Consider the following 110,573-nt stretch of genomic DNA (forward strand, 5'->3'; position numbering starts at 1 on the left):
CGCCGTTGGTCGCCTTCACTTCGAACACGCCGTCGCCGATCTCGAGGATCGAGATGTCGAAGGTTCCGCCGCCGAGGTCATAGACCGCGATCGTCTTGTTGGTGTCCTTGTCGAGACCGTAAGCGAGCGCTGCCGCCGTCGGCTCGTTGATGATACGGAGCACTTCGAGACCGGCGATCTGCCCGGCGTCCTTGGTCGCCTGGCGCTGCGCGTCGTTGAAGTACGCGGGCACCGTGATGACCGCCTGCGTGACCGTCTCGCCGAGATAGGCTTCCGCGGTTTCCTTCATCTTCTGGAGCGTGAAGGCCGAAATCTGCGAGGGGCTATATTCCTTGCCGCCCGCGCCGACCCATGCGTCGCCATTGTTACCACGCACGATGTGGTACGGGACCAGCTCGGTGTCCTTCTTGGTGATCGGGTCGTCGAAACGACGGCCGATCAGGCGCTTCACCGCGAAGATCGTGTTCTCCGGGTTGGTCACGGCCTGGCGCTTGGCCGGCTGGCCGACCAGTCGCTCGCCATCCTTGGCGAAGGCGACGATCGACGGCGTGGTACGTGCGCCTTCTGCGTTTTCGATGACCTTCGGCTTGCCGCCTTCCATGACGGATACGCAGCTGTTGGTCGTGCCGAGATCGATTCCGATTACTTTTGCCATTGGTCCTCTGGGGCCCCCGTCAGTCAAAAAATGGACGTTCAGCCGTGCCCTCGAACTGAGCGGCACGACCCGTTACTCCAGCGATATAGGGGGGCTTTTGCTTGTCGCAAGATTTTCGCACGCCTAGAGACGCCTTTGGGTTCCCAATGCGGGAGATAAGATTTGAACGTGCGGTTTTTTGCGGTTTTGGCCGGGCTGTCGGTTGCGGGCTGCCAGTCGCCGCCCGAACTCAAGGTCGATCACGGCTATGTCCGGCTGGGAACGATGCCGAGCCGCCCGTCGGCGGGCTATTTCACGATCCACGGCGGGACGGCGGCAACCACGCTGATCGCGGTTAACAGCCCGGTCGCGGTCAGGAGCGAGCTGCATGAATCGATGACCGCCGGGGGCATGGCGACGATGAAGCCGCTCGGCGACCTGCCGATCCCGGCCAAGTCGACGACCGCGTTCAAACCGGGCGGCAAGCATCTGATGCTGTTCGACATGAACCCCGGGATCAAGCCGGGCCGACCGATCACGCTGACCTTCACCTTCTCGGATGGTCGGCGGATCGATGCGCTCGTCCCGACGATCGCACCCGGCGCGCCTGCGCCGACCGTCCAGGACTGAGCGCGGCGCGTGGCACGTGGCGAGAAAAGGACGCTGACCGAGGGCGAGATCACGCTCGCGAAAGGCGTGTTCGGCGATGCGATCGATTATGCCAAGGTCCGCCTCGCACAGCGCAAATGGGCGTTCTTCCAGCCGCGCGAGACCGTGATGGCACCCACCGGATGCATCTGTTTCCATCCCAAGGGATCGCTGTACCGCGACGATTTCGCATGCGAAAATCTCGATGCGCAGGGGCTGCTGATCCACGAGATGACGCATATCTGGCAGACCCAGCGGGGGGTGTTCCTCCCCCTCGTGCGGCACCCGTTCTGCCGGTACGATTACGCGATCCGGCCCGGCCTGCCACTCAAGCGCTACGGGATCGAGCAGCAGGCGGAGATCGTGCGGCATACCTTCGTGCTGCGGCGCGGCGGGTTCATTCGCGGCGCGCTGCCGCTTGCGACTTACGAGAGTATCCTGCCATTCCGTCCGGAATGAGCGTTGACCGCTAGGTCGCGAGATGCAGGGTCAGCGTCGCGACCGCCCCCTGCTCGGGGCCGGCGCTGTCGAGCCGCAATTGTCCCTGCATCGCCAGCATCGCATTGGCGCACCAGTGCAACCCAAGGCCACCGACCTTGTGACGCCGGGTCGAAAAGCCGCGCTGGAACAGGCTTGGGGCCGCGCCGACGACGAACCCCTCGCCGTCGTCCCGGATCGCGATCCGCGCCATGTCGCCGGCGCGCTCGATCGTGACGATGATACTGCCGCTGCCTGTCCCGTGCGCCGCAATCGCGTCCGCCGCATTGGCGAAGAGGTTGCCGATCACCTGGCTCAGAATGACCCGGTTCGCGAGCACCAGGCACGGCTGTGCCGGGAAACTGACCGCGATCGATACGCTGCCGGCGTACCGCGCGATCGTGGCGTTGCGCGCCAGGATCTCGGTCACGTCGCACGCTTCCACCTCGGGCCGCTCGTGCACGGCGCGCTGCTGCTGACCGATGATCTCCAGCACATGCGCCATTGCATCCCGCGCGACCTGCAGCTCGCGCTGGCGCTCGCTCCGGTCCGCCGTCTCCGCGGCGACCGCTGCGGCAACGAAGGCGCTCAACTTGGACCGGCGATCCGGCGCGATGTCGGCAGTCGCGAGCTCGGCAACCGCGCGCTCAACCAGCGTCTGGTCCACTGGCGCCGTCAGAACGATGGCGCGGCTGAGGATGGTGCTGACGGGCGTCAGCGCGTTGCGGACGTTGTGGAGCATGGCGATGGCGCTTTCGCTCTTGCCCAGCGCGAAGTTCTGGATTTCCAACTGCTGCCGCAAATCGTGCTGCTGTCGCAGCATACCGTTGAAGCTCGCGACGAGCGATCCGATCTCGTCGTCACGCGGCGTATCGGACAGCAGGTCGAGCGCCCCCGAGCTCTGTACGGCCTGCATGTGGCGCTCGACCCGCGCGAGCGGGCGCAGCACCAGCGTGGTGATCATCCGCCGTAGCGCCAGCAAGACGAGCAGCAGCAGAATGATCGATCCCGCCACCGCCAGCAGCAGGACGCGCTGCCCCAACACGGCGAAATCGCGGCGCACGTTGATCACGGCGCTGGCGACCGGACGCCCGTCGATCCCGCGGATCGGCACCGCGATCCGCAGCGTGGTGCGCGTGCTATCCATGCGGACACGGCCGGACGTCCCTGCAGGATCCAACCTTACCGGCAGATGCGATGCCTCCGACACCATCGGGCCTGACAGACGACTGGCGAGCGCGAAAAAGCGCGGCGGATCGTCCTCCCGCATACCCGCGACCCGCACGACGCCTACGGCCGCCAGGACGTCACCCATCTTCACATAGAAATGCGCCGACCGAGCCGAGCCGATTGCCCGGTCGATCGCCGCGCGGGGCAGCGCCTTGGCAAACGCCTGCTCCAGGGCTTTGCCATCAGCGGCGCGCCAATGGACGGTGTCGCGATCGGCCTGACCGTCGATCCACGATACGCCATCGACCTGGCGCTCGCCGAGCAACCGTTGCGTATGGGCCGGGGTCGGCCTGCGGGCCGTATCCTCCGCATAATCGCGGGCCTTCAGCTCGACTTGGCGCGCGATCGTCTCCAGCGCAGACCGGGTCCGCTCCACCTCGACCTGGGTCGAGCGCGCTTCGAGATCGTTGAAGCTCGGCACGATCACGCTGGCGAGCACCGCGATCAGCGCCACGGCGCCGACCAAACCCACGCCGGTCAGGATCACGACGAGCTTGGCGGCGAGCGCACGGGACCGGAGCGCGTGACCGATGCGGTGCCGCACCCGTCGGACCGCGCGTCGTCTCATGCGGGATCGGCGCTGCCGACCTGGATCGGAATGCCCGAATATTCCGGCAGCATGGGTTGGCCATCATCGGCATCGACCATGAATCGCGTTACCGCAATCTGCCGTGCGAACGCCTTGGTCACCGGGCGCGAGAACAGGAACCCCTGCATATGCGAGCATCCCGCCACGCGGAGCGACTGCAGCTGCGCCTCGCTTTCCACGCCCTCCGCGATCACGCCGAGGCCCAGGGCGCGGCCGAGGTGGATGATCGACTGGACGATCGCGGCACTCTCGCGCTCGCGGCCCATGCCTTCGATGAAGCTGCGATCGATCTTGAGGCAATCGAGCGCGAATTTGCGGATATTGTACAGGCTCGAATAGCCCGTTCCGAAATCGTCGAGCGCAATGCGGAAGCCCATCTGGCGCAATTTATACAGCGTGTCGGCGGCGCGATCCGCATCGTCGAAGATTGCCGTCTCGGTGATCTCGATCTGCACGCGGGTCGGATCCACCCCGGCGCGCTGCACGTCTTCGACCAGACGCGCGACGAAATTGTGGCGTCGGAATTGTCGCGGGGAGAAATTGACCGAGACATATTGGGTCGGCCATTCGGCGAGGACCTTCAGCGATTCCCGAAGCACCCAGTCGCCGATCTCGTGGATCAGGTTCGATTCCTCGGCGATCGGGATGAAGACGTCGGGGCTGATCGGGCCGTGCGCGTCGGTGTTCCAGCGCAACAGCGCCTCGAAGCCGACGATCTCGAGCCGCTCGCGCCCGACAATCGGTTGATAGGCAAGGCTCAGTTCGTTGCGCGCGATCGCACCCGAAAGCCCGGTCTCGATCGCGCGCCGCATCCGGATCGTTTCGTCCATGCCGTCGTCGAACACGCGAACGATCCCACGCCCGTCGCGCTTGGCATCGTTGAGCGCAAGGTCGGCCCGGCGCATCAAGTCGACCGGATCGCGCGTTTCACCCGGTTCGGTCGCGATCAACCCGATCGAGGCGCCACCCTGGACCGAATGGCCGAGCACCTTGAAGGTCGATGCACAGGCCTTGGCGATCCGCGCGCAATCGGCCTCGGCGGCTTCGCTGCCGGGTGTGTCGAACAGCAGGCCGAATTCGTCCCCGCCCAGTCGGGCGACCATGCCGCCCGGCGGGACGGACCGCTGGAGTACGCCGCACATTGCGCGGATCAGTTCGTCCCCCGCCAGATGGCCGAGCGTATCGTTGACCAGCTTGAACCGATCGAGATCGACCATCGCTACCGCAAATTGCGCGCCCGACTTGGCGCGTTCGCTCAGCGCCCGGCGAAAGGCGAGGCGGTTGGGCGCTTCCGTGAGGGAATCGTGATTGGCCAGATGCATCGCGCGGCTTTCGTTCGCGGCGAGTTCGTGCCCCTGTTCCTGCAGCTGGACGACCTGCTCGGCCAGGGTGCGGCGCGCGGCGGTCAATTCGCGATCGCCTTCCCAGCGATGCACCAGCGCGGTCGCCATCTGCTGGACCTCGGCGACTTCGAACGGCTTCGCGATGTAGAAGATCTTGTCCGCAGGTCCGGCGACCCGCGCGATCTCGATCGGCGCGAAGTCGGAATAGCCGGTCACGATGACGATATGGATCGCGGGGTCGAGCGCACGGATCCGCGCCGCGGTTTCGCGGCCGTCGATCCCGGGGGGCATGCGCACGTCGATGAAGGCGACCGCGAACGGTGCGTCATCCCGCAACGCATTGGCCACTGCGGCCACCCCGTCCAGCCCCTGCAGTCGATGCGTCAGGTCGAAGATGCGCTGCGGTTCTGCTGACGGTACGGGAAATTCGGTCCCGAACAGCTCGGCGGCCATCGCGCCCAACGCCGACCCCACGGCATCGCCCACCGGCGCAAAACTGCGTCGGTAGCTGTCGTGCATGGCCGGTTCGTCGTCGACGATCAGAATTCGCATTTGGCACCACCGTTATGGGCACAGGGCGCGATGCGCCCTTTCCACAAGGTATGCAAACTAGGTTAACAACATCTAAAGGATGAGCCTTTGCTCAGCGCGCGCACGCCAAGTTCGATCGCGCCGAGCGGTCCCGCCATCCCGCCGAGTTCGGCCGGGACGACGAATGCCTCGATCGGCAGCAGGCCGCGCGCGCTGACATAGCCCGCCAGACTCTCGACCAATCGCTCGCGGATCATCCCGAACAGGTGCGGCACCCCGACCATCACCCCGCCCCCCATCACGATCCGGCGGGGGATCCCGGTCAGCACGAGCATGTGGCAGAGTTGCGCCAGGGCATGGGCGACGCCCTCCCAAGCCGGGTCACCGATAGCAAGGTCGGAAGCCGGTCGCCCGGTCCGCGCACGGATCGCGGTACCCGACGCCAGGCCCTCGAGGCAGTCGCCGTGGAACGGACAGGATCCCGCCCAGGAATCCCCCGCCAGCCGTACCGGCCGGATGTGACCCAGCTCGGAATGGGTCAGACCGGTCACCGGAGTTCCGCCAAGCACCAGCCCAACCCCAAGTCCGGTACCGACGGTGACATAGGCGTGGTCGGCAACGGTCCGCGACGCACCCCAGCGTCCCTCCCCGAGCGCGGCGCCAGCAACGTCGCTGTCAAACCCTGTCGGAACGCCGGTCGCGCGCGCCAGCCGCGCGCCGACATCGGTGTGCGACCAGCCCGGCTTTGGCGTCGCGGTGATGAAACCATGGGTCGGGTCCGCTGGATCGAGCGAAACCGGCCCGAAGCTCGCGATGCCGAGCGCTTCGTAACCCGACCAGCCTGCCAGGACCGCTTCCACCGCGCGCAGCGTTTCCTCGGGCGTGGTGGTCGGGATCGTCACCGTGTCGCGCACGTCGTCGGGCCCGCTGGCGAGCACGCAAATGACCTTCGTCCCGCCCAGCTCGACCCCTGCGATCAACGGCGTGCTCATTCCACCGTCACCGACTTGGCAAGGTTGCGCGGCTGGTCGACATCGGTGCCCTTGATCACCGCGACATGGTACGCGAGCAACTGCACCGGCACCGCATAGACCAGCGGCGCGATCAGCGGGTGGACCTTTGGCATGGTGATCGTCGCGAGACAGCCGTCGCCAGCCGCCTGGATCCCGTCGTAATCCGAGATCAGCACCACCTTGCCGCCGCGCGCCTGGACTTCCTGCATGTTGCTCACGGTCTTGTCGAACAGCGGCCCCGACGGCGCGATGACGATCACGGGCACGTTTTCGTCGATCAGCGCGATCGGCCCGTGCTTCATCTCGCCCGCGGCATACCCTTCCGCGTGGATGTAGCTGATTTCCTTGAGTTTCAGCGCGCCTTCGAGAGCGAGCGGATAGTCGGTGCCGCGCCCCAGATAGAGCACGTCGCGTGCGACCGCGACATGATGCGCCATCGCCTCGATCGCCTCGTCATAGGCGAGCGCGCCGTTGAGCGCGGCGGGGGCTTCGGCGAGATGCTTGACGATCATCTTCTCCTCCGCCGGGCTGAGCTTGCCCTTCGCCCGCGCGAGGTTGGCGGCAAGTGCGGCGAGTACCGCGAGTTGGCAGGTGAACGCCTTGGTCGAGGCCACGCCGATCTCGGGGCCTGCGTGGGTCGGGAGCAGGATGTCCGCCTCGCGCGCCATCGAGCTGGTCGGCACGTTGACGACGACCGCGATCGTCTGGCCCTCGGCCTTGGCGTGGCGCAGCGCCGCGAGCGTGTCGGCGGTCTCGCCCGACTGGCTGATGAAGAGCGCGAGACCGCCCTCCTCCATCACCGGCGCGCGGTAGCGGAATTCGGACGCGACATCGAGGTCGACCGGCACGCGCGCGAACTGCTCGAACCAGTATTTGGCGACCATGCCCGCGTAGAAGCTGGTGCCGCACGCGACGATCGTCACGCGCTTGATCGTCGACAGGTCGAACTCTGGGATCGGCAGCGTGACGCGCTCCTCCATCCGCTGGAGATACGAGCGCAGCGTCTGTGCAACGACGATCGGCTGCTCGTAAATCTCCTTGAGCATGTAATGCTTGTGGTTGCCTTTGGAGACGAGATCGCCGGTCACGCCCGAGATCGTGATCGCGCGGTCTACGGGCGTGTTGTCGCGGTCATAGACCTGCGCGCCGTCGCGCGTCAGCACGACCCAGTCGCCCTCGTCGAGATAGGCGATCCGCTGCGTCAGCGGCGCGAGCGCGAGCGCGTCCGATCCGAGGTACATCTCGCCCTCGCCATGCCCGACAACGAGCGGCGAGCCGAGCCGCGCGCCGATCAGCAGATCGGGATGCTGGCGGAACAGGATCGCGAGCGCGAATGCGCCGTGGAGCCGCGGGAGGATTTCGCGCACCGCCTCGATCGGGCCGAGCCCGGCCTCGACCTTCTCGCTGATCAGATGCGCGACGACTTCGGTGTCGGTCTCGCTGGTAAAGGTGCGCCCGCGCGCGATCAGTTCGTCGCGGAGCGGCTTGAAGTTCTCGATGATTCCGTTGTGGACGACCGCGACTTCGCCGGTCGCATGCGGATGCGCGTTGTTGGTGGTCGGCCCGCCATGCGTTGCCCAGCGGGTGTGCGCGATCCCGGTCTTGCCAGGCAGCGGATGCGCGGCGAGTTCGTTCGCGAGATTGATCAGCTTGCCCGAAGCGCGCCGCCGCTCGATCGCGCCGTCGAAGTCGGTCGCGATGCCGGCGGAATCATACCCGCGATATTCGAGCCGCTTGAGCCCGTCGAGCAGACGATCCGCGACGTCTTCGGTGCTCAGGATGCCAACGATGCCACACATGTGATTGTCTCGACCTTAGAGGATGTAGGGAACGCGGATCCCCGGCATGTCAGCTGGGAAGTCCTTGGTATTGCGGGTCACTAAGATGCGTCCGTGAACCTGCGCTGACGCGAGGATGACCGAGTCGGCAAGCTTCAGCCGACGCTCGTTGCGCAGTTCCGCCGCGCGTGTCGCAATCGGAATATCGAGCTCATCGATCAGGAACCCCTCCAGCAGCGATTTCGTCCGCGGCATCGTGATCGGGTCAACGCGGGACATGACCTCGATCCACGTCAGCCGACTGATCCACCGATCGTCGACCGATTCGAGCTCGCGCTGCGCGGACCCGTTGCCGTTGAGGGCATCGATCAGGATATTGCTGTCGAACGACATGGCGCTCACGATTTTGGCGACGGCTGCACGCCCCGAAGCTGATCGCGATAGATCGCGCGCTGACGATCATCTTCCGCGTCGAAGAGATCGGGAAACTCGGCTTTGACGCCTTCGTAATCGTCGTCCCACGGACGGGTCCAGCTCGCGCGTTCGCGCCGCTGCCATTCAACGGCGTCACCAATGTCGGTGCGATCCTTCCAGGCCCCGAAGCCGGCGCGCAACGCCGTCCGTCGGCGTTGCCGATCCCCCTCTTCCGCGTCGCTCGCGATCAGCCGATCGACCGCGTCACGGATCACCGCCGCGCGCGACCGACCGAGCTCTGCCGCGATTTGATCGAGCCGCGCAATGCGATCGTCGCCGAGCGAAACCAGGGTCCTGCTAGCCATCATCGATAGATATCATCGCGTGATATCACTTGCCAGCTTTCTTCGCCGTCATCACGTCGCGAAAGCGCTTGGCCCATCCGGATTTGGAGACTTGCTGCGGCCGCACCAGTGCGAGCGAATCCGCCTCGACATCGGCGGTAATGACCGATCCCGCGCCAACGGTCGCGCCCGCGCCGATCGTCACCGGGGCGACCAGCGCCGAATTCGACCCGATGAACGCGCCTGCGCCGATCACCGTCTTGTACTTGAAGAAGCCGTCGTAATTGCAGGTGATCGTGCCCGCGCCGATGTTCGCGCCTTCGCCGACCTCGGCATCGCCGAGATAGGTCAGATGGCTCGCCTTCGCGCCCGCGCCGAGCACAGCCTTTTTCATTTCGACGAAATTGCCGATCTTGGACTTCTCCCCCATCACCGCGCCGGGGCGAAGCCTGGCGAACGGACCAACCTCGGCTTTCGCGCCGATCGTCGCGCCCTCGATGTGGCTGAAGGCATGGATCATGACCCCGTCCGCCACCGTCACGCCCGGGCCGAACACCACGTTGGGCTCGATCACGACGTCACGACCGATCCGCGTATCGTGCGCGAACCAGACGGTTTCGGGCGCGATCAGCGTTGCGCCGTCCGCCATCGCGCGGAGGCGACGCTGCCTCTGCCAATCCGCCTCGACGGCGGCGAGTTCGGCGCGGCTGTTGACGCCCGCCACTTCACCCGCGCTGGTCTCGATCACCGCGGAGGCGCGGCCATCGGCCGCGGCCAGCATGACGATATCGGGCAAGTAATATTCCCCCGCCGCATTGTCGTTCCCGACGCGCGCGAGCAACGCGAACAGGTCGGCGCTGCGCACAGCCATCAATCCCGAGTTGCACAGGTCGACCGCGCGCTCCGCCGCGGTTGCGTCCTTATACTCGACCATCTTCTCGATCACGCCGTCGTGCGCGATGATCCGGCCATAGGCACCGGCATCGGCCGGCCGGAAACCCAGCACGACCGTCGCGGGTGCGTCCGCGGCGTTGAGCCGATCGAGCATCGCGCGCATCGTCGCGGTCGAAACCAGCGGCACGTCGCCATACAGGATCAGCACATCGCCCTCGAACCCGGCCAGCGCCGCCTCGGCCTGCGCCACCGCATGGCCGGTACCGAGCTGCTCGGCCTGCAAAGCGGTCGCGATTCCCAGCGGTGTGACCGCCGACTCGACCTGTTCGCGGCCCGCACCCGTGACGACGACGGTCCTGGCGGGATCGAGTGCCGCGATACTGTCGACGAGATGGAGCAGCATCGACCGCCCGGCGATCGGGTGGAGGACCTTGTGCAGGTCGCTTTTCATGCGGGTGCCCTTGCCGGCGGCAAGGACGATTGCGGCTACGGGACGGTTCATGCCGCGTGCCCTGCCACGAGACTCTTGCCATTTCCAGAACAACCCTGTCAGTCACACCGACATGAGCAAGAATTCATTCGATATCGTGGGTTTCGACCTTGATGGAACGCTGGTCGACAGCAGCGGCGACCTGACCGCCGCGGTCAACGACACGCTCGCCTCGGTCGGTCGCGCGCCCCTCAGCGTGGCGCAAGTCAAGACGATGGTCGGCGGCGGCGCCAAGCACATGCTGACGCAGGGGCTGGAAGCCACCGGTGGCATCGAGGCCGAGGCGTTCCGCCCACTCTACAAGCGGATGCTCGATTACTATGGCGAGCATCTGTCGGTCCATACGCGGCCCTTTCCGGGGGCAGTCGAGGCGCTGGACGCCTTGGCGGCGCGCGGGATCACGGTCGCGGTTTGCACCAACAAGTTCGAATCCTTCGCCACGCGGCTGCTGACCGACCTGGGCCTGATCGATCGCTTCGCCTGCATCATCGGCGGCGATACGCTGGGCCCCGGTCTCTCCAAGCCCAACCGCGCGCCGATCGACGCGATGATCGTGCGTTCCGGAGGGGGACGCGCGGCGTTCGTCGGCGATTCGATCTACGACATCATGGCCGCGCAAAATGCCGAAATTCCGGGTATCGCCGTCAGCTTCGGCTTTCTGCTGGAACCGGTCGAGCAAATGGGCGCCGACGCGGTAATCGACTCCTTCGATCAATTGATCCCGACGCTGGAGCAGCTCTCAGCCTGACCCCGGCCCGGTGCCGCCCTTGCGCCATTTAGTCCACAGATGGCGCGCGAGCAGGCCGGGCGGCATCCGCAGCCAGTGCGACCGGACATAGAACGCCATGCGGGTCACCGGACGGCCGGGGCGGCCCCAACCGTCCCGCGCGGTGATGCGGAACAAATACAGCCGGTCGATCAGGGTCACCCGCTTGGCATCGCCATACAAGGCTTCGGCCAATCGTAACGCCCGCGCGACTTCGCGGCTAAGCCCATGATGGGACGCTCTGGCCGCCAACCCATGTGTGCCGAACTGGCCCACCAGGCACTGCACGTCCCAGAGATTGCGCATCCCACCCGCCAAATCCCCATCGGCAAACAGATGCGCCGCCGCATGGACGAGCATGTCGTTGGGACACAAACCAGAGATGCCCGGAGCTAGCTCGACCGCATCCGCAAGCAATGCCGCCGGATCCGGTTTGATCCGTGCCGTCGTAGGGAGGATCGTGTGGTGCACGTCGATCATTCGATCGCGCTCGCGGTGGATCAGGGGCGGCAACTCGTGCATCCACTGCCGATAATAGGCATGGTCATAGGGGTCCGGCTTGACCCATTCCCATCCGGCCGCGAGCAAGGCCGCCTCGACCACGGCGATGCGGTCGCGCGGCACCAATATGTCCAGATCGCCAATCGACCGTCCGATCCCGGCGCGCATCCCGGCGGCCGCGAAGGCCGTACCCTTGAGCAGCACCAGCCGCTCCCCGACCAGCGCCAACACCCGCCGTGCCGCTTCGGCTTCCCACAGGGCGACGATCTGCCCCTGGACGGCGGACGTCCGCGCATCGTCGAGGATTCGCGCGACCTGGGCCGGAACGGCGACCCCTTCCAATCGAAACGACAGCGTACCGATCATCTGTTCGGCGCGCGCGATCGCGATTACCGCGTTCCAGTCCTCTGCGTCGAAGCACGCAACACAGTCGGGGTCCCGCAGGACGCGCGCGAGCAGCCAGCCGTTCATAGCGCGGCCCACGCCGCCTCCACCTGTTCGACGGCGCACTCGGTGTGGGGGTAATCGATGGCACGCGCGGGCAACGCCTTGACCAGCGCCGTAAGGGCATCGAACCCGCGCTCTCCCAGCGCGACATAGTTGGTCGAGGCCTGGGTCAATCGGACGAACACTTCGCTTGGCGCCACGTCCCGCTCCGCGCGTGAAAAGCCGAAGCTCGGGAAGAAGATGGCGACCGGGCGCGCGGGTCGGTCCATCGCGGCGATGGTCGCCGCGTCAGCAACCAGATGGCGGATCGAGCCCTTCGGCGTATTGGTCAGCAACGGCCCGAGCCGCCGCGCCGGAACTTCAGCGGAAAGCGCGGCGATCCCGGCGTTCTTCAGGCTGATCGGCCGGGGAAACGCATGGACCATCCCGGTCGCGGGATCGATCAGCGCAAACTCGTCCGCCATCAGTCGCCACCCTCGCAGCGACAGCAGCGCCGCAAGCGTCGACTTTCCAGATCCCGAAACCCCCGTCAGCAGGATCGCGCGCCCCTCGCGCTCGACGACCGCGGCATGCAGCAGCAGATACCGCCGTTGCCCGAGCGCCATCTGGAGGTTCATCCCCATCTCCGCCGCCAGCAGGCCTTGCGCCAAGGGCAGCGGCGCTGCTTCCGGCAGGACGTAGTCCCCGCCGATCATCACGGCCGGGCGCAGGAAACGCCGCCACGGCCGGGCCGCGAACAGCCGAACCGAAAAGTCGACCACGCCGCCGTGCGGGGCGGGATAGCCGGCATAGATATGCTCGAGCTGAGCGATCGGCGCACGCCAGTCGGACCCGATGCGAAACCCGACGGGCCCGACGCGGACGGAAAGGACGTGGCGCATGCTCAGCGCGTCGGTTCGCAGGCGACCAGCCCGCAGGCGACCAGTTCGGCGAGCCGCGCCGCTAGCGCGTCCGCATCCGCCTGCGCCAGCGCATATTGCCCCTGCAGCTTGGCATGCAATCCGGACACGGTAAGCCCGGCCTCGCCCAGCGCGGCGAGGAGTTCGGGCGCGGGTGAGGTAAGCAGGTGCGTGATGCCCGACGTACGGTGATAGACCGCAGCAAAACTATCCAGCTGGACGATGCGAAGCGCCTCGGGCCGCGCCATACGATACAGGAGATGCTCGGCCGGTTCCTTCACGCGGCTCAGCCGCGCGGCATCTGCAACGACGCAAAGCAGGTAAAGCCGCTCGTCCCCGATTGCAGACGCCGGATATAGTTGGTGTAGGCGCGACTCTGGCTGGAATTGGTGCCTGGCAACTGCCCCCCGGCAAGCGCCGTACGAACGTCCTCACCCTTGAACGGGCGGCCCGGTGGCGCGAATGCCCCCTGTGTTCCGGCCGGTACGGTACTGCCGTCGGCCGCGATATAGCTTCCAGCCCGCCCGGCGTCCGGCACCGGAATCTCGCAGGTCGAGATCGACGCCACCGTTGCGGCGAGCGCGGGGCGGATCGAAACCACTGCCGCCGCTGACACCGCACCAAGCATCAGCGCGCGCCGCCGCGTGGCCGCCGGGACATCGGGGGTATCGTCGTTCATGATCATCGCCCTTTCACATTCGCGATTCACTGGCAAGCGCGGGGGCTGCATCAAGCGGCATTGGCGTCTCGTCCCGGCACAGTGTCGGCTTCCGCGCGTCGCGAACACCGGCTAAGGCGGCGACCATGTTGCAAGGGTTCGGATCTCGCACGGTCATCGCCATCGGGCTCGTCGTCATCGCGGCGATCGCGGTCTTCTTGCTCGAATGGAACCTCCAGGCCGCGATCATCGCGCTGGTCGGGGGGGTCGCGGCCGCGCTCACCGCAACCGGGACCGGCGATCAGCCGATCGAGACGCCGCGCCCGGTCGAAGTGGCTGCCCCTGCCCCCGAACCAAATCTGCAGGAAGTGATCGAAGCCATCGTCGGTCCCGTGCTGATCGTCTCTGAAGGCCGCGTGGCCCATGCCAATACGGCGGCGCTCGGCCTGCTCGGCAAGCATATCGTCGGAGAAGACGTGCGGATCGCGATCCGACATCCCGGCGCCGCCGAACGCCTCGCCAGTCCGATCGCGGGCATGCCGCAAGGCCCGACAAACCTGGTCGGGCTCGGGGCACTGGATCAGCATTGGGAAATGCATGTCGGCAGTACGGCGAGCGGCCAACGCGTCGTTCACCTGATCGACCGCACCGGCAATCATGCGGCCGAGCGGATGCGGGTCGACTTCGTCGCCAACGCCAGCCACGAATTGCGTACCCCGCTTGCGTCGATCCTCGGCTATATCGAGACGCTCGGCGACGACAAGGCGGGCGAAGATGCCCAGGTCCGCGGCCGTTTTCTGAAAATCATGTTCGACGAGGCGCGGCGGATGCAACGGCTGGTCGAGGACCTGATTTCGCTCAGCCGGATCGAAGCGGAAAAGTATCGCCTTCCCGACCGGGCGGTCGATCTCAGCGAACTGGTTGGCGAGGTGCGCTCGGAATTGCTGGACGCCCAGAACGTCCGCAGCAACGATATCGTCACCGATCTCGACCTCGGCGTTCCTACGGTCGCGGGGGATCGCGCCCAGCTCAGCCAGGTGCTGCACAACCTCATCGGCAATGCGATGAAATATGGCCGGGTCGGCACGCCGGTGACGGTCAAGCTCTGGCGCGATCGCGTGGGTATGGTACGGATCAGCGTGGCCGACGAGGGCGAGGGTATCGCCCCCGAGCATATCCCCCGCCTGACCGAGCGCTTCTACCGCGTAGACCCGGGCCGCAGCCGCGCGGCAGGCGGAACCGGCCTCGGCCTGGCGATCGTCAAACACATCGTCGAACGCCATCGTGGCCGCTTCGACGTTGCCAGTACGGTGGGCAAGGGTACCACCGTCACGCTGATGCTGCCGCCGCACGACAAGGCCACCCCGCCCTTGTCCTGACGCGCGATTTCCCCGGACAGTGTCATCAAACGGTAACGACAACGTCACAGAGGCACGTGGGTGAGGATGGTAAGCGACTCCGGGGGCCACAGCTTTGACATCCGAGTCCACGGCCCAAGGGGAGATTCCATGAACCGGAAAAACGCGAAAGTCGTCAAGGCCTTGGGCACGCTGGTTGCCGCATCTGCGGCCGTGACATTGGCGGCATGCCAGGATCAGGCCAACGGCGGTGGCGCCGGGTCGCGCGACCATATCACCGTGGTTGGCTCCTCTACCGTATTTCCCTTTACCACGATGGTGGCCGAGCAGCTCGTCAACAGCACGCCGGGCACCAAGGCTCCGGCGATCGAATCGACCGGCACCGGCGGCGGGATGAAGCTGTTCTGCGCTGGCATCGGCGCCGCGCATCCCGACATCGAGGACGCCTCGCGCCGGATCAAGGCGAGCGAGTACAAGACGTGCGTCGACAACGGCGTATCCCGGATCATCGAGGTCCAGATCGGTCTCGATGGCATTGCCTTCGCCGAATCCAAGAGCGGCCCTAAACTCCAGCTGACCGCGGTCGACCTGTACCGCGCGCTCGCCGCGACGCCGAATGGCCAGCCCAACACCGCCAAGACATGGAAGGACGTCAATCCGGCGCTGCCGGCGGTGCCGATCCAGGTCTATGGCCCGCCGTCGACCAGCGGCACCCGTGATGCACTGGCCGAGCTGATCCTCGCGCGCGGTTGCGATGCGATCAACCCCAAGATGGCCGACATCAAGGACAAGGATCACGCCGCCTACGCCAAGGGCTGCACCGCGATCCGCGAGGACGGCGCTTATGTCGATGCGGGCGAGAACGACAATCTGATCGTCCAGAAGCTCCAGTCCAACCCGAATGCGGTCGGCATCTTTGGCTATTCCTATCTCGAGCAGAACAAGGACAAGCTGAACGGCGTGCCGATCAACGGCGTCGAGCCGACCTATGAGACGATCGCGCGCGGGGCCTATCCGGGATCGCGGCCGCTGTTCCTTTACGTGAAGGCTGCGCACCTGACCGCGATCAAGGGCCTGCGCGAATTCCTCGCGCTCTACGTCAAGTCGTGGGATCCGAACGGCCCGCTCGTCGCCAAGGGGCTGATCGCAGCACCGGAGGACGTGCGCAAGCGGAGCGCGGAGATCGTCAAGAACGAGACGCTGCTCAATCCGTCGAAGCTGCTCTGACCCGTTCCTCCTGCCTTAAAACGAGCCTGACCTAGTGTCCTTCTTTGCGCTTTTCCTGGTGATTGCCGGGCTTGGGCTGATCGGCTGGCTGACGGCGCGGATGCGCGCCGTCGCCTTCCGGCGTGGCAGCACCGCGCGGTTCAGTTCCCTGCCCTCGCACTTCGGCGGTTATGTCGCGCTGTGCACGATCGTGCCCGCGGCATTGTTTCTGGCTGTGTGGGCGGCAACCTCGCCCGCGCTCGTCACCAACAGCGTGCTCCACGACCCTGCCGCGGCGCGATTGCCGGCGCCCGGGTTCGACCGGGCAGCGATCCTGTCGGAGGCGCGCAGCCTTGCCGCGGGCCGCAGTTTCGGCGCGTTCAACCCATTGTCGCAGAAGCTCGCGCCTGCCTATGCGACCGCGCAGACGCGGATCGACTGGATCGGCACCGCGGTCGCCCTGTTGCTCGCCTTTGCCACCGGTGGCTTCGCCTTCACCCGCGTCCGCCCCGATTTTCGGGCGCGGACCAAGATCGAGTTCGTCGTGATGGGCGCGCTGTTATGCGCATCGCTCATCGCGATCCTGACGACCATGGGGATCGTCGCGTCCCTGCTGTTCGAATCGTGGCGCTTCTTCGAAGTCGTGCCGATCACCGATTTCCTGTTCGGCACGCATTGGAGCCCGCAGGTAATCGACCCGGCCGACCCGGGCGCGACGCTCGGCGCGGTCCCGCTGTTCTGGGGGACGTTCCTGATCGGCGCGGTCATCGCGATGGTCGTGGCGATCCCGTTCGGCCTGATGAGCGCGGTCTATCTCACGCAATATGCGTCTGCCTCGGCGCGTCGCTGGATGAAACCGATCCTCGAGGTGCTCGCCGGCGTGCCGACCGTCGTCTACGGGTATTTCGCCGCGCTCACGGTGGCGCCGGCGGTCCGCGACTTCGCAGTGTCGATCGGGATTACCTGGGCGAGTTCCGAAAGCGCGCTCGCTGCGGGACTGGTGATGGGGGTGATGATCATCCCGTTCGTCTCGTCGATGGCAGACGATTCGCTCGCCGCGGTCCCGGGAGCGATGCGCGACGGCAGCCTTGCAATGGGCGCGACATCCTCCGAGACGATCCGCCGCGTGTTGCTGCCCGCAGCCCTTCCGGGCGTCGTCGGCGGCGTGCTGCTCGCAGTGTCGCGCGCGATCGGCGAGACGATGATCGTGGTCATGGCCGCCTCGGGCGTGGCCACGCTGACGCTCAACCCGTTCGCCAGCGCGACCACCGTCACCAAGCAGATCGTCGACCTGCTGACCGGCGAGGCCGAGTTCGATAGCCCGAAGACGCTGGCCGCCTTCGCGCTCGGGCTAACGCTGTTCGTCATCACCCTGTTGCTCAACATTGTCGCCCTGACGGTCGTCAAACGGTACCGTGAAGCTTATGAGTGAAACCCTCGTCGCCCAGGTACCGGTCGGCCCCGCCGAGCCACCGGAGCGCGCGCCCACCGACTGGCGGACGCAATCGATGCAGCGCCGGATCCGCCAGCGCTACGCCGCCGAGCGCCGCTTCCGGTTGCTGGGGCTTGCCGCGGTCGTGCTGTCGGCGGGGTTCCTTGCGGTGCTGCTCGTGACCATGGTCTATAACGGTGCGAGCGGGTTCCTGCAGACGCAGATTGCCTTGCCGATCGACTTCCCACAGGCTGGCCTCGCGCTTGATCCGGCGCATCTGAAGGGCCCAGGCGCCGATCTCGCGCTTGCCAGCGCCGGGGTCGAGGGTGTCACCGCCGCCGCCGCGACCGCTGCGTTCGGCAAGGACGGGCCCAAGATGTTGTCGGACGGCGCATGGCTGTCGGTGCGCGCCGCGATCAAGCGTGATCCGGCGATACTCGGGGGCCGCAGCATCGTCTGGGTCCCTGCAAGCGACCCGATCGACATCGCCGCCAAACGCGAAGGCGCGCCCGCCGACGAGGCTACCGTTGCCCATCTAAAGGCGCAGCACGCGATCTCGACCGGGTTCAACCTTCCCTTCCTGACCGCTTCGGATTCGAACGACCCGACCCGCGCCGGGATATGGGGCGCGCTCAAGGGGTCCATCTTCACGATGATCGTGACGCTGCTGATCGCCTTCCCGGTCGGTGTCCTGTCCGCGCTGTATCTCGAGGAATATGCGCCGCGGAACCGCTGGACCGACCTGATCGAGGTCTCGATCAACAATCTCGCGGCGGTGCCCTCGATCATCTTCGGGCTGCTCGGTCTCGCGGTGTTCCTCGGCACGTTCGGCCTGCCGCGCTCGGCGACGATCGTCGGCGGGCTGACGCTCGCGCTGATGACGATGCCCGTCATCGTCATCGCCGGGCGCAATGCGATCAAGGGCGTGCCCCCGTCGATCCGCGATGCCGCGTTCGGCGTCGGCGCGAGCCCGGTGCAGGTCGTGTTCCACCACGTGCTGCCGCTCGCGCTGCCCGGCATCCTGACCGGCACGATCATCGGCATGGCGCGCGCGCTCGGCGAGACCGCGCCGTTGCTGATGATCGGGATGCGCGCGTTCATCTCCGCGCCGCCCGCCCGGCTGACCGATCCGTCGACCGTGCTGCCGGTCCAGATCTTCCTGTGGTCCGACCAGATCGACCGTGGCTTCGTCGAGAAGACCAGCGCGGCGATCATCGTGCTGCTCGTCTTCCTGCTCGCGATGAACGGCTTCGCCATCTACCTCCGCAACAAATTCGAGACCCGCTGGTGAGCATTCCAAACCAACACAAGATCTGCGCAAAACGGGTCAGCGTCTATTACGGAGCCAAGAAAGCGATCGACGATGTGTCGCTCAATTTCGACCAGCGCTACGTCACGTCGCTGATCGGTCCGTCCGGCTGCGGCAAATCGACCTTCCTGCGCACGCTCAACCGGATGAACGACACGATCCCCAGCGCGCGGGTCGAGGGCGACATCACGCTGGATGGCGAGGACATCTATGACCCCGCGATGGACGTGGTACAGCTGCGCGCGCGGGTCGGCATGGTCTTCCAGAAACCGAACCCTTTTCCGAAGACGATTTTCGAGAACGTCGCTTATGGCCCGCGCATCCACGGCCTCGCTGCCAACAAGGCCCAATTGGCGGAGATCGTCGAACAATCGCTCCGTCGGGCCGGCCTGTGGGACGAGGTCAAGGATCGGCTGAGCGACAGCGGCACCGCCTTGTCGGGCGGCCAGCAGCAGCGGTTGTGCATCGCGCGCGCGATCGCAGTCGACCCCGAGGTGATCCTGATGGACGAACCGTGCTCCGCGCTCGACCCGATCGCCACCGCCAAGATCGAGGAGTTGATCCACGAACTCAACGGCCGCTACGCGATCGTGATCGTCACGCACAACATGCAGCAGGCCGCGCGCGTGTCGCAGCGGACCGCGTTCTTCCATCTCGGGACGCTCGTCGAATATGGCGCGACCTCGGACATCTTCACCAATCCGCGGCAGGAACGCACCAAGGATTACATCACCGGCCGCTACGGCTGAGACAGGACGCCATGCCCACCAACGAACATACGATCAAAGCCTTCGACGCTGAAATCGGCCAGTTGCGCGGCCTGATCGCGCAGATGGGCGGCCTTGCCGAACAGGCGATCGGCGCCGCGATGGAAGCGCTGCGCCTGCACGACCTGGAAGGCGCGCGCGCGATCATCGACGGCGACAAGCGCATCGACGCGCTCGAGATCGAGGTCGAGCAGCTCGCGGTGCGGATCATCGCGCTGCGCGCGCCGCTCGCGGACGATCTGCGCGAAGTCGTCGCCGCGCTCAAGATCGCGGGCGTGGTCGAGCGGATCGGCGATTATGCCAAGAACATCGCCAAGCGGGTTCCCACGATCGAAAGCCACGGCGAGATCGAGCCACTGTCGGTCCTCCCCGCCATGTCCGTGCTCGCGGTGCAGATGGTCCACGACGCGCTCGACGCCTTCGCCGCGCGCGATGCCGCCGCCGCGGTCGAGGTCTGCGCGCGTGACCGGCAGGTCGACGATTTCTACAACAGCCTGTTCCGCGTGCTCGTCACGCACATGATGGAAAACCCCAAGACGATCGGTCAGGTCGCGCAATTGCTGTTCATTGCCAAGAACCTCGAACGGGTCGGCGATCACGCGACGAACGTTGCCGAAATGGTGTATTTTGCGGCGACCGGCACGCACATGGTCGAACGCGACCGTGGACCAATGTCCCATTTAACGCCGACCGCTTGAAGGAGTGATCGCCATGGCTCGTGCTAAAATGTTGCTGGTGGAAGACGACGCGGCATTGGCCGAGTTGCTGGTGTGGCACTTCAAGCGCGAGGATTTCGAGATCGCGCAGACGCCCGATGGCGAGGAAGCCTTGCTGCTCGCCAAGGAGAATACGCCCGACATCGTCCTGCTCGACTGGATGGTCGAGGGCCTGTCGGGGATCGAGGTATGCCGCCGCCTGCGCCGCATGCCGGAGACCGCGAACGTCCCCATCATCATGCTCACCGCGCGCGGCGAGGAGGAGGATCGCGTGCGCGGGCTCGAGACCGGCGCGGACGATTATGTCACCAAGCCCTTCTCGCCGCGCGAACTCGTCGCGCGGGTCGGCGCGGTGCTGCGGCGCGTGCGCCCCGCGCTGGCGGGCGAGCAGCTGACCTATTCGGACATCGAGATGGACACGGTCGGCCACAAGGTCCGGCGTTCGGGCGAAGTCATCCCGCTCGGGCCGACGGAGTTCCGCCTGCTGAAGCACTTCCTCGAGCATCCCGGCTGGGTCTTCTCGCGCGAGCGGCTGCTGGATGCGGTGTGGGGGCATGACAGCGACATCGAAAGCCGCACGGTCGACGTCCATATCCGCCGACTGCGCAAGGCGATCAACCGCGGCGATCGTCCCGATATCATTCGCACCGTTCGCTCGGCGGGCTACGCACTCGATTCGGGAGCGTAAGAATTTTGGGAGCCATGCCGCTACACGCGCGTTCATCCGCCCGTGCAGCACACAATGCTGCCCGTTCGTAGGAGATCCTATATGAAGATCATGATGTTCGCGGCACTCGCCGCTGCAGTTTCCATGCCTGCCCTCGCGCAGACCGCTCCCGCAACCCCCGACACGTCGATGCAGCAGCCGGCTCCGGCTCAGCCCGCCGGCGACCCGGCGATGCAGCAGCCCGCGCCCGCAGCGCCGGCAGCCGATCCGGCGATGGGCGCCCCAGCCGGTGGCCCGGCCATGGCACCCGCCGGTGGCCAGCCGCCGATGGCAGCTCCCGCCGCCGCAGCACCGATGCCGGCAACCGCAGACTATCCGGCCTGCTCGAGCACCGTGAAGGACCAGTGCATCGACAAGCGCGGTAACGGCGGCGCGCGCAAGCACACGATGCGTCGCAAGCACAAATAATAGCGTCGGCGGCGCGTTGGCGCCGCCGCCTCTAGCTAACAAAGGCCGACGTAGCGGAAAGTCGCTACGTCGGCATTTTTGTGGACGCGGGTCGGGCCGCATCGACCGGAACCGGGGCGCTTCGTGCTCTTGCACGCCCCGTGCAAACGCCTAGGACGCGCTCGAACCACAGTAGAGGAGCTCCCCCATGTCCATCCGTTTCGATGATAAGATCGCGATCGTCACCGGCGCCGGCGGCGGCCTGGGTCGCGCCTATGCGCTCGAACTCGCGAAGCGGGGCGCGAAGGTCGTGGTCAATGATCTCGGTGGCTCGCGCGACGGTACCGGGCACAGCGACGCCGCGCTGAAGGTCGTCGAGGAGATCGAGGCAGCCGGCGGTACCGCGATGTCGAACGGCGGCAGCGTCACCGAATATGAGCAGATGGTCGAGATGGTCGCCAAGGCCAAGGAAGCCTGGGGCGGCGTCCATATCGTCATCAACAATGCGGGCGTCCTGCGCGACAAGAGCTTCGCCAAGATGGAGCCCGCCGATTTCAAGTTCGTGATTGACGTCCACCTCAACGGATCGGCCAACGTCACCAAGGCGGTGTGGGACACGATGCGCGCGCAGAATTACGGGCGCCTCCTGATGACTGCGTCGTCGACCGGGCTGTATGGCAATTTCGGCCAGGCGAATTACGGCGCGGCCAAGCTCGGACTTGCCGGGCTGACCAAGACGCTCGCGATCGAGGGGGCGAAGAACAACATCAAGGTCAACACGATCGCGCCGACCGCGGGCACGCGGATGACCGAGGACCTGTTCCCCGCCGAGGCGTTCGCCGCCTTCGCACCCGAGAAGGTCGCACCCGCCGCGTTGTATCTGGTGTCGGAAGAGGCGCCGACCAACATGATCGTCGGCGCTGGCGCGGGCGTGTTCCAGGCGGCGTACGTGACGCTCACGCAGGGCAAGCTGCTGACCGGGGACGATCTGTCGCCTGAAGGCATCGCGGCGCACTGGGCCGAGATTACCGATCGCACCGGCGAACTGACGCCGCAGAACGGCGCGGAACAGTCGATGAGCATTCTGAAGAAGTTGCAGGGCGGCTGATTCGCCTTGGGGTCGAAGCTGGCGTCAGGCGCCCGCTTCGACTTCGCTCGGTCCGAACGGAATGTGGTGGTAGGCAGCCCCTCCCCCGTTCGCCCTGAGCGAAGTCGAAGGGCTTACACAACGCCCGCGTCAGTCCTCGACCACCTTCATCAAACGCCGCTCGACCGGTGCCAGCACCGGACCAAGCTCATGCCCGCGCTTGAGCACGACGCCCTGTTCGTTGACGAGCGCCCACATTCCCTGCCGGTTGCGCAGCTCCGGGCGCTTCTCGATCCGCACCTCGGGCCGCTCGGCCGAGCGCCGGAACGCAGCGAACACCGCGACGTCCTGTCCGAACTCCACCGCATAATCGCGCCAGATCCCCGCCGCGACCATCCGCCCGTACAGGTCGAGGATGCGGTTGAGTTCGAGCCGTTCGAACCCGACTTGAGTCGGCTTGCCACGAACGACCGGAAAAGGCGTAACCGTCCCCATCAGGCGCGGTCGCGGATGTCCTGATCGGCAAGCAGCGCGTCGAGCCGCTTGCGCATCGTTTCCAGTTCACAGCGCAGCAATTCGACCTTCTGCGTCTGCGGGTCGAACGCATCTGTGCATGGCGTGCCGTAGGCGAGAAACTGCGCGGGTTGCTTGCCGCCCTCAACCATCGTCGCCCGCGCCGGAATGCCGACCATCGTGGCGCCCTGCGGCACGTCGCGCGTCACCACCGCATTCGCGCCGACGCGCGCGCCCTGCCCGACCGTGATCGGCCCGAGCACCTGCGCGCCCGATCCGACGATCACGCCGTCGAGCAGCGTGGGATGCCGCTTGCCGGGAACCCCATTATCCGGGTTGGTCCCGCCGAGCGTGACGCACTGGTAGATCGTGACGTTGTCGCCGATCTCGGCCGTCTCGCCGATCACGACGAAGCCATGGTCGATGAAGAAATTGCGCCCGATCTTGGCGCCCGGATGGATGTCGATCGCGGTCAGGAAGCGGCTCATGTGGTTGACCGCGCGCGCCAGGAAGAACAGCCGCGCCCCGAACAGACGGTGCGCGATGCGATGATAGGCGAGCGCCCATACGCCTGGATAGGTGAGGATCTCCCACCGCGAACGGGGCGACGGGTCGCGCGCCTTGATCGAATCCAGATAGGCGACCAGCCGTCCCATCATCTGCGTATTCCCCTTATATCGTCGCGCTATCTAGGCGTTCACACGGGGGAATTAAAGGACCGCCGCCGAACGAGCCGGGGATATGCATACCCTAGCAAGCTTGTAGGATATTGAGTTTCCGGCGATAACGTCAGGATATTGCCGGAGAAGACACGCTCATGCCCGATCTTGCCGCGCTCGACTGGAGCACGATCTTTTGGACGATCCTGCCGTTCATCGCAGTGGGTTTCGCCGCGCAGATGATCGACGGCGCGCTCGGCATGGCGTTTGGCGTGATCACCAATACCGCGCTGGTCGTGTTCCTCGGCATGCCACCGCGGCTGGCGTCCGCGACCGTCCACGCGGTCGAAAGTTTCACCACCGCCGCGTCCGGGATCAGCCATGTCCTGCAGCGCAATGTCGACTGGAAACTGTTCGGCCGGCTGGTCATTCCCGGCATGATCGGGGGCGTGCTGGGGGCGTATGTGTTGAGCACCCTCGATGCCGATGTCGCCAAGCCGTTCGTCATGGCCTATCTCGCCGCGATCGGGCTGTACCTGCTGTACCGCGCCTGGCGCGGGACGGTCGAACCGCGCGAGCCGCGGATCGTCGAACCGCTGGGGCTGATCGGCGGGTTCCTCGATGCGGCGGGCGGCGGTGGCTGGGGACCGGTGGTGACGTCGAACCTGCTGGTGCAGGGTGCGCAGCCACGCAAGACGATCGGGACCGTCAATACCTCGGAATTCTTCCTGACGACGACGATCTCCGCGACGTTCCTGGTCACGATCGGCTTTTCGGCCTTCACGCTGCAAGCGATCGGGATCCTGATCGGGGGAGTCGCGGCGGCGCCGTTCGGCGCGGTGCTGGCCAAGCGCGTCCCCGCGCGGCCGCTGATGGGGCTGATCGGCGGGTTGCTAACCGCCACGAGCGCCTATTCGGTGTGGGCGGCGCTCGCCTGACGACCGTCATGCTGAACTTGTTTCAGCATCCACCGCGCAACACGCATAGTCCGGACTCGCAAAGGGCTGGATCCTGAAACGAGTTCCGGATGACGGGCGGTTTTGCAGAACGCCCGCGAAAGCGGGAATCCATTGTCTGGCCGGTCAGCTAGAGGCGGTGACGGCAGCCAGTATGGATCCCCGCCTCCTCAGGCATGACGGACGGGAGGCTCAGTTGATCGCGGCGTGGACCGTGGCGACCGCCTTCATCACCGCGCCGATCCGGACCGCGGTCTGGATCGCCTCGGCGGTGGCGCCGGCTTTCTTCAGGATCTGCTCGTGCGAATCGATGCACATGCCGCAACCGTTGATCGCGCTGACCGCGAGGCTGAACAGCTCGAAATCGACCTTGTCGATCCCCGGCTGGCCAATCACGTTCATCCGCAGTTTGGCGGGCATGTTCTGATATTCGGCGTTCCCGGCAAGATGCGTGAAGCGATAATAGACGTTGTTCATCGCCATCACCGCCGCCGCTGCGCGCGAGGCGTTCGCCGCCTCCGGGGTCAGCTTGCCCGCGACTTCGGCTTCGGCGGCATCGACCAGCGGCTTGTAGCCCGTCGCGTGCGCGCACGACAGGAACAGGCCGAACTTCTGCTGGTCGGGCAGATGCGCCTCGTTGAGGAGCGAGCCGACGTTGAGGCGGATATCCTTGGCAAAATCCGGGAGCGTCCCGGCGAATTCCTTGAGGGACATGGGGTTTCCTTTTCAGAGACACGTCACCCCGGCGCAGGAGGGGGCCGCCAGGTTGGGTTTCGCGACAGCCGTTACGCGACCAACCTGACGGCCCCGGCCTTCGCCGGGGTGACGGGAGAATGGGCGCGACCATTCGGCCGCGCCCGTCAGGGATTATGCCGCGAGCTGGAGGACGTCGTCGCCCTTGTTCCAGTTGCACGGGCACAGCTCGTCGGTCTGCAGCGCGTCGAGCACGCGGAGCGTCTCGGCGGGGTTGCGGCCGACGTTGAGGCCGTTGACCTGGACCGCCTGGATGACGTTGTCCGGATCGATGATGAAGGTCGCGCGGAACGCGACATGCTCGTTCTTGTCGAGAATGCCGAGCTGCGATGCGAGCACGCCGCCGTTATCCGCAAGCCACGGGAAGTCCGCCGCCGCCAGATCGGGGTCCGACTTGCGCCACGCGAGGTGGACATGCGCGGTGTCGGTCGATGCGCCGATGAGAACCGCGTCGCGATCCTCGAAGTCGCCCTTCAGGCCGGCATAGCCGACGATCTCGGTCGGGCACACGAAGGTGAAGTCCTTCGGCCAGTAGAACAGGACCTTCCACTTGCCCGGGAACGCATCCTGGCTGAGCGTCTCGCCGGCCGGAAGCGCGCTGGTGCCCTGCTGGACGGGAACGGTGAAGTCGGGGAGCTTGTCGCCGATGGTCAACATGATGGTGGCCTCCTGGTTGGAATGGGGGCCTCTCGTCGACATCCTCGTTTCGCGGCGCTTGGGGCGCCGTCTCGTTGGAAAGGCCCATATAGGCCCTAGTCTTATCGATCCAAGTGGTTATTTACCGTCGCGTGATCGATTGGAGCAATGAGTGGCGACGTACCTTCCGACTTTGAAGCAATTGCAATACCTTGTGGCGCTGCAAGACCATGGTCACTTCGGCCGTGCCGCCGAGTCGTGTTTCGTCACGCAGTCCACCCTGTCTGCCGGCCTGCGCGAGCTGGAAACGCTGATCGGTGTAACGCTGGTCGAACGCACACGTCGCGTCGTCCGTTTCACCCCGCTCGGGGAACGGATCGCCGAAAAGGCGCGCCGCGTTCTGCGAGAAGCCGACGAGCTCGGTGACATGGCGCGCGCGGCGGGCCGGCCTCTCTCGGGCGAGATGCGGATGAGTGTCATCCCGACGATCGCACCATTCATGCTGCCGCGTATCCTTCCCCGGTTGCGTCGCGACTATCCGGACCTGAAGCTGTTCCTGCGCGAGGAACCGAGCGGGGCGGCTTGCGAAGGACTGCATCACGGACGGGCGGATTGCGTCCTGCTGGCGCTCCCCTTCGCCTGCGGCGAAGTCGACTCGCAGGTGCTGTTCGAGGACCGCCTGTTCGTCGCGGGGGCTCCTGACGAGATGGGGGACGCGACCCTGGCGATGCCAGCCGGCGAAATTGACGAGACGCGCCTGCTGTTGCTCGAGGACGGGCATTGTCTGAAGGACCACGCCTTGTCGGCTTGCGCCCGACCGGAGCTCCGCGCCGAGGCGACGATGCTCGGGACGTCGCTCCACACCATCGTACAAATGATTGATAATGGGCTAGGTCTTACGATGTTGCCGGAAATGGCGCTCAAGGCCGGGATCCTGGAACACACCGGTCTCATCGCGCGACCGCTCGATGCGGCCAGTCCTTCGCGTCGGATAGCGCTGGTCTGGCGCCGCGGATCCCCGCGCGAGAAGGACTTCCAGTTGCTCGCGACTGCGCTCGCCGAGGCGGCGTGACGAAACCATTTCGGACCTCAACCGTAGTTAGGGGGCGCAGCCTTCCGAGGCCGCGACTGTTTCACTGGAGAGCCTCATGACTTTCAAGACCACGTTCACCATGGCTGCAATGGCCAGCACGCTCGCGATCGGCGCTGCCGCAACCGCGCAGACGGCGCCAGCCACGCCGGCGCAAACAGCACCGATGGCCGGTGCGCCTTCCGCCGCCGCGACGACCAATCCGACCGTCGGCGGGGCCGCCATGGATGCGACCAAGACGATTGCCGTCAACGCATCCGCAGCCCCCAACCTGAGCACGCTGGTTGCCGCCGTGAAGGCAGCGGGCCTTGCGACGACGCTGTCCGGCCCGGGCCCGTTCACCGTTTTCGCGCCGACGAATGATGCGTTCACGCGCCTCGCGCCCGGCACGGTCGACACGCTGATGAAGCCGGCGAACAAGGCGACCCTCGCCAAGGTCCTGACCTACCATGTCGTTCCCGGCACGATCACGCTGGCAGACCTGCAGCAGAAGGCGACCGCCGGTGGCGGCAAGGCCGTTCTGACGACGGTCGAGGGCGAGCCGCTGACGGTCGAGATCACCAATGGCGCGGTGCAGTTGACCGACGTCAACGGCAACAAGAGCTATGTCGAGACCCCTGACGTGCGCCAGTCGAACGGTGTCGTCCATGTCGTCAACGGCGTAGTGTTGCCGAAGCTGAACTAACCCTTCCACCGCGCGGCGGCGGCATCGTCGCTGTCGCGCGGTTCGACCCAGCTGGTCTCGTCGCCGCGCGTCTCCTTCTTCCAGAATGGCGCTTCGGTCTTCAGACGATCGATGAGGAATGCACATGCTTCCAGCGCCGCACCGCGATGCCGCGCGGCCGTGCCCACGAAGACGACGATCTCCCCGGGTCGCATATCGCCCACGCGGTGCGTCACGCGCACGCCGATCAGGTCCCACCGGGCGGCAGCTTGTTCGCACAGCGTGATGAGCGCTGCCTCGGTAGCGCCCGGATAATGTTCCAGCGACAGGATCGCCACGCCATCGTCGCTGCGTACCAGCCCGACGAAGGTGGCGATACCTCCAGCGCCGGTTGCTGCGATGGCTTCGAATTCGGCGCCCTGGTCGATCACCGCCGTACTGACCGTGACTGCGATCATCCGCCGGTCACCGGCGGGAAGATAGCGACCTCCCGGGCCGACCCGAGCGGCGCATCCAACGGGACGAACAGCTGATCAACAGCCGCGCGCAACCGATCGCGATTCTCGAACGCGGCGGCATGGACCGTGCTTTGCGCCGCGAGCCAATCGATCAGCGCTCTGACGGTCGTCACGTCGGTCGGCGGCGAAACCGTTTCCGCCGCCTGCCCGATCCGTTCGCGCACCCAGGCGAAATACAACATCTCGATCGTCACGACTCAGTCCATATGCTTGAGGCCGACGCGCAGGTAATCCCAGCCCGTCACCACGGTCAGCGCCGCCGCTGCCCAGAGCGTTACCAATCCGACCTGCCCGACCCACGGATACCCCGGCAACGCGCCGCCGAGGATGAGCGCGCCGAGCGATACCAGCTGGAACGTCGTCTTCCACTTCGCCAGCTTCGATACCGGCACCGAAACCTGCAACTGCGCCAGAAATTCGCGCAATCCCGAAACGGCGATTTCGCGCAGGAGGATCACCAGCGCCGCGACCTGATGGATGCCCGAAATGATCGCGGGTTCTGGCCCCCGCGTGCCGACTAGCAACAGGATGACCGCCGCGACCATGATCTTGTCGGCGATCGGATCGAGGAAAACGCCGAGCTTCGACACCGTTCCTTGCGCCCGTGCAAGATAGCCGTCGAAATAATCGGTGATCCCCATCAGACAGTATAGGACAAACCCGGCGGCATAGCCGTCGATCCAGCCGGGCCACCACAGGAACCAGGCCAGCAAGGGTATCGCGACGATGCGCGACAGGGTGAGAAGGTTGGGGAGCGTCAGCACGGACCCGCTGTAGCCGCGCGTCGACGCCTGGGAAAGCCCGCGCGATAATTCGCGTAGGTCAAAGGGTTTACCGAATGGCGGGTTGCCGCTTGCGGCAAGCCTGGGCTATGGCAGGTCCTTATTCCTGCCATATCGAGGCCACGATCCCATCATGCTCAACGCGCTCGGCTTGCTGAAGGAGCGCCGTTTTCTGCCGTTGTTCGTCACCCAGTTCCTTGGCGCGTTCAACGACAACCTGTTCAAGACGGTCATGGTGCAATTCGCGATCTACAAGATCTTCGCGGATCCCAAGCTGGAACAGAATTTTACGGCATTGGCGACAGCCCTCGGCATCATCCCGTTCTTTCTGTTCTCCGCACTGGCGGGGCAGCTGGCGGACACGAACGACAAGGCCAAGATCATCCGCATCGTAAAGACCGCGGAGATCCTGATCATGATCGTCGGGGCGGGCGGACTGATGCTGGCCTGGACCGGTTTCTCGACCGTCGGCCTGGTGCTGATGCTGTTCGCGGTGCTGTGCCTTGGCGTTCACTCCGCGTTCTTCGGGCCGATCAAATATGCGATCCTGCCGCAGCATCTGCATGAGGATGAGGTTCTGGGCGGTACCGGGCTGGTCGAGTCCGCGACGTATCTCGCAATCCTCCTGGGCACGATCCTGGGCGGGTTCATGGCCGTGCAGCATGCCGCCATCGCGGTTCTCGCGGTTGCCGTGCTCGGCTGGCTCGCCTCGTTCAAGGTGCCGCCGGCGCGGCGCGAGGGCAAGGAACTGGTCGTTAACTACAATCCGTTCACGTCGTCGTGGCGGCTGATCTCGGGCACCATGCACATTCGCCGGCTGTTCCTGGCGATCTGCGCCATCAGCTTCTTCTGGACCATGGGGTCGATCCTGATCATCGTGTTCCTGCCGCTCGCGAAGAACGTGCTGACCGCGGACAAGCACGTCTTCACGCTGATGACGGCGCTGTTCTCGATCGGCGTCGCGGTCGGATCGGTGCTGATCAACGCGCTGCTGAAGGGCCGCACCTCCGCAAAATATGCGCCGGCGTCGGTCCTTGCGATGGGCGGATTCGTCGTAGTGTTCTCGCTGCTGGTGCGCGGCTGGCCGGAAGCACCCGTCGGTACGCTGTACGACCTGATGAGCTTCATCGCCCTGCCCCGGGCGATCCTGCTCGTGCTGGTATTGATGGGGATTGCGGTGACCGGCGGGATGTTCGTGGTGCCGCTCTACGCGTTCCTCACCACCACCGTCAGCAAGGACGAAACCGCGCGGACCGTCGCAGCCAACAATGTCGTCAACGCCGGGGCGATGACGATCGGCGCGATCGGCGTTCAGGGGCTGACCCTGCTGGGGGTAACGCCGGACAACCTGCTGCTGGTCGTGGCTGCCATGTGCCCGGTGTCGGCGTGGATCGCCTGGAAGCTCCACGTCGCCTGCGACTGAGCCGGAGGCCCCGGCCGAGCCGGGATCGGGCCGTCAGCAGATGAACGTGTAGAAGCACACGAAGAATGCCGAGAAGCTCAGCACGAACAGCCTGACGTCCGAATCGTCCCGCGCCCGGGTGCGGGCGACCCGCTGCGCCACGACGGCCTGGCGGAACGGATGGCGGCTGCCGGACAAGGGGAGCGAGAGGTGGCGTTGCATGGCCGGATGTTAACGCTTTGTTTACGATGTCCGCCAGCGCTCGTTGCGGTTAACCGACGTGCAGAAATGGGACGCCAGACGCGTCAGCGACGTATGCCAATCTGCGCCGAATGCGCCGGCAGGCAAAAGTTTGTCGACGGGCGCTGCCGTTAAGACAGTTTTGACCAGATCTCCTGTTAACCAGACACATGACGAGTTGGCGTACCCCCTCCGAACCCAAGGCCGCGTTCCTCCTTGGAATCGTATTCTTCCTGGCCGCTGCGGCTTCGGTCAGTTTCGCCCGGTTTGATGGCGGCGTCGCCTATGTCTGGGGCGCGGCCGGACTCTTGCTGGCGCGGCTGGTGACGTTGCCCGTGCGACGCTGGGCCTTGCCGCTTTTCTGGTGCGGGATCGCCTGCGTCCTGGAGATTGGCGCCGTCGGCATCGGCCGGCGCGCCATCCCCGCGCTCACCCCGGTCCTGCTACTGGAACCCGTCGTCGCGGCGCTGCTGCTGCGGCGCGTGCTCGGGCGCGGTCTCGATATCGAAACCGTGCGCGGGATGGTCTGGTTCATCGGCCTCGCCGGGATCGTCGCGCCGTTCGTATCCGGGATCTTCGCTGCAGCGGTCGTATCGATCTTCGTGGGCGCGCCTTACTGGTCCAACTTCATCCACTGGTTCGTCGCCCACGGACTGGGCGCTGTCCTGGTGACGCCGGTCGCGGCCGCCGCGATCAATCCGGACTGGCTGCAGCGCCTGAGCCGGTGGAAGCGCAAGGACCTGGTCGCCAACGGTTCGTTGATGCTGGCTGTGACGGCCACCGCCTTTTTCGTCTTCTATCAGAAACCCGCGCCAATCCTGTTCCTGCCTTTGTTGCCGATGGTGCTTGCGACGGTTCGCGGCGGGCGACTGGCGGCGATCGCCAGTACGGTCATCGTCGGGTCCATCGGCGCCATCCTCACCGCGCACGGACGCGGACCGATCAATCTCATGCCCGGCTCGATCGGTGAAAAGTCGCTGCTGCTGCAGGGTTTCATCGCCTGCTCGGTGCTGCTGGTGTTGCCGGTCGCATCCCTGCTGACGCAACGGCGGATCATCGCCGAACGGTGGCGCGAGAGCGAGGCGCGCTATCGCACGATCGCCGACAGCCTGAGCGACGCGATCATCGACGTCGGCCCCGACGGAACGGTCCGCTACGCATCGTCCGCGATCGCCGGCATGACCGGCCTGTCGTCGGGCGCCGTCATGGGGAGCAATGCCCGCGACTTCGTCTTCGCGGAGGATCAGCCGTTGCTAGCCCTCGCCTATCGCCAGGCGCTAGAGGCGCCGGGCCAGGCCGTGATCGTCCAATATCGCGGTGCGCGCGACACCGGGGTCGGGCGTCGCTGGTTCGAGGCATCGATCCGCGCCGTTACCGCCGACGGCGAGTCCCTCGGCGTCGTCGGCTCGATCCGCGACATTTCGGACCGCAAGAACCTCGAGCTTTCGCTGACCCGCGAAGCGCGGCTCGACCCGCTCACCGGGTTGGCCAACCGTCGTGCATTCGTCGAGCATCTCGAGCGACTGTGCATGGCCAACGGGGCCGCTCTGCCGAATGGCCGGCACGGAAGCCTTGCGATCCTCGACCTGGACCATTTTAAGGCGATCAACGACCGCTACGGCCACCCTGTCGGCGACCAGGTGCTGCAGGCGATCGCCGCGGAAGCGATGCGCTTCTGTCGCGCGCACGATCTCGTCGCGCGGATCGGGGGGGAGGAGTTTTGCGTCATCTTCGGCGGGGCAACCATGGCCGACGCGGAAGCGGCGGGGAACCGTTTGCGCAGGGCGATCCGTTCCCTGCGGATACCGCTCGATAACGGATTGTCGATCTCGGTTACCGCCAGCATCGGACTGGCGGAGATCGTTCCCGCAATGCCCGCGCTGGAAATCCTGAAGCACGCCGATACCGCCCTCTACGAAGCGAAGCGCCAAGGCCGCGATCGACTGCGGATCGCAGCCTGAGCGACCGGCTGGGCTCGCGTACGCTGGCGCACGGACTACCCGTCCAAGCCGTTGGCGCTGCGAGAAAGCTGTCGTAAGAACCCGTTATGAGCAGCGCCCCTACCCGTTTCCACCTCCGAGCCCCCTACCGAGTTGCGCTGCTGCTGGCGTTGACCGCATCGATGCCAGCGACGGCACAAGTCACGAGCGACCCCGTTCGCATCGAGCAGAGCGTCCGCACGCTTGCCTCCGATCTGTTCGAAGGCCGCGCGCCAGGCACGCGGGGCGAGGATCGGACGATCGGCTATCTCGTCGCGCGTTTCCAGGCGCTGGGACTGGAACCGGGCGGTCCGGCCGGCCAATGGGTGCAAAAGGTCCCGCTGGTCCACACGCGGCTCGGACGACCGCGCACCCTGCGGTTCGACGGGCCGGCAGGCGCGATGCCGGCCGAACAGGCGAAGGACATTTACGTCTCCACGATCCGTCCGGACGATTCGGCCAGGATCGCCGCTGCGCCTCTGGTCTTCGTCGGATATGGCGTGACGGCCCCCGAGCGTAAGTGGGACGACTTCAAGGGCGCCGACCTCAAGGGAAAGGTCGCGGTCTTTCTCGTCAACGATCCGGACTTCGCCGCCGCCAAGGGCGAGCCCGTTGCGGGCACGTTCGGTGGGCGTACGATGACCTATTATGGTCGCTGGACCTACAAGTTCGAGGAGGCGGCGCGACGCGGCGCGATCGGCGCGCTGATCATCCATGACACCGCCGGGGCAGGCTATGGCTGGAACGTCGTGGTCAGCAGCGGCGGCGAAAATTACGACATCGTGCGCGAGCCCTCCCGCCTCACCAGCCTCGCGCTGCAGGGGTGGGTTGCGGGCGATACGGCGGAGCGACTGTTCTCGGCGGCCGGGCTCGACCTGGCGAAGCTGCGGGTCGCAGCCCGTCAGCCGAGCTTTCGCCCGGTGACGCTCGACCGTCTTAGCTTCACCGCGGACGTTCCGGTCAGCCATGAGCAGGTCGACAGCTACAACGTTCTCGCTCGCATCCCCGGCACCGAACGTCCCGGGGAGGCCGTGATGTTCGGCGCGCATTGGGACGCATACGGCGCGGGTAAGCCCGATGCGGAAGGCCGGATCTATCGCGCCGGGGCGAACGACGATGCGCTGGGGATCGCCGCCCTGTTTGAAATCGCACGCAATCTGAAAGCGGCGCCGGCGCCTAAGCGAACGGTGATGTTCGCGGCCTGGACCGCGGAGGAGCGCGGACTGCTCGGATCCGAATATTATGCGACCCATCCGGTCGTGCCAATGGCCAAGACCGTCGCCAATCTCACGGTCGACATTCTCCAGACCGCTGGCCGGGCCAAGGACGTCGTACTCGTCGGCGCCGGACAGAACAGTCTCGAGGAGGACATGGCCCGGATCGCGGCAGCCCAGCGACGCCGGATCACGCCCGAAAGCCTTCCAGAGCGCGGGCTGTTCTATCGCGCGGATCACTTCTCCTTCGCGAAACAAGGCGTTCCGACGCTGCTGTCGATGGGTATCGCCGGAGCGTCCGACCTCGAGCAAGGAGGCACGACGGCCGGCCAGGCATGGATCGATGTCTATACCGGTCACTGCTACCATCAGGCATGTGACGCGTGGAGCAGCGACTGGAACCTCGGTGGGGCGGTACAGGACATCAACCTGATCGGAACGATCGGCGCGGAACTCGCCAACTCCACCGTCTGGCCCGAGTGGAAAGCGGGCTCCGAATTCAAGGCGATCCGCGACAAAAACCGACCTGCTGGATAGGCACGCGGGCGTAGGATGCGAACGGGACCGTGGCAACGCTCAACCCGCGGCGCGCATTGAGCCGGTGTCGTGCACCCCGTGCGACGGAGGATCATCGACATGCGCCGTGCCCTGCCCCTGCTACTGATTGCTACGGCATGGACGTCGCCAGCGGATGCCGCCGACCCGGCGGCGACCGCTCCGATCGCGGTGAAGCCGCTCGGCGCAAATCTGGAGGCGTTCGCCTACCCCTTCCCGGTCCATTGGTACGGCGCCAGTTCGCAGGGTGCGCCGATCCGGATGGCCTATCTCGACGTACCGCCGAGCGCACGGGCGAATGGACGGACCGTTCTGCTCCTGCACGGCAAGAACTTTTGCGCCGCCACATGGCAGGACACGGTCACGGCGCTGTCCAACGCCGGCTATCGGGTGATTGCCCCGGATCAGATCGGCTTCTGCAAATCCTCCAAGCCTGCGGGCTACCAGTACAGCTTCCAGAGCCTTGCGGCGCTGACGCGCGGGCTTCTGGACGAGGCCAAGGTTGGCAAGGTGCTGGTCGTTGGACATTCGACGGGCGGCATTCTGGCAGCCCGCTTCGCCTTGATGTATCCTGACCGCGTGGAACGGATCGTTCTCGTCAACCCCCTGGGTCTGAACGACACGCTTGCTCAAGGCGTACCCTATGCCGACCTCGGCACGCTGCGCCGCGAGGAGGCACGGACCGATGCCGCTTCGATCAAGGCATACCAGTTGCGCAATTACTATCATGGCCAATGGCGCCCGGCCTATGACCGATGGGTTGCGATGCTGGCAGGACAATATGCCAGCCCGGACGGCGATCTGGTCCGGGACGCACAGGCGCGGCTTTCCGATATGATCGAAACGCAACCCGTCGCTGCGGATCTCGACCGGATCGTTGCTCCGGTATCGCTGATCATCGGCCAAAAGGACCTGACTGCCTTTCGCGCGAACACCGCCCCGGTCGCGGTGCGTTCTGCCGTCCAGACCGTGCCTCAGGCCGCCGAGGCGGTCGCCAAGCGCTTTTCCAATATGCACTTGATCCGTATCGCCGACGCGGGCCATGCGCCGCAGGTGGAGGACCCTGCGCGGTTCAATGCCGCGCTGCTCGATGAACTTCGGTAGGATCACTTCGCATGGCCCCTCGCGGGGTTGCCTGTGCCCGACGATCGGCGGCCGGGTAGCGCGGCGCGGCGGATCCACCGCGTTCGTCCCGAAATGCGATCAAGACGGCCGATCGACAATCGCGCCAATGATCGTCAACTTGCATATATGGGATCACGTCTCTAGCGATGGGCCGGCTAGGCGTACGTAAAGGGATCCGAGATGAAAACCGTAGTGTGCCGGGAGCCCTTCTCGCTGGCCGTCGAGGACCGCCCGTCACCTTCTCCCAAGCCCGGCGAAGCGATCGTCCGGATCCGACGGATCGGCCTGTGCGGTACGGATTATCATATCTACGCTGGTCGGCACCCATTTCTCGCCTATCCACGCGTCATGGGCCATGAGCTGTCGGGCGAGATCGAGCACGTTCCCGAAGGCTCCGCGTTCCGCGTGGGTCAGGTCGTCGCGATCAACCCCTATCTCGCCTGCGGAACCTGTATCGCCTGCCGCAAGGGTAAGCCCAATGCATGCGTAAGCATCAGCGTGCTCGGAGTGCATGCGGACGGTGGCATGGCCGAGCGTATCGCAATACCGCAGAGCGCGTTGTTTGACGCAGGGGCGCTGACCCTCGACCAGGCGGCGATGATCGAGTTTCTCGCGATCGGGGCGCATGCGGTTTCGCGCGCAGGGCTTCTGCCGGGCGACCGTGTGCTGGTGGTTGGTGCTGGCCCGATCGGGGTGGGAACGGGCTTATTCGCCCGCTTCAGCGGCGCGCGTGTCACGCTTGCCGACACCCGGCCGACCCGGCTGGCGTTCGCCAGGGATCATCTGGCGTTCGACGATACGGTCGAGGCTGGTCCCGACCTGCCGACCGCGCTGGCCGAGGCAACCGGCGGCGAAATGTTCGATGCGGTGTTCGATGCGACCGGATCGCTGTCAGCGATGGCGCAAAGCCTCGGCTATGTCGCCCATGGCGGGACATTGGTGCTGGTCGGCGTCGCGCCCGGGGACCTGGTATTTCCCGATCCGGAATTCCATAAACGCGAAACGACCCTCGTCGCCAGTCGCAATGCGCTTTTGGACGATTTCGATCGAGTGAAGCAAGCGATCCTCGACGGGCTAATCCCGACCGACGTGCTCCATACCCACAGCCTCAAGGCGGAGGACATTCCGACCAGCATGCCCGACCTGATCGCCAGTGCGGACCACGTCCTGAAGGCAATCGCGCGCTTCTAGCGACCCGCGCGCGCGGTCCGTCACTCCCACTCGATCGTGCCGGGCGGCTTGCTCGTATAGTCATAGGTCACGCGATTGACGCCGCGCACTTCGTTGACGATCCGCGTCGCGACGCGCGGGAGGAAATCGCCCGGGAACTGGAACGCCTGTGCGGTCATCCCGTCGGTCGATGTCACCGCGCGGAGCGCCAGCACATTGTCATACGTCCGCCCGTCGCCCATCACCCCGACGCTGCGCACCGGGAGCAACACCGCGAACGCCTGCCAGATCGCATCATACAATCCCGCCCGACGGATTTCCTCGAGATAGACCGAGTCCGCCTTGCGCAATATGTCGCAGCGTTCCTTGGTCACTTCGCTAGGGATGCGGATCGCGAGGCCCGGCCCCGGGAAGGGATGCCGCCCGACGAAGATCTCGGGCAGGCCAAGCTCGCGGCCAAGCGCGCGGACTTCGTCCTTGAACAGTTCGCGCAGCGGCTCGACCAGTTGCATCTTCATCCGCGCGGGCAGGCCGCCGACATTATGATGGCTCTTGATCGTCACCGACGGCCCGCCGGTGAAGCTGACGCTCTCGATCACGTCGGGGTAGAGCGTCCCCTGCGCAAGGAAGTCGGCGCCGCCGATCTTCTTCGCCTCTGCCTCGAAAATGTCGATGAACGCGCCGCCAATGAACTTGCGCTTCGCCTCCGGATCGGTGACGCCAGCGAGCCCGGCCATGAAGGTCGCCTCGGCATCCACATGGACCAGCGGGATGTTGTAATGGTTGCGGAACAGCGTGACGACCTGATCCGCCTCGCCGCTGCGCATCAGCCCGTGGTCGACGAACACGCAGGTCAGCTGCTCGCCGATCGCCTCGTGGATCAGCACCGCCGCGACCGCGGAGTCGACCCCGCCCGACAGCCCGCAAATGACCTTGCCGCTGCCGACCTGCGCGCGGATCTCGGCGATCTTGGTCGCGCGGAACTCGGCCATCGTCCAGTCGCCGGTGAGGCCGCAGACGTGCCGCGCGAACGTCGCGATCAGCTTGGCGCCATCGGGCGTGTGGACCACCTCGGGGTGGAACTGCATGGCGTAATAATGCCGGTCGTCATCCGCGATCACCGCAAACGGCGCGCCGGGGCTCGCCGCGACGGGGCGGAAGCCGGGGGCGAGCGCGGTGACCTTGTCGCCGTGGCTCATCCATACCTGATGCGATTCGCCCTGCGTCCAGACGCCGTCGAACAGCGCGCAGGCATCGCCGATCTCGATCACCGCATGGCCGAACTCGCCGCTGTCGCCGAGCGTCACCGTTCCGCCAAGCTGATGCATCAGCACCTGCTGGCCGTAGCAGATCCCCATGATCGGCACGCCGCTGTCGAGGATTGCCTGCGGGATACGCGGGCTGTTCTCGTCGAGCACCGAGGCCGGGCTGCCAGAGAGGATCACGCCCTTGGGCTGCATCCGGTCGAACGCTTCGGCGGCGGTCGTGAACGGCGCGATCTCGCTGTAGACGCCCGCTTCGCGCACGCGGCGTGCGATCAGCTGGGTCACCTGGCTGCCAAAATCGACGATGAGGATGGAGTCGCTGGGATGTGTCATGCGGCCAGATAGCAGAAGTGCGCCGCGATGCCAGAGGGCGGGCGTGCGATTCGGTAGGGGGCGTCCGGGCCGTTCAGCTTCGGTCCACGCCCGCAAGTGTGAAACGAACGAAGAGGGATTGGGTTAAGCCTCCCTCCGTCATCACCCCGGCACGAGGGCGAGGTGATGGGTTGGTCGGTTGCCGGAGATGCCAAAGGCGCACCGCCAGCCGGAAGTTTGAGGATACGTTCGATGATATTGCTCGCCTTGCTAGTCACGTCCACCGCCGCCCAGGCCCCCGCCCCCATGCCCCCGCCCTGCCGCGCCGCGCAGCTTCGCCTGTCGCTCGATGGCAAGGACGGCGATTTCAACGGCATGTCGCATTCGGGGGTCGAGCTTTCGCTCCGCAACCATGGCCCGGACTGTACGCTCCAAGCGCTCCCGACGATCGCCTTCTACGACGCCCGCGGGCATGTCCTCCCCGCAACACGACGCGGACCGGTGGGAATGCATCCTGGCCCGGCGATGCTCCCGGTCCGGATCAGCGGCGGACACCGGGCGGCGACCGCGCTGCGCTGGGTTTCGGGGCCCGTCTTCCCGACCAACCGGGCGCTCCGCGCCGCCAGCGTGACGGTACGGATTGGCAACACGTCGCTCCGCGCGCCGATCACGGCGCTATTGTATGGCGCGCCCGGCCAGTCGGCTGGCTTCGACCAGCCGCCCCTCCGCACCATCGAAGGCATGGCGGCGGGCTGATTCCCCCCACCGCCCCGCGCTTACTGGACCGGCTTGACCTGCAACCCGGTCCACTTCGCCGCGAACGCCCAGGCGTCCGCCGTCTCCGCGATCACCTTGTCGGTCGGCTTGCCCGACCCATGCCCCGCGCGCGTCTCGATCCGCACCAGTCGTGGCTTCGGCCCGAGATCGAGCGACTGGAGCATCGCGGTGTATTTGAACGTATGTCCCGGCACGACGCGGTCGTCGGTGTCCGCCGTTTCCGCCAGGATCGCCGGGTACGGCTTGCCCGCGCGGATATTGTGATAGGGCGAATAGGCGTAGAGCGTCTTGAAGTCGGCCTCCTTCGACGGGTAGCCGTAATCGTCGACCCAATAGCGCCCGGCGGTGAACCGGTCAAAGCGGAGCATGTCCATCACGCCCACCGCCGGCAGCGCCGCGGCGAACAGGTCGGGACGCTGGTTGGTGACGGCCCCCACGAGCAACCCGCCGTTCGACCCGCCCTGGATGACGAGCTGGTCCTTCCCGGTGATCTTCTGGGCCTTCAGATATTCGCCCGCCGCGATGAAGTCGTCGAACACGTTCTGCTTTTGCGCGAGGCGTCCGCCGTCGTGCCACGCCTTGCCGTACTCGCCGCCACCCCGGATGTTGGCGACCGCGAGCACCCCGCCCTGCTCGAGCCACGCCAGCCGCGTCGCCGAGAAGGTCGGCGTGACCGAGATGTTGAACCCGCCGTAAGCGTACAGCAGCGTGGGGGCCGGCGCGGTCACGTCCTTGCGGCGCACCACGAACATCGGCACGCGGGTGCCGTCCTTCGACGTGTAGAACCGCTGGTCGACCTGATAGCGCGCCGGATCGAACGCGACCTTGGGGGTGGCCCAGGGAGTCGCCTGGCCGGTCCTGATGTCATAGCGGTAGATCGTCGTTGGCGTCGCGAAGCTCGTGAACGCGTAGAAGGTCTCGTTATCGTCCGCCTCACCCCCGAAGCCGCCGACGTCCCCGATCCCGGGGAGCGGCACGGTGCCATCCGGCTTGCCGTCAAGCGCGAAGCGGCGAACCTCGCTCTTCACGTCCGCGAGATAGGACACGAGCAACCGTCCGCCGACCAGATTGGCGCCATCGATCACGTCCTTGCCCTGCGCGACGATCTCGGTTTCCGGGACCTCCGCCGAGCGTGCATAGAGGTTCGTCGCAACGATCCGCCCGCGCGGCGCGCCCTTGTTGGTCACCCAGTAGAAATTTCCGCCGACATTGCCCGCGAGCGTCCATTCGTTCTCCAGCCCCTTTACGATCGTCCGGGGCGCAGGCTTGGGCGCGGTCAGGTCGATCACGGTGACCTGGTAGCGATTGTCGGTGCCCTCGTGCGTGGTGATGACGAGCCACTTGCCGTCATCGGTCACCTGCGCATTGTGCCCGAGCTTGGGCTGGTCCGGCGTTGCATAGATCAGCGCGTCGGCCGATTGCGGCGTGCCGAGCTTGTGAAAATAGACCTGCTGATTCTCGTTGAGCGCCTGGAACTTCGACCCGTCCGCCGGCGCGGCGAAGCGCGAGTAATAGAAGCCAGACCCGTTCCTTGCCCAGGACAGGCCCGAGAACTTCACCCATTCGATCGTGTCCGACACGGCGCCGGTCGCAACGTCGAGCACCTTGACCGTGCGCCAGTCGGTCCCGCCGTCCTGCACGGCGTAGAGCAGCTTGCTGCCATCTTCCGACGGCGTCCATTCGGCGAGCGCGGTGGCACCGTCCTTCGACCAGCCATTGGGGTCGATCAGGACCCGCCCTTCCCCGTCGACACTGTCGCGCACGTACAGCACCGCCTGGTTCTGCAACCCTGCATTGCGGCTGTAGAAATAGCGTCCGCCCTTCTTCATGGGCACGCCGAACCGCTCGTAATTGAGCAACTGCTTCAACCGTGCGGCAAAGATGTCGCGCCCCGGGAGCGTCGCCAGATAGGCGTTGGTCACGGCATTCTGGTCGGCGACCCATTTTGCCACTTCCGCATCCGTGCGGACGTCGTTCTCGAGCCAGCGATAGGGATCGGCGACCTTGACGCCGAACTGTTCGTCGACCTGCGCGGTCCGGCGCGTTTCGGGATAGTGCATGGTTAGAGCCTGTGTCTGCGCGAGGGCGGGGGAAGCCAGGAGAACCGCGAGGATCGGAAAAGGTCGCATGCAAAGCCCCCAAACGAGAAAAGGAGCCACACTCTGGACGAGTGCAGCTCCTTTCTCAATGTCCGGCGACGATGGGCTTACGCCGCTTCGTCATACTCCTCGCCGGTCATCACCGGGCCCGAATCCTGGCCCTTGGCGGTGACGTCACGGTCGACGAATTCGATGATCGCCATCGGCGATGCGTCCGACAGGCGGATACCAGCCTTGATGATGCGGGTGTAGCCGCCGTTACGACCGGCATAACGCTCGGCCAGAACGTCGAACAGCTTGGTCAGCTGCGCATCGTCGAGGAGGCGCGCATGCGCGAGACGACGGTTGGACAGGCCACCCTTCTTCGCGAGCGTGATCATCTTCTCGATGTACGGACGCAGTTCCTTCGCCTTGGCGACGGTCGTGGTGATCTGCTCGTGCTTGATGAGCGCGGCGCTCATGTTGCGGAACAGGGCAATGCGGTGGGCCGAGGTCCGCTGAAGCTTACGGCCGCCTACGCGATGACGCATGGTATGTCCTTCGTTCGATAAGGGGCCGTGTGAGGTACCCCAGAGCCGGTGGGGACGGTGGCCCACCCAATGTTCCGTCATTCCCGCGAAGGCGGGAATCCTAACTGGTGCCGAATACGCCGCGGCAAAGCCGCGTCGTCGGTCGGGCCAGAGGCCCGCCGGCCGGGCTTTCGCCGTCTCGGGATTAGCTCGCGCTAATCCCGTGCGGCTCAACCCATAATTTCCTGCTCGAGCTTCTTCGCCATCTCTTCGATGTTCTCGGGCGGCCAGCCGGGGATTTCCATGCCCAGGCGGAGACCCATGCTCGACAGCACTTCCTTGATCTCGTTGAGCGACTTGCGGCCGAAGTTCGGCGTGCGCAGCATCTCGGCTTCGGTCTTCTGGACCAGATCGCCGATGTAGATGATGTTGTCGTTCTTGAGGCAGTTGGCGCTGCGAACCGAAAGCTCGAGCTCGTCGACCTTCTTGAGCAGGTAACGGTTGATCTGCTGCGTATCGCCCGAAACCTCGGTGCCACCAGCGGCAGGCGCTGCCTGGCCGATCGGGGCCTGACGCGTGACGCTCGAATCGTCGAAGCCGACGAACAGCGCAAGCTGGTCCTGCAAGATGCGACCGGCGTAACCGACGGCTTCCTCAGGCGAAACCGTACCGTCAGTCTCGATCGTCAGCGTCAGCTTGTCGTAATCGAGCTCCTGCCCGACGCGGGTGTTCTCGACCTTGTAGCTGACCTGCTTGACCGGCGAATACAAAGCATCGACCGGGATCAGCCCGATCGGCGCATCGGCCGGACGGTTGGCGACGGCGGGGACATAGCCCTTGCCGACGTCCGCGGTCAGTTCCATGTTCAGCGTCGCGCCATCATCGAGATGGCACAAAACGAGCTGCGGGTTCATCACTTCGATGTCGCCCGAAACCGCAATGTCGCCCGCCTTGACCGGACCCGGGCCCGTTGCCGACAGCTGGAGCCGCTTCGGCCCTTCACCCTGCATGCGCAAAGCAATCTGCTTCACGTTGAGCACGATGTCGGTCACGTCCTCGCGGACGCCCGCCAGCGACGAGAATTCGTGCAGCACGTTCTCGATCTTGATCGACGTCACCGCCGCGCCCTGCAGCGAAGACAACAAAACGCGCCGCAGCGCGTTGCCGAGCGTCAGGCCGAAACCACGCTCCAGCGGCTCGGCGATGAAGGTCGCCTTGCGCTTGCCGTCACCGCCGGGCTTCTTTTCGAGACCGGACGGCTTCTTGAGCTCCTGCCAGTTCTTTGCATTGACGGACATAGGCTATCCCTTGATTTTGGGCCGGCACGGGCGATGCCGACCAAGTGGGAATCGGACCGTGCAGCGCGATCAACCGCGCACGGCCGAGACGAAATCAGACGCGGCGACGCTTCGAAGGACGCACGCCGTTGTGCGGGATCGAGGTAACGTCACGGATCGAGGTGATCTGGAAACCGACCGCCTGCAGCGCGCGAAGCGCCGACTCACGGCCTGAACCCGGGCCCTTCACTTCGACTTCGAGCGTCCGGACGCCGTGCTCGGCGGCCTTCTTGCCCGCGTCTTCCGCTGCGACCTGGGCCGCATACGGGGTCGACTTGCGCGAGCCCTTGAAGCCCATTGCGCCGGCCGACGACCACGAGATCGCGTTGCCCTGGGCATCGGTGATCGTGATCATGGTGTTGTTGAAGCTTGCGTTCACATGCGCGACACCAGAGGTGATGTTCTTGCGCTCACGCCGCTTAATGCGTTGCGGTTCACGTGCCATTGTCTTGTCCTAACCCTGCTACAGGAGCGAGCCGCGGTCACCCGCGGCTCAAGCTCACTTCTTCTTACCGGCGATCGGCTTTGCCTTGCCCTTGCGGGTGCGCGCATTGGTATGCGTGCGCTGGCCGCGAACGGGCAGCCCCTTGCGATGGCGCAGGCCGCGATAGCAGGCCAGATCCATCAGGCGCTTGATGTTCATCGCGACGGTGCGACGAAGATCACCCTCGACCGTGTAATCGGCGTCGATGGTTTCGCGGATGTGGAGGACTTCCTGGTCGGTCAGGTCCTGCACGCGCGCGGTCATCGGGATGCCCAGCTTGGTGACGATTTCCTTGGCCTTGGTGTCGCCAATGCCGTGGATGTAGGTGAGCGCGATTACTACGCGCTTGTTGGTCGGGATGTTGACCCCGGCGATACGTGCCATGAACTTGGTTCTCCTGCTCCACGGGACATGCATGGCTGCACATCCCATCTCATCGCGTTGCGCAACCGAACCCCGTGCCTTGCCAAAAACGCAACACACCGGCGAGCGCAAACATGCGCCGCCGGAGACCGGTGGTTCGGAATGCCGGGCTGGTAAAGATCGACTCGCCGTCTGTCAAGCACGCGCGATCCGATTGCTTACAAGGAGATGGGAACCACGATCGCTGCGATCAAGCCCGGTACATTGTCGTGCAGCTCGACCCTGCCCCCGTGGAGACGCGCGACGGCTTCGACGAGCGCCATGCCCAAGCCCGCACCCGGCAGGCTACGCGCCTGGTCCAGCCGCCCGAACCGGCGCAGCGCCTGCGCCCGATCCGCTTCGGCGATGCCGGGGCCGCGGTCCTCCACCTGAAAGTGCATCGCGTTCCCGGACAGCGCGGCCCGCAGCACGATCTCGCCCCCGCTACCGGCATGCCGCAGCGCGTTGTCGATCAGATTTGCAAGCGCCTGCGTCATCAGTTCGCGGTGGAGGATCACCTTGGGCAAGCCGGGCGCCAGGACCGCTTCGAACCGCATCCCCGCATCTTCCACCACCGGAGCGTAAAGATCCGCAATCTCTTCGATCAGCGTTGCCGGTTCGATCGGTCCCAGCCGGTCGCGAGAGACGGACTCAGCCCGGGTAATCTCGATCATGGTCGACAATATCCGCAGCACCAGGTCGGTTTCGATCAACAGCCCGCCCATCGCGGCCTCGCGCTGTACCGGGTCGGCCTGCAGCACCGCCGCCTCCGCCTTGGCGCGCAACCTGGCGAGTGGCGAGCGCAAGTCGTGGGCCAGACCGTCGGTCACGATGCGAAGCTCGCTCATCAGCCGCTCGGTCTTGTCGAGCATCGCGTTCAGACGCGTTGCGAGCCGGTCGAAGGCATCGCCGCTCGCGGCGTTGGCGACCCGGCGCGAAAGATCCCCTGCAGCAACACCCTCGATCACCGCCGCGACCCGGTCGAGCCTGCGCCCGACGTAGCGCGTGACCACCAACCCCCCGCCGATACCCAGCGCGAGCGACAGCATGGTCGCGGCCGCCAGCGCACGCTCGATCCCACGTTGCTCCTCTTCCCAATCGTCGAGCAACCGGCCGCTCACCAAGCGGTAGGCACCGATCTGCCGGACCGCATAGCCCGTCTCGCGATCCGACCAGGGAGACCCGATCGCCCGGATCTGGAAGCCGAGTTTCGGCCAGCGCGCGAACTGGTCGAGCTCCGGCCCTACCCCTGCGATCAGCCGGCCGTCGCGCGCGATCACCGCGACGATCCGCGACAGGTCGCCCGGCGTACGGGCTTCGCGGATGGTGCGACCCAGCGCGGTCAGACCGCCGGTGCGATAGACCGCCACCAAAGCGTCCGACTGCTCGATCGTGTCCCGGCGGAGCTCGTCGATCGCATCGTCGCGGACGACCTTCCAGACGAAGGCGACGAGCACGAGATTGGAAACCAGCGCAAGGGCGATCGACAGCAGCGCAATCCGCGCCGTGACCGATAGCCGGATCAAGGCTCGACCGACAGCCGATACCCGGCGCCACGCACCGTGTGCAGGATCGGCGCCGCAAATCCGTCTTCAAGCTTACGGCGCAGCCGACCGATGTGAACGTCCACCACGTTCGATCCCGGATCGAAATGATAGTTCCAGATCTTCTCGAGCATCATGGTCCGGGTCACCACCTGCCCCGCGTGACGCGCGAGATATTCGAGCAGGTTGAACTCGCGCGCGCCGAGCGCGATCGGCTTGCCCTGTCGCGCGACCGTCCGCGCGAGCAGGTCGATCTCCAGGTCCCCGACCGACAGCCGCGTCGGTTGCCCGTCCGTCGCGTTGCGATCGACCCGGCGGAAGATCGCGTCGATCCGCGCGGTCAGTTCGGCGAACGAGAAAGGCTTGACCAGATAATCGTCGGCGCCCGCGTTGAGCCCGTCGATACGATCGTCGACCGTCGCCAAAGCCGACAGCACGAGCGTCGGCGTGCGCACGCCCGCGGCCCGAATCGCGCCGAGCATCGCCAGACCGTTCAGGCCCGGCAGCATCCGGTCGGCGATGATGAGATCGAAGATGCCTTCACTGGCCAGGAACATCCCGTCGCGGCCATCGGCGCAGGTTTCGACGGCATAACCAGCCTCGCCCAGTCCCTTTGCGAGATAGGCGGCGGTCGAGCTATCGTCTTCGACGATCAGGATCTTACGGGTCACAGGCGGCATTCCGGGCGGTTTCCTCGTGCCTAGAATGAAATGAGGCCGACGGAAAGCAAGCCTTCCGCCGGCCAACGGCACTCCCGGGAGTGCGAGTGCCGATCTCGGTGAACGTTTCCGGCCGCGTGCGCCGGCCATGGGGGTATGTTTGCACCGGATCGCCTGCGCGATCCGGTGACGATGCGATGACGAAAATGTCATTTGAGGTTCTAGGAGATAGAGCGGATTGCGGGAAAGCGCTCCGCAGCCAGCCACTCTTCCGCCGTCATGCTGAACTTGTTTCAGCATCCACCGCGCAACCGGGGCGCGCCGGACTCGCGGAGGGCTGGATCCTGAAACGAGTTCAGGATGACGGGCATGCGGAGCATGCGGAGCATGCGGTCAATCGTCTGGAACGGGCGAGAGAGCGCAAACGACGCTCCCCGCCCTCAACCAATCCGCAACACGTCAAGCCGCCCCGAGAATACCCTCGATCGCGTGCGACACGCTGTCCATGTCGGCCATCCCGTCCACCCGCGCAAGCAGCCCGCGCGCCTCGTAGATCGGAATGATCGGCTCGGTCTTGGCGCGATACTCGGCCATGCGCGTGCGCACGGTTTCCTCGTTGTCGTCCGGACGGCGCTTGAACTCATGGTGTCCGCAAACGTCGCAGGTCCCCGCCACCTTCGGCTGCTTGAAATGGTCGTGATAGCCGGCACCGCAGTTGGCACAGGTGAACCGTCCGACGATCCGTTCGACCAGCGCATCTTCGTCGACGGTCAACTCGATCACCTTGTCCAGCGTGCGGCCACGCGCCGCCAGGATCGAATCGAGTTGCTCGGCCTGTGCCGCCGTACGCGGATAGCCATCGAAGATCACGCCGTTGGCGGTGTCGCCCATGTCGAGCCGCTCGCCGATAATGCCCGAGACGATCTCGTCGGAAACGAGCTGTCCCGCCTCCATCACAGCCTTGGCCTGAAGCCCGACCGGCGTTCCCGCCTTCACCGCCGCACGCAGCATGTCGCCGGTCGACAGCTGGACCATGCCACGGTCCTTTTCGAGCCGCGCCGCCTGGGTGCCCTTGCCCGCGCCCGGGGGCCCCAACAGAATGATGTTCACACGCGTCTCCCCTTACCGATCAGCGCTTCAGCGCAGTCGGCCGCCCTTCAGCTTCGCCTTCTTGATCAGATCGCCATATTGATGTGCGAGCAAGTGGCTTTGAATCTGCGTCACCGTATCCATCGTCACGTTGACGACGATCAACAGGCTCGTCCCGCCGAGGTAGAAGGGAATCGACAACGCCGAAACGAGATACTCGGGCAGCAGGCAGATGATCGCGAGATAGCCCGCACCGATCACGGTAATGCGCGTGAGCACGTAATCGAAATAAGTCTCGGTGTTCTTGCCCGGACGAATGCCGGGAATGAAGCCGCCATGCCGCTTCAGATTGTCCGCGGTTTCTTCCGGGTTGAACACGACGGCGGTGTAGAAGAACGAGAAGAAGACGATGCCCGCACCGTACAGTAGCATGTAGGCGACGCTACCATGCTGCAGATACTGGTTGAGCGTGATCACGACCGACCCCCACCAGGTGTCGCCCGACACGTTCTTGCCCGCGAACTGCGTGATCGTCAGCGGCATCAGCAGCAACGACGACGCGAAGATCGGCGGGATGACGCCTGCCGTGTTGATCTTGAGTGGCAGATGGCTGCGATCCGACTGCATCCCGCGCTGGGTCTGGCGCTTGGGGTACTGGATCAGGATGCGACGCTGCGCGCGCTCCATGAAGCAGATGAACAGGATCAACCCCGCCACTGCGACGATGATCGCGACCAGCGTGAAGCCGGTAACGTTCCCGCCCCCGGTCCGCGCGGTCTGCGCGAGGTTGTAGAGCGTCGTGGGCAGGTTGGCGACGATGCCGGCCATGATGATCAGCGACATGCCGTTGCCGATGCCGCGGCTGGTGATCTGCTCGCCGATCCACATCAGGAACATCGTCCCGCCGACGAGGCTGATGACCGAGCCGATGATGAACAGCATGCCGGGATCGACCACAACGCCCTGGCTCTGGAAGCCGAGGCTGAGGAAATAGCCCTGGATCACGGTCAGCGCGACGGTCCCGAAGCGCGTGTACTGGTTCAGCCGCTTGCGCCCGCTCTCCCCTTCCTTCTTGATCGCGGCAAGCGTCGGCGACAGCGAAGTCGCGAGCTGCACCACGATCGAGGCGGTGATGTACGGGGTAACGCCCAAGGCGATTAGACTGGCCCGCTTGAGCGAACCACCGGAAAACGCGTTGAAGAAGTCGAGCACGCCGCCATTGGTGCGGCTCGCCAGCGCGGCGAGCGCGGTCGGGTCGATCCCCGGCAGCGGGACGTAGCTGAGCAGGCGGAACACGATCAGCGCGCCGATGGTGAACCACAGCCGCTTCTTGAGGTCGGTCGCCTGCGCGAACTTCGACAGGCTGATGCTTGAGGCCATTTTATCGGCTGCGGATGCCATGCGGTTGATCGTCCTGGAATCGATATCGGCGGAAACAAAAACGGCGGGAAACGTTTTACCGCCCCGCCGCTTCATATAGTCATGCAAGCGGCCTTGCCTAGCCACCTGCTACGCCCACCCCGGCGAAGGCCGGGGCCCAGTCGAGATGCCGACAGTGACACGGGCGACGCCCTGGAGCGTCGACCTGCGCGACTGGGCCCCGGCCTTCGCCGGGGAAGCGCTAGCTAAGCGACAATTACGCCTTGAACGACGCCTTGTGCGCCTGGCGCTCCTTGTACTTCACGCCCTTCTTGGCGGCAGCCTTCTCGTTTGCCGGCATGACGTAGATCACGTCGACCGAGCCGCCAGCCTTTTCAACGGCCTCGATCGCGCCCTTCGACGCACCGGCAACCGTGAACTTGAGGACCGTGGTCAGTTCGCCCTTGCCGAGCAGACGGACGCCATCCTTGCCACCACGTGCAAGACCAGCGGCCTTGAGTGCTTCGTGGTCGATCGAAGCGCCAGCCTCGATCTTGCCTGCGTCGATCGCCTTCTGGATCGCACCGAGGTTTACCTCGGCATAATCCTTGGCGAAGATGTTGTTGAAGCCACGCTTCGGCAGACGCATGTGGAGCGGCATCTGGCCACCTTCGAAGCCGGCGATCGAGACGCCCTCACGGCTCTTCTGGCCCTTCTGGCCGCGGCCGGCGGTCTTGCCCTTGCCCGAACCGATACCACGGCCGACACGCATCTTGGATTTACGCGCGCCCTGGTTGTCGCGGATTTCATTAAGTTTCATGAGTTGCACTCGCTTTCGCTTTTGTCGCGCGGACTATTAGGAAGTGGGTGCGCCTAGCGGAGTGATGCGTCATATGCAAGCCCTCCAGCCTGCAATCCCCAGCGCGCGGGACGGCCGGTATGCCACGCCTGCACGTAAGCAGCAGGGCAGCATAGCGAGGCCGGCGCCGTCATCCCTTCGCTGCTGGGAGCGCCATTGCCGGTTGCGCCACGTCCATTGGGCTCCGGACCGGGGGCGGTGCAAGAAGTCGGGCGGTCAACCAGCGGCCCAACGGTCGTTCGTACCATAAATGGATCACGATCCCGGCAAGGGTCGCGCCACCCATCGTCACAACGCCGGACAGCGCGACCAGCAGAGGGCTTGCACTGTGAAACGAGGCGAAGATTTTGAAAACCGCCAAGCTCAGCATTGGATGCGCCAGATACACCGCATAACTTGCTGCGCCAATCAACAGCCAAAGCCGCGACCGCACGACAACACCATGGCGTTCCAGCGCCAGCGCGCTGGCGACCGTAAGCAGTGCACAAGGCCCGAGGACATAGCCCCTGAGGTTGCCATAAAAGAACGGTCGCATCGCCATCAACAGGAACAAGCCAAGTAGCGCCAAAGCCCAGGCCGCTCGTCGGCTTGGGATAAGGTGCACGCCCTGTTCGGTGCATATGCCGAGAATGATGCCGTATCCGAACTCCAGCAGAAGCGATGAAGTGTAGAGTGCCGGTAGGGCGCCGGTAGACCGGACGACGTCGCCAAGCACCGCCAGCACTCCCAAGACGGCCAAAATCGCCGCCCGCTGCCAGAATATGCGTCGCAGGAGGAGGCTCAGCGAGAACACCGCGTAAAAGAACATCTCGTAGTTGAGCGTCCAACCCGGATAGAGCAATGGAGCGACGTGCCCCCGCCCCGGAACGTATGGGACGAAAAACAGCGATTTAGCCAAGGGAGCAAGTTCGGTCGTAGTGGCACGAAACATCGACGGAACGAGCGCTGCGCATAGCACGAGGCCGATCGTAAGCGTCCAGTATAGCGGCACTACCCGGATGATCCGGCTCGCTGCGAAACGTTGTGGCGACACGGTCCGGGCCGATGTTGCATGTATCATGACGAAGCCACTGATAACGAAAAATATATCGACGCCAACAGCGCCTAATGACCCAAGGTCCTCCAGCCACCCCCCGTAGCGAAACGACCAATGGTTGAAGACAACGAATAACGCCGCGATTGCTCGTAATGCTTGTATGTTCTTGATCATGCTGCCCCCGCAGCAAACCCTATACTTCAGATCCAAAGGTCGCTCAAGGCAGTCCCGACGCATTCCGCTCACGTGCTGAACCGCGGCAGAACCGTCTGACGTCAATCGCTACCAAGTATAGCCGTGCAGATCGGATCATGCGCCGGACTTCCGCGGTGTCCCCACGCTCGTCCGTCTCGTCCATCGCTTCGGGACCGATGCTGATCAGCGTCGCGCACGATCCGCCTCGCGTCGCAACGATGGTCAGTCTGCCCGAATTGGAAAGCTTCGCGTCAGGAGCCAAGGGACCGACCACGGGGCGCAAGAGCGATGTCGGAAAGCGAGGGCTGAATTCCGCCCATGCCGACGACGCAAATGGCCAGTGACCCGTCGCTACCGATCGTCCGATGCCTGCGGGTGCCCCTTCAACCTAAGCGCAACGCCGTAGCCGAACTCGATCCTTGTTTGCGCCGGACGGTGTCGTGCGGACAGCAGGCGTATCGGTCCCCGATCATTCCCGCGGCATGGCTGGGATTACCGGGGGCGCAATTTTGCCCGCTGCTCGGCCGATCCGTGGAGGCAAGCGTTCCTGCAGCCATCGCCCGAGCGGTCGTTCGTACAGCAGATGGATGGCGACACCGATGCCGCATGCTGCGACCACTGTCGTGACTCCGCGCACCGTTACGCCGGCCGGGCCCGGGACCGGTACATGCGCCAAGGCTTTGACCACTATTACGGTCGAGAGAAGGTGGACCAAGTATATCGCATAGCTCGCCGCTCCCAGCAAAAGCCACAACCGCGACCGCACCGCCACGCCCTGCCGCTCCAACGCCAACGCACCGACCACGGTGAGCAGGGCAAATGGCCCAAGAACATACCCGCGAATACTGACCGGGAAAATGGCCATCATCGCCAGCAAAAGCGACAACCCGACGGCCACCAATGCCCACGCGACGCCGCGGTTGCGAATTAGCCGTAACCACTGCTCGGCAAACATGCCGAGGACCATGCCGTATGCGAATTCCAACAGGAGCGAAGCGGTGTAGAATTTCATCAGAAATCCCGTCGGTCGACCGACGAGCCCGATCACGACCAGAACGCCCAGGACGGCGAGAACCGCCGCGCGTTGCCAAAACACGTTCCGAAGGAACAGGCTCAGCGCGAAGATCGCGTAAAAGAACATCTCATAGTTCAGCGTCCACCCCGTGAACAACAGAGGGGAGACCTGCGTTCGTCGCGCCCAGGCTGGCCCGTAGGGTTCGTACGGCACGAAAAACAGTGATTTGAGCAGCGGCGCCAGGTCCGTGGTGGTGGATCGGATGACGTTCGGCGCAATTACCGCTCCAAGGAAGAGCGCAATGGTGAAGGTCCAGTAGAGCGGTACGATCCGGATGATGCGGCTGACGGCGAACCGCGATGGCGATACGGTGCGTCCCGCTGTTGCGTGGATCATGACGAAACCGCTGATCACGAAGAAGATATCGACGCCAACCGCGCCAATCGCCCCCAGACGTTGAAACCATCCCCCATACAGGGCGGCCCAGTGGTCGACCACGACAAGTAACGCCGCAACAGCCCGCAATGCCTGGATGTTTTTGATCATGCCGCCCCCGCGGCGTCCTCATAGCAAAAATCCGGGCATCGCACTAGGCAACCCCCGGATCCTTACAGTTCAAATCACAAACGTGACGAAGTGTGTCAGTCGACGATCTTCACCATATGCGCGACCTTGCGGATCATGCCCCGGACTTCCGGAGTATCCTCGAGCTCGCGCGTCTTGTGCATCTTGTTGAGGCCGAGGCCGATCAGCGTTGCGCGCTGGTCGGCTTCGCGGCGGATCGGCGAACCGGTCTGCGTGATCTTGATGGTCGCCATCGATATTACTCCGCGATCGCTTCGGCCTGGGCCTCGGCGACGTCCTTGTCCGCGCCACCACGGCCGAGCAGGTCCGCAATCTTCTTGCCGCGACGCTGCGCTACCGCCTTCGGGCTGACCTGTGCGGTCAGCGATTCGAAGGTTGCACGGATCATGTTGTAGGGGTTCGAAGTGCCGACCGACTTGGTCACCACGTCCGCGACGCCGAGCGCCTCGAACACGGCCCGCATCGGGCCGCCTGCGATGATGCCGGTGCCGGGGGGCGCCGAGCGCAGCGTGACGAGGCCGGCACCGAAGTGACCGCGACCGTCATGATGCAGCGTACGGCCTTCCTTCAGCGGAACGCGAACCATCGCCTTCTTGGCAGCAGCCGTCGCCTTGGAAATGGCTTCGGGCACTTCGCGTGCCTTGCCATGACCGAAGCCGACACGGCCCTTGCCGTCACCAACGACGACCAGTGCCGCGAAGCCGAAGCGCTTACCGCCCTTGACCGTCTTCGAGACGCGGTTGATGTGAACCAGCTTCTCGATCAGCTCTTCGCCACCATCGTCCGAACCCGGACGACCGCCGCGATTGTCGCGACCGCCGCGGCTGTCACGGCCGCCACGGTTGGGACCGCCGCCACCAGGGCCGGTGCGACCACGACCACCACGGGGGCCACGGCCCTGCGGTGCATCGTTCGGCGTCGTTGCCGGTGCGGCGATCTCGCCGGTGTTGATCTCATCCGCCATGTCTTAGAACTCCAATCCGGCTTCGCGCGCGGCTTGCGCCAGCGCCTTGACGCGGCCGTGGAACAGGAAGCCGCCACGGTCGAACACGACCTGCGTCACGCCGGCTGCCTTGGCAGCCTCGGCAACGCGCGTGCCGACGCCGATCGCTGCATCGACATTGGCCCCGGTCGTGTCGCGCACGTCCTTTTCCAGCGTCGAGGCAGAGGCAACGGTCACGCCCTTGGCGTCGTCGATGATCTGCGCATAGATGTGACGGCCCGAACGGTGGATCGACAGCCGCGGACGGCCCGTTCCACGCGCACGGAGCGCGGTGCGATTGCGGCGGCGCCGCTTCTCGAAGAGAGACATACCCTTGGTCGACATTACTTCTTCTTCCCTTCCTTGCGGAAGATGAACTCGCCGTCGTACTTGATGCCCTTGCCCTTGTACGGCTCGGGCTTACGCCACTGGCGAATTTCCGCGGCCAGCTGGCCGACCTTCTGCTTGTCCGAGCCCGAAATCTCGACCGTCGTGTTGTCGGGGGTCTTGACCTCGATCCCCTCCGGCACGTTGATGTTGACATCGTGGCTGTAGCCAAGCTTCAGGTTCAGATTGCGACCCTGGGCCGCGGCACGATAACCAACGCCGTTGATCAACAGCTTCTTGGTGAAGCCGTCCGACACGCCGGTGATCAGGTTCTGAACCATGGTACGCTGCATACCCCAGAAGGCACGCGCGCGCTTGGTGTCGTTCGCGGGGACGACCGAAATGCCGCCATCCTCGAGCGTGTAGCTGATCTCGTCGCGCAGCGGCATCGCGAGGGTGCCCTTGGGGCCCTTCACGCTGATCTGCCCGCCGTCGATCGTCGCAGTGACGCCGGCGGGAACGGTGATCGGCTTTTTACCGATGCGGCTCATCAGAACACCTCCGCGAGGACTTCGCCGCCGACGTTCTGCTCACGCGCTTCCGCGTCGGACAGAACACCCTTGGGGGTGGAAACGATCGTGATGCCGAGGCCGTTCATGATGCGCGGCAATTCGGTCGAACCCGAATAGACGCGACGACCGGGCTTGGACACACGGGCAACGTGCTTGATCGCGGGCTGGCCCTCGAAATACTTCAGCTCGATGCGGATGCCGGCCGCGGGGCCCATCTGCTCTTCGCTATAGCCACGGATGTAGCCTTCGCGCTGGAGCACATCGAGAACGCGGGTCCGCAGCTTCGAGCCCGGCGTCAGGACAGAGTCCTTGCGCGCGCGCTGGCCGTTGCGGATGCGGGTGAGCATATCACCCAGGGGATCGGTCAATGCCATCTCGTGATCCTTACCAGCTCGACTTCGTAACGCCGGGGATGAGGCCCTTGTTGGCCAGATCGCGCAGCTGAATACGGCAGAGGCGGAACTTGCGATAATATGCGCGCGGACGACCCGTCAGCTCGCAGCGGTTGCGGATGCGCGTCGGATTCCCGTTGCGGGGAATCTCGGCCATCTTGAGACGGGCCTCGATACGCTCGCCGTCGCTCAGCGTGCTGTCGGCAGCGATTGCCTTCAGCGCGGCGTACTTGGGCGCGTACTTCTTAACGAGCATCTTGCGACGCTCGTTCTTGTTCACTGAACTTACCTTGGCCATCTTATGCCGCCTTCTTCTGGTCGTCAGCAGACTCTGAGCCAGTCACTTCTGGCGGGAACGGGAAGCCGAACAGACGGAGCAGCTCACGCGCCTCGTCGTCGGTCTTCGCGCTGGTCGTGACGATCACGTCGAGACCGCGGATCTTGTCGATCTTGTCGTAGCTGATTTCCGGGAACACCAGCTGCTCCTTCAGGCCGCAGGCATAGTTGCCGCGTCCGTCGAACGACTTGGGGTTGAGCCCGCGGAAATCGCGAACGCGCGGGAGCGCGATCGTGATGAAGCGGTCGAGGAATTCGTACATCCGCTCGCGACGCAGCGTGACCTTGACGCCGATCGGCATACCTTCGCGCAGCTTGAACTGCGCGATCGACTTCTTGGCCTTGGTCACGACGGGCTTCTGCCCTGCGATCAATTCCATTTCGCCGAAAGCCTGGTCGACCTTCTTCTTGTCCTGCGTCGCCTCGCCCACGCCCATGTTGAGCGTGATCTTCTCGATGCGCGGAACTTCCATCGCGTTCTTGTAGCCGAACTTCTCGGTCATCGCTGCGACGATCTTGTCGTCGTAGATGCCCTTCATCCGGGGCTTGGTAGCTGCATCAGCCATCGATCTTGTCTCCGGTCTTGACCGCAACACGAACCTTCTTGCCGTCCTGGGTCTCGAAACGAACGCGCGTCGGCTTGCCGTCGGCGGTCACGTGCGCGACCTTCGAGACGTGCAGCGGCGCTTCGCTACGCATCAGGCCACCCTGCGGGTCGCCCTGGCTCGGCTTGGTGTGGCGAACGGCGATGTTCACACCGGACACGACGACCTTGCCGTCCTTCGGCATTGCCATCGTTACGTCACCGGTCTTGCCCTTGTCCTTGCCGGACAGGACGATGACGCGGTCGCCTTTCTTGATACGTGCAGCGGCCATTACAGCACCTCCGGCGCAAGGCTGATGATCTTCATGTGCTTCTTGCCGCGAAGCTCACGCACGACTGGGCCAAAGATACGGGTGCCGATCGGCTCCTCGTTCTTGTTGACCAGTACGGCCGCATTCGAATCGAAGCGGATCACGGTGCCATCGGCGCGGCGAATGTCCTTCGCCGTACGCACGATGACGGCACGGTGCACGTCGCCCTTCTTCACGCGACCGCGCGGTGCGGCCTCCTTCACGCTGACGACGATGATGTCGCCAACGCCTGCAACACGACGCTTGGAACCCCCAAGCACCTTGATGCACATAACCCGCTTCGCGCCGCTGTTGTCAGCGACCTCGAGATTGGATTGCATCTGGATCATTGGATCCGCTTCCTTCTCATCTGGGGCCGATACCGACCGGTCCCCGCCTCAATAAACGCTGACGCTTACGCGTCGACGTCGACTCGTTGCGGCGTCGCGTGGGCGTTAACCCGCTCGATCACCTTCCACGTCTTCAGCTTGGAAATCGGCGCGGTCTCTTCGATCCGCACGATCTCGCCCAGCTTGAACTCGTTGCCCTCGTCATGGGCATGGTACTTCTTGGTACGACGAATGATCTTGCCGTAGAGCGCATGCTTGACCTTGCGCTCCACGTTCACGACCACCGTCTTGTCGCCCTTGTCGGAGACGATCAGCCCCGTCAGCACGCGCTTTGGCATGTCTAAATCCTTACTTTGCCGCAGTGTCGCGCGAACGCGCGGTCTGCAGGGTCTTGATGCGAGCGATGTCGCGACGGACTTCGCGAACCCGGCTCGGCTTTTCGAGCTGGTTGGTCGCGGCCTGGAAGCGGAGGTTGAAGGCCTCGCGCTTCAGGTTGCCGAGCTCTTCACCCAGCTGGTCCTCGGACTTCGCCTTGAGGTCGTCGATGCGGGCCATCTTATGCAACTCCCAGATGCGAGGTGTCGCCGAGACGGGCAACGACCTTCACCTTGATCGGCAGCTTCATCGCTGCGCGGCTGAACGCCATAGCGGCAATGTCACCGGGAACGCCATCCAGTTCGAACAGGATGCGGCCTGGCTTGACGCGGGCTGCCCAATATTCCGGCGAACCCTTGCCCTTACCCATGCGGACTTCGGCGGGCTTGCCCGAGACGGGAACGTCCGGGAATACGCGGATCCACAAACGGCCCTGACGCTTGATGTGACGCGTGATCGCGCGGCGAGCCGCCTCGATCTGGCGTGCGGTGAGACGATCCGGCTCCATCGCCTTCAGGCCATACGACCCGAAGTTGAGCGTGGTGCCACCCTTGGCGTCGCCATGGATGCGGCCCTTGAAGGCCTTGCGGAACTTGGTCTTTTTCGGTTGCAGCATGATCTATTCCTTAGCGGCGCGGATCAGGCCGGACGCCGGAAGTCTGCGCTTCCATCATCAGCCGGTCGGTCGCCATCGGGTCATGACCCAGGATTTCGCCCTTGAAGATCCAGACCTTCACGCCGCACACGCCATAAGCCGTGTGTGCCTGCGCTTCGGCGTAATCAACGTTTGCGCGCAGCGTGTGGAGCGGAACGCGACCTTCGCGATACCATTCCGAGCGTGCGATCTCGGCGCCGCCAAGACGGCCACCGCAGTTGATCCGGATGCCTTCGGCACCGAGGCGCATCGCCGACTGAACCGCACGCTTCATGGCGCGACGGAAAGCGATACGACGCTCGAGCTGATCGGCAATGCCCTGGGCAACGAGCTTGCTGTCGACTTCCGGCTTGCGGATCTCGACGATGTTCAAGCTGACATCCGAAGACGTCATCGCACCGAGGGTACGACGCAGCTTCTCGATGTCCGCACCCTTCTTGCCGATGATCACGCCGGGGCGTGCGGCAAAGATCGAAACACGGCACAGCTTGGCCGGACGGTCGATCACAACCTTGGAGATCGCGGCCTGCGGCAGCGTCTTCATGATGTAGGTGCGCATCTTGAGGTCTTCGAGAAGAAGACGACCATAGTCGGCGCCTTCGGCGTACCAACGGCTGTCCCAGGTGCGGTTGATCTGCAGGCGCAGACCGATCGGGTTCGATTTCTGACCCATTATGCTTCTTCCTGCTCGCGCACGACGATGCGCAGACGGCTGAACGGCTTGAGGATGCGCGTCGACTTGCCGCGACCACGAGTCGCGAAACGCTTCATCACGATCGACTTGCCGACCGAAGCCTCAGCGACGACGAGCGCGTCGACGTCGAGGTTATGGTTGTTCTCGGCGTTGGCGATGGCCGAAGCCAGCACCTTGCGCGCGTCGACGGCCATACCCTTGGTCGAGAACTGCAGGATGTTCATCGCATCGCCGACCTTCTTGCCGCGGATCAGAGCCGCGACGAGACCAAGCTTCTGCGCCGAACCACGAATCTGCGTGCCGACCGACAGCGCCTCGTTGTCCGCCACGCGGCGGGGAGCTTTTGCCTTAGACATTAGCGCTTGCCCTTCTTGTCCGCGGCATGGCCGGGGAAATAGCGGGTGGGCGCGAACTCGCCGAGCTTCATGCCCACCATGTCCTCGTTGACCGAAACCGGCACGAACTTGCGGCCGTTATAGACGCTGAACGTGAGGCCGACGAACTGCGGCAGGATCGTCGAGCGGCGCGACCAGGTCTTGATCGCACCACGCGCGTTGGTTTCCTGCGCGGTCTCTGCCTTCTTCAGCAGATGGAGATCCACGAAGGGACCCTTCCAGACTGAGCGAGCCATCTTAGCCCTTCCTCTTCGTCGAATGACGCGAACGGATGATCATCTTATCCGTCGACTTGTTATGACGGGTGCGCGCACCCTTCGTCGGCTTGCCCCACGGCGTGACCGGATGACGGCCACCCGAGGTGCGGCCTTCACCACCGCCGTGCGGATGGTCGACCGGGTTCTTGGCGACACCACGCGTCAGCGGGCGGATGCCCAACCAGCGGTTACGACCGGCCTTCGCCAGGTTGGTGTTGCCATTGTCCGGGTTCGACACCGCACCGACCGTCGCCATGCAATTGGCGTGGAGGTAACGCTGCTCGCCAGAGTTGAGGCGGACCATGACCATGCCCTTGTCGCGACCGACGACCTGCACATAGGTGCCTGCCGACCGTGCGAGCTGACCGCCCTTGCCCGGCTTCATCTCGACGTTGTGGACGATCGTGCCGACCGGCATCTGGCCCAGCTCCATCGCGTTGCCCGGCTTAACGTCGGTCTTCTTGTCGGCGATGACCTTGTCACCAACCGCAAGGCGCTGCGGAGCGATGATGTACGCAACGTTTTCCTTGCCATCGGCGGTCTGACCATAATTGATCAGCGCGATGAACGCGGTCCGGTTGGGATCATACTCGATCCGCTCGACCACACCATCGACGCCCCAGTTACGGCGCTTGAAGTCGATGATGCGGTACCGCTGCTTGTGACCACCGGCGATGCCGCGCGAGGTCACATGGCCCTTGTTGTTGCGCCCACCGGTCTTGCGCTTGCCTTCGGTCAGCGCCTTGACGGGGCCGCCCTTGTGCAACGCCGAACGGTCGACGAGGATGAGCCCGCGTTGGCCGGGGCTCGTCGGATTATAATGCTTCAGTGCCATCGGATCAGATCCCCGTCGTCACGTCGATGGACTGACCGTCCTTCAACGTCACGATCGCCTTCTTGATGTCGGAGCGCTTGTAAGGAGCACCCTTCCACTTCTTGGTCTTGCCCTTCTGGACGATCGTGTTGACCCCCAGAACGGTCACGTCGAACAATGCCTCAATCGCAGCCTTGATCTGCGGCTTGGTGGCGTCGTTGGTGACCTTGAACACGACCGCGTTGTGCTCGCTGAGCAGCGTGGCCTTCTCGGTGATGTGCGGCGCGACGATCACGTCATAATGACGCGGGTCGATCGCCTCTTTCTGCTTAGCCATTGAAGCGGGCCTCCAGCTTCTCGACGGCAGCGCGGGTCAGGACCAGCGTGTCGTGCTTCAGGATATCGTACACATTGGCGCCAGCGGCCGGCATCACGTTGATCGTGTGCAGGTTGCCCGCGGCCAGTGCGAAGCTCGTGTCGACCATGTCGCCGTCGATCACGAGCGCGGTCTTGCCCGCACCGATGTTCGACCAGCTGCCGATGAGCGTCTTGGTCTTGTTCGCCTCGACAACGAGGCTGTCCATGACGACCAGCGTGCCAGCCTGCGCATGGCTCGAAAGCGCCATCTTCAGACCAAGCGCACGAACCTTCTTGTTCAGGCCCGGGTTGAAGTCGCGGGTCCGCTGACCGTGCGCCTTACCACCACCGACGAAGATCGGCGCGCGGCGATCGCCGTGACGAGCCGTACCGCCGCCCTTCTGGCGACCAAACTTCTTGCCGGTGCGAGCAACGTCGGCGCGCTCACGCGTACCGCTTGCGGTCGCACGACGCTTCTCGAGCTGCCAGGTGACGACGCGGTGCAGGATGTCGGCGCGCGGATCGAGGCCGAAGACCTCGTCGTTGAGCTCGACTTCCGTGCCGGCTGCGCCGTCGAAAGACTGAGAGGTAACCTTCATGATCAGCCCTCCTGGCCGTCAGTCGCATCCACGGTCGCGACGTCGGAAGGCGTCTCGGCGGGAGCGGTGTCGTTGTTATTGGCGACCTGGCGGAGACCGGCGGGGTACGGCGCATCAGCGTGACGCGTGACCTTGACCGAGTCCTTGACGAGCAACCAGCCACCCTTCGAACCAGGGACCGAACCCTTGACGAAGATGAGGCCGCGCTCGACGTCGGTCGATACGATTTCGAGGTTCTGCTGGGTGCGGTTCTTGTTGCCCATCTGCCCGGCCATCTTCTTGTTCTTGAAGACCTTGCCCGGATCCTGGCGCTGACCGGTCGAACCGAGCGAACGGTGCGAGACCGAAACACCGTGAGTCGCCCGAAGACCGCCGAAGCCCCAACGCTTCATGCCGCCCTGAAAGCCCTTACCCTGGGTCACGCCCTGGATATCGACGATCTGGCCGGAAACATAGTGATCTGCCGAGATGGTCGCGCCGACTTCGAGAACAGCATCCTCGGCGACGCGGAATTCTGCGAGCTTCGCCTTGGGCTCGACTTCGGCCTTGCCGAAGTGGCCACGCTGCGGCTTGGCGACATTCTTCGCCTTCGCAACGCCGGCACCAAGCTGAACAGCAACATATCCATCACGGTCGGCCTCGCGAACGGCCACCACCTGTAGATTTTCCAGTGCCAGGACGGTTACGGGCACGTGGCGCCCATCGTCCTGGAACAAGCGGGTCATCCCCAACTTTTTCGCGATCACGCCAGTGCGCATGACCAATGCTCCAATCAGTGCAGAGGCACATCCCGGACCATTCCGGAACATGCGTGCTGGCCCCGACCGAAGCGTCTCGCCTCGATCGGAACCGGTTCAGCCCAAATTCTTTTATACTGCTGCCCCGACCCGGGCTGGTGCCCCCGCCGTGGCGGGAAACGTGTCGGGGGACGCAGACCCAGCCGAAGCTGGCGGTATCCCTATCAGGTCCGTTTTGGCGGACCGAATCTCTTGCGAAGCGCCGCTATTAGGCGAGCTTGATCTCGACGTCAACGCCTGCGGCGAGGTCGAGCTTCATGAGCGCATCGACCGTCTGCGGGGTCGGCTGAACGATGTCGAGCATGCGCTTGTAGGTGCGGACCTCGAACTGCTCACGCGACTTCTTGTCGATGTGCGGGCCGCGGTTGACCGTGAACTTCTCGATGCGCGTCGGCAAAGGAATGGGGCCACGGATGAGAGCGCCAGTACGGCGTGCGGTGTCGGCGATGTCGCCGGTCGCCTGATCGAGCACACGGTGATCGAACGCCTTAAGACGGATGCGGATATTGCTGTCCATAGTCCCTACCAATGCGAAAGAGCGGGCCCGTTACCGGGCGCTAGTTAGTTCTTTTAAAAACCGGAGGCGGGCCAATACAGGGCCCTCCATAAAAAGGCAACCGCCCGCGCCTCGATTTGAGGCACGGGCGGCAGCTTTTTTATAAAAGACGGTTAGGTCTTACTTGGCGATCGCGCTGACGATGCCCGAGCCGACCGTACGGCCACCTTCACGGATCGTGAAGCGCTGGCCAACGTCCATGGCGATCGGTGCGATCAGCTTGACGCCGAGGGCAACGTTGTCGCCGGGCATGACCATCTCGGTGCCCTCAGGCAGCTCGACCGTGCCGGTTACGTCCGTGGTCCGGAAGTAGAACTGCGGGCGGTAGTTGGCGAAGAACGGCGTGTGACGGCCACCCTCGTCCTTCGACAGCACGTACACTTCCGACTGGAAGTCGGTGTGCGGCGTGATCGAACCCGGCTTTGCCAGAACCTGGCCACGCTCGACTTCTTCACGACCGACGCCGCGGATCAGCGCGCCGATGTTGTCGCCCGCCTGGCCCTGGTCGAGCAGCTTGCGGAACATCTCGACGCCCGTGACGGTCGTCTTGCGGACTGCCGGGTGAATACCGACGATCTCGACTTCCTCGCCAACCTTGACGATGCCGGTCTCGACGCGGCCGGTGACAACCGTACCACGACCCGAGATCGAGAACACGTCCTCAATCGGCATCATGAACGGCTTGTCGAGCGGGCGCTCGGGCTGCGGCAGGTACGTGTCGACAGCCTGCATCAGCTTGAGGACGGCGTCATGGCCGATCTCGGGAGTGACGTCGTTGAGTGCTGCAACAGCCGAACCCTGGATGACCGGGATGTTGTCGCCGTCGAAATCGTACGACGAGAGCAGCTCGCGAATTTCCAGCTCGACGAGCTCGAGGATCTCGGCGTCGTCGACCAGATCGACCTTGTTCATGAACACGACCATCGTCGGCACGCCGACCTGGCGTGCGAGCAGGATGTGCTCGCGGGTCTGCGGCATCGGGCCGTCGGTTGCCGAGACGACGAGGATCGCGCCGTCCATCTGTGCCGCGCCGGTGATCATGTTCTTCACATAATCGGCGTGGCCCGGGCAATCGACGTGCGCGTAGTGACGTGCTTCGGTCTCATATTCGACGTGTGCGGTCGAGATCGTGATGCCGCGCTCGCGCTCCTCGGGAGCCTTGTCGATGTTGGCATAGCTGGTGAACGTGGCGCCACCGGTCTCAGCGAGCACCTTGGTGATCGCAGCCGTGAGCGACGTCTTGCCGTGATCGACGTGGCCGATCGTGCCGATGTTAAGATGCGGCTTGTTCCGCTCAAACTTTGCCTTCGCCATGATTTCCTACCTTATTGATCGTTTTCGGTTCGCCCGGAGCGCCACGCGAAGCGCGCCCCATAGCGAGAGTTTTTCGGTAGCGCCAGCCCTGACGCCCATCTCGGGCGTCAGGTTTGGTGCCTTAGGCCAGCTTGGCCTTCACTTCGTCCGCAACGTTCGCGGGAACTTCCTCGTAATGCGAGAACTGCATCGAGTAGTTCGCACGACCCTGCGTGAACGAGCGCAGCGCGTTCACATAGCCGAACATGTTCGCCAGCGGGACCATCGCGTCCACCGACTGCGCGTTGCCGCGCGTATCGGTGCCCTGGATCTGGCCACGGCGGCTGTTCATGTCGCCGATCACGTCACCGAGGTAATCCTCGGGCGTCACGACCTCGACCTTCATGATCGGCTCGAGCAGCTTGATCCCGGCCTTCTGCGCAACTTCACGCATTGCGCCGCGAGCACAGATTTCGAACGCCAGCGCCGACGAGTCGACGTCATGGTAAGCACCGTCATAGACGAGGATCTCGAAGTCGATGATCGGGAAGCCGACCAGCGAGCCCGTAGCCGCCGTCTCGCGGAAGCCCTTTTCGATCGCCGGGATATATTCCTTCGGAATATTACCGCCCTTGATCTCGTCCTTGAAGATGATGCCCGAACCGCGCTCGCCCGGCGTGACCTTGACCTTCACGCGACCGAACTGGCCGGTACCACCCGACTGCTTCTTGTGGGTGTAATCCACATCGACCGGCTTGCCGAGATATTCACGGTAAGCAACCTGCGGCGCGCCGACGTTGGCCTCGACCTTGAACTCACGCTTCATGCGATCGACCAGGATCTCGAGATGGAGCTCGCCCATGCCCTTGATGATCGTCTGACCCGATTCGGAGTCCGACGAAACGCGGAACGACGGATCCTCGCGGGCGAGACGATTGAGCGCGACGCCCATTTTCTCCTGGTCGGCCTTGGTCTTCGGCTCGACCGAGAGCTCGATCACGGGCTCGGGGAATTCCATCCGCTCGAGGATGATCGGAGCGTTCATCGCGCAGAGCGTGTCGCCCGTCGTCGTGTCCTTGAGGCCTGCGAGAGCGACGATGTCGCCCGCATATGCGATCTGGATATCCTCGCGCTCGTTCGCATGCATCAGCAGCATGCGACCGACCTTTTCCTTCTTGTCCTTGACCGAGTTCGTGACCTGCGACGCGGTCTCGAGCTTGCCCGAGTAGATGCGCGCGAAGGTCAGCGTCCCCACGAACGGATCGTTCATGATCTTGAACGCGAGTGCCGAGAACGGTGCCTCGTCCGACGACGGACGCTCATCCGGCGTAACGCCGTCGAGCTTGAGGCCCTGAATGGCCGGAACGTCGAGCGGCGACGGCAGATAGTCGACGACCGCGTCGAGCAGGGGCTGGACGCCCTTGTTCTTGAACGCCGAACCGCAGACGACCGGAACGAACGAGAAGTTGAGCGTGCCCTTGCGGATCAGCTTCTTCAGGTCGGCGGTCGAAGGCTCGTTGCCCTCGAGATACGCTTCCATCAGCGCATCGTCCTGCTCGACCGCCATCTCGATCAGGTCACTGCGATACTTCGCTGCCTTCTCGACGAGATCCTCGGGGATCTCGGCATATTCGAACTTCGCGCCGAGGCTTTCTTCGAGCCAGATGATCGCACGGTTCTCGACCAGATCGACGAGGCCCTTGAAGCCGCCTTCCATGCCGATCGGAAGATACAGCACAGCCGGACGCGCACCCAGGCGATCGATGATCGACTGAACGCAGAAATAGAAATCAGCACCGGTCCGGTCGAGCTTGTTGACGAAGCACATCCGCGGAACTTTATACTTCTCAGCCTGACGCCACACCGTCTCGGACTGCGGCTCAACGCCGGCAACGCCATCGAAACAGGCGACCGCACCGTCGAGCACGCGCAGCGAACGCTCGACTTCAATCGTGAAGTCGACGTGGCCGGGGGTGTCGATGATGTTGATCAGATGCTCTTCGCCCTTGCCTTCTTCGGCGCGCCATTTGCACGTCGTAGCGGCGGACGTGATCGTGATCCCGCGCTCCTGCTCCTGCTCCATCCAGTCCATCGTCGCGGTGCCTTCATGCACTTCGCCGATCTTGTAGGACTTGCCGGTGTAATAGAGGATACGCTCGGTCGTCGTCGTCTTGCCGGCGTCGATGTGCGCCATGATGCCGATGTTGCGATAGCGTTCCAGCGGATGGCTGCGGGCCATGATACTTCCTTACGAGTTAGAATACGGACTGAGCGCGCGAGCGATCAGGGGAAGAAGAGCTTGGCCATGACCGCCCCCGCCCCCAGCAGGGCAGCAGTAGCGGTCATCGCCTGAAAAATCATGGAACGCGGCATCAGCTCGCGTTCGCTGTCAAACTTCAAGCGCTCCGCGGCCAGCTTACCGGCTTCGGCCATGAGCTTGCGCGTTTCCGCTTCCAGACGGGCCGACTGCCGGTTGAGATCTTCGATCGACGGTTCCTCTACGGTCGCCATTCTCAAACCTCCACCGGCCTCCGACCAGTATATAAGAGCCTACCAGCGATAATGCGAGAAGGCGCGGTTGGCTTCGGCCATGCGGTGCGTGTCTTCACGCTTCTTGACCGCGTTGCCGCGATTGTTCGCCGCGTCCATCAGCTCACCCGACAGGCGGGCCGACATGGTGTTCTCGCTGCGCGCACGCGCGGCAGTGATCAGCCAGCGGATCGCCAGGGCCTGGGCGCGCTCGGGGCGAACCTCGACCGGGACCTGATAGGTCGCACCACCGACGCGGCGGCTGCGGACTTCGATGCCGGGCTTCACGTTGGTCAGCGCGTCATGAAAGACCGCGATCGGGTCCTTCTTGGCACGCGTCTCGACGGTTGCGAGCGCACCATAGACGATCAGCTCCGCGACCGACTTCTTGCCGTCGAGCATCACGCTGTTCATGAACTTGGAGAGAACCTCGTCCCCATACTGGGGATCCGGAAGAATGACCCGCTTTTCGGGCCGACGACGACGTGCCATATCAAAAACCTTTTCTAACTTCAGCCATAAGATGGTCGGCTATGAGAGCCGACCGGCTTACTTCGGACGCTTGGCGCCGTACTTCGAACGCGACTGGCGACGATCCTTGACACCCTGTGTATCGAGGACACCGCGCAGGACATGGTAGCGCACGCCGGGAAGATCGCGAACGCGACCGCCGCGGATCAGCACGACCGAGTGCTCCTGCAGGTTGTGGCCCTCACCCGGGATGTAGCTGATGACTTCGCGCTGGTTGGTCAGGCGAACCTTGGCCACCTTGCGCAGAGCCGAGTTCGGCTTCTTCGGGGTCGTCGTGTAGACGCGGGTGCAAACGCCACGCTTCTGCGGATTTGCTTCCATCGCAGGGACCTTGGACTTGGCCTTCTGCGGATCGCGGCCCTTGCGGACCAGCTGGTTGATTGTCGGCATTGAATCTCTTCACCTTGGATCGATGGTTACTTTGCTGGAGCCATCACGCCCCCCGAGAACAAATTTCGGGAATACAAAAAGGACCGTCAGGGACATATGCCCCCCGGGTCCTGGAATGCATCCAGCAATGTTCAAGCACTGTCCCGCAGGAAAACCTTCGGTCGAGCGGAGGTGCGCATACAGCGAGACGCGGATCGGGTCAACCGAGTCGCTTGACGCCCCCGCCGCCGCTAGCGCGCCTCCCGGGAGCTACTGGCCGACCTGCATGGGTCATCTTGCCTGTCCCTTTGCCGAACCCATGTCGCCCGATGTCGCGTGGACGGCGTACCCTTTGCGTGGCCATGCCAACAATCGAAACTTCGCCCCGCAGGCATCACAATACTCCATCTGGTCTATGATGGAATGACGGCCCCGTTCGCAGCGATTCAGTCAGCCGCGCGTTGAGCGATCGATGCGATGGTACCAGGGATGTTACAGATGGCGACGACCGGCAAATCGAACGAAGCGAGCAATCCCTGGCCTGCGATCGGGATGGAAGCCTGGGCGCTGAGCATGGAAGCCTCGGCCGTGATCGGACTGCGCGTCTTCCAGCGCATGATGGCGGGCCCCGGCGGCAACGCCGAAAGCGACGCCGAGGCGCATCGGATGATCGACGAGAAAATGGCGGCGGCCTGGCAGTTGCAGGTGGCGATGATGACCGGCGGCCTCGGCACGACCCCCGCCGTCGCCACCAAGAAGATCATTCGCCATTATTCCGGCAAGGTGCGCGCAAACCGGAAGCGGCTGGGTGGCTGACGGCGGCTCGATGCCATAGGCACGGTCGCTGGAACAAACGACGGTCGCATCCCCTCCCATCGTGCGGTACAGGGCAGCGGTGACATACGATCTTCTCATCGTCGGCGGCGGTATCAACGGCTGCGCGATCGCGCGCGAGGCGAGCCTGCTCGGCCTCAAGGTCCTTCTGGTGGAACGCGACGATCTCGCCGCGCATACCTCTTCGGCCTCGACCAAGCTGATCCATGGCGGATTGCGCTATCTGGAATATTACGAGTTCAAGCTGGTCGCCGAAGCGCTGCGCGAGCGCGAACGGCTGGTGAAGGCGGCGCCCCACATCATTCATCCGCTGCGCTTCGTGCTCCCGCATGAAAATCCCGTACGACCGTGGTGGATGGTGCGCCTCGGGCTGTACCTCTACGACTTTCTCGGCGGCAAGATGACGCTGGCGCGGTCGCGTGGGCTGCGCAAGACCGATACCGCCTTCACCGCACCTTTGAAGGGCGGGTCGAAGGGGTTCGTCTATTCCGATGCCTTCGTCGATGATTCGCGACTGACCGTGCTCAACGCGATGGATGCCGCTGCCAACGGTGCCGACGTCCGGGTCGGGGTCGCGCTCGACTCGGCGCGGCGCGAGGGGGATTTGTGGCAGGCTCATCTCTCCGATGGCAGCAGCGTCACCGCGCGCGGAATGGTCAATGCGGCAGGGCCGTGGGTCGCCCAGCTGCTTGGACGGCTCGGGGTCAATGCGGCTTCGGGCGTGCGACTGGTCAAGGGCAGCCACATCGTGGTGCCACGGCTGTACGACGGGGACCACGCCTACATTCTGCAGCAACCGGACCGGCGAATCGTCTTCGCGATCCCCTATCAGGACGGCTCTACCGAAATCGGCACCACCGACGTTCCGGTCGACAAGCCCGAGGACGCGGTCATCGACCAGGATGAGATCAGCTATCTGTGCGAGGCGGTAAATCGCCATTTCATCAAGCAGGTTACTCCGGCCGACGTGACCTCGACCTGGTCTGGCGTTCGCCCGCTCTACGACGACGGCGCAAGCGAGGCCAAGGCGGTTACGCGCGATTACGTGCTCGAGCTCGACACCAATGGCCCGACGCTGCTGTCGATCTTCGGCGGCAAGATCACCACCGCGCGGCATCTGGCGGAAGAGGCGATGGCGAAGCTTGCCGGGCCGATGGGGTTCGCCGCGCATCCGGTGACGCGGGCGCGCGTCTTCCCGGGCGGCGCCATCACTGAATTCCGCGCTTTCCTCGATCAGGTCCGCGCAACCTGGCCGTTCCTCGGGGAAGCGCGATCCGAGCGCATGGCGCATGCGTATGGCGCGATGCTTGCGGAAATGCTGGCCGGGGTGACGCGCGCCGCGGAGCTCGGGGCGGAACTCGGCGGCGGGCTGACAGAGATCGAGGCACGCTGGCTGCGGACGCGCGAATGGGCGCGCAGTGCGGACGACGTACTGTTAAGGCGCTCGAAGATCGGGCTGCATTTGAGTGACGCGGAGCGGACGGCGTTCGTCGCGGCGTGGGATGCGCTGGCGTAGGGCGTCTTTCGAACGGGAGCGGCCCTCCCCCGTCCCTTTGCCCTTCCCCGGCGAAGGCCGGGGCCCAGTCGAGATGGCCGAAGTAACAAAGCGCAGCCGCTCGCATTCTCCGGTTTCACTCCTGGGCCCCGGCCTTCGCCGGGGAAGCGCCTTAGGTCAGCATAACCAGTATAACCTGCGTTTAGGCGTCCCCTACTGGCGCTCCTCTAAGTGACCCCATAAGGCTGGCGTGATGACGACCGCCGCGCCCGACCGCATCCTTGCCGCGATCGGTCTTCGGCTCCTGTCCGTCGTCCTGTTCGCGATGATGAACGTCGTGATCAAACTGTCCGAACAGCATCGCGCGGCGCTCGGCGAGATCCTGTTCTTCCGCCAAGTGGGCGCGTCCCTTCTGATCAGCAGTATCGTGCTCTCCGGCCCCGGCTGGCGGTCGGTCGGGACGAAAAGGATCGGTACGCATATCTCGCGTGCAATTCTCGGGCTGACCGCGATGGCCTTCTCCTTCACCACGATCGTCACGCTGCCGCTTGCCGAAGCGACGACGCTCGGCTTCACCGTCCCGATCTTCGCGACGATCCTCGCCGCGCTGGCGTTGCGCGAAACGACCGGCTGGCACCGCTGGGGCGCGGTCATTGCCGGGTTCGCGGGCGTGCTGATCGTCGCGCAGCCGGGAAGCGCGCATTTCCCGCTGTGGGGCGCGGCGACCGGGTTGCTGGGCGCGTTCGGGACCGCGGCCGTCTCGATCCTGCTCCGGCAGATCACGCGGACAGAAACCGCGTTGACGACGGTATTCTGGTTCTCGACCCTGTCGCTGGTGCCACTATCGGTCGTCTATACGTTCGTAGCCCGCCCGCATCCGGTCGAGGTGTGGTTGCTGCTCGCTGTCGTCGGGCTGATCGGCGGCTTGGCGCAGCTGGCGATGACCTCGGCGCTCGGGCTCGGCCCGGTGTCGGTGGTGGTGCCGATGGACTATTCGTCGCTGCTATGGGCCACGGTGTTCGGCTGGCTGGTGTTCGGCACGCTCCCGAACGCGGCCTTGTGGATCGGCGCTCCCGTGATCGTCGCCAGTGGCCTCTACATTCTGTGGCGGGAGCGGGTGCGGCATGTCATCCGGACGCTCGAAGAGGTGCAGTAGCGGCGGTCGTGAATTACGCACCGACAGCCCGCCGGTCCCCGCCTGTTCGTTTCCAGCGTCGTCGAGAAACCTGCGCTGTGCCGGGTTTTCTGACTAGGCTTAAAACGAAGCGTTGGGATGCCGTTCAACCGCGACATCGGATACCGGAGCGATCCGCCGTAGCACGGTCGAGTCGACTATCGCCGGCACGGCACCCGCCGCACGGCCAACCCCTATCAGCCTGAGCGGAACACCAGCATCAGGTTGTTCGCCGGCATCTCGATGAGCCGGTCGCGGACGAACCCGTGCCCCGCCGCGACCTGTTCGATCGATTCGACCTGTCGCAGCCCCCAGCGCGGATCGCGTACGCGCAGCGATTCGTCGAAGGTGAGGTTGCTCGGTGCGGTCGTCACGTCGCGCTGGAGGAACGGGCCGTAAAGGATCAGCGGCGCCCCCGGCGCGAGCAGCCGCACGGCCCCCGCGAGCAGCCCGAGCGTCGCATGCCACGGGCTGATATGGACCATGTTGATGCACAGCACCGCATCCGCCCGTTCGATCGGCCATTCCGGCGCAGCGGCATCGAGGTCGAGCGGTGGCGCGACGTTGGCGATGCCCGCGCACCATGCTGCGATCGAGCGCAGCGCCGCGGGGTCGGGGTCGCTCGGCTGCCAGTCGAGCGCGGGGAATTCCTGCGCGAGATAGGCGGCATGCTCACCCGATCCGCTCGCTACTTCGAGCACGACGCCCGCCGCTGGCAGGATCTCGCGCAGCACGTCGGCGATTGCCATACGGTTGCGGAGCGTGGCGGGGGCATGACGGCGTTCTCCCCCCTCCGCCTCTGCCGGAATCCACGGTGCCGGATCGCTCACGCGCGGGCCGCCGCGAGCAACCGCGTCGCGCGCTGGTACATTTCGATGCGTTGCGTGGCGAACATCCCCAGCGTCAGCGCGCCGAGCGTATCGATCACCAGCCCGACGTCGAAATGCAGCGCCGCCCCCTCGGTCTGCGCGACCGTCTTGATCGCGATGAGCACGACGATGAGCGCAAGCGCCCACAAGGACGCGCGTTGTCGCAGCTCGTGCGTCTCGGGATCGACATGGATTTCCATCGTCTTGCCGCGCTGCCAGCCGAGCCCCGCGCCGACCAGCAGCGCAATGGCGGCCAGTCCCCAGCCAAGCGCCGTCGGCGGGCTGCGATAGAAAAGCATCCCGACGACGGCCGCGTAGATCGCCGGCACGACCCACAATTGCTCGATCTTGAGCGGCCGCAGCCTGGTCATCCGTCGTGCACGAAGGCCGAACACGACGAGGAAGATCGCGATCGGGATCGCATATTGCAAAATCCCGTGCGGTTGCGCGTCGTGTACCGGCATCGTTTTCCCCCGTTATTCGGCCGCTTGGGCCAGCCCCGGCTCCTTCCATACCAGCACCGGCTTGCGTGCCGCCAGCGTTTCGTCAAGCCGGCTGCGCGGCGCGAAGTGCGGTGCACTCTTGAGGCTGACGTCGCCCGCCTTCGCCCGCTCCGCGACCGAGCGCAAAGCGGCAACGAACTGGTCGATCGCGGCCTTCGATTCGGTCTCGGTCGGCTCGATCAGCATCGCGCCGTGGACGACCAGCGGGAAGTACATCGTCATCGGATGGAACCCCTCGTCGATCAGCCCCTTGGCGATATCGATCGTCGAGAAACCGGCGGCCAGGCCGTTATCCGAGAACAACGCTTCATGCATGCACGGCCCCGACGCTCCGAACGGTGCGTCGAGCGTCGTGTCGAGGCTGCGTAAGATGTAGTTCGCGTTGAGCACCGCATCCTCGGCGACCTGCCGCAGGCCATCCGCGCCGTGGCTGAGAATGTAGGTCAATGCCCGCGTAAACATGCCCATCTGGCCATGAAACGCGACCATCCGGCCGAACGCGTGCGGGTGATCGTCGCCCGCGGTCTCTTCCTCGATCAGCGCGAAATGGCCATCGGCCTGCTTGGCGACGAACGGCAGCGGGCCGAACGGGGCCAAGGCTTCGGACAGCACGACCGGGCCCGAGCCGGGGCCGCCGCCGCCGTGCGGGGTCGAGAAGGTCTTGTGCAGGTTGATGTGCATCGCATCGATGCCGAGATCCCCCGGCCGCACGCGCCCGACGATCGCATTGAAGTTCGCGCCGTCACAGTAAACGTAGCCGCCCGCCGCATGGACCGCGTCCGAAATCGTCCGCATGTCGCGCTCGAACAGGCCGCAGGTGTTCGGGTTGGTGATCATCACCCCCGCCACGTCCGGCCCGAGCCGCGCGATCAGCGCCTGTGTATCGACGCGGCCTTCGGCGGTCGCAGGGATATCCTCGACCTGATAGCCCGCGAACGCCGCGGTCGCCGGGTTGGTGCCGTGCGCGCTCTCGGGGACGAGGATGATCTTGCGATGCCCCTCGCCCTTGGCTTCCAACGCAGCGCGAATCGCCAGCACGCCGCACAGCTCGCCATGCGCGCCCGCCTTGGGGCTCATCGCGACGCCATGCATGCCGGTCAGCGTGATCAGCCAGGTGGCGAGCTCATGGATGACGCCGAGCGCGCCCTGCACGCTGTCGATCGGCTGGAGCGGGTGGATGTCCGCGAAACCGGGGAGCCGCGCCATCTTCTCGTTGAGCCGCGGATTGTGCTTCATCGTGCACGAGCCGAGCGGGAAGAAGCCGAGGTCGATCCCGTAATTCTGGCGCGACAGGCGGGTGTAGTGGCGCACGGTCTCTGGCTCGGACAGGCCGGGGAGACCGATCGGGGTGGTGCGGAACAGACCGGCGAGGCGATCCGCGCTCCCCTCCCCTTCAGGGGAGGGGCTGGGGGTGGGGGTGGGGGGAGACTCACCGAGACCAGCGCCTGGTACAGCCCCACCCCAACCCCTCCCCTGAAGGGGAGGGGCTTCAGCGAAATCGACGCCAGTAGTCTCGGTATCACCAATCTCGAAGATCAGCTCCTCTTCCAGCATCAACGCCTTGTTGCCGGTAACCGTCGGGGACGCCTTGCCCCCGGAAACGGGCGCTTCGGGGCGCCATCCGCTTGCGTTGATGCTCATGCCAGGATCTCCTCGAGCGCTGCCGCCAGCGTTTCCACATCTTCTGCCGACGTCGTCTCGGTCACCGCGACGACGAGTCCGTTGGCGAGGCCATCCTCACCGGGATACAACCGCCCGAGCGACACGCCCGCCAGGATCCCGCGATCAGCCAGCGTCCGCACCACCGGGCGCGCCTCGACCGGCAGCTTAAGCGTGAATTCGTTGAAGAAAGCGGGCGTGACCAGTTCGACGCCAGCAACCTTGCTCAACCGCTCCGCCGCCGCGACCGCGCCGCGATGGTTGATCTGCGCCAGAGTCCGCAGTCCCTTCTCGCCCAGCAACGTCATGTGGATCGAAAAGGCCAGCGCGCACAGCCCCGAGTTGGTGCAGATGTTCGACGTCGCCTTCTCGCGCCGGATATGCTGCTCGCGCGTCGACAGCGTCAGCACGAACCCGCGCCGACCATCCGCGTCCAGCGTCTCGCCGCACAGGCGACCCGGCATCTGGCGAACGTATTTGTCCTTGCACCCGAACAGCCCGACATAGGGCCCGCCGAACTGCAACCCGACGCCAAGCGACTGCCCTTCGCCGACGACGATATCCGCGTCCATCTCCCCCGGCGACTTGATCGCGCCCAGCGCGACCGGCTCGGTCACGACCGCGATCAGCAGCGCCTTGTTGGCATGGCACGCGTCGGCGAGCGGGGTGAGGTCCGCGATCCGCCCGAGAATGTCGGGATATTGCACGACGACGCACGACGTATCCTTGTCGATCGCGCCGATCAGCGTCTCGAGATCGGTCTCGGCGCTGAGCGTCGGCGTGGCGCTTTCGAGCAGATCGCCCGTGAACTTGGCCATCGTCTTCGCGACTGAGACATAATGCGGATGGAGCCCCGACGACAGGATCGCCTTGCCGCGCTTGGTGATCCGCCGCGCCATGCCGATCGCTTCCCAGCAGGCGGTCGAGCCGTCGTACATCGATGCGTTCGCCACGTCCGTGCCGAGCAGCCGCGCGACTTGCGTCTGGAATTCGAACAGCATCTGCAGCGTGCCCTGCGCAATCTCGGGCTGGTACGGCGTATAGGCGGTCAGGAACTCGCCACGCTGGATCAGGTGATCGACCGAAGCCGGGACATGATGCTTGTACGCGCCGCAACCGAGGAAGAACGGCGCTTCCCCCGCGGTCAGGTTCTTGCGCGCGAGCGCGGTCATGTGGCGTTCGACCGCCATTTCGCTGGCGTGCATCGGCAGGCCGTGGATCGGCCCGCCGAGCCGCGCGGCTTCGGGGACGTCGACGAACAGATCGTCGATCGTCGCCACGCCGATCACGCCGAGCATCGCGTCGCGGTCAGGCTGAGTCAGGGGGAGATAACGCATCACTTATACTCCTCCCCTCTCCTTCAGGGGAGGGGCCGGGGGTGGGGCCGTGCCGCGAGTGGAGCGCCCGCGGAGAGGCCCCACCCAACCCCTCCCCGGCAGGGGGAGGGGTCAGTTCAGATCACAGCTTCGCGACGAACGCCTGGTAGGCGACCTCGTCCATCAACTCGCCGAGCTCATCGCTGTCGCTCAGCGTCAGCTTGAAGAACCAGCCGTCGCCTTCGGGATCCTCGTTGACCAGACCTGGCGTGTCGGCGAGCGCCGCGTTGCCATCGATCACCGTGCCCGAGACCGGCGAATAGACGTCCGATGCGGCCTTGACCGATTCGACCACTGCGGCTTCGTCGCCCTTGGTCAGTTCCTTGCCCTCTTCAGGCACGTCGACGAACACGATGTCGCCGAGCTGGCTCTGCGCATATTCGGTAATGCCGACGATGCCGATGTCGCCATCGACATCGACCCATTCATGATCTTCGGTAAAATAACGGCTCATCACTTGCCTCCGGTTCGGACGTAGCGGTGGGGGATAAACGGCATTGCGGTGACGGTCGCCTGATGGACCTTGCCGCGTTGCGCGAGTTGAATCGTGGTGCCGGCAACCGCCAGCGCGGTCGGGACATAGGCCATGGCGATCGGCGCACCGACGCTCGGCGCGAACCCGCCCGAGGTGACGCGGCCGACTTCCGAGCCCTGATCATCGAGCACTGCCGCACCCTCGCGTACCGGCTGGCGCCCTTCGACCAGCAAGCCGACACGCTTGATGATCGCGCCCGACTCGCGCTCGGCGAGAATGCGCGGCGCACCCATGAAGTCGCCCGCCTCGCGGCGGCGCTTCGACAGCGCAAACCCGAGATCCGCCTGGACCGGCGTCGTCTCGGGGTCGAGATCATGACCATAGAGCGGCAAGCCCGCCTCGAGCCGGAGCGAATCGCGTGCGCCAAGGCCGATCGGCTTGACCTCGGGCTCGGCGGTGAGCGCATCGGCGAGCGCCTCGACATTCTCGGCAGGCACCGAAATCTCATACCCGTCCTCGCCGGTGTAACCCGAGCGGCTGATCCACAGCGGCACGCCGTTCCACTCGAACGCACCCGCGGTCATGAACACCAGCGCTTCGACGCCCGGCACCAACCGCGCGAGCGCGTCGACCGCCTTGGGCCCCTGCAGCGCAAGCAGCGCCTGGTCTTCCATATGGTTGAGCGCGATGCCGTCGGGCAGATATTCGAGCAGATGCGCGATATCGTCGATCTTGGTCGCGCCGTTGACGACCATGTAATAACCCTGGATGTCGAATGGGTTGGCGTCCGGCAGATGCGTGACCATCAGATCGTCGAGGATGCCGCCATCCTCCGCCAGCAGCAGCGAATAACGCTGCTTGCCCTGCCCCAGCCCGGCGACATCGGCCGGCAGCACCGCTTCGAGCGCGGCGACGACGTCTGCGCCCTCTTCCGAGCGGAACACCAATTGCCCCATGTGGCTGACGTCGAACAGCCCCGCCGATTCGCGCACCCACAGATGCTCGGCCATGATGCCTTCATATTGGACGGGCATTTCGTAGCCCGCGAACGGCACCATCCGGCCACCCCGCGCGCGATGCCACGCATCGAGCGGGAGCTGCTCGATCGCAATCTCGTCGGCTTCGGTCTCGTATGGGTCGAGGTCGCTCATGTTGGTCTTCCGCAAGAGGTCAACGGCGCGCCATGGCGCCGGAACGCCGTGATGTGCCGCCCCCTCTGTCACGGAACCTGAGAGCTTTCACGGAACCACATGGTCCGCTTACCCCTTCGGTGGCGCTCGCCCACAGGGCAGCGCGCTTTCCAGAGTGTCGAGTCGATCCGCGCGGTCCGGTTGCCTGAGAGATTCCGGGGCGGTTGCTCCTTCGGCGGTCCGAGTTACCCCGGACGCTCTCCCGCGCGTACCCTTGACGGTTGCCCGTCAACGACGCGGCTGGTTTGCCGCGCCGCAACAGGCAAGTCAACGAGAAGGCTTAGCGCGTCGCGTTATATTTGAGATGTTCGTCGGTCAGCTGGAAGCCGACCAGCGCCTCGAAGCTCGCGCGCAGCACCGCCTGGCGGATCTCGGGACGGCTGAGCGGGTCGGTCGCGGCGTCCTCGTCGCCCGCCTTGCGCTTCTCGGTCAGCTTCTTGCGGACGTCATCGGGCAGCGTCGCAGCCGCGCGCGAGACGCTCGCGGTCCCCGTCCCCTGCGCCGCAGCGCGGGCCTGTCCGGCATCAAAATGCAGCGTCACGCGACCGACGCGCTTGGCGACCACGGCGGTGCCGCCCTGCACGACCGTGACGAAATACGGCAGCGTCACGTCACGCGGTGCATCGGTGCGGACCCGGCGGCCCTCGACCGAGAAGGTCACCTTGGTGAGCACGTCGGTGCCGGAGTCGTCGCAGGTCGAGCGGACGTTGGTCAGCACCGCCGTGAGGTCGATCGCATTGGCGTCGCGGCTTGCGGGTGGGTCGAACATCGTGACGTCACCCGTTGCTGCAGGCACCCCGACCGCGGGGCAGGCATTGCGGACGGCCGTGATGCCGCCGGACGCGTCGAGCTCCCCGGTATGGGCGCAGCCGCCGAGCAGGATCGCACCGCCCGCACTGAACGCGATTGCGGCGATGGCTGATTTCCGGATGGTCACGGGGGCACGCACCTTATCATGCAAAAGGGATCCACACCCGAACGGCGCGGCATGGACGTCCCGCTTCATAGGAAGCGGCTTTCGCGCACGCAAGCAATCGCGTAGTGTCGGCACCGCATGAGTACCCCCGTCGCAAAGCCGCCGCTCGACCTGATCATCGCCGCGCCGCGTGGCTTTTGCGCTGGCGTCGACCGGGCGATCCAGATCGTCGAGCTCGCGCTGCAGAAATTCGGGGCGCCGGTCTATGTGCGTCACGAGATTGTCCACAACCGCTTCGTCGTCGACCAGTTGCGCGACCGGGGCGCGGTCTTCGTCGAGGAGCTGGACGACGTGCCGGACGGCGTGCCGGTGGTGTTTTCCGCGCATGGCGTGCCCAAGGCGGTGCCGGACAAGGCGACCGAGCGCGGCCTGGAATTTCTCGATGCGACCTGTCCGCTGGTGTCCAAGGTCCACCGCCAAGCGGAACGGATGGTCGCGCTGGGCCGCCACATCGTCTTCATCGGCCACCGCGGCCACCCCGAAGTCATCGGCACGTTCGGTCAGGTGCCCGACGGCGCCATGACGCTGGTGGAGACCGTGACCGACGCCGAGCGCTATGCCCCGACCGATCCGGCCAACCTCGCCTTCCTGACCCAGACGACGCTGTCGATGGACGATACCGCCGATGTCGTCGCCGTCCTCAAGCGCCGCTTCCCGGCGATCCAGGGCCCGCCCGGCGAGGACATCTGCTACGCCACCGCCAACCGCCAGGCGGCGGTCAAGGCGATCGCACGGCAATGCGACGCGTTGCTCGTGATCGGCGCGCCCAATTCGTCCAACTCGGTACGGCTGGTCGAAGTCGCCGAACGCGAAGGCACCCCCGCCCGGCTGATCCAGCGCGCCGCCGAGCTCGACTGGCAGTTCCTTACCGGTGTCCGCACGCTCGGCCTCACAGCGGGCGCGTCCGCGCCGGAAGTGCTGGTCCGCGAGCTGGTCGACCGGCTCGCCGAACGCTTCACCGTGACCGAGCGCGAGGAAGCGACGAAGCGCGAGACGGTCTCGTTCAAGCTACCCCGCGGCCTCGACGTCGCGGCCTGAACCATGGCGGTATACACGCATGTCTCGGCCGAGGCGCTCGGCCAGTTCCTCCTCGGGTTCGACTGCGGCACGCTCGTCTCGGCCAAGGGCATTGCCGAAGGGGTCGAGAACACCAACTATCTGGTCGACACGACGACCGGCCGGTTCATCCTCACGCTCTACGAAAAGCGCGTCGACAGCGGCGACCTGCCCTTCTTCCTCGCCTTGCTCGACCATCTCGCGGCCCGCGGCAATCCGGTCCCGCCCGCGATCAAGAACCGGGCGGGCGACTCGATCCACCAGCTGGAGGGCCGCCCCGCCTGCCTGATCCAGTTCCTCCCGGGCGTATCGATCTCCCACCCGACCGCCGGCCAGGCGCGGGCGGCCGGCGCCGCGATGGCGACGATGCACGCGGGGCTCGGTGACTTCCCGCTCACCCGCCCCAACACCATGGGGGTCGGCAGCTGGCAGCCGCTATTCGAGCGGTGCGGACATAGCCTCGAGGCGATCGCGCCGGGATTGTACGACACGCTCGGCTTCGCGCTCGATGCGGTGGTGCGCCGCTGGCCGGGCGACTCCCTCGATCGATGCGCGATCCACGCCGATCTGTTTCCCGACAATGTGCTGATGCGCGGCGATACCGTATCGGGGCTGATCGACTTCTATTTCGCCTGCAGCGACATCCGCGTCTTCGACCTGGCGATCATGGATACGGCCTGGTCGTTCGACGCCACCGGAGCGCAGTTCGATGCCGGAATCAGCGCGGCGCTGCTGGCCGGCTATGGCAGCCGCTTCGCGTTGAGCGCGGAAGAAACCGCGCACTTTCCGACGCTTGCAAGCGGTGCCTGCATCCGCTTCGCACTGTCGCGCGCGTGGGACTGGCTCAACACCCCCGCGGACGCGCTGGTGACGCGAAAAGATCCGCTCGCCTACGTCCGGCGGCTGTCGCATTATGCGCCGGAGCTGGCTAAGCGGACGCGATGACCGACGCTCCTTCTCCGCTCACGCCGCCCGAACTCACCAAGGTCGAAATCGCCACCGATGGCGCCTGCAAGGGCAACCCTGGCCCCGGCGGCTGGGGCGCGCTGATCCGTAGCGGCGGGACCGAGAAGGAACTGTCGGGCGGCGAGAAACTGACCACCAACAACCGCATGGAGCTGATGGCCGCGATCGAGGGCCTGCGCGCGCTGAAACGCCCGTGCCGCGTGACGCTGTCGACCGACAGCCGCTACGTGATGGATGGCCTGACCAAGTGGATCAAGGGCTGGCAGAAGAACGGCTGGAAGACCGCCGCTAAGCAGCCGGTCAAGAACGCGGAGCTGTGGCAGGCGCTGCTCGACGCCGCCAAGCCGCACCGGATCGACTGGGTGTGGGTCAAGGGCCATGCCGGGCACCCCGACAACGAACGCGCCGACCGATTGGCGAGCGATGCCGCGGTGCTGGCGGGGCGGCGCGGATAACGGGACGGGCATCGCTGACGAACGCCGGCCATGTCCGATCTGGATGATCTGGAGCTGTCTGCTTTTTCAATGTTTTATGCGGATATCCTGACCCAGAATCACCAGAAGTGCGCATCATGCGCGCTCCTGCGGCACAGGCGTCGCCAGTTGCTGGCGATCGGAAGGTTAGGCGAAAGCTAGGGGTAGACGGCAATGTCAAAGAGCGGACCCGACCGGTAGCAGAAAGCGCGCCTGTAGGACACGGGACGTCGCCACCCGGCCGGTCCCCATGCCTACAGCACCTGACTAGGCGGAACGCGGGAACGGCCCGTCAAAGCCAACGATCAGATTGCCCTTTTCTGGAACATTGGACCAAGCTGCGCTCAGCGCATCAATCCTGACGCGTATCGCCTCAATCTCTTGCTTCGATACAGGAGCGACCGCATGACCGCTGGCCGCACAGCCATGTTCATACATTGCGATGGCGTCGGAGGCACTGACCCTCCCGCTCCACATTTCGGCTTGGAAGGTCTCGACGAGCCGCTCGATTGCATCAGCCACCGCATCGCCTTGGGTCGAAAAACTCGCCGGTTGGCCTTCCCGTAACAAAGATAGGAAACCGCGATGCGGCACCACGCTCTCGACCGCATAGTGGATCATATCGTGGGGGATGATGCCCTGTTTCGGGCATTGAATCGTCTCGAGGGGTAAGCCGCTACGCTCGATTTGGAGATGATCGTACTTCCCAGTGCCTTTTGTAAACGTGAGATGCACTCATCAGTCTCCTTGCGTTTGCAATCCAGCAACGTCCGCCGCGCGTGGCAAGACCGGCGGCTAACGCCCATTTGCAGACATTTCCCGGGTATGGGAGGATGCCGCATGAAGACTTCTTCGCTCGCGGTACTTGTATCGGCAGCTCTGCTCGGCAATGCCTCAGCCCGAAGCGCGCCATCGGGAGGAAGGCCCTTCGAGGTTACCGTGGTAGATTTGCAGGGATGCGCTATCGCTCAGGGCGACCTTCTTTTTAGCCCCTCTGAGTTTCGACTCGTAGCGACGCGTGAAATGGACACCAGACGTCGCATTCTGGTGCATCGGGGCCGGGATGTGCAGCAGGGCTGCATGTCGAAGGCAGTGCGTTCGTTAAGAAGGGCTGGCTTTGCTGACATTCGTCTGATGCCGACCAAGAGCATGTGAGCGGCTGGCAACGTCCGCTTGCCACCACCTATCGTCGTTCCGAGTTCGATCCGAACCCCGCATCGCCCGAAAGCCGAGCGGCTGCTATCGGATCGAAAAGCGGACCGGCAAAAATCGCCCACTTACGGTCGTTCACGTGGGCAATAAAAGAGGGATCGGGCCGTCGCTCAATTTACTGAAGATTGCCAGCAGCAGGGATCGTTAGATCGCGCGCGGAAATAAGGGCCTGGCCTCTGGTTGTGATCCGAACTTTTCGAGAGCCGGTTCGGTTTTCCGGCGATCAACATCATAAAGTGCTGCTTGATCGGCTGCGAAGTTTCCGACAGCAGCCGTCGCATCCTCGCGTCGTACAGATCGGGAGAATCGGCGGCACGCCGATGAACCATTGTCCAGGAACCGAACTCACGTAGCGGTATCATACAATCTTTAAGCAGGCGAAGATGATGGTGCCGACCGTCAGCCCGGATGCGCGCAAAGGCAGCTGTCACGCCTTCAGGGGAGCCTTCTATCACTTGAAGGAAGTGCATTCCATCGGACCACAGAAGCCCTGTAATGCCGTCTAACGCATTGTTATGCCGAGACTGTTCTAGGATGCCGGCAAGATCGGCTCCGTCGCCGGGGACCGTACTGACGCTAACATACAGTATTTGCTGCGTCGGCGCGACAAATGTCGCTGAGGTTGCTTTCATCGCTCGCCTTAGACTGCAAGCGAAAGCTATCCCGGCTCTCGGTCGTCATCCTGCTCGCGGCATGATCGGTGACGATATGAGAGCGGTACCACGGATATTTAAATATTGTCGCAGTATGATCGATTTGCTGAACGGAAACTGTTTGTCGACCGGCTGGTCGCATCGGCAGGTTGTATTCGATGACGCTGTTGACGGTCGCGCCGCCAGCACGTCCGTTCATACTGAGAATGAAGCTTAGCCTAGCGTTTCGCCAACGGCAGCATCCCACCACACCCGGCCATTCCGCCACGCTCTCGAACGCTGACAAAGCGCGCCGCGCAGCGCCGATAGCACCTCCATTCGACCGCGAGCGGCGCCACGGCAAACCGCCCCCCCCGCGTCCTGGAACGACGGCGCGGCCCGCTAATCCGCCACCGGGAGCAACCACCGCCGCGCTGGCGTGTTCAGCCTTCCCCATGCCGGATCCCTTCGGCAGGACATTGCAAGCGAGGCACCAATGGTTTCAGCGAACGAACTGGCAGACGCCCTTGATGCGGCGCGCGTCGCGGCGCGCGCCGAATACCGGCAGGCCGTGATCGCGCTGGCCGGTCGCGAAGCCGCCAAGGACGCCGGGCCGGACCGCGCGCCCGCGGATGTCGATCGCCTGCATCATGCGCGGACGCGAGTGATCGCCCTGGATGCCGCGCGGGACGAACTGTCGCAGATGATCGACGAAGGCGCGCCCCTCATCGGCGACTGACGCGCCGCGCGCTCCGTCCGCCAGCAGACGCCGACGGAACGCCCGGGATCACGTCCCGCGGGCGAACCGCTCCGGCGCGTATCGCCGCGCATCGATCCCGGCGATGCTCGCCTCCGGCGTCCGCCGCAGCAACAGCGCCGCAGCCAGCGCCGCCGCGGCGGGTGCGGTCTGGATGCCGAAGCCGCCCTGCCCCGCGCACCAGAAGAACCCCGGTGCATCGGGCGCAAAGCCGTAGACGGGCAGTCGGTCCGGCGCAAAGCTGCGCAGGCCTGCCCACCGGCGCTCCACCCCGGTCACGCGCCAGTCGACGACTCGCTCGAACCGGTCGATCGCGGTGGCGACGTCGATCTCCTCGGGCTGGACGTCGCCTGCGTTGGTGGCGGTCTCGTCATGCGGGCTCAGCCAGATCTTCCCGCCCGCTTCGGGCTTGAAGTAGAAGTCCCCGCCAATCCCGACGACGTGCGGTAGCGCGTCGGGCGCGACCGGATCGGTGGCGAGCTGCACCATGGTGCGGCGATAGGCGGTGATGCCGAGCGGCGCGACGCCCGCCATCCGCGCCACGTCGTCCGCCCAGGCGCCGGCGGCGTTGACGATCACCCGCGCGCGAAACGGCCCCGCGCTCGTCTCGAGCAACCAGCCATCGCCGCGCCGCGCGACGGCCGCGAGCCGTGCGGACACCACCAGCTGCGCGCCGGCGCGGCGTGCCAGCGCGAGATAGTGCGCATGCAGGGCCGCGACGTCGATGTACGTGCTGCTCTGCTCGAGCACGCCCAGCACCCAATCCGGGCGCAGGCCGGGGACCAGGACCTGCGGGTCCACCCGCTCCAGCGCGACTCCGCTCCCGTCGAATTCCGCAAGGAACGCGTCGATCGCCGCGCGATCCGTGGCACGGCCGATGTGGAGCGACCCGAGTGCCTGCAGGAACCCGCCGTCGTGCAACGCCGGACCGGACGCCGTGGTCAGCGGCTGCACACCGGGACCGCCGTAGGTTTCGGACCAGAACGCCGCGGATCGCCCGGTTGCGTGATAGCCCGGCAGGTCCTCCGCCTCCAGCAGCAGGACCGCGGCGTGCGGCGCGACCATCGCCGCCAGGCTTGCGCCCGCCATGCCGGCACCGACGATCGCCACATCATACTGCATCGCCGGGTCAGCCCCGCGCATGGGTTGCGAGGAACGTGTCGATCGCGCCGATCGCGCGGTTTCGCACCGCATCGGCCTCGCGCAGGATCTCGTGCGCCGATTCGGGCCCGAAACGCACCACCGTGCTGTTGGGCAAGGTGGCCGCCATCGCGGCGGCGACCGGGGTCGATACCAGCTGGTCGGCATCGGCGAGCAGGAACAGCAGCGGGACGCTCATCGTCGCCAGTCGCGGATCGGCGCGCAACCGCCGGGTCGAGGAAAATGCCTGGGCCAGCCAGCGCCAGCTCGGCGGGCCGAGCAGCAGTTCCGGCCGAGTCGATTGCCAGAAGATCTCGTCCTCATACCGGGCGGGATCGTGCGTGAGCAGCGTCTGGCGGGTCTCGGTCGTTGCCGGGCGCTCGTTCCCGCGCCATGCCGGTCGCGCCGGATCGCCCAGGCGTGGCATCAGCGCCGCGACCTTTTCGCCGAGCAACTGGCCGACCGGGCTATGCAGTCCCAGCATCGGCGCGACGAGCACCGCAGCATCCGGTTCCGCCGCCCCCTCCGTCAGTGCCCGCAACAGCAGGTGCCCCCCCATCGAATGGCCGATCGCGACGTGCGGGCCCGACGCCGCCCCGGAGCGCTGCGCGACCCACTCCGCCCAGAAGGCGCGGAAGTCGTCGATATAATGCTTGAAGTCATCGACATGGCCGACGTGCGTGTCCTTCGCCAGGCGCCCGGAGCCACCCTGCCCGCGCCAGTCGAACGATGTCACCGACCATCCCTGCGCCTGCCAGTAAGCGAAGGTTTCCAGATATTTCTCGAACACGTCGCCACGCCCGCCCTGGAACAGCAGGCGACCGCGCGGCGTGCCCGTCGCGGGCCAGTCGAACCGGCGGAGCATCCATCCGTCCGGCGCTTTCCAGGCGGTAATCCGCGCAGCCGCGGGAATCGCGCGCCGGTACAATTGGGGGGAGACCATGCGACATGGTTACGTTTTCGAAAGGCACGCCGTCTAGGACTTTCCCGCATGGGTGGGGCTTCTCTTACGCCGATGGTGCTGATCGCACTGGTCGCATTGCTGGTTTCGGCCGGTATCCAGGACGCGCGCACGCGCGAGATCGGCAATGGGAAAAACATCGCGATCGCGCTGCTCGCCCCCGTGTGGTGGTGGATCAACGGCCTTTCGCCGTGGCCCGACATGGGGCTCCAGCTGGGCATCGCGATGCTGGTCTTCGCGGCGTTCGTGGCGGCGTTCCATTTCGGCTGGATGGGCGGGGGCGACGTCAAGATGATCGGCGCGCTGGCCCTGTGGCTGCCGCTCCAGCCGCTCGTGTCGATGCTGATCCTGATGTCGCTGTTCGGCGGCGTGCTCACGCTGCTGATGCTGGTCGACCGCGCGGTCCGTCGGCGCAGCGCGCCAATCGAGGTTCCGTACGGCGTGGCGATCGCCATCGCTACACTCTTTGTACTGCGTGAACCGCTTTTTAACCACCTTGGTGGGAATGCTTAACGCGGGCTCAACCGCCCGTGTTCGAGAGGTCGGAAATGGATAGTCGTAAGATCCTTCTGCTGGTGGGAGCGCTGATGATCGCAGCGATCACGGCATTTATGGCGAGGTCGCTGATCGTCGGCAGCGCCACGCCGCAATCCGCCGCGATGACGGTCGTCGCCGCTGCACCCGATGGACCCGACGTGCTGGTCGCGACCAAGGCGTTGCCCGTCGGCACGATCCTCGACGCGACCTCGCTGCGGTATCAGCCGTGGCCGAAGGAGCTCGTCCAGAACGTCTACTTCATCAAGAAGGCGGGCTTCGACCCGAAGACGCTGCAGGGCACCGTGGTGCGCAACGCGATCACCGCCGGGCAGCCGCTGACCCAGGGCGCGCTGGTCAAGCCGGGCGATCGCGGTTTCCTTGCCGCTGCGCTCGGGCCTGGCATGCGTGCCGTCACGGTGCCGGTCCAGGCGAACACCAGCGTCGCGGGCTTCGTCTTTCCGGGCGACCGGGTCGACCTGATCCTGACGCAAAGCGTTGCCGGTGGCGGCGACGGTCCCCCGCTGAAAGCGGCGGAGACGATCATGCGCAACCTGCGCGTGCTCGCCACCGACCAGCGCACCGACAATGCGGCGGGCGAGGACGGCAAGACCGTCGTGAAGACCTTCTCCAACGTCACGATCGAGGCGACGCCTCGGATCGCCGAACAGATCGCCGTCGCGCAGACCGTCGGCGCGCTGTCGCTGTCGCTCCGCTCGATCGCCGACAACAGCACCGAACTCGAACAGGCGATCGCCAGCGGCAACGTTTCGATGCCCGACGATCCCAAGGCGGAAAAGGCGATGCTGACGCGGATCGCCAGTTCGCCGTCGGGCGGCAGTTCCTCGCTCGCCACCGGCGCGGACGTGTCGCGGTACCAGCGCCGCACCGTGCCGGGCAAGGCGCTCGAGCAGATGGGCGGCATGGGCGGCATGGCCGGCGGGTCCGCCGCGCCGCAAGCCGCATCGGCCTTCCCGGGCGGCGCGGTCAGCGTCGGGCCGCTGGTCCGGGTCGCACGAGGCAATACGGTGACGGACGTCGCCGTTGGGGGGAAGAAGTAAATGCGTAGCGTTTCCACGTCGTTCGGCTGGTCACTGGCCGTCGCCCTGGTCGCGGTCAGCGTCGGCACCCTGCCCGCCGCCGCCCCGGCGCAGACCACCGCCGGCACGCCGGTGTTCCAGGTCAATACCGGTCGGGGCCGGCTCGTCACGCTCGTCCGCCCGATGAGCGACGTGTTCGTCGCCGACGACAAGATCGCCGACGTCCAGGTCCGCTCGCCGACCCAGCTCTACATCTTCGGGAAGGGCGCGGGCGAAACGACGATTTCGGCCACCAGCAAGAGCGGGGCGGTCGTCTATTCGGCGACCGTGCGGGTCGGCAACAATTTCGACTCGATCCAGCAGATGCTGAGCCTGGCAATGCCCGAGGCGAAGATCGTCGCGACGCCGATGAACGGGATCGTGCTGCTGACGGGCACCGTCGCCGCACCGGAAGATGGCGCGGAAGCGACGCGGCTGGTGCAAGCGTTCGTGGGGGACGGCACCAAAGTGCTCTCGCGGCTTGGAACGGCGACGCCGTTGCAAGTGAATCTGCAGGTCCGCATCGCCGAAGTCAGCCGCAGCTTCGTCAAGAACCTCGGGGTGCACCTGAGCAGCTACGATGGCACCAACGGGTTCAAGTTCGGCGTCTCGCAAGGTCGCGAGGCGTCCACGCAATACGCCCCGAGAGGCGGCCTGTTCACCGGCGGCACCACCGCGACCGCTGGGCAGAGCCTGTTGACGGGTCTCGCCGGCAGCACGACGTTCGGCGCGGCAGGCAAGCTGTTCGGGCTCGACCTCATCTCGGCGCTCGATATCGGTGAAACCGACGGACAAGTCTCGACGCTCGCCAACCCGAATATCACGGCGTTGTCGGGCGAGACCGGGTCGTTCCTTGCCGGCGGCGAGATCCCCATCCCGCTGAGCCAGGGGCTGGGTGCCGTGTCGGTCGAGTTCAAGCAATATGGTGTCAGCCTTTCCTATACGCCGACGGTGTTGGCGGACGGCCGGATCTCGCTCCGCGTCCGCCCGGAGGTGTCTCAGCTCACGTCGGACGGTGCCGTACAGATTTCGGGGACGACGATCCCGGCGCTGACCACCCGCCGCGCCGAGACGACGGTCGAGCTCGGGTCGGGCCAGAGCATGATGATCGCCGGGCTGCTCCAGAACAGCCATAACAATACCATCACCAAGGCGCCCGGCGTCGGCGATGTCCCGATCCTCGGCGCGCTGTTCCGGTCGAACGCGTTCCAGCGCAACGAGACGGAACTCGTCATCGTGGTCACGCCGTATCTGGTGAAGCCGGTCAATGCGAACGACATCGTGCTGCCGACCGATGGCGTGAAGGCCCCGACCGATCTCGACCGCGTTCTGTTCGGCCAGCTCGGCGGCGGGCAGACCGGCGGGGAACGGCCCAAGCCGACGCTCGCACCGACTGGCGTGGCGCATCCGGCGTTCGGCGGTACGACGCCGAGCCCCGGCCCGCAGGACCAGCCGCGTGACGGCGCGGTCTCGGCGCTTCCCGCGGACCCGCCGCGCAGCAGCGGTTCCGGCAAGCGGGGCGCGACGGCCGCCCCCGGTTTCAGCATCAATTGAGGGCCTCGAGGGACATGAACATGGATAATCGTCCACGGATGATCGCCGCCGCCCTGCTCCCGGCGCTGCTGCTGGTCGGCTGCGCGGGCACGAAGAACCGCGGGCTCGAATCGGTGCATCAACCGGTCGTCAGCCGTTCCACCTATGCGCTCGACGTCGCGACGGCGGGCGACGGCCTTGCCCCGGGCGAACAGCAGCGGATCGCCGGCTGGATGGCGTCGCTTCGGCTCCGCTATGGCGACGAGGTCGGGATCGAGGACCCCGGTTCCTATGGCAACGGCGGCAACGGTGTCCGCGACGCGGTCGCGAGCGAAACCGCGCGTTATGGCCTGCTGCTGTCCGAGAACGTGCCGCTGACCGACTCGGCCGTGCAGCCGGGGACGGCGCGGATCGTGATCAGCCGGATGACGGCCAAGGTTCCGGGCTGCCCGGACTTCAGCCGCGTGCGTTCTCCTGAATTCGAGAGCAACACCTCGTCGAACCAGGGCTGCGCGATCAATGCGAACATTGCCGCGATGGTCGCCAGCCCGGCGGATCTGGTGCGCGGCCAGACCGGGCGCCTGGTCACCGACCCCGCCACCGCGGACCGCGCCATCGACATCTATCGCAAGGCGGCTCCGACCGGCGGCGGCGGCACCACCCTGAAGGTCCAGAGCAGCGGAGCAGGCAGCAAATGAACGCACCCTTCAACCCCGGTCGCATAGGCGTGCGCGATCCGTTCGCCGCCTATGTCTGCGACGAGACCACCGCCGAGACGTTGCGCCCCGTCGCGGTCGAAATGGGCTGGGCGCCCGAGAAGGTGAACAAGGGTGGCCTGCGCAACGCGGTCCAGTCGCTGTCGGTCTCCGCCTCCCCGCAGATCCTGTTCGTCGACCTGTCCGAGAGCGGCGATCCGCTCAACGACATCAACGCGCTCGCCGAAGTGTGCGAGCCGGGCACGGTCGTGATCGCGGCGGGCCAGGTCAACGACGTGCGGCTGTACCGCGATCTCGTCGTCAGCGGGATTCAGGACTATCTGCTCAAGCCGCTCAGCCCCGACATGCTGCGCGATGCCTTCACCCACGCGCAGGCGATGCTCAATGCGCCCAAGGCGGTCGAGGCCTCGACGGAACGGCCACACATCTCGACCTGCTTCATCGGCGCGCGCGGCGGCGTCGGCGCGTCCACCATCGCAACGTCTGTCGCGTGGATGATGAGCGAGAAAGGCGCACGGACCACCGCGCTGCTCGATCTTGACGTCCATTTCGGCACCGGCGCGCTTTCGCTCGACCTGGAGCCCGGGCGTGGCCTGACCGATGCGATCGACAATCCAAGCCGGATCGACGGGCTGTTCATCGAACGCGCGATGGTCAAGGCGAGCGAGCGTCTGTCGGTCCTGTCGGCCGAAGCACCGATCAGCACGCCGGTCATGACCGACGGCACCGCTTTCTATCAGCTGCAGGAGGAAATGCGCGCCGCGTTCGAATGCACGATCGTCGATTTGCCGCGCGGGATGCTGGTGCAGCATCCGCATCTGATGACCGATATCCAGGTCGCGGTGATCGTGACCGAACTGACGCTCGCCGCCGCGCGGGACACGATCCGGCTGCTGTCGTGGCTCAAGTCGAACGCGCCGCAGACCCAGGTCGTCGTGGTCGCCAACAAGATGCAGGTCGCCGCCCAGCTCGAGATCAGTCGCAAGGATTTCGAGGGCTCGATCGAGCGCAAGATCGATTACGCGATCCCCTTCGACCAGAAGCTCGCCGCCCAAGCGGCCAAGCTCGGCAAGCCGATCGCCGAGGCGGGCAAGACGTCCAAGACCATCCTGCCGCTCACCGATCTCGCCAAGAATCTGATGGCGGTCGGCGATCTCGCCGAATCGATCGACAGCGGGACCAAGTCCAAGGTCGCCACCAAGGGGACGTCGCTGATCGGCAAGTTCAGCCTGAAGACGATGGCCGGGCGATCGGCGAAGAAGAAATGATCCGCGGCCCCTCCCCCCGCCCGGCGGCCCCGGCCCTGCGACGGGATAGTTAGCGTCATGCAGCTGCTCCCGATCCTTTCGCTGGGCATCGGCGCGCTGGCCATGCTGGCGTTGCTGGCAGTCGCCTTTGCCGGGCCCAATGCCGAACGCGCGCGGACGCGGCGGCTGGGGGCAGTACGCGCGCGCCACAGCGAGTCCGGCAGCGTACTCGCGGATGCGCAGTTGCGGCGCATCGCGACGGCGCGCAGCAACCGCATGGATGTCGCGGCGGCGCGCTTCCTGCCCAACCCGGCGCAGCTCAAGAAGCGGCTGGCGATGACCGGCAAGACCTGGACGGTCGGTCAGTACGGGATGGCGACGCTCGGCATCGTGGTCGTCGTGACCGTGCTGCTGGCGTTTCTCCGGCTCCCGTTGCTGCTCGCCCTGCTGCTCGGGGTCGTCATCGGTGCCGGCGTCCCGCACATGGTGGTCGGCTTCACGATCAAGCGCCGGATCGGGAAGTTCACCGCGAAATTTCCCGATGCCATCGAACTGCTGGTCCGCGGCCTGCGCTCCGGCCTGCCGATCACCGAGACGATCTCGGTCGTCGCCAATGAGGTCGATGGTCCGGTCGGGGTCGAGTTCAAGGCGATCACCGACAAGATGAAGATCGGCCGGACGATGGACGCCGCGTTGCAGGACACCGCCGACCGGCTCGGCACGCCTGAATTCCAGTTCTTCTGCATCACCATCGCGATCCAGCGCGAGACCGGCGGCAACCTTGCCGAGACGCTCGCCAATCTTGCGACCGTGCTGCGCATGCGCAGCCAGATGAAGCTGAAGATCAAGGCTATGTCGTCTGAATCCAAGGCGTCCGCCTATATCGTCGGGTCGCTGCCGTTCATCGTCTTCACGATGATCTGGATGATCAATCCGCCGTACATGGCGAATTTCTTCGTCGATCAACGCCTGATGGTGACCGGCGGCGTCGGGATGCTGTGGATGGGGATCGGCGCGTTCATCATGAGCCGCATGGTCAGTTTCGAGATTTGATGATGAACCCCGTACCCACTGGCCCGGTCGTCCTTGGCGTCGACGTCTTCACTGTGGCGACGCTGCTCGCCGGGGTCGCGGCCTTCATGGTGTTGCTGGCGATCTATGCCGTCACCACCGTGCGCGACCCGATGACCAAGCGCGTCAAGGCGCTGAACGACCGGCGCGAGCAGCTGAAGGCGGGGATCACCGCCTCGACCAAGCGGCGCGCCAAGCTCGTTACCAAGAACGAGACGACCGACCGGATCAAGAGCCTGCTCTCCAACCTGAAGGTCCTGCAGGACAGCCAGGTCAAGGCGGCGCAGATCAAGCTGATGCAGGCCGGGATCCGCTCGAAGGAATATGCGGTCGCGGTCATCTTCGGGCGCCTCGTGCTGCCGCTGACCTGGGGCGTGCTGGGCCTGTACCTGGTCTATGGTACCGACCTGCTGCACGGCTGGACGCCGTGGAAGATGTACGCGATCGTCGCCGGCAACTTCATCCTGTCGTACAAGGCGCCCGACCTCTATCTCGACAACAAGATCACCAAGCGGTCGCAGGCGATCCAGAAGGGCTTGCCCGACGCGCTCGACCTGCTGGTGATCTGCGCCGAAGCCGGGCTTACCGTCGACGCCGCGTTCAACCGGGTCGCGCGCGAGCTGGGCAAGGCCTATCCCGAGCTCGGCGACGAATTCACGCTGACCGCGATCGAGCTCGGCTTCCTCAACGAGCGGCGCCAGGCGTTCGAGAACCTCGCCTCGCGCGTCAAGCTGGACGCGGTCAAGGGGGTCGTCACGACCATGGTGCAGACCGAGAAATACGGCACGCCGCTGGCGTCCGCGCTGCGTGTGCTGTCGGCCGAATTCCGCAACGAACGCATGATGCGCGCCGAGGAAAAGGCGGCCCGCCTGCCCGCGATCATGACGATCCCGCTGATCCTGTTCATCCTGCCCACGCTGTTCATCGTCATTCTCGGCCCGGCGGCCTGTTCCATCGCGGACGCGTTCAAATAAGGGTCAGCCCCTGCGCGACGGGACCGCGCGGGGCACCCCTGTCACCCCGGCAGGGGCAGAGGCAGAGGCAGGGGCCGGGGCCGGGCAGCCGGCGCGCGTACCGGGCATTCCGGACAAAACCCTGCGGCCCCGGCCTTCGCCGGGGTGACGGGTGCTTTTGCCTTCTCCGGGAGGACGGCGGAGGGGCGGCGCTCGCCCCTTCCGCACCCGCCGCTCCGCATCCACCTCAGTCGCGCTTCGCCAGCGCCGCCTGTGCCGCCGCGAGCCGCGCGATCGGCACGCGGTACGGCGAGGCCGAGACGTAATCGAGCCCGACCTTCTCACAGAAAGCGATGCTTGCGGGATCGCCGCCATGCTCGCCGCAGATGCCGAGCTTGATGTCGGGCCGCGTCTTGCGACCTCGCTCTGCCGCCATCGCGATCAATTGCCCGACGCCCTCGACGTCGAGGCTGACGAACGGGTCGCGAGCATAGATCCCGCGCTCGACATAGGTCCCGAGGAACCGCGCGGCATCGTCGCGGCTGACGCCGAGCGTCGTCTGGGTCAGGTCGTTGGTCCCGAACGAGAAGAACGCGCCGACCTCGGCGATCTCGTCCGCCATCAGGCAGGCGCGGGGCAGTTCGATCATCGTGCCGACATGGTAGTCCAGCGTCGTACCGGTCTGCTCGAACACGATCTGCGCCGCCTTGTCGACGACCGTCTTCATAAGCTCGAGCTCGCGCCGCGTGCCGACCAGCGGGATCATCACCTCGGGGATCGGCGCCGCACCCGAGCGCTGCGCCACATCGACCGCCGCCTCGAAGATCGCGCGCGCCTGCATTTCGTAGATTTCAGGATAGGTCACGCCCAGTCGGCACCCGCGATGACCGAGCATCGGGTTGAATTCGTGCAACTCCTGCGCCCGCCGCTTGAGCACGTCGACCGCGATTCCCGCGGCTGCCGCCACATCCGCGAATTCGGATTCTTCGTGCGGCAAGAATTCGTGGAGTGGCGGATCGAGCAGACGGATCGTCACCGGCAGACCCGCCATCACCTCGAACAGCTGCACGAAATCCGCGCGCTGCTCGGGCAACAGCTTGTCGAGCGCGGTGCGGCGACCGGCTTCGTCCTCGGCCAGGATCATCTGGCGGACGTTGGTGATGCGCTCGGCATCGAAGAACATGTGCTCGGTCCGGCACAGGCCAATCCCCTCGGCCCCGAACTCGCGCGCGACCTTGGCGTCGAGCGGGGTCTCGGCATTGGCGCGGACCTTGAGGCGGCGCACGCCGTCCGCCCAGACCATCAACGCCGCGAAATCACCCGACAGTTCGGGCTGAACGGTCGGGACTTCGCCCGCCATCACCTCGCCGGTGGTGCCGTCGATCGTCACCATGTCGCCCGCCTTGATCGTGCGCTCGCCGACCCGCATCGTGCCCGCCTTGGCATCGATCGAAATCGACCCCGCGCCCGAGACGCACGGCCGCCCCATGCCACGAGCAACGACCGCGGCGTGGCTGGTCATCCCGCCGCGTGCGGTAAGGATGCCGCGTGCCGCGTGCATCCCGTGAATGTCCTCAGGCGACGTCTCGGTGCGGATAAGGATCACCGAATCGCCGGCATTCGAACGTTTTTCGGCAGTATCGCTGTCAAAAACGGCATGGCCCGACGCCGCACCCGGCGATGCGGGGAGCCCCTTGGTCAGCACGTCGCGCGTTGCCTTGGGGTCGAGCGTCGGATGGAGCAGCTGGTCGAGCGCCATCGGATCGATCCGCGCGACCGCTTCCTCGCGCGTGATCAGCCCCTCGTTCGCCATGTCGACCGCGATCTTGAGCGCGGCCTTGGCGGTGCGCTTGCCCGAGCGGGTCTGGAGCATCCACAGCTTGCCCTGCTGCACGGTGAATTCGATGTCCTGCATGTCGCGGTAATGCGTTTCGAGCAGGTCGAACACTTTCGCCAGCTCGCCATAAACTTCGGGCATTGCCTCTTCCATCGAAGCGGGCTTGGCCCCTGCCGCCTCGCGCGCGGCGACGGTCAGATATTGCGGGGTGCGGATGCCGGCGACGACGTCCTCGCCTTGCGCGTTGATCAGGAACTCGCCGTAATAAGCGCGCGTGCCGATCGAGGGATCGCGGGTGAAGGCGACGCCGGTCGCCGACGTCTCGCCCATGTTGCCGAACACCATCGCCTGGATGTTGACCGCGGTGCCCCAGCTGGCCGGGATGTCGTTGAGGCGGCGATAGACTTTCGCGCGTTCCGACTGCCACGAACCAAACACCGCGCCGACCGCGCCCCAGAGCTGGTCATGCACGTCCTGCGGGAAGGGCTTGCCCCATTGCTGCTCGACGAGGCCTTTGTACTCCGCGACGAGCGCGCGCAGATCGTCTGCGCTGAGATCGGTGTCGAGGAAATAGCCGCGATCTTCCTTCGCGACTTCAAGCGCTTCCTCGAACGCGCCATGGTCGAGCTCGAGCACCACGTCCGAATACATCTGGATGAAGCGGCGGTAGCTGTCCCACGCGAAGCGCGCATCGCCCGAGGTGGCGGCAAGGCCCTCGACGGTCTGGTCGTTGAGCCCGAGGTTGAGGACGGTGTCCATCATCCCCGGCATCGAGGCGCGCGCCCCGCTCCGGACCGAGACGAGCAGCGGGTCGGCGGCGTCGCCGAACGTCTTGCCGGTAATGCCTTCGATATGTGCGATCCCGGTGGCGACTTCGTCGCGCAGGCCCTGCGGAAACTGGCCGCCCTCATCGTAATAGACCGCGCAGAAGTCGGTCGAGATGGTGAAGCCCGGCGGGACCGGCAGGCCGATCGATGCCATCTCCGCCAGATTCGCGCCCTTGCCCCCCAGCAAATTCCGGTCGCCCTTGCCACCATCGGACACCCCGCCGCCGAAGCGGTATACGTACTGAGTCATGCGTCTTCCCTCTAACAGGTTGAATTCGCTGGGGAGGCGATTGGAAGGTTAGGCTAAGGTCAGGCTCGAAGCGATTGCATCACCCCTCGATCCGCGAAAAGTCTGCGACGTTGTGCACTGCAGCACGGACGCGGTCGAGCAGTGCGAGACGGGCCGTGCGCTTTTCGGGCGCGGGGTCGTTGACGATCACGGTTTCAAAGAACGTATCGATCGGTGCCCGCAAACTGGCGAGCGCGGCCATCGCGGCTTCGAAGTCCTCGCGCGCGATCGCCGCGGTGGCGGCGGGTTCGGCGGAGTCGAGCGCGGTGGCGAGCGCAGTCTCTGCTGGTTCGGGCGTGTAGGACAGCGAAACCTTCTCCCTCTCCCCGCTTGCGGGGAGAGGGTCGGGGAGAGGGGCAGTATCGGGCGATGGCGCTTGTGGCAGCCCCTCTCCCCGGCCCTCTCCCCGGAGGGGAGAGGGAGAAGAAGGAACGCCCTCTTTCTTCAGGATATTCGCGGCGCGCTTGTAGCCGGCGAGGAGGTTGGTGCCGTCCGCGGTCCCGATGAACTTCTGCAACGCATGGACGCGCGCGAGCAGGCGCACCAGATCATCCTCCCCACCGAGCGCGAACACCGCGTCGATCAGGTCGTGGCGGACGCCGGCTTCGCGTTGCTGGACTTTTAGGCGGTCGGCGAAGAAGGCCGGAAGGTTGGCGAAGGCCACCTGTATCCCGGCTTGGTGTACAGCGAATGCGTCATCAGGCATGCCTTTCCAGCACTTTTGCCGAGTCAGGCCAGCGAGACCGCGACTGATCCATTCCCAAAGGCTCAGCCGCAAATCGTTCTTCACGAGCAATTCCAGAATGCCGAGCGACGCTCGGCGCAAGGCGAACGGATCTTTGGAACCGGTAGGCGGCATGTCAGCGTAGAAAAACGCGACAAGCGTATCCAGCTTGTCCGCCAGCGAAACCGCCACCGTCACCGGATCGGTCGGCACGTCATCGCCCTGCCCGACCGGCTTGTAGTGATCGCGGATCGCGGCGGCGACGCGGGGGTCTTCGCCTTGGGCGGCGGCGTAATAGCCGCACATCAGGCCTTGCAGCTCGGGGAATTCGCCGACCATGCCGGTGACGAGATCTGCCTTGCAGAGCAGGGCCGCGCGGTGCGCCAGATTGGCGAGCTCTTCCTTTAGCCCCTCCCCTTCAGGGGAGGGGTTGGGGTGGGGCGGTTCAGCAATCTGGCCTTCGGAAGCAGGCACGGCCCCACCCCCAACCCCTCCCCTGAAGGGGAGGGGCTTTATGACGCCCTCTTCGATCAGCCAGCGTGCCAGTTTCGCAACGCGCTCAACCTTGTCCGCAACCGTGCCCAACTTCTCGTGGAACACGATCCGGTCGAGCTTCTCCGCCTGCGCCTCCAGCGGCACCTTCAGATCGGTCTCGTAAAAGAACTTCGCATCCGACAGCCGCGCGGCGAGCACCTTGCGGTTGCCCTCGACGATCTTCTCGCCGCCATCCACCGCATCGATATTGGCTGTGCACACGAACGCATCCGCCAAAGCACCGCCGGCATCGCGGCACACGAAATACTTCTGGTTCACGCGTGCGGTCAGCTGGATCACCTCGGGCGGCACGCTGAGGAACGAAGCATCGAAGCGCCCCAACAAAGGCACCGGCCATTCGGTCAGCCCGGCATTCTCGGTCAGCAGCCCCTCGTCCTGGACCAGCTCGAGCCCCGCCTTGCGCGCGGCCATCGTCGCGCCGAGCGCGATGATCTGGCGGCGTTCGGCCTGGTCGACGATCACATGGCAGGCGCGCAATTTCTCGACATAATCGTCCGCCGAACCGATCGTGATGATCCCCGGATGATGGAAACGATGACCGACGGTGGCGGCACCGCTGGTGATCCCGGCGATCTCGACCGGCACGATCTCCTCGCCGAGCAGCGCGACGATCCCCTGCAGCGGGCGGACCCAGCGGAGCGATTCCATCGTGGTCGACGCCCCGCCCCAGCGCATCGCCTTGGGCCAGGGAAAGGCGCGGATGATCGCGGGGATCGCTTCGGCGAGCACGCCGGTGGTGGCGCGACCCTCACGCTCGACCACGGCGAACAGCACGCCGTCGCGCTCGACCAGTTGCTCGCGCGTGAGGCCGGTCTTGCGGAGGAAGCCTTCGAGCGCCTGCGGCGGCGCGCTGGCCTTGGGGCCCTTGGTTTCCTCGGACACCGCGGCCGTCTCCAGCGGGAGACCGCGGGCGATGAGCGCGAGGCGGCGGGGGGTGGCGTAGGTGACGAGCTCGGTCGCGGCGAGACCGGCTTTCGCCAGTTCGGCGGCGAACAGCTTGGCGAGGTCCTCGCGCGCGCGGTCCTGCATCCGCGCAGGGATTTCTTCCGAGCGGAGTTCGAGGAGGAAATCGGTCATGCGGGCACCGTTGGGAGGTTATGCGCCGTCGTGGAGAAGGATTGGCTCGCACAAAGGCACAAAGACACGAAGGGAAGAAGGCGGAGAAGTCGACGGTCGTCGGCGCTCAGAGCCGAGCGCAGCTCTATTGCAAAGCCGGAAGCAGACCGACCGGCGGACACGAAGCGCAGCATCTTCGTGCCTTTGTGGCTTTGTGCGAGAAAACCCTTCTTCTCCCGCAAAGCCACCGAGCCACCGAAAAAGAAAATGTCTGCGGCGCGGATCACGCCGTCCACCCCGGATAGGCGTCCTGCCACGCAGGCGTGTGCTTTTCGATCCACGCCTGGCAGCTGCCCTTCGCGAGATCGCGCACGCGGCCCATATACGCCTGCCGTTCGGCGACCGAGATGACCCCGCGCGCCTGCAACAGGTTGAACACGTGGCTCGCCTTGATCGCCTGCTCGTAGGCCGGAATCGGCAACCCCGCCGCGAGGCTGTTCTCGCATTCGGCGACATGCTTACGGAACGAATCGAACAGGCTGTCGGTGTCCGCCACTTCGAAGTTCCAGGTCGACATCTCGACCTCATTCTCGTGGAACACCTCGCCATAGGTCACGCCCGCGTCGTTGAACGCGAGGTCGTAGACGCTGTCCTTGTCCTGAATGTACATCGCGAGCCGCTCCAGCCCATAGGTCAGCTCGCCCGCGACCGGCTTCATGTCGAACCCGCCCATCTGCTGGAAATAGGTGAACTGGGTAACTTCCATCCCGTCACACCAGACTTCCCAGCCAAGGCCCCAGGCGCCCAGCGTCGGCGACTCCCAATCGTCCTCGACGAAACGGATGTCGTGCTTCGTGAAATCGATCCCGATCGCCGCGAGCGAGCCGAGGTACAGCTCCTGCAAATCAGCGGGGCTGGGCTTCAGGATCACCTGATACTGGTAATAATGCTGAAGCCGATTGGGGTTCTCGCCATAGCGGCCGTCGGTCGGGCGACGGCACGGCTGGACGAAGGCCGCGTTCCACGGTTTGGGGCCGAGCGCGCGCAGCGTCGTGGCGGTGTGGAACGTGCCTGCCCCCATTTCCATGTCATAGGGTTGCAGGATCAGGCATCCCCTATCGCTCCAATAGTCATGGAGCGTTAGGATCATCCGCTGGAAGCTCATCGGGCGGTCGGTCATGATGGCGAGGCTTTGGCGCAGTGCCGCAAGGGGGTCAACGCCTCATCGGATGCTGTTAACCCGGGCCGGTTTAGACGATAGCGCGACAGCCACCGAACCGCGCCATGGAATTTCCCGCATGAAGATCATCCGCACGCTCCTTCCGTTGACCATGCTGCTGCTGGCAAGCGCCGCGCCGGCGCAGGTCGCGGCATCCGCCCCGGCGACCATCCCCGCCGATCCCGCGCTGTGGGTCGTGAAGGACAAGGACACGACCGTGTATCTGTTCGGGACGGTGCATGCGCTCAAGCCGCATCTCGGCTGGTTCGATTCGGCGGTGCGCAAGGCCTTCGATTCGAGCGGGCAGCTGATGCTCGAAATCCCCCTGCCCGATCCGGCCACCGCGCAGAAGGTGGTGCTGCCGCTCGCAACCGACACGACGGGCGTGCCGCTGACGCAGAAGCTCCCCGCGGGCGACCGCGCGGCCTATGCCGCGGCGATGACCAGGCTCGGGATCCCGCCCGCCGCGCTCGAGAAGTTCGAGCCGTGGTTCGTCGCGGTGACGCTGTCGCAACTCGCATTGCAAAAGGCCGGGTTCAGCGCCGCCGACGGTGCCGAGGCGACGCTCACCGCCGCCGCCACCGCGCAGCACAAGCCGATCGCGGGGCTCGAGACGCTGCAGCAACAGCTCGGCTATTTCCACGGCCTGTCGCAGGCCGACCAGGTCGCTTTCCTCGTGTCGAGCGTAAAGGACATCGACAAGTTCGACGGCATGATCAACGCGATGCTCGACCGCTGGAAGGCGGGCGACGCCGAGGGGCTGAGCGCGCTGATGAACGAGGACCTGACCAGCCAGCCCAATTTGTACCGCGTACTGCTGGTCGAGCGGAACGCGCGCTGGGCGACGTGGATCGCGCAACGGATGAAGACGCCGGGGACAGTGTTCATCGCGGTCGGCGCGGGGCATCTCGCCGGCAAGGACAGCGTCCAGGCGCAGCTCGCGAAATACCGGCTCAAGGCCGTGCGCATTCCCTATTGATGCGCTGGCGGGCGGGCCTGGTCGCGGTCGCGCTGCTGCTGGCGGGGTGTGCGCGGCCGGCGCCGCCCGTCGACGCGCGGCCCGCGCTGTGGCGCGTGTCGGACGCGGCCACGACGATCTGGCTGATCGGGACGATCCACGCGCTGCCGCCGCAGGTGCGGTGGGAAACGCCCACGGTTCGCGCGGCGATCGCGGCGGCGGATACGCTGGTGCTCGAGGTGCCGCCTGCCGCCGGCGACGCGCATGCGCAGTTCGAGGCGATGGCGCGCGCGCCGGGCCTGCCGCCGCTGTCGGCGCGGGTCGCGCCGGCGGACCGGGCGCTGCTGGCGCGGGGGATTGCGGCGGCGGGCCAGTCGGCGGGGGACCTGCAGGGGTATAGGACGTGGGGGGCGGCGCTCGTGCTCGGTTCGGCTGGCGGGCATGTCAACGATGCTTCCGGAGATCTGGGCGTCGAGCCGGTGCTGGCCGAGCGGTTCCGCGGCAAGGCGATCGGCGCGCTGGAAACGCGCGCGGGGCAATTGCGGTTGTTCGATCGCCTGCCCGAAGCGTCGCAACGCACGCTGCTGCGGGATGCTGCGCAGGACGCCGTCGATCCGGCGCGGGGGTATCGGATGCTGCTGTCGGCCTGGATGGCGGGCGACGCGCGCGCGCTCGCCGCTACGCTCGAGTCGGTGCGACGCGATCCGGTGCTGACAAATTCGCTCATTGTCGCGCGCAACCGGCGCTGGGCCGGCGCGATCGTCCGACGGATGGCGCGGCCCGGGCGCGTGCTGGTGGCGGTGGGGGCTGGGCATCTGGTCGGGGCGGGATCGGTGGTCGACCTGCTGCGCGCGCGCGGCGTGAAAGTGGATCGATTACAATGACTCGGAATGTAGACGCGGCTTGAACAACGCCGTCACCTCGGCGCAGGCCGGGGCCGCCATGTTAGGGGGTAAAACCGGCGATACCGCACCCAGCCGTCTCGCTGCGCCCGGATAACCACACGGCGCCGGCCTTCGCCAGACCTCTGCGAAAGTCCGTTTACGGATTCTTCGATTGCTGTTTTCCCGCGAAGGCGGGAATCCAGAGTCAAGCAAAACAACGGCTTACAGTACTCGCGACTCCTGGACTCCCGCCTTCGCGGGAGAACACGTATGGTTTCGCAGAGGTCTCGCCTTCGCCGGAGTGACGGACATCGGTTTTTAGGCCCACCGCGCCTTTCCCGCCATCTTGCCTTTTCCGGCTCGCTCCCCTATGCGCTCGCGCTTCGGTCAGGGTCATCCCTGGAGGCTTGGCCGGAACATACCACTTCAAGTATTTCGGAGCATTGCAATGAGCGAACAGATGACGCTCGCAGCCGAGACGCGCGAACAGGTTGGCAAGGGAGCCTCCCGTTTGCTTCGTCGTGAAGGCCGCGTCCCCGCCGTAATCTACGGCAACAAGCAGGAACCCCTGTCGATCCATGTCGAGGAAAAGGCGCTGATGCGTCTGCTCAACACGGGTCACTTCATGAATTCGGTCGTCATGCTCGACGCCGGTGGCCAGCAGGTTCGCACCCTGCCGAAGGACGTCACCTTCGACGTCGTCACCGAGCGTCCGGTCCATGTCGACTTCCTGCGGATCGGCGCGCATTCGACCGTCACCGTCAGCGTCCCCGTCGTGTTCACCGATGAAGACGACGCGCCCGGCATCGCCAAGGCCGGCGGCGTGCTCAACGTCACGCGTCACGAGATCGAGGTCGTCTGCGACGCCGCCGAGATCCCCGGCGAGATCACCATCTCGCTCGCAGGGCTCGAAGTCGGCGCATCGATCCACATTTCGGACGTAAAGCTGCCGAACGGCGTCGAGCCGTCGATCTCGGATCGCGACTTCGCGATCGCCACGATCGTGCCGCCGACCGTCCCGACCGTCGAGGACGAGGAACTGGAAGCAGCGGTTGCCGAAGCGCAGTCGGCCGAAGCCGAAGCGGAAGCTGCTGAAGAAGCCGCCGCCGAGGACGACAAGGCCGAGGACGACAAGGCCGAATAAGCCTGTCTGCTCCTTCCTGCGCGCAGGGAGGGTCGGGAAAGGGGACAGTCTGCGGCGTGCGCGTCCGGCAGGCTGTCCCTTTTTCGTGCATGCGCGACGGGTTCCTCCTGGCCATTCGGTTTACGCGTGCGTCACCCCGGCGAAGGCTGGGGCCGCCGGATTTGGGGCAGCCGTTTCGCAAAGCAACAGGACTGCCCCGGCCTCCGCCGGGGTGACGCGCGAGGCGCACAGGCGCTATGGTCCAGCGCGCGACAAACGGACTGAGCGATACAGAGGTAGGGACCGCGACACATGCAACTCTGGGCCGGTCTCGGAAATCCCGGTGCGCAATATGCGCTCAACCGGCACAATGTCGGGTTCATGGCGGTCGACACGATCGCCGAGATGCACGGCTTCGGCAGCGTCAGGAAGGCGTTCCAGGGCTGGACCCAGGACGGCCGGATCGGCAGCGAGAAGATCCTGCTGCTCAAGCCCGCCACCTTCATGAACGAAAGCGGCCGCAGCATCGGCGAGGCGATGCGCTTCTACAAGCTGACGCCCGCCGACGTCACCGTCTTCTACGACGAACTCGATCTCGACCCGTTCCGCGTCAAGGTGAAGACCGGCGGCGGTGCTGCCGGGCATAACGGCATCCGCTCGACCGCGCAGCATATCGGCGAGGACTTCCGGCGAGTCCGCATCGGGATCGGCCATCCCGGGCACAAGGACAAGGTGTCGCCTTATGTGCTCGGCAATTACGCCAAGGCCGAGCTGGATCCGTTGAGCGACGTGCTCGGCGCGATCGCGGCCGAGGCGTCGTGGCTGGCGACGGGCGACGACCAGCGGTTCATGAGTGACGTGGCCTTGCGCCTGGCGCGGTAGCTCGGCTGCTTCCTTCTCGCTTCCTCTTCCTCTTGCTCTCCACTTCCCCGGCGAAGGCCGGGGCCCAGTCGCGAAGGTCGGAGTAACGACGCGCCACCGCCGCCGTTGACGGCCCTCTCCTGGGCCCCGGCCTTCGCCGGGGAAGGGCAGCCGGGGGAAGCCGCAAGCCGACCGAAGAAAAAGCGCCTCCGGCATCCGCTTGCGCAACCGATCGCTTGGCAACGGCGGCGCACTGGAGGATAGGCAGCCCATGAAAACCTCCCCGGTCCGCAGCCTTTTCGCAACGCCGTTCTACGACGGCAAATTGAAGGACGCGGCGCTGGTGGCCGAGCTCGACCGGTCGTGCCGGATGCTCGCCGAGGACGATCGCGCCGGGCGGAGCTGGTCCAAGGCGCATGGCTATCGCGGCTACACCTCCTATGCGTCGCTCGACGATTTGCCGATGCGCGACCCGGCGTTCGGGGATCTCGTCAAGCTGCTCAACAAGCATGTCGCGAAGTTTGCCGAAGCGTGCGCGTTCGATCTGCAGGGCGGCAAGCTGAAGCTCGACAGCCTGTGGGTCAACGTGATGAAGCCGGGGGGCACGCATTCGGGCCACGTCCATCCGCATAGCGTCATCTCGGGCACGGTCTATATCGCGGTCCCCGAGGGCGCGGGCGCGCTGAAGCTCGAAGACCCGCGGCTGCCGATGATGATGGCCGCGCCGCCACGCCTCGGCGATGCGCGCGAGGACCAGCGCAGTTTCGTCTATGTCGCGCCCGAGGCGGGCAGCGTGTTCCTGTGGGAAAGCTGGCTGCGCCACGAAGTCGCGCCGGGCACCGCGAAGGCAGAGCGGATCAGCATCAGCTTCAACTATCGCTGGTGATGCTTCCGCTCGCGTCACCCCGGCGAAGGCCGGGGGCGGTCGGGTGGCTGGCGAGATACCGCGGTTCGCGTATTCCGCCTGGCGGCCCGGCCTTCGCAAGACCTCTGCGAAAGTCCGTTTACGGACCCTTCGATTGGTGTTTTCCCGCGAAGCCAGGAATCCAGAATCAAGCAAAACAACGGCTTACAGTACTCGTGACTCCTGGACTCCCGCCTTCGCGGGAGAACACGTATGGTTTCGCAAAGGTCTCGCCTTCGGCGTGGTGACGGGAGGGGGTAGATCGCGCGCGGCGCGCGGCCAAAACGGTTGCCGACGACAGCCAGCGTAAACGTGACGCCCGCCCGATGGCCAGGCCTCAGAACGCGTAGGTCATCACCACGTCCGCCACCGGGTTGCGCCCGACCCGGCTGCCGTCGCCCGTGCCCGGGACAGTTTCGTCGGCGTACATCGCGGTCGAGCGGCCGATCATCATGCCGCCTTCGATCCCGACCTTCATGCGGTCGCTGACGAACGTGTCATACCCCGCCATCGCGACCGGGGCGTATCCTTCATAGCCGTTCCGCAAATTCACCGCGCCGACCGGCAGGCGCATCAACGCGCCCGATCCGGCGGCGGCACCCGGGCCCTGTTCCGCGGCGCGATATTGCATGTGGTAGCTGCTCCCGACCGACATGCGCAGACCGTGGTCGCCGTGCAGATAGGCGTCGCGCATACCCGTTCCGCGCAGCTGGAGATTGCGCTTGATCCTGGCGAGCTTGTTCGGCGCATCGCTCTGCGCGAGCCGCAGGTCGTAGAATCCGTCCGGTCCCCGTGCCCCGGGATCACTGGCCGAGTCGCTACCGGTCACCCGCGTCGGGAGCGGCGTCATCGCGACGACCGTGGCGCGGGAGGGAAGGCTCAGCACCCGCATCGCGCGCGACCCAGCGCCAGGCGCGACTGCGTGCGGCGCAAGCTCCGCGGAAACCGCGCCATTCGCCGTATCGGCGCGCGCCGCCGACACGATGGCGCACGCCAGGCCGAAGACTACGCCACAGGTGAATCGGGAAGGTCCAGGCATCGATTTCACCCCCAGGGAGAACCGTGACACGCCCCGGAGGTTAGCGCTTCACGCGTTTAAAATTCAACAACATATCGCAAGGTTTGTTCCGCCGATGCGCCCCACCCGCGCGTCGCGCTGGCATTCGCGCGCGCAAAGCCCTATCGCCCACGCTTCTTCGAAATATCGCGCTATCAAGGACCATCATGGGATTTCGCTGTGGGATCGTCGGGCTGCCCAATGTCGGCAAGTCCACCCTGTTCAATGCGCTGACGCAGACCGCGGCGGCGCAGGCTGCCAATTACCCGTTCTGCACGATCGAGCCCAACGTCGGCAACGTCGGCGTCCCCGACGACCGGCTGTCCAAACTCGCCGCGGTCGCGGGATCGGCCAAGATCATCGAGACGCAGCTTGGCTTCGTCGACATCGCCGGGCTGGTGCGCGGCGCGTCGAAGGGCGAAGGGCTTGGCAACCAGTTCCTCGGCAACATCCGCGAGGTCGACGCGATCGTCCACGTGCTGCGCTGCTTCGAGGATGACGACGTCACCCATGTCGAGGGCAAGGTCGACCCGATCGCCGACGCCGAGACGGTCGAGACCGAGCTGATGCTGTCTGACCTCGAGAGCCTCGAGAAGCGCGTCCCCAACCTCGCCAAGAAGGCGACGCAGGGCGACAAGGAAGCCAAGATCGGCGCGGCGGTGCTCGGCCAGGCGCTCGAACTGCTCCGCGAAGGCAAGCCCGCGCGGCTGACCGTCCCGAAGGACGAGGACGAGGCGCGCGTGTTCGCACAGGCGCAGCTGCTGACCGCCAAGCCGGTCCTCTACGTCTGCAACGTCGAGGAGGCGAGCGCCGCCGAGGGCAACAGCCAGTCCGCGCGCGTGTTCGAGAAGGCCAGGGCCGAGGGCGCGCAGGCGGTCGTCGTCTCCGCCGCGATCGAGGCCGAGATCGCGACGATGGATGCCGAGGAACGCGGCGAGTTCCTGTCGGAACTGGGGCTCGAGGAAACCGGGCTCGCACGCGTCATTCGTGCCGGGTACAAATTGCTTTCGCTGCTGACCTTCTTCACGGTCGGCCCCAAGGAAGCGCGCGCCTGGACGGTCCATGCCGGGGCCAAGGCCCCGCAGGCGGCGGGCGAGATCCACACCGATTTCGAGCGCGGCTTCATCCGCGCCGAGACGATCGCCTATGACGATTATGTCGCGCTGGGCGGCGAGACCGGCGCGCGCGACGCGGGTAAGCTCCGGCAGGAAGGCAAGGAATATGTCGTCCACGACGGCGACGTGCTCAACTTCCGCTTCAACGTCTGATGGTGCCGGGCGGGCCTGGACGGCGTAAATCCGCCGCCGTGCTCGCCCGGCTGATCCTTGCGCTGTTGCTCGCGGCCTTCGCCTTTCCCGCGATGGCGAACGGGCCGTGCCATGATGCGCCCGCGATGATGCCGATGGCGCACCACGGGGATGCCCCACGCCACATGCCCGCATCGGACGAGCGCGGCATGGCGCCGCATGTCTGCATCGGCTGCATTCCCCCGGCGACGATCGCGCCCCGCCCCGTGGCGACGCCCTTCGCCTATGCCCCGATGCGCCGCGCGATCGTTGCCAGCGCGGTCGCCCCCGGATTGCGCGCGCCCCCGATCCTGCCCCCTCCGCGACCAACGGCCTGACCCGAGCGCGCGCTGCGCGCGTCGACCGTACCATTTCGCGAAGGACTTGTGATGAACCGACCCCTGCTGGTCACGGCCTGCGCCGTGGCCGCGCTGCTGCCGTCTGCGGCACAGGCGCAACATGCGATGATGCCTGGCATGCCAATGGACATGCCCCAGCCGGCGCCGAAGCTGAAGCCCAAGCCGAACCCGCATACAGTCCCACGCCCGGCACCGACCGCTTCCCCGGCGAAGGCCGGGGCCCAGTCGCGCAGCATCGATCCTCATGCGCAGCATACGATGCCCATGGACGCCACGACTGGGCCCCGGCCTGCGCCGGGGAAGGACGTGGGCGTGGAGCGGGGCGAACCTCGATCGGTCGCGGGTGGGACGGATGCTGCCTCCCCTTCCGCCTCCCCGGCGAAGGCCGGGGCCCAGTCGCGCAGCGTCGATCTTCATGCGCAGCATACGATGCCCATGGACGCCACAACTGGGCCCCGGCCTGCGCCGGGGAAGGACGTACGCGTGGCGCGGGGCGAGTCTCGATCGGTCGCGGGCGGAACCAACCCTGTCCCCACGTCCGCTTCCCCGGCGGAGGCCGGGGCCCAGTCGCGCAGCGTCGATCTTCATGCGCAGCATACGATGCCCATGGACACCACGACTGGGCCCCGGCCTGCGCCGGGGAAGGAAAAGGGGACCATGCCCACCAGCGACGCAATGCCCGCCATGCCCGGCATGACGATGCTCCCGATGAACGGCGCGTATGGCGAAGGCTCGGGCACCGCGCGCAACCCCGCCAACGCCGGGCAGATGCTCGGCGAGCATGTCATGGCGGGCGACTGGGCGTTGATGCTCCACGGCTATGCCTGGGCGACCTATACCGACCAGGGCGGTCCGCGCGGGGACGACGCGCTCTTCGTCCAGTCGATGGCGATGCTGTCGGCGACACGCGACCTCGGCACAGACGTGCGGCTGCAACTCCGCGCGATGCTCAGCCTGGAGCCCGCGATGGGCGCGAAGGGCTATCCCAACCTGTTCGCGACCGGCGAAACCGCCGACGGCGTCACGCAACTGGTCGACCGCCAGCATCCGCACGACCTGTTCATGGAGCTGTCCGCGCGGATCGACGTCGACGCCGGCAAAGGCGCCGCGTTCCTCTACGGCGGCCCGGTCGCCGAGCCAGCGCTCGGCCCCTCGGCGTTCATGCACCGCGCGTCCGCGACCTATGAACCGATGGCGCCGATCACGCATCACTGGTTCGACAGCACGCACATCACTTACGGCGTCCTCACCGCGGGCTATGCCGCGCCGCGCTGGCAGCTCGAGGCCTCGGCGTTCCGCGGCCGCGAGCCAAACCAGTATCGCTGGGGAATCGAGCGCCCGAGCCTCGATTCGTGGAGCGTCCGCGCGACCTGGACTCCCTCGCCCGCCTGGGCGCTCCAGGCGAGCCACGGGCGGCTCAAGAGCCCCGAACAGCTCGAGGCGTTCCGTGACGAGGCCCGCACCACCGCGAGCGTGCAATATGCCAGCGGCAGGATCGCGACGCTGGTCGCCTATTCCGCCAAGCACAAATTGCCCGGCCGCGTGCTGAGCGCGTGGCTGGCGGAGGCGAACTGGGATCTCGACCGGCACAACACGCTGTTCGCGCGCGGCGAGAGCGTCGCCAATGACGAGCTGTTCCCCGACCCGCGCGATCCGCTCGACGACCGCAAGTTCCGGGTCAACAAGCTGGAAGGCGGCTATGCCTATCGCCTGCCGCTGGTCGGGCCGTTCGATGCGGCGCTGGGCGGCGCGGTCGGGGTCTATGCCAAGCCCAAGGCGCTCGACCGGGCTTATGGCACGTTCCCGGTCAGCCTGAGCCTGTTCGCGAAAGTGTCGCTGGCGCGGTGAAATGTCATTGAAGTGACGCGGTTTTGGCGCAAGGGCGAGCGATGCGTTGGACCACCCGTATCGTCGCCGCCGCGCTCTGCGCTGCCCTGCAAGCCTGCGTCACCGCCCCGATCAATGCCCCCCGCCCCGACCAGGCTCGAACCAGCCCGGTCGTGGCGGCGGAGCGGCGCGCGCCGGTCACGATCCTCATCTCGATCGACGGCTTCCGCCCGGACTACCGCAACCGCGGCGTCACCCCCAATCTCGACGCGCTCGCGGCGGGCGGGATCAGCGCGGCGATGCGACCGAGCTTCCCGTCGATCACCTTCCCCAACCATTATACGCTCGTCACCGGGCTGCGCCCCGACCGCAGCGGGATCGTCGGCAACCGCATGGAGGACGCCCGCCGCCCGGGCGAGGTCTTCACGATGCAGACCGACGACCCGTTCTGGTGGACCGAGGCCGAGCCCTTGTGGGTGACGGCCGAAAAGGCCGGGATCCGCAGCGCGACGATGTTCTGGCCGGGTTCGAACGTCGACTGGAAGGGCGTGCGGCCCGACGACTGGCAGCAATATGCGAATGCGGTCGACGATCGCCAGCGCGTCGATGCGGTGATCGACTGGCTGCGTCGCCCGGCCGCGACACGGCCACGCTTCCTGACGCTGTATTTCGATGCGGTCGACAGCGCTGGCCACAAATACGGCCCCGCCGACGCGCATGTCACCGCGACGGTCAAGGACATCGACACCGCGATCGGCCGGTTGCGCGCGGGGCTCGCCGACCTCGGCCAGCCCGCCAATCTGGTGATCGTCGCGGATCACGGGATGGCGGCGATCAGCGCCGACCGCGTCGTGCGGATCGACCGGATGCTTCCGCCCGCGAGCTTCCATGCGATCACCGATGGCCCCTATGTCGGGCTCGATCCCATGCCCGGGCATGAGGCCGAGGTCGCCCGTGCGCTGCTCGGCGCGCACGATCACCTGCGATGCTGGCGCAAGCGCGAGATCCCGGCGCGCTTCCATTACGGCCGGAACGCGCGCGTCCCGGCCTTCGTCTGTCTCGCCGAGACCGGCTGGCTGGCGCTGACGAAGGACGCGCCCGTCGATCATCCGACGGCGGGCGGCGCGCACGGCTTCGATCCGGCGGCGCCCGAGATGGCGGCGCTGTTCATCGCCAACGGGCCCGCGATCAAGCCGCTCGGCACCCTGGCGGGGTTCGACAATGTCGACGTCGCACCGTTGTTGCGCGATCTGCTGGGCCTGCCGGCGGACGGCGCCCTGGACGGCGATGACGCGCCGTTCCGGCCGGCGCTGGCGCGGTAACGGCGGGACGCGCGCGACAGGCCCAACGCAGGACGATCGCTGCCGGACGATCGCTACCGACCGGGCCGATGCGGCGATCGCATGCGCGACGGGGTTACATCGCCTTCGGGTCGATCGTAATGGCGCCGCCCTTGGCCATCCCGGTGCGTTTTCCCGATCCGACGAGCGCCCAGACCTGCGATGGCGTCGGCAGCGCGGTGAAGGACGGATAGGCGGATACCGTACCATCCACGTCCTGCAACGACACGGTGTACGTTCCGGTCTTGTCCACCATACCCATGACCGACGGATAGACGCTGACAACGCGACCTGCATCGCCCAGGGCGAGCACATACCCCTGCGCGCCACTGTCGGACCGATACACGCCATAATCCGCGTTCGCCTCGGCAGCCCGGCACCAGAGCGACGGCGGGGACGGCGGCGTGGGGGTCTTGTCGTCCGCCCTGGCCTTTGCCGCCACCGACTGCATCATAAGCGTCATCAACAGGTCCGCGCCGCTCGGCTTGGCGACCTTCGCCTTGCCAAACTGCAACGGCGTCGTGCAGGCGGTCATCGGCGCCGCGATACGCGCTTGCGTATCCGCGGCAGGCCAGCGGATCTCCGCGATCAGCTGTTGCAGACGGGTATCGAGCTGCGCGGCGTTCAACGTCGTCGCGCTGATCCGGATGCTGACGACCCATTCCCCGAGCGGAACGATGGCCAGTCCGGTGCTGCTGAGCGCACTCCCGGGGGTCGCGAAAAGCTGTCGCAAGGATGTCGCGGCATGCGCGCCCGCGGCGGCGAAGCCGATCGGCTGGGCGGTCGCAGCGGTCGCATTGCGAAAGATATCGCGGCGCCTGAGCGCGAGCTGCGACCGGTCGAACCAGAGGCTGACGTCGGCTACATCGGGATGGAACAGATAGAGCGTCGCCTGAACGCTGCCATCCGGTGCCGCGAACTGTGCGGCCACGTCCTGTTCGCCCTGCGTCGAATCGCTCAGTCCGGTCCGACGCATGCCGGCCAGCCGGGACATCAGGACCAGACCGGTCTGGGCGTGTTGCCAGCCCTTGTCCGCCGGCACTTGAAGATCGCGCGCGACCGCGGGCGTGGCAACCGCCAGCGCCACCATCAATACCACCGTCTTCATACCGACACTCCCCCGGTGGCAGTGTGTCGCAAGCGCTGCTCGCGGGCAAGCGTATAGGATCGGCGGAAGAATCGGTCGGACACGGTCGTGCCCCGATGGCGTCGGCATTCCGGGCTTGTCACCGGCGATCAACCGTCCGACACCTATGCCATGCAGTATTTTGAAGACATCGCCGTCGGCACCACACAGGCATTCGGCAGCTATCGCGTCACGCGCGAGGAGGTCGTTGCCTTCGCCAAGGCGTATGATCCGCAGCCCTTCCACCTCTCCGACGCGGCCGCCGCCGCGACGCATTTCGGTCGGCTGTCCGCGAGTGGATGGCATACCTGCGCGATGACGATGGCGATGGTCGTCGCCAATCTGGAGGCGAACCAACAGGCCGGGCTCGGCTCGCCCGGGATCGACGAGTTGCGCTGGCTTAAACCGGTCTATCCGGGCGACACCCTGCGCTGCGAAACCGAAATCCTCGACAAGCGCCCGTCCCGGAGCCGTCCCGAAATGGGCAGCTATCGCAGTCGGATGACGGTGCTGAACCAGGACGATGTGGCGGTGATGACGTTCATCTCGACCGGGCTGATCCGGACGCGGCCGGCAGTCTAGGGTCTGAGCGCAGCGTCTCGCCGTTATGGCGACCGCGCGCCTTCGTTCGGGGCGAGCGCGGTTATTTAAGCGACGGACAGGTCGGGACTGGGCGCGCACCACGCTGCCCGTCCTGTCGCGTCCCGCGATCAGCGATGCGGACGCCCGCCACCCGGCCGCCCGCCGCCGCCACCGCCGGGCCGACCGCCGCCCGGTCGACCACCGCCAAATCCGCCGCGTCCCGGCCGGCCCTGCATTCCGTAATCGCGCCACATCGGGCGCATCTCGCGGTTCGCGCCGCGCCAGCCCTGCGAACGCCCCTGCCAATAGCCGCGCTGCTGGTCGTTCCAGCGATGCCGGCGGTTGCCACGGTCATAGACGTAATAGCCCGTGCCCGG

The 110,573-nt window shown here is 65.6% G+C and carries 122 protein-coding genes and 1 riboswitch (2 of these 123 cut by a window edge); of the genes, 46 read left to right on the forward strand and 76 right to left on the reverse strand.

Translation table 11 applies throughout. From position 1 onward, the window contains the following. Nucleotides 1-655, reverse strand: partial view of a molecular chaperone DnaK gene (gene dnaK, locus L8K25_RS03160; RefSeq protein ID WP_242137455.1) — the start only. The gene continues 1,247 nt to the left of window position 1, outside the view; only the first 655 of its 1,902 coding nucleotides appear in the window; it begins with the start codon at nt 653-655; the stop codon falls past the left edge of the window. A gap of 168 nt (nt 656-823) precedes the next feature. On the opposite strand from dnaK, the gene L8K25_RS03165 reads away from it, so the two are divergent. Both L8K25_RS03165 and L8K25_RS03170 read left to right on the forward strand, forming a co-directional pair. Further along, nucleotides 824-1,264 carry a copper chaperone PCu(A)C gene (locus tag L8K25_RS03165; RefSeq protein WP_242137456.1) on the forward strand — a complete coding sequence of 147 codons (441 nt, stop codon included), beginning with the start codon at nt 824-826 and terminating at the stop codon, nt 1,262-1,264. Nucleotides 1,265-1,273: 9 nt separating this feature from the next. After that, nucleotides 1,274-1,741, forward strand: a complete 468-nt coding sequence (locus L8K25_RS03170; protein ID WP_242137457.1) for a vgr related protein — start codon at nt 1,274-1,276, stop codon at nt 1,739-1,741. A gap of 10 nt (nt 1,742-1,751) precedes the next feature. Here the strand turns inward: L8K25_RS03170 and L8K25_RS03175 are convergent, their stop codons facing one another. The 7 genes from L8K25_RS03175 to glmU form a co-directional block, all read right to left on the reverse strand. Continuing rightward, on the reverse strand, nt 1,752-3,557 hold the full coding sequence (locus L8K25_RS03175; protein WP_242137458.1) for an ATP-binding protein: 1,806 nt from the start codon (nt 3,555-3,557) through the stop codon (nt 1,752-1,754). Further along, nucleotides 3,554-5,473, reverse strand: coding sequence for a GGDEF and EAL domain-containing protein (locus L8K25_RS03180; protein ID WP_242137459.1), 1,920 nt, complete (start codon nt 5,471-5,473; stop codon nt 3,554-3,556). Before L8K25_RS03180 ends, L8K25_RS03175 begins: the two co-directional genes overlap by 4 nt. 62 nt (nt 5,474-5,535) lie before the next feature. Further along, the gene (locus tag L8K25_RS03185; protein WP_242137460.1) at nt 5,536-6,444 is read right to left on the reverse strand and encodes an ROK family protein; all 909 of its coding nucleotides are present in this window, start codon (nt 6,442-6,444) and stop codon (nt 5,536-5,538) included. Then, nucleotides 6,441-8,264, reverse strand: a complete 1,824-nt coding sequence (glmS, locus tag L8K25_RS03190; RefSeq protein WP_242137461.1) for a glutamine--fructose-6-phosphate transaminase (isomerizing) — start codon at nt 8,262-8,264, stop codon at nt 6,441-6,443. The genes L8K25_RS03185 and glmS overlap by 4 nt, the downstream gene beginning before the upstream one ends. A 15-nt stretch (nt 8,265-8,279) precedes the next feature. Next, nucleotides 8,280-8,645, reverse strand: coding sequence for a type II toxin-antitoxin system VapC family toxin (locus L8K25_RS03195; RefSeq protein WP_242137462.1), 366 nt, complete (start codon nt 8,643-8,645; stop codon nt 8,280-8,282). Then, entirely contained in the window at nt 8,642-9,025 is a 384-nt protein-coding gene (locus tag L8K25_RS03200; RefSeq protein ID WP_242137463.1) for a ribbon-helix-helix domain-containing protein, read from the reverse strand. Before L8K25_RS03200 ends, L8K25_RS03195 begins: the two co-directional genes overlap by 4 nt. 22 nt (nt 9,026-9,047) lie before the next feature. Beyond that, nucleotides 9,048-10,397 carry a bifunctional UDP-N-acetylglucosamine diphosphorylase/glucosamine-1-phosphate N-acetyltransferase GlmU gene (gene glmU / locus L8K25_RS03205; RefSeq protein WP_242137464.1) on the reverse strand — a complete coding sequence of 450 codons (1,350 nt, stop codon included), beginning with the start codon at nt 10,395-10,397 and terminating at the stop codon, nt 9,048-9,050. A 61-nt stretch (nt 10,398-10,458) separates the two neighbouring features. On the opposite strand from glmU, the gene L8K25_RS03210 reads away from it, so the two are divergent. Continuing rightward, a complete protein-coding gene (locus L8K25_RS03210; RefSeq protein ID WP_242137465.1) occupies nt 10,459-11,133 on the forward strand; it encodes an HAD-IA family hydrolase in 675 nt (224 codons plus the stop codon). Here the strand turns inward: L8K25_RS03210 and L8K25_RS03215 are convergent. Genes L8K25_RS03215 through L8K25_RS03230 form a run of 4 tightly spaced genes read right to left on the reverse strand, consistent with a single transcriptional unit; the run spans nt 11,125 to nt 13,677 of the window. After that, complete coding sequence (locus tag L8K25_RS03215; protein WP_242137887.1) at nt 11,125-12,123, reverse strand: nucleotidyltransferase family protein; 999 nt, start codon at nt 12,121-12,123, stop codon at nt 11,125-11,127. The two genes, L8K25_RS03210 and L8K25_RS03215, sit on opposite strands and share 9 nt — an antisense overlap. Beyond that, nucleotides 12,120-12,980, reverse strand: a complete 861-nt coding sequence (locus L8K25_RS03220) for an HprK-related kinase A (protein ID WP_242137466.1) — start codon at nt 12,978-12,980, stop codon at nt 12,120-12,122. The genes L8K25_RS03215 and L8K25_RS03220 overlap by 4 nt, the downstream gene beginning before the upstream one ends. A gap of 2 nt (nt 12,981-12,982) precedes the next feature. Continuing rightward, nucleotides 12,983-13,279: an HPr-rel-A system PqqD family peptide chaperone gene (locus L8K25_RS03225; protein WP_242137467.1), complete on the reverse strand. Its 297-nt coding sequence runs from the start codon at nt 13,277-13,279 to the stop codon at nt 12,983-12,985. A gap of 5 nt (nt 13,280-13,284) precedes the next feature. Next, the gene (locus tag L8K25_RS03230) at nt 13,285-13,677 is read right to left on the reverse strand and encodes a hypothetical protein (protein ID WP_242137468.1); all 393 of its coding nucleotides are present in this window, start codon (nt 13,675-13,677) and stop codon (nt 13,285-13,287) included. 125 nt (nt 13,678-13,802) lie between these two features. On the opposite strand from L8K25_RS03230, the gene L8K25_RS03235 reads away from it, so the two are divergent. The 9 genes from L8K25_RS03235 to L8K25_RS03275 all read left to right on the forward strand — a co-directional run bounded on the left by L8K25_RS03235 (nt 13,803) and on the right by L8K25_RS03275 (nt 22,666). Beyond that, nucleotides 13,803-15,035 (forward strand): ATP-binding protein, encoded by a 1,233-nt coding sequence (locus L8K25_RS03235; protein ID WP_242137469.1) that lies wholly within the window; start codon nt 13,803-13,805, stop codon nt 15,033-15,035. Between the two features lie 129 nt (nt 15,036-15,164). After that, on the forward strand, nt 15,165-16,241 hold the full coding sequence (locus tag L8K25_RS03240) for a substrate-binding domain-containing protein (protein ID WP_242137470.1): 1,077 nt from the start codon (nt 15,165-15,167) through the stop codon (nt 16,239-16,241). A gap of 34 nt (nt 16,242-16,275) precedes the next feature. Beyond that, complete coding sequence (gene pstC, locus L8K25_RS03245) at nt 16,276-17,652, forward strand: phosphate ABC transporter permease subunit PstC (protein ID WP_242137471.1); 1,377 nt, start codon at nt 16,276-16,278, stop codon at nt 17,650-17,652. Then, a complete protein-coding gene (pstA, locus tag L8K25_RS03250; RefSeq protein ID WP_242137472.1) occupies nt 17,645-18,943 on the forward strand; it encodes a phosphate ABC transporter permease PstA in 1,299 nt (432 codons plus the stop codon). Before pstC ends, pstA begins: the two co-directional genes overlap by 8 nt. Next, a complete protein-coding gene (pstB, locus tag L8K25_RS03255) occupies nt 18,940-19,710 on the forward strand; it encodes a phosphate ABC transporter ATP-binding protein PstB (RefSeq protein ID WP_242137473.1) in 771 nt (256 codons plus the stop codon). The genes pstA and pstB overlap by 4 nt, the downstream gene beginning before the upstream one ends. 11 nt (nt 19,711-19,721) lie before the next feature. After that, on the forward strand, nt 19,722-20,426 hold the full coding sequence (phoU, locus tag L8K25_RS03260; RefSeq protein ID WP_242137474.1) for a phosphate signaling complex protein PhoU: 705 nt from the start codon (nt 19,722-19,724) through the stop codon (nt 20,424-20,426). 13 nt (nt 20,427-20,439) lie between these two features. Further along, nucleotides 20,440-21,132: a phosphate regulon transcriptional regulator PhoB gene (gene phoB, locus L8K25_RS03265; RefSeq protein WP_010164457.1), complete on the forward strand. Its 693-nt coding sequence runs from the start codon at nt 20,440-20,442 to the stop codon at nt 21,130-21,132. Nucleotides 21,133-21,213: 81 nt separating this feature from the next. After that, nucleotides 21,214-21,579: a hypothetical protein gene (locus L8K25_RS03270; RefSeq protein ID WP_242137475.1), complete on the forward strand. Its 366-nt coding sequence runs from the start codon at nt 21,214-21,216 to the stop codon at nt 21,577-21,579. A 187-nt stretch (nt 21,580-21,766) separates the two neighbouring features. Continuing rightward, a complete protein-coding gene (locus tag L8K25_RS03275; protein ID WP_242137476.1) occupies nt 21,767-22,666 on the forward strand; it encodes an SDR family NAD(P)-dependent oxidoreductase in 900 nt (299 codons plus the stop codon). Between the two features lie 129 nt (nt 22,667-22,795). Here L8K25_RS03275 and L8K25_RS03280 read toward each other — a convergent pair whose 3' ends face one another. Together L8K25_RS03280 and epsC are read right to left on the reverse strand one after the other, a co-directional pair. Next, nucleotides 22,796-23,140, reverse strand: coding sequence for a DUF2794 domain-containing protein (locus L8K25_RS03280; RefSeq protein ID WP_242137477.1), 345 nt, complete (start codon nt 23,138-23,140; stop codon nt 22,796-22,798). Beyond that, nucleotides 23,140-23,817 (reverse strand): serine O-acetyltransferase EpsC, encoded by a 678-nt coding sequence (gene epsC, locus L8K25_RS03285; RefSeq protein WP_242137478.1) that lies wholly within the window; start codon nt 23,815-23,817, stop codon nt 23,140-23,142. Before epsC ends, L8K25_RS03280 begins: the two co-directional genes overlap by 1 nt. A 158-nt stretch (nt 23,818-23,975) precedes the next feature. Between epsC and L8K25_RS03290 the strand changes: the two genes are divergently transcribed. Continuing rightward, the gene (locus L8K25_RS03290) at nt 23,976-24,755 is read left to right on the forward strand and encodes a sulfite exporter TauE/SafE family protein (RefSeq protein ID WP_242137479.1); all 780 of its coding nucleotides are present in this window, start codon (nt 23,976-23,978) and stop codon (nt 24,753-24,755) included. Between the two features lie 210 nt (nt 24,756-24,965). Here L8K25_RS03290 and L8K25_RS03295 read toward each other — a convergent pair whose 3' ends face one another. Continuing rightward, entirely contained in the window at nt 24,966-25,487 is a 522-nt protein-coding gene (locus L8K25_RS03295) for a carboxymuconolactone decarboxylase family protein (protein WP_242137480.1), read from the reverse strand. Between the two features lie 153 nt (nt 25,488-25,640). Next, the gene (locus L8K25_RS03300) at nt 25,641-26,183 is read right to left on the reverse strand and encodes a peroxiredoxin (RefSeq protein ID WP_242137481.1); all 543 of its coding nucleotides are present in this window, start codon (nt 26,181-26,183) and stop codon (nt 25,641-25,643) included. Between the two features lie 151 nt (nt 26,184-26,334). On the opposite strand from L8K25_RS03300, the gene L8K25_RS03305 reads away from it, so the two are divergent. Both L8K25_RS03305 and L8K25_RS03310 read left to right on the forward strand, forming a co-directional pair. Then, the gene (locus L8K25_RS03305; protein WP_242137482.1) at nt 26,335-27,234 is read left to right on the forward strand and encodes a hydrogen peroxide-inducible genes activator; all 900 of its coding nucleotides are present in this window, start codon (nt 26,335-26,337) and stop codon (nt 27,232-27,234) included. 76 nt (nt 27,235-27,310) lie between these two features. Then, the gene (locus tag L8K25_RS03310) at nt 27,311-27,937 is read left to right on the forward strand and encodes a fasciclin domain-containing protein (RefSeq protein ID WP_242137483.1); all 627 of its coding nucleotides are present in this window, start codon (nt 27,311-27,313) and stop codon (nt 27,935-27,937) included. Here the strand turns inward: L8K25_RS03310 and L8K25_RS03315 are convergent. The 3 genes from L8K25_RS03315 to pgsA are packed head-to-tail and all read right to left on the reverse strand — an operon-like array spanning nt 27,934 to nt 29,198. After that, nucleotides 27,934-28,374, reverse strand: a complete 441-nt coding sequence (locus L8K25_RS03315; protein ID WP_242137484.1) for a molybdenum cofactor biosynthesis protein MoaE — start codon at nt 28,372-28,374, stop codon at nt 27,934-27,936. The genes L8K25_RS03310 and L8K25_RS03315 overlap by 4 nt on opposite strands. Further along, the gene (gene moaD / locus L8K25_RS03320; RefSeq protein ID WP_242137485.1) at nt 28,371-28,628 is read right to left on the reverse strand and encodes a molybdopterin converting factor subunit 1; all 258 of its coding nucleotides are present in this window, start codon (nt 28,626-28,628) and stop codon (nt 28,371-28,373) included. The genes L8K25_RS03315 and moaD overlap by 4 nt, the downstream gene beginning before the upstream one ends. 3 nt (nt 28,629-28,631) lie before the next feature. Beyond that, nucleotides 28,632-29,198 carry a CDP-diacylglycerol--glycerol-3-phosphate 3-phosphatidyltransferase gene (gene pgsA / locus L8K25_RS03325; protein ID WP_242137486.1) on the reverse strand — a complete coding sequence of 189 codons (567 nt, stop codon included), beginning with the start codon at nt 29,196-29,198 and terminating at the stop codon, nt 28,632-28,634. 151 nt (nt 29,199-29,349) lie between these two features. On the opposite strand from pgsA, the gene L8K25_RS03330 reads away from it, so the two are divergent. Then, entirely contained in the window at nt 29,350-30,639 is a 1,290-nt protein-coding gene (locus L8K25_RS03330) for an MFS transporter (RefSeq protein ID WP_242137487.1), read from the forward strand. Between the two features lie 33 nt (nt 30,640-30,672). Here L8K25_RS03330 and L8K25_RS03335 read toward each other — a convergent pair whose 3' ends face one another. Beyond that, nucleotides 30,673-30,840: a hypothetical protein gene (locus tag L8K25_RS03335; RefSeq protein ID WP_242137488.1), complete on the reverse strand. Its 168-nt coding sequence runs from the start codon at nt 30,838-30,840 to the stop codon at nt 30,673-30,675. A gap of 188 nt (nt 30,841-31,028) precedes the next feature. Between L8K25_RS03335 and L8K25_RS03340 the strand changes: the two genes are divergently transcribed. The 4 genes from L8K25_RS03340 to L8K25_RS03355 all read left to right on the forward strand — a co-directional run bounded on the left by L8K25_RS03340 (nt 31,029) and on the right by L8K25_RS03355 (nt 36,922). Continuing rightward, entirely contained in the window at nt 31,029-32,819 is a 1,791-nt protein-coding gene (locus tag L8K25_RS03340) for a sensor domain-containing diguanylate cyclase (RefSeq protein ID WP_242137489.1), read from the forward strand. Nucleotides 32,820-32,905: 86 nt separating this feature from the next. Beyond that, nucleotides 32,906-34,588, forward strand: coding sequence for a M28 family metallopeptidase (locus L8K25_RS03345; RefSeq protein WP_242137490.1), 1,683 nt, complete (start codon nt 32,906-32,908; stop codon nt 34,586-34,588). Between the two features lie 99 nt (nt 34,589-34,687). After that, nucleotides 34,688-35,710 (forward strand): alpha/beta hydrolase, encoded by a 1,023-nt coding sequence (locus L8K25_RS03350; protein ID WP_242137491.1) that lies wholly within the window; start codon nt 34,688-34,690, stop codon nt 35,708-35,710. Nucleotides 35,711-35,911: 201 nt separating this feature from the next. Next, the gene (locus L8K25_RS03355) at nt 35,912-36,922 is read left to right on the forward strand and encodes a zinc-binding alcohol dehydrogenase family protein (RefSeq protein ID WP_242137492.1); all 1,011 of its coding nucleotides are present in this window, start codon (nt 35,912-35,914) and stop codon (nt 36,920-36,922) included. Nucleotides 36,923-36,942: 20 nt separating this feature from the next. Here the strand turns inward: L8K25_RS03355 and guaA are convergent, their stop codons facing one another. Beyond that, nucleotides 36,943-38,499, reverse strand: a complete 1,557-nt coding sequence (guaA, locus tag L8K25_RS03360; protein WP_242137493.1) for a glutamine-hydrolyzing GMP synthase — start codon at nt 38,497-38,499, stop codon at nt 36,943-36,945. A gap of 231 nt (nt 38,500-38,730) precedes the next feature. On the opposite strand from guaA, the gene L8K25_RS03365 reads away from it, so the two are divergent. Continuing rightward, entirely contained in the window at nt 38,731-39,234 is a 504-nt protein-coding gene (locus L8K25_RS03365) for a DUF4232 domain-containing protein (protein ID WP_242137494.1), read from the forward strand. A gap of 20 nt (nt 39,235-39,254) precedes the next feature. On the opposite strand, the gene L8K25_RS03370 is transcribed toward L8K25_RS03365, so the two are convergent. The 11 genes from L8K25_RS03370 to L8K25_RS03420 form a co-directional block, all read right to left on the reverse strand. Then, complete coding sequence (locus L8K25_RS03370) at nt 39,255-41,315, reverse strand: prolyl oligopeptidase family serine peptidase (RefSeq protein WP_242137495.1); 2,061 nt, start codon at nt 41,313-41,315, stop codon at nt 39,255-39,257. Between the two features lie 146 nt (nt 41,316-41,461). After that, the gene (gene rplQ / locus L8K25_RS03375; RefSeq protein WP_242137496.1) at nt 41,462-41,884 is read right to left on the reverse strand and encodes a 50S ribosomal protein L17; all 423 of its coding nucleotides are present in this window, start codon (nt 41,882-41,884) and stop codon (nt 41,462-41,464) included. Nucleotides 41,885-42,093: 209 nt separating this feature from the next. After that, nucleotides 42,094-43,161, reverse strand: a complete 1,068-nt coding sequence (locus L8K25_RS03380; protein WP_242137497.1) for a DNA-directed RNA polymerase subunit alpha — start codon at nt 43,159-43,161, stop codon at nt 42,094-42,096. Between the two features lie 94 nt (nt 43,162-43,255). Then, a complete protein-coding gene (rpsK, locus tag L8K25_RS03385) occupies nt 43,256-43,645 on the reverse strand; it encodes a 30S ribosomal protein S11 (protein ID WP_010164557.1) in 390 nt (129 codons plus the stop codon). Between the two features lie 54 nt (nt 43,646-43,699). Beyond that, nucleotides 43,700-44,068, reverse strand: coding sequence for a 30S ribosomal protein S13 (rpsM, locus tag L8K25_RS03390; RefSeq protein ID WP_010164558.1), 369 nt, complete (start codon nt 44,066-44,068; stop codon nt 43,700-43,702). 197 nt (nt 44,069-44,265) lie between these two features. Beyond that, a complete protein-coding gene (locus tag L8K25_RS03395) occupies nt 44,266-45,612 on the reverse strand; it encodes a HAMP domain-containing sensor histidine kinase (RefSeq protein WP_242137498.1) in 1,347 nt (448 codons plus the stop codon). Then, nucleotides 45,609-46,301, reverse strand: coding sequence for a response regulator transcription factor (locus tag L8K25_RS03400; RefSeq protein WP_347272035.1), 693 nt, complete (start codon nt 46,299-46,301; stop codon nt 45,609-45,611). Before L8K25_RS03400 ends, L8K25_RS03395 begins: the two co-directional genes overlap by 4 nt. A 447-nt stretch (nt 46,302-46,748) precedes the next feature. Then, complete coding sequence (locus tag L8K25_RS03405; protein ID WP_242137500.1) at nt 46,749-47,399, reverse strand: adenylate kinase; 651 nt, start codon at nt 47,397-47,399, stop codon at nt 46,749-46,751. A 27-nt stretch (nt 47,400-47,426) separates the two neighbouring features. Then, nucleotides 47,427-48,779 (reverse strand): preprotein translocase subunit SecY, encoded by a 1,353-nt coding sequence (gene secY, locus L8K25_RS03410; protein ID WP_242137501.1) that lies wholly within the window; start codon nt 48,777-48,779, stop codon nt 47,427-47,429. 235 nt (nt 48,780-49,014) lie between these two features. Beyond that, on the reverse strand, nt 49,015-49,557 hold the full coding sequence (gene rplO / locus L8K25_RS03415) for a 50S ribosomal protein L15 (RefSeq protein WP_242137502.1): 543 nt from the start codon (nt 49,555-49,557) through the stop codon (nt 49,015-49,017). A 169-nt stretch (nt 49,558-49,726) separates the two neighbouring features. Beyond that, complete coding sequence (locus tag L8K25_RS03420) at nt 49,727-50,806, reverse strand: acyltransferase (protein ID WP_242137503.1); 1,080 nt, start codon at nt 50,804-50,806, stop codon at nt 49,727-49,729. Nucleotides 50,807-51,003: 197 nt separating this feature from the next. Here L8K25_RS03420 and L8K25_RS03425 point away from each other — a divergent pair, with 197 nt between their 5' ends. Beyond that, nucleotides 51,004-51,171 carry a hypothetical protein gene (locus L8K25_RS03425; protein ID WP_242137504.1) on the forward strand — a complete coding sequence of 56 codons (168 nt, stop codon included), beginning with the start codon at nt 51,004-51,006 and terminating at the stop codon, nt 51,169-51,171. A 125-nt stretch (nt 51,172-51,296) separates the two neighbouring features. On the opposite strand, the gene L8K25_RS03430 is transcribed toward L8K25_RS03425, so the two are convergent. From L8K25_RS03430 to rpsL, 26 genes are all read right to left on the reverse strand, one after another. After that, a complete protein-coding gene (locus L8K25_RS03430; RefSeq protein ID WP_242137505.1) occupies nt 51,297-52,388 on the reverse strand; it encodes an acyltransferase in 1,092 nt (363 codons plus the stop codon). A gap of 95 nt (nt 52,389-52,483) precedes the next feature. Then, nucleotides 52,484-52,660, reverse strand: coding sequence for a 50S ribosomal protein L30 (gene rpmD / locus L8K25_RS03435; RefSeq protein ID WP_242137506.1), 177 nt, complete (start codon nt 52,658-52,660; stop codon nt 52,484-52,486). A 5-nt stretch (nt 52,661-52,665) separates the two neighbouring features. Then, complete coding sequence (gene rpsE / locus L8K25_RS03440; protein WP_010164566.1) at nt 52,666-53,391, reverse strand: 30S ribosomal protein S5; 726 nt, start codon at nt 53,389-53,391, stop codon at nt 52,666-52,668. 3 nt (nt 53,392-53,394) lie between these two features. After that, nucleotides 53,395-53,754 (reverse strand): 50S ribosomal protein L18, encoded by a 360-nt coding sequence (gene rplR, locus L8K25_RS03445; protein WP_277923017.1) that lies wholly within the window; start codon nt 53,752-53,754, stop codon nt 53,395-53,397. Then, nucleotides 53,754-54,287, reverse strand: a complete 534-nt coding sequence (gene rplF / locus L8K25_RS03450; RefSeq protein ID WP_242137507.1) for a 50S ribosomal protein L6 — start codon at nt 54,285-54,287, stop codon at nt 53,754-53,756. The genes rplR and rplF overlap by 1 nt, the downstream gene beginning before the upstream one ends. After that, nucleotides 54,287-54,682: a 30S ribosomal protein S8 gene (rpsH, locus tag L8K25_RS03455; protein WP_010164570.1), complete on the reverse strand. Its 396-nt coding sequence runs from the start codon at nt 54,680-54,682 to the stop codon at nt 54,287-54,289. Before rpsH ends, rplF begins: the two co-directional genes overlap by 1 nt. Before the next feature lie 10 nt (nt 54,683-54,692). Further along, nucleotides 54,693-54,998: a 30S ribosomal protein S14 gene (rpsN, locus tag L8K25_RS03460; protein ID WP_010164571.1), complete on the reverse strand. Its 306-nt coding sequence runs from the start codon at nt 54,996-54,998 to the stop codon at nt 54,693-54,695. A gap of 1 nt (nt 54,999) precedes the next feature. After that, nucleotides 55,000-55,602, reverse strand: coding sequence for a 50S ribosomal protein L5 (gene rplE, locus L8K25_RS03465; RefSeq protein WP_242137508.1), 603 nt, complete (start codon nt 55,600-55,602; stop codon nt 55,000-55,002). Further along, a complete protein-coding gene (gene rplX, locus L8K25_RS03470; RefSeq protein WP_242137509.1) occupies nt 55,595-55,912 on the reverse strand; it encodes a 50S ribosomal protein L24 in 318 nt (105 codons plus the stop codon). Before rplX ends, rplE begins: the two co-directional genes overlap by 8 nt. Beyond that, the gene (gene rplN / locus L8K25_RS03475; RefSeq protein ID WP_010164574.1) at nt 55,912-56,280 is read right to left on the reverse strand and encodes a 50S ribosomal protein L14; all 369 of its coding nucleotides are present in this window, start codon (nt 56,278-56,280) and stop codon (nt 55,912-55,914) included. Before rplN ends, rplX begins: the two co-directional genes overlap by 1 nt. 65 nt (nt 56,281-56,345) lie before the next feature. Continuing rightward, nucleotides 56,346-56,618: a 30S ribosomal protein S17 gene (gene rpsQ / locus L8K25_RS03480; RefSeq protein WP_010164576.1), complete on the reverse strand. Its 273-nt coding sequence runs from the start codon at nt 56,616-56,618 to the stop codon at nt 56,346-56,348. Between the two features lie 10 nt (nt 56,619-56,628). Next, a complete protein-coding gene (gene rpmC / locus L8K25_RS03485; protein ID WP_010164578.1) occupies nt 56,629-56,835 on the reverse strand; it encodes a 50S ribosomal protein L29 in 207 nt (68 codons plus the stop codon). A 1-nt stretch (nt 56,836) separates the two neighbouring features. Beyond that, nucleotides 56,837-57,271, reverse strand: a complete 435-nt coding sequence (gene rplP / locus L8K25_RS03490; RefSeq protein ID WP_010164579.1) for a 50S ribosomal protein L16 — start codon at nt 57,269-57,271, stop codon at nt 56,837-56,839. 10 nt (nt 57,272-57,281) lie between these two features. Next, nucleotides 57,282-57,983 (reverse strand): 30S ribosomal protein S3, encoded by a 702-nt coding sequence (gene rpsC, locus L8K25_RS03495; RefSeq protein ID WP_010164580.1) that lies wholly within the window; start codon nt 57,981-57,983, stop codon nt 57,282-57,284. Next, nucleotides 57,983-58,360 (reverse strand): 50S ribosomal protein L22, encoded by a 378-nt coding sequence (rplV, locus tag L8K25_RS03500; protein WP_010164581.1) that lies wholly within the window; start codon nt 58,358-58,360, stop codon nt 57,983-57,985. The genes rpsC and rplV overlap by 1 nt, the downstream gene beginning before the upstream one ends. Further along, on the reverse strand, nt 58,360-58,635 hold the full coding sequence (gene rpsS, locus L8K25_RS03505; protein ID WP_010164582.1) for a 30S ribosomal protein S19: 276 nt from the start codon (nt 58,633-58,635) through the stop codon (nt 58,360-58,362). The genes rplV and rpsS overlap by 1 nt, the downstream gene beginning before the upstream one ends. Before the next feature lies 1 nt (nt 58,636). Then, entirely contained in the window at nt 58,637-59,491 is an 855-nt protein-coding gene (gene rplB / locus L8K25_RS03510) for a 50S ribosomal protein L2 (protein ID WP_010164583.1), read from the reverse strand. Between the two features lie 4 nt (nt 59,492-59,495). Next, on the reverse strand, nt 59,496-59,807 hold the full coding sequence (locus tag L8K25_RS03515) for a 50S ribosomal protein L23 (RefSeq protein ID WP_242137510.1): 312 nt from the start codon (nt 59,805-59,807) through the stop codon (nt 59,496-59,498). Then, nucleotides 59,800-60,426, reverse strand: a complete 627-nt coding sequence (rplD, locus tag L8K25_RS03520) for a 50S ribosomal protein L4 (protein WP_242137511.1) — start codon at nt 60,424-60,426, stop codon at nt 59,800-59,802. Before rplD ends, L8K25_RS03515 begins: the two co-directional genes overlap by 8 nt. Nucleotides 60,427-60,428: 2 nt before the next feature. Further along, nucleotides 60,429-61,184, reverse strand: coding sequence for a 50S ribosomal protein L3 (gene rplC / locus L8K25_RS03525; RefSeq protein WP_010164588.1), 756 nt, complete (start codon nt 61,182-61,184; stop codon nt 60,429-60,431). A 247-nt stretch (nt 61,185-61,431) separates the two neighbouring features. Continuing rightward, entirely contained in the window at nt 61,432-61,740 is a 309-nt protein-coding gene (gene rpsJ / locus L8K25_RS03530; RefSeq protein ID WP_007406109.1) for a 30S ribosomal protein S10, read from the reverse strand. 159 nt (nt 61,741-61,899) lie between these two features. Continuing rightward, the gene (gene tuf, locus L8K25_RS03535; protein ID WP_242137512.1) at nt 61,900-63,093 is read right to left on the reverse strand and encodes an elongation factor Tu; all 1,194 of its coding nucleotides are present in this window, start codon (nt 63,091-63,093) and stop codon (nt 61,900-61,902) included. A 121-nt stretch (nt 63,094-63,214) separates the two neighbouring features. Then, entirely contained in the window at nt 63,215-65,311 is a 2,097-nt protein-coding gene (gene fusA / locus L8K25_RS03540; RefSeq protein WP_242137513.1) for an elongation factor G, read from the reverse strand. 44 nt (nt 65,312-65,355) lie between these two features. Continuing rightward, entirely contained in the window at nt 65,356-65,583 is a 228-nt protein-coding gene (locus L8K25_RS03545; RefSeq protein WP_242137514.1) for a hypothetical protein, read from the reverse strand. Nucleotides 65,584-65,622: 39 nt separating this feature from the next. Beyond that, a complete protein-coding gene (gene rpsG, locus L8K25_RS03550) occupies nt 65,623-66,093 on the reverse strand; it encodes a 30S ribosomal protein S7 (protein WP_010164592.1) in 471 nt (156 codons plus the stop codon). A gap of 57 nt (nt 66,094-66,150) precedes the next feature. Continuing rightward, nucleotides 66,151-66,522, reverse strand: coding sequence for a 30S ribosomal protein S12 (gene rpsL, locus L8K25_RS03555; protein WP_010164594.1), 372 nt, complete (start codon nt 66,520-66,522; stop codon nt 66,151-66,153). 477 nt (nt 66,523-66,999) lie between these two features. On the opposite strand from rpsL, the gene L8K25_RS03560 reads away from it, so the two are divergent. From L8K25_RS03560 to L8K25_RS03570, 3 genes are all read left to right on the forward strand, one after another. Then, a complete protein-coding gene (locus tag L8K25_RS03560) occupies nt 67,000-67,317 on the forward strand; it encodes a hypothetical protein (protein ID WP_242137515.1) in 318 nt (105 codons plus the stop codon). A 79-nt stretch (nt 67,318-67,396) separates the two neighbouring features. After that, nucleotides 67,397-68,851, forward strand: coding sequence for a glycerol-3-phosphate dehydrogenase (glpD, locus tag L8K25_RS03565; RefSeq protein WP_242137516.1), 1,455 nt, complete (start codon nt 67,397-67,399; stop codon nt 68,849-68,851). A gap of 232 nt (nt 68,852-69,083) precedes the next feature. Then, nucleotides 69,084-69,986, forward strand: a complete 903-nt coding sequence (locus L8K25_RS03570) for a DMT family transporter (protein WP_242137517.1) — start codon at nt 69,084-69,086, stop codon at nt 69,984-69,986. Between the two features lie 215 nt (nt 69,987-70,201). Here L8K25_RS03570 and L8K25_RS03575 read toward each other — a convergent pair whose 3' ends face one another. From L8K25_RS03575 to L8K25_RS03605, 7 genes are all read right to left on the reverse strand, one after another. Next, complete coding sequence (locus L8K25_RS03575; RefSeq protein ID WP_347341136.1) at nt 70,202-70,834, reverse strand: DUF938 domain-containing protein; 633 nt, start codon at nt 70,832-70,834, stop codon at nt 70,202-70,204. Then, complete coding sequence (locus L8K25_RS03580) at nt 70,831-71,337, reverse strand: CcdC protein domain-containing protein (protein WP_242137518.1); 507 nt, start codon at nt 71,335-71,337, stop codon at nt 70,831-70,833. Before L8K25_RS03580 ends, L8K25_RS03575 begins: the two co-directional genes overlap by 4 nt. Nucleotides 71,338-71,349: 12 nt before the next feature. Further along, the gene (gene gcvPB / locus L8K25_RS03585; protein WP_242137519.1) at nt 71,350-73,017 is read right to left on the reverse strand and encodes an aminomethyl-transferring glycine dehydrogenase subunit GcvPB; all 1,668 of its coding nucleotides are present in this window, start codon (nt 73,015-73,017) and stop codon (nt 71,350-71,352) included. Continuing rightward, nucleotides 73,014-74,372: an aminomethyl-transferring glycine dehydrogenase subunit GcvPA gene (gene gcvPA, locus L8K25_RS03590; protein WP_242137520.1), complete on the reverse strand. Its 1,359-nt coding sequence runs from the start codon at nt 74,370-74,372 to the stop codon at nt 73,014-73,016. The genes gcvPB and gcvPA overlap by 4 nt, the downstream gene beginning before the upstream one ends. A gap of 121 nt (nt 74,373-74,493) precedes the next feature. Then, nucleotides 74,494-74,865 carry a glycine cleavage system protein GcvH gene (gene gcvH, locus L8K25_RS03595; protein ID WP_242137521.1) on the reverse strand — a complete coding sequence of 124 codons (372 nt, stop codon included), beginning with the start codon at nt 74,863-74,865 and terminating at the stop codon, nt 74,494-74,496. Further along, the gene (gene gcvT / locus L8K25_RS03600; protein WP_242137522.1) at nt 74,865-76,037 is read right to left on the reverse strand and encodes a glycine cleavage system aminomethyltransferase GcvT; all 1,173 of its coding nucleotides are present in this window, start codon (nt 76,035-76,037) and stop codon (nt 74,865-74,867) included. The genes gcvH and gcvT overlap by 1 nt, the downstream gene beginning before the upstream one ends. A gap of 162 nt (nt 76,038-76,199) precedes the next feature. Further along, nucleotides 76,200-76,291, reverse strand: a riboswitch (glycine riboswitch). A 65-nt stretch (nt 76,292-76,356) separates the two neighbouring features. Then, the gene (locus tag L8K25_RS03605) at nt 76,357-77,013 is read right to left on the reverse strand and encodes a hypothetical protein (protein WP_242137523.1); all 657 of its coding nucleotides are present in this window, start codon (nt 77,011-77,013) and stop codon (nt 76,357-76,359) included. 117 nt (nt 77,014-77,130) lie between these two features. Between L8K25_RS03605 and ispH the strand changes: the two genes are divergently transcribed. Genes ispH through rnhA form a run of 3 tightly spaced genes read left to right on the forward strand, consistent with a single transcriptional unit; the run spans nt 77,131 to nt 79,529 of the window. Continuing rightward, a complete protein-coding gene (gene ispH, locus L8K25_RS03610) occupies nt 77,131-78,090 on the forward strand; it encodes a 4-hydroxy-3-methylbut-2-enyl diphosphate reductase (protein WP_242137524.1) in 960 nt (319 codons plus the stop codon). Between the two features lie 3 nt (nt 78,091-78,093). Then, nucleotides 78,094-79,053 carry a homoserine kinase gene (gene thrB, locus L8K25_RS03615; RefSeq protein WP_242137525.1) on the forward strand — a complete coding sequence of 320 codons (960 nt, stop codon included), beginning with the start codon at nt 78,094-78,096 and terminating at the stop codon, nt 79,051-79,053. After that, nucleotides 79,050-79,529 (forward strand): ribonuclease HI, encoded by a 480-nt coding sequence (gene rnhA, locus L8K25_RS03620; protein WP_242137526.1) that lies wholly within the window; start codon nt 79,050-79,052, stop codon nt 79,527-79,529. The genes thrB and rnhA overlap by 4 nt, the downstream gene beginning before the upstream one ends. A gap of 285 nt (nt 79,530-79,814) precedes the next feature. Here rnhA and L8K25_RS03625 read toward each other — a convergent pair whose 3' ends face one another. Together L8K25_RS03625 and L8K25_RS03630 are read right to left on the reverse strand one after the other, a co-directional pair. Next, nucleotides 79,815-80,282, reverse strand: a complete 468-nt coding sequence (locus L8K25_RS03625) for a hypothetical protein (RefSeq protein WP_242137527.1) — start codon at nt 80,280-80,282, stop codon at nt 79,815-79,817. Nucleotides 80,283-80,869: 587 nt separating this feature from the next. After that, nucleotides 80,870-81,391 (reverse strand): BLUF domain-containing protein, encoded by a 522-nt coding sequence (locus L8K25_RS03630; protein WP_242137528.1) that lies wholly within the window; start codon nt 81,389-81,391, stop codon nt 80,870-80,872. A 496-nt stretch (nt 81,392-81,887) separates the two neighbouring features. Here L8K25_RS03630 and L8K25_RS03635 point away from each other — a divergent pair, with 496 nt between their 5' ends. Beyond that, on the forward strand, nt 81,888-82,130 hold the full coding sequence (locus L8K25_RS03635; protein WP_242137529.1) for a hypothetical protein: 243 nt from the start codon (nt 81,888-81,890) through the stop codon (nt 82,128-82,130). Between the two features lie 48 nt (nt 82,131-82,178). On the opposite strand, the gene L8K25_RS03640 is transcribed toward L8K25_RS03635, so the two are convergent. Then, a complete protein-coding gene (locus L8K25_RS03640) occupies nt 82,179-83,270 on the reverse strand; it encodes an FAD-dependent oxidoreductase (protein WP_242137530.1) in 1,092 nt (363 codons plus the stop codon). Nucleotides 83,271-83,277: 7 nt separating this feature from the next. Beyond that, nucleotides 83,278-84,231 carry an alpha/beta hydrolase gene (locus L8K25_RS03645; RefSeq protein WP_242137531.1) on the reverse strand — a complete coding sequence of 318 codons (954 nt, stop codon included), beginning with the start codon at nt 84,229-84,231 and terminating at the stop codon, nt 83,278-83,280. Between the two features lie 48 nt (nt 84,232-84,279). On the opposite strand from L8K25_RS03645, the gene L8K25_RS03650 reads away from it, so the two are divergent. From L8K25_RS03650 to L8K25_RS03680, 7 genes are read left to right on the forward strand one after another with little or no spacing between them, the layout of a single operon-like run. After that, nucleotides 84,280-84,762, forward strand: a complete 483-nt coding sequence (locus tag L8K25_RS03650) for a prepilin peptidase (RefSeq protein WP_242137532.1) — start codon at nt 84,280-84,282, stop codon at nt 84,760-84,762. Nucleotides 84,763-84,797: 35 nt separating this feature from the next. Beyond that, nucleotides 84,798-85,844 (forward strand): Flp pilus assembly protein CpaB, encoded by a 1,047-nt coding sequence (gene cpaB / locus L8K25_RS03655; protein ID WP_242137533.1) that lies wholly within the window; start codon nt 84,798-84,800, stop codon nt 85,842-85,844. Next, complete coding sequence (locus L8K25_RS03660; protein WP_242137534.1) at nt 85,845-87,416, forward strand: type II and III secretion system protein family protein; 1,572 nt, start codon at nt 85,845-85,847, stop codon at nt 87,414-87,416. Between the two features lie 14 nt (nt 87,417-87,430). Next, nucleotides 87,431-88,093 carry a CpaD family pilus assembly protein gene (locus L8K25_RS03665; protein ID WP_242137535.1) on the forward strand — a complete coding sequence of 221 codons (663 nt, stop codon included), beginning with the start codon at nt 87,431-87,433 and terminating at the stop codon, nt 88,091-88,093. Continuing rightward, on the forward strand, nt 88,090-89,379 hold the full coding sequence (locus tag L8K25_RS03670) for a pilus assembly protein CpaE (RefSeq protein ID WP_242137536.1): 1,290 nt from the start codon (nt 88,090-88,092) through the stop codon (nt 89,377-89,379). The genes L8K25_RS03665 and L8K25_RS03670 overlap by 4 nt, the downstream gene beginning before the upstream one ends. A gap of 57 nt (nt 89,380-89,436) precedes the next feature. Next, the gene (locus L8K25_RS03675; protein ID WP_242137537.1) at nt 89,437-90,411 is read left to right on the forward strand and encodes a type II secretion system F family protein; all 975 of its coding nucleotides are present in this window, start codon (nt 89,437-89,439) and stop codon (nt 90,409-90,411) included. 2 nt (nt 90,412-90,413) lie between these two features. Then, on the forward strand, nt 90,414-91,403 hold the full coding sequence (locus L8K25_RS03680; RefSeq protein WP_242137890.1) for a type II secretion system F family protein: 990 nt from the start codon (nt 90,414-90,416) through the stop codon (nt 91,401-91,403). Between the two features lie 226 nt (nt 91,404-91,629). Here L8K25_RS03680 and ppdK read toward each other — a convergent pair whose 3' ends face one another. The 4 genes from ppdK to L8K25_RS03700 form a co-directional block, all read right to left on the reverse strand. Then, on the reverse strand, nt 91,630-94,296 hold the full coding sequence (gene ppdK, locus L8K25_RS03685) for a pyruvate, phosphate dikinase (protein WP_242137538.1): 2,667 nt from the start codon (nt 94,294-94,296) through the stop codon (nt 91,630-91,632). A gap of 79 nt (nt 94,297-94,375) precedes the next feature. After that, on the reverse strand, nt 94,376-96,691 hold the full coding sequence (gene glyS / locus L8K25_RS03690; protein WP_242137539.1) for a glycine--tRNA ligase subunit beta: 2,316 nt from the start codon (nt 96,689-96,691) through the stop codon (nt 94,376-94,378). Further along, nucleotides 96,688-96,957, reverse strand: a complete 270-nt coding sequence (locus tag L8K25_RS03695) for a hypothetical protein (protein ID WP_242137540.1) — start codon at nt 96,955-96,957, stop codon at nt 96,688-96,690. The genes glyS and L8K25_RS03695 overlap by 4 nt, the downstream gene beginning before the upstream one ends. Beyond that, on the reverse strand, nt 96,954-97,850 hold the full coding sequence (locus tag L8K25_RS03700; RefSeq protein ID WP_242137541.1) for a glycine--tRNA ligase subunit alpha: 897 nt from the start codon (nt 97,848-97,850) through the stop codon (nt 96,954-96,956). The genes L8K25_RS03695 and L8K25_RS03700 overlap by 4 nt, the downstream gene beginning before the upstream one ends. Before the next feature lie 118 nt (nt 97,851-97,968). Here L8K25_RS03700 and L8K25_RS03705 point away from each other — a divergent pair, with 118 nt between their 5' ends. From L8K25_RS03705 to L8K25_RS03725, 5 genes are all read left to right on the forward strand, one after another. Next, nucleotides 97,969-98,868, forward strand: a complete 900-nt coding sequence (locus L8K25_RS03705) for a TraB/GumN family protein (RefSeq protein WP_242137542.1) — start codon at nt 97,969-97,971, stop codon at nt 98,866-98,868. Then, a complete protein-coding gene (locus tag L8K25_RS03710) occupies nt 98,868-99,731 on the forward strand; it encodes a TraB/GumN family protein (RefSeq protein WP_242137543.1) in 864 nt (287 codons plus the stop codon). Before L8K25_RS03705 ends, L8K25_RS03710 begins: the two co-directional genes overlap by 1 nt. 448 nt (nt 99,732-100,179) lie before the next feature. Next, entirely contained in the window at nt 100,180-100,875 is a 696-nt protein-coding gene (locus tag L8K25_RS03715) for a 50S ribosomal protein L25/general stress protein Ctc (RefSeq protein WP_242137544.1), read from the forward strand. A 291-nt stretch (nt 100,876-101,166) separates the two neighbouring features. Beyond that, complete coding sequence (gene pth / locus L8K25_RS03720; protein WP_242137545.1) at nt 101,167-101,736, forward strand: aminoacyl-tRNA hydrolase; 570 nt, start codon at nt 101,167-101,169, stop codon at nt 101,734-101,736. A gap of 250 nt (nt 101,737-101,986) precedes the next feature. Continuing rightward, nucleotides 101,987-102,601, forward strand: coding sequence for a TIGR02466 family protein (locus L8K25_RS03725; RefSeq protein WP_242137546.1), 615 nt, complete (start codon nt 101,987-101,989; stop codon nt 102,599-102,601). 355 nt (nt 102,602-102,956) lie between these two features. Here the strand turns inward: L8K25_RS03725 and L8K25_RS03730 are convergent, their stop codons facing one another. Next, complete coding sequence (locus L8K25_RS03730; RefSeq protein WP_242137547.1) at nt 102,957-103,658, reverse strand: hypothetical protein; 702 nt, start codon at nt 103,656-103,658, stop codon at nt 102,957-102,959. Nucleotides 103,659-103,843: 185 nt separating this feature from the next. Here L8K25_RS03730 and ychF point away from each other — a divergent pair, with 185 nt between their 5' ends. From ychF to L8K25_RS03750, 4 genes are all read left to right on the forward strand, one after another. Further along, entirely contained in the window at nt 103,844-104,944 is a 1,101-nt protein-coding gene (gene ychF, locus L8K25_RS03735) for a redox-regulated ATPase YchF (protein ID WP_242137548.1), read from the forward strand. Between the two features lie 38 nt (nt 104,945-104,982). Next, nucleotides 104,983-105,300: a hypothetical protein gene (locus L8K25_RS03740; RefSeq protein WP_242137549.1), complete on the forward strand. Its 318-nt coding sequence runs from the start codon at nt 104,983-104,985 to the stop codon at nt 105,298-105,300. Nucleotides 105,301-105,978: 678 nt separating this feature from the next. Further along, entirely contained in the window at nt 105,979-107,169 is a 1,191-nt protein-coding gene (locus L8K25_RS03745) for a hypothetical protein (RefSeq protein ID WP_242137550.1), read from the forward strand. A gap of 41 nt (nt 107,170-107,210) precedes the next feature. Then, entirely contained in the window at nt 107,211-108,470 is a 1,260-nt protein-coding gene (locus tag L8K25_RS03750; protein ID WP_242137551.1) for a nucleotide pyrophosphatase/phosphodiesterase family protein, read from the forward strand. Nucleotides 108,471-108,564: 94 nt separating this feature from the next. Here L8K25_RS03750 and L8K25_RS03755 read toward each other — a convergent pair whose 3' ends face one another. Then, the gene (locus L8K25_RS03755) at nt 108,565-109,596 is read right to left on the reverse strand and encodes a hypothetical protein (RefSeq protein ID WP_242137552.1); all 1,032 of its coding nucleotides are present in this window, start codon (nt 109,594-109,596) and stop codon (nt 108,565-108,567) included. 150 nt (nt 109,597-109,746) lie between these two features. Between L8K25_RS03755 and L8K25_RS03760 the strand changes: the two genes are divergently transcribed. After that, nucleotides 109,747-110,196 (forward strand): MaoC family dehydratase, encoded by a 450-nt coding sequence (locus L8K25_RS03760; protein WP_242137553.1) that lies wholly within the window; start codon nt 109,747-109,749, stop codon nt 110,194-110,196. 128 nt (nt 110,197-110,324) lie between these two features. On the opposite strand, the gene L8K25_RS03765 is transcribed toward L8K25_RS03760, so the two are convergent. After that, nucleotides 110,325-110,573 carry the 3' portion of a hypothetical protein gene (locus L8K25_RS03765; RefSeq protein WP_242137554.1) on the reverse strand. Its footprint extends 210 nt past the window's final position, so 249 of the gene's 459 nt are visible here — the last part of the coding sequence; its start codon lies beyond the right edge, outside the window; it ends in the stop codon at nt 110,325-110,327.

The sequence above is a fragment of the Sphingomonas sp. TREG-RG-20F-R18-01 genome (assembly GCF_022662475.1).
Taxonomy (GTDB): Bacteria; Pseudomonadota; Alphaproteobacteria; order Sphingomonadales; family Sphingomonadaceae; genus Sphingomonas.

Coding starts and splice junctions, on each gene's coding strand:
- rplC (WP_010164588.1), bottom strand. CDS start 61,184: ATGCGCACTGGCGTGATCGCGAAAAAGTTGGGGATGACCCGCTTGTTC.
- L8K25_RS03670 (WP_242137536.1), top strand. CDS start 88,090: ATGAACGCACCCTTCAACCCCGGTCGCATAGGCGTGCGCGATCCGTTC.
- rpmD (WP_242137506.1), bottom strand. CDS start 52,660: ATGGCGACCATCAAGATCACGCAGACCGGTTCGCCGATCCGCCGCGAA.
- pth (WP_242137545.1), top strand. CDS start 101,167: ATGCAACTCTGGGCCGGTCTCGGAAATCCCGGTGCGCAATATGCGCTC.
- L8K25_RS03310 (WP_242137483.1), top strand. CDS start 27,311: ATGACTTTCAAGACCACGTTCACCATGGCTGCAATGGCCAGCACGCTC.
- L8K25_RS03730 (WP_242137547.1), bottom strand. CDS start 103,658: ATGCCTGGACCTTCCCGATTCACCTGTGGCGTAGTCTTCGGCCTGGCG.
- L8K25_RS03355 (WP_242137492.1), top strand. CDS start 35,912: ATGAAAACCGTAGTGTGCCGGGAGCCCTTCTCGCTGGCCGTCGAGGAC.
- L8K25_RS03380 (WP_242137497.1), bottom strand. CDS start 43,161: ATGTCCGTCAATGCAAAGAACTGGCAGGAGCTCAAGAAGCCGTCCGGT.
- tuf (WP_242137512.1), bottom strand. CDS start 63,093: ATGGCGAAGGCAAAGTTTGAGCGGAACAAGCCGCATCTTAACATCGGC.
- gcvH (WP_242137521.1), bottom strand. CDS start 74,865: ATGAGCCGTTATTTTACCGAAGATCATGAATGGGTCGATGTCGATGGC.
- L8K25_RS03660 (WP_242137534.1), top strand. CDS start 85,845: ATGCGTAGCGTTTCCACGTCGTTCGGCTGGTCACTGGCCGTCGCCCTG.
- rpsG (WP_010164592.1), bottom strand. CDS start 66,093: ATGGCACGTCGTCGTCGGCCCGAAAAGCGGGTCATTCTTCCGGATCCC.
- L8K25_RS03220 (WP_242137466.1), bottom strand. CDS start 12,980: ATGCGCCACGTCCTTTCCGTCCGCGTCGGGCCCGTCGGGTTTCGCATC.
- rplV (WP_010164581.1), bottom strand. CDS start 58,360: ATGTCTAAGGCAAAAGCTCCCCGCCGCGTGGCGGACAACGAGGCGCTG.
- L8K25_RS03270 (WP_242137475.1), top strand. CDS start 21,214: ATGAAGATCATGATGTTCGCGGCACTCGCCGCTGCAGTTTCCATGCCT.
- ychF (WP_242137548.1), top strand. CDS start 103,844: ATGGGATTTCGCTGTGGGATCGTCGGGCTGCCCAATGTCGGCAAGTCC.
- L8K25_RS03280 (WP_242137477.1), bottom strand. CDS start 23,140: ATGGGGACGGTTACGCCTTTTCCGGTCGTTCGTGGCAAGCCGACTCAA.
- rplN (WP_010164574.1), bottom strand. CDS start 56,280: ATGATCCAGATGCAATCCAATCTCGAGGTCGCTGACAACAGCGGCGCG.
- L8K25_RS03700 (WP_242137541.1), bottom strand. CDS start 97,850: ATGACCGACCGCCCGATGAGCTTCCAGCGGATGATCCTAACGCTCCAT.
- L8K25_RS03240 (WP_242137470.1), top strand. CDS start 15,165: ATGAACCGGAAAAACGCGAAAGTCGTCAAGGCCTTGGGCACGCTGGTT.
- L8K25_RS03180 (WP_242137459.1), bottom strand. CDS start 5,473: ATGCGAATTCTGATCGTCGACGACGAACCGGCCATGCACGACAGCTAC.
- glmS (WP_242137461.1), bottom strand. CDS start 8,264: ATGTGTGGCATCGTTGGCATCCTGAGCACCGAAGACGTCGCGGATCGT.
- L8K25_RS03335 (WP_242137488.1), bottom strand. CDS start 30,840: ATGCAACGCCACCTCTCGCTCCCCTTGTCCGGCAGCCGCCATCCGTTC.
- rpsQ (WP_010164576.1), bottom strand. CDS start 56,618: ATGCCAAAGCGCGTGCTGACGGGGCTGATCGTCTCCGACAAGGGCGAC.
- epsC (WP_242137478.1), bottom strand. CDS start 23,817: ATGATGGGACGGCTGGTCGCCTATCTGGATTCGATCAAGGCGCGCGAC.
- rpsN (WP_010164571.1), bottom strand. CDS start 54,998: ATGGCCAAGGTAAGTTCAGTGAACAAGAACGAGCGTCGCAAGATGCTC.
- L8K25_RS03340 (WP_242137489.1), top strand. CDS start 31,029: ATGACGAGTTGGCGTACCCCCTCCGAACCCAAGGCCGCGTTCCTCCTT.
- rpsJ (WP_007406109.1), bottom strand. CDS start 61,740: ATGGACAGCAATATCCGCATCCGTCTTAAGGCGTTCGATCACCGTGTG.
- L8K25_RS03645 (WP_242137531.1), bottom strand. CDS start 84,231: ATGGTCTCCCCCCAATTGTACCGGCGCGCGATTCCCGCGGCTGCGCGG.
- ispH (WP_242137524.1), top strand. CDS start 77,131: ATGAGTACCCCCGTCGCAAAGCCGCCGCTCGACCTGATCATCGCCGCG.
- phoB (WP_010164457.1), top strand. CDS start 20,440: ATGGCTCGTGCTAAAATGTTGCTGGTGGAAGACGACGCGGCATTGGCC.
- L8K25_RS03370 (WP_242137495.1), bottom strand. CDS start 41,315: ATGCACTATCCCGAAACGCGCCGGACCGCGCAGGTCGACGAACAGTTC.
- L8K25_RS03745 (WP_242137550.1), top strand. CDS start 105,979: ATGCCCACCAGCGACGCAATGCCCGCCATGCCCGGCATGACGATGCTC.
- rplQ (WP_242137496.1), bottom strand. CDS start 41,884: ATGCGTCATCGCGTAGGCGGCCGTAAGCTTCAGCGGACCTCGGCCCAC.
- rplD (WP_242137511.1), bottom strand. CDS start 60,426: ATGAAGGTTACCTCTCAGTCTTTCGACGGCGCAGCCGGCACGGAAGTC.
- L8K25_RS03650 (WP_242137532.1), top strand. CDS start 84,280: ATGGGTGGGGCTTCTCTTACGCCGATGGTGCTGATCGCACTGGTCGCA.
- rplB (WP_010164583.1), bottom strand. CDS start 59,491: ATGGCACTGAAGCATTATAATCCGACGAGCCCCGGCCAACGCGGGCTC.
- L8K25_RS03345 (WP_242137490.1), top strand. CDS start 32,906: ATGAGCAGCGCCCCTACCCGTTTCCACCTCCGAGCCCCCTACCGAGTT.
- rpsS (WP_010164582.1), bottom strand. CDS start 58,635: ATGGCTCGCTCAGTCTGGAAGGGTCCCTTCGTGGATCTCCATCTGCTG.
- L8K25_RS03705 (WP_242137542.1), top strand. CDS start 97,969: ATGAAGATCATCCGCACGCTCCTTCCGTTGACCATGCTGCTGCTGGCA.
- L8K25_RS03300 (WP_242137481.1), bottom strand. CDS start 26,183: ATGTTGACCATCGGCGACAAGCTCCCCGACTTCACCGTTCCCGTCCAG.
- phoU (WP_242137474.1), top strand. CDS start 19,722: ATGCCCACCAACGAACATACGATCAAAGCCTTCGACGCTGAAATCGGC.
- L8K25_RS03640 (WP_242137530.1), bottom strand. CDS start 83,270: ATGCAGTATGATGTGGCGATCGTCGGTGCCGGCATGGCGGGCGCAAGC.
- L8K25_RS03710 (WP_242137543.1), top strand. CDS start 98,868: ATGCGCTGGCGGGCGGGCCTGGTCGCGGTCGCGCTGCTGCTGGCGGGG.
- L8K25_RS03760 (WP_242137553.1), top strand. CDS start 109,747: ATGCAGTATTTTGAAGACATCGCCGTCGGCACCACACAGGCATTCGGC.
- L8K25_RS03215 (WP_242137887.1), bottom strand. CDS start 12,123: ATGAACGGCTGGCTGCTCGCGCGCGTCCTGCGGGACCCCGACTGTGTT.
- guaA (WP_242137493.1), bottom strand. CDS start 38,499: ATGACACATCCCAGCGACTCCATCCTCATCGTCGATTTTGGCAGCCAG.
- L8K25_RS03185 (WP_242137460.1), bottom strand. CDS start 6,444: ATGAGCACGCCGTTGATCGCAGGGGTCGAGCTGGGCGGGACGAAGGTC.
- L8K25_RS03570 (WP_242137517.1), top strand. CDS start 69,084: ATGACGACCGCCGCGCCCGACCGCATCCTTGCCGCGATCGGTCTTCGG.
- rpsK (WP_010164557.1), bottom strand. CDS start 43,645: ATGGCACGTGAACCGCAACGCATTAAGCGGCGTGAGCGCAAGAACATC.
- L8K25_RS03200 (WP_242137463.1), bottom strand. CDS start 9,025: ATGATGGCTAGCAGGACCCTGGTTTCGCTCGGCGACGATCGCATTGCG.
- L8K25_RS03750 (WP_242137551.1), top strand. CDS start 107,211: ATGCGTTGGACCACCCGTATCGTCGCCGCCGCGCTCTGCGCTGCCCTG.
- rpmC (WP_010164578.1), bottom strand. CDS start 56,835: ATGGCCCGCATCGACGACCTCAAGGCGAAGTCCGAGGACCAGCTGGGT.
- rplR (WP_277923017.1), bottom strand. CDS start 53,754: ATGTCGACCAAGGGTATGTCTCTCTTCGAGAAGCGGCGCCGCCGCAAT.
- L8K25_RS03680 (WP_242137890.1), top strand. CDS start 90,414: ATGAACCCCGTACCCACTGGCCCGGTCGTCCTTGGCGTCGACGTCTTC.
- L8K25_RS03515 (WP_242137510.1), bottom strand. CDS start 59,807: ATGGCTAAGCAGAAAGAGGCGATCGACCCGCGTCATTATGACGTGATC.
- glyS (WP_242137539.1), bottom strand. CDS start 96,691: ATGACCGATTTCCTCCTCGAACTCCGCTCGGAAGAAATCCCTGCGCGG.
- L8K25_RS03330 (WP_242137487.1), top strand. CDS start 29,350: ATGCTCAACGCGCTCGGCTTGCTGAAGGAGCGCCGTTTTCTGCCGTTG.
- secY (WP_242137501.1), bottom strand. CDS start 48,779: ATGGCATCCGCAGCCGATAAAATGGCCTCAAGCATCAGCCTGTCGAAG.
- rplE (WP_242137508.1), bottom strand. CDS start 55,602: ATGGCTGATGCAGCTACCAAGCCCCGGATGAAGGGCATCTACGACGAC.
- glmU (WP_242137464.1), bottom strand. CDS start 10,397: ATGAACCGTCCCGTAGCCGCAATCGTCCTTGCCGCCGGCAAGGGCACC.
- rpsE (WP_010164566.1), bottom strand. CDS start 53,391: ATGGCGGATGAGATCAACACCGGCGAGATCGCCGCACCGGCAACGACG.
- gcvPA (WP_242137520.1), bottom strand. CDS start 74,372: ATGCGTTATCTCCCCCTGACTCAGCCTGACCGCGACGCGATGCTCGGC.
- ppdK (WP_242137538.1), bottom strand. CDS start 94,296: ATGACTCAGTACGTATACCGCTTCGGCGGCGGGGTGTCCGATGGTGGC.
- L8K25_RS03295 (WP_242137480.1), bottom strand. CDS start 25,487: ATGTCCCTCAAGGAATTCGCCGGGACGCTCCCGGATTTTGCCAAGGAT.
- rplF (WP_242137507.1), bottom strand. CDS start 54,287: ATGAGCCGCATCGGTAAAAAGCCGATCACCGTTCCCGCCGGCGTCACT.
- L8K25_RS03630 (WP_242137528.1), bottom strand. CDS start 81,391: ATGAAAGCAACCTCAGCGACATTTGTCGCGCCGACGCAGCAAATACTG.
- L8K25_RS03275 (WP_242137476.1), top strand. CDS start 21,767: ATGTCCATCCGTTTCGATGATAAGATCGCGATCGTCACCGGCGCCGGC.
- L8K25_RS03315 (WP_242137484.1), bottom strand. CDS start 28,374: ATGATCGCAGTCACGGTCAGTACGGCGGTGATCGACCAGGGCGCCGAA.
- L8K25_RS03755 (WP_242137552.1), bottom strand. CDS start 109,596: ATGAAGACGGTGGTATTGATGGTGGCGCTGGCGGTTGCCACGCCCGCG.
- L8K25_RS03725 (WP_242137546.1), top strand. CDS start 101,987: ATGAAAACCTCCCCGGTCCGCAGCCTTTTCGCAACGCCGTTCTACGAC.
- L8K25_RS03175 (WP_242137458.1), bottom strand. CDS start 3,557: ATGAGACGACGCGCGGTCCGACGGGTGCGGCACCGCATCGGTCACGCG.
- rplP (WP_010164579.1), bottom strand. CDS start 57,271: ATGCTGCAACCGAAAAAGACCAAGTTCCGCAAGGCCTTCAAGGGCCGC.
- L8K25_RS03290 (WP_242137479.1), top strand. CDS start 23,976: ATGCCCGATCTTGCCGCGCTCGACTGGAGCACGATCTTTTGGACGATC.
- cpaB (WP_242137533.1), top strand. CDS start 84,798: ATGGATAGTCGTAAGATCCTTCTGCTGGTGGGAGCGCTGATGATCGCA.
- rpsL (WP_010164594.1), bottom strand. CDS start 66,522: ATGCCGACAATCAACCAGCTGGTCCGCAAGGGCCGCGATCCGCAGAAG.
- rpsH (WP_010164570.1), bottom strand. CDS start 54,682: ATGGCATTGACCGATCCCCTGGGTGATATGCTCACCCGCATCCGCAAC.
- L8K25_RS03420 (WP_242137503.1), bottom strand. CDS start 50,806: ATGATCAAGAACATACAAGCATTACGAGCAATCGCGGCGTTATTCGTT.
- pstA (WP_242137472.1), top strand. CDS start 17,645: ATGAGTGAAACCCTCGTCGCCCAGGTACCGGTCGGCCCCGCCGAGCCA.
- L8K25_RS03545 (WP_242137514.1), bottom strand. CDS start 65,583: ATGGCGACCGTAGAGGAACCGTCGATCGAAGATCTCAACCGGCAGTCG.
- L8K25_RS03560 (WP_242137515.1), top strand. CDS start 67,000: ATGGCGACGACCGGCAAATCGAACGAAGCGAGCAATCCCTGGCCTGCG.
- L8K25_RS03425 (WP_242137504.1), top strand. CDS start 51,004: ATGCTGATCAGCGTCGCGCACGATCCGCCTCGCGTCGCAACGATGGTC.
- L8K25_RS03675 (WP_242137537.1), top strand. CDS start 89,437: ATGCAGCTGCTCCCGATCCTTTCGCTGGGCATCGGCGCGCTGGCCATG.
- L8K25_RS03715 (WP_242137544.1), top strand. CDS start 100,180: ATGAGCGAACAGATGACGCTCGCAGCCGAGACGCGCGAACAGGTTGGC.
- rpsC (WP_010164580.1), bottom strand. CDS start 57,983: ATGGGTCAGAAATCGAACCCGATCGGTCTGCGCCTGCAGATCAACCGC.
- L8K25_RS03430 (WP_242137505.1), bottom strand. CDS start 52,388: ATGATCAAAAACATCCAGGCATTGCGGGCTGTTGCGGCGTTACTTGTC.
- rpsM (WP_010164558.1), bottom strand. CDS start 44,068: ATGGCACGTATCGCCGGGGTCAACATCCCGACCAACAAGCGCGTAGTA.
- L8K25_RS03210 (WP_242137465.1), top strand. CDS start 10,459: ATGAGCAAGAATTCATTCGATATCGTGGGTTTCGACCTTGATGGAACG.
- L8K25_RS03365 (WP_242137494.1), top strand. CDS start 38,731: ATGATATTGCTCGCCTTGCTAGTCACGTCCACCGCCGCCCAGGCCCCC.
- L8K25_RS03635 (WP_242137529.1), top strand. CDS start 81,888: ATGGTTTCAGCGAACGAACTGGCAGACGCCCTTGATGCGGCGCGCGTC.
- gcvT (WP_242137522.1), bottom strand. CDS start 76,037: ATGAGCGACCTCGACCCATACGAGACCGAAGCCGACGAGATTGCGATC.
- L8K25_RS03350 (WP_242137491.1), top strand. CDS start 34,688: ATGCGCCGTGCCCTGCCCCTGCTACTGATTGCTACGGCATGGACGTCG.
- rnhA (WP_242137526.1), top strand. CDS start 79,050: ATGACCGACGCTCCTTCTCCGCTCACGCCGCCCGAACTCACCAAGGTC.
- rplO (WP_242137502.1), bottom strand. CDS start 49,557: ATGAAACTTAATGAAATCCGCGACAACCAGGGCGCGCGTAAATCCAAG.
- L8K25_RS03230 (WP_242137468.1), bottom strand. CDS start 13,677: ATGAACGACGATACCCCCGATGTCCCGGCGGCCACGCGGCGGCGCGCG.
- fusA (WP_242137513.1), bottom strand. CDS start 65,311: ATGGCCCGCAGCCATCCGCTGGAACGCTATCGCAACATCGGCATCATG.
- L8K25_RS03665 (WP_242137535.1), top strand. CDS start 87,431: ATGAACATGGATAATCGTCCACGGATGATCGCCGCCGCCCTGCTCCCG.
- rplX (WP_242137509.1), bottom strand. CDS start 55,912: ATGGCCGCTGCACGTATCAAGAAAGGCGACCGCGTCATCGTCCTGTCC.
- L8K25_RS03235 (WP_242137469.1), top strand. CDS start 13,803: ATGTTGCAAGGGTTCGGATCTCGCACGGTCATCGCCATCGGGCTCGTC.
- L8K25_RS03580 (WP_242137518.1), bottom strand. CDS start 71,337: ATGCCGGTACACGACGCGCAACCGCACGGGATTTTGCAATATGCGATC.
- gcvPB (WP_242137519.1), bottom strand. CDS start 73,017: ATGAGCATCAACGCAAGCGGATGGCGCCCCGAAGCGCCCGTTTCCGGG.
- thrB (WP_242137525.1), top strand. CDS start 78,094: ATGGCGGTATACACGCATGTCTCGGCCGAGGCGCTCGGCCAGTTCCTC.